Source organism: Pseudomonas sp. MPDS (assembly GCF_013283895.1).
GTDB classification, from domain to species: domain Bacteria; phylum Pseudomonadota; class Gammaproteobacteria; order Pseudomonadales; family Pseudomonadaceae; genus Aquipseudomonas; species Aquipseudomonas rhizophila.
Map to the genome: position 1 here is coordinate 3,356,012 of NZ_CP054128.1, position 114,640 is coordinate 3,470,651.

Annotated in this window: 105 protein-coding genes and 1 pseudogene (2 of these 106 cut by a window edge); 58 read left to right on the forward strand and 48 right to left on the reverse strand. The window is 59.7% G+C overall.

Annotation, left to right across the window (positions count from 1 at the left end; translation table 11 throughout):
- Positions 1-77, forward strand: partial view of an NADH:flavin oxidoreductase gene (locus tag HQ912_RS14735; protein ID WP_173406947.1) — the 3' end only. 1,042 nt of this gene lie to the left of the window's left edge; the window shows 77 of its 1,119 coding nt (coding positions 1,043-1,119); its start codon lies off the left edge, out of view; the stop codon is at positions 75-77.
- Positions 78-298: 221 nt separating this feature from the next.
- Here the strand turns inward: HQ912_RS14735 and HQ912_RS14740 are convergent, their stop codons facing one another.
- A complete protein-coding gene (locus HQ912_RS14740) occupies positions 299-1,213 on the reverse strand; it encodes a LysR family transcriptional regulator (protein ID WP_160892762.1) in 915 nt (304 codons plus the stop codon).
- Between the two features lie 258 nt (positions 1,214-1,471).
- Between HQ912_RS14740 and HQ912_RS14745 the strand changes: the two genes are divergently transcribed.
- The 5 genes from HQ912_RS14745 (at position 1,472) to HQ912_RS14765 (ending at position 10,547) form a co-directional block, all read left to right on the forward strand.
- The gene (locus tag HQ912_RS14745; protein ID WP_173406948.1) at positions 1,472-2,497 is read left to right on the forward strand and encodes a zinc-dependent alcohol dehydrogenase family protein; all 1,026 of its coding nucleotides are present in this window, start codon (positions 1,472-1,474) and stop codon (positions 2,495-2,497) included.
- A 684-nt stretch (positions 2,498-3,181) separates the two neighbouring features.
- Positions 3,182-4,669 (forward strand): hypothetical protein, encoded by a 1,488-nt coding sequence (locus HQ912_RS14750; RefSeq protein WP_173406949.1) that lies wholly within the window; start codon positions 3,182-3,184, stop codon positions 4,667-4,669.
- 48 nt (positions 4,670-4,717) lie between these two features.
- Positions 4,718-6,115 (forward strand): PLP-dependent aminotransferase family protein, encoded by a 1,398-nt coding sequence (locus tag HQ912_RS14755; RefSeq protein ID WP_047226437.1) that lies wholly within the window; start codon positions 4,718-4,720, stop codon positions 6,113-6,115.
- Positions 6,116-6,206: 91 nt separating this feature from the next.
- Positions 6,207-7,853 (forward strand): phosphoglucomutase (alpha-D-glucose-1,6-bisphosphate-dependent), encoded by a 1,647-nt coding sequence (pgm, locus tag HQ912_RS14760; protein WP_107322469.1) that lies wholly within the window; start codon positions 6,207-6,209, stop codon positions 7,851-7,853.
- A 225-nt stretch (positions 7,854-8,078) separates the two neighbouring features.
- Positions 8,079-10,547, forward strand: coding sequence for a UvrD-helicase domain-containing protein (locus tag HQ912_RS14765; RefSeq protein ID WP_173406950.1), 2,469 nt, complete (start codon positions 8,079-8,081; stop codon positions 10,545-10,547).
- Positions 10,548-10,611: 64 nt separating this feature from the next.
- Here the strand turns inward: HQ912_RS14765 and HQ912_RS14770 are convergent, their stop codons facing one another.
- Entirely contained in the window at positions 10,612-10,890 is a 279-nt protein-coding gene (locus HQ912_RS14770; protein WP_047226440.1) for a DUF1652 domain-containing protein, read from the reverse strand.
- 190 nt (positions 10,891-11,080) lie between these two features.
- Complete coding sequence (locus tag HQ912_RS14775) at positions 11,081-12,547, reverse strand: MFS transporter (RefSeq protein WP_173407542.1); 1,467 nt, start codon at positions 12,545-12,547, stop codon at positions 11,081-11,083.
- A gap of 132 nt (positions 12,548-12,679) precedes the next feature.
- Between HQ912_RS14775 and HQ912_RS14780 the strand changes: the two genes are divergently transcribed.
- The 8 genes from HQ912_RS14780 (at position 12,680) to HQ912_RS14815 (ending at position 22,839) form a co-directional block, all read left to right on the forward strand.
- Positions 12,680-13,585 (forward strand): LysR family transcriptional regulator, encoded by a 906-nt coding sequence (locus HQ912_RS14780; protein WP_173406951.1) that lies wholly within the window; start codon positions 12,680-12,682, stop codon positions 13,583-13,585.
- A gap of 335 nt (positions 13,586-13,920) precedes the next feature.
- The gene (locus HQ912_RS14785; RefSeq protein WP_076384645.1) at positions 13,921-15,378 is read left to right on the forward strand and encodes a serralysin family metalloprotease; all 1,458 of its coding nucleotides are present in this window, start codon (positions 13,921-13,923) and stop codon (positions 15,376-15,378) included.
- Between the two features lie 58 nt (positions 15,379-15,436).
- The gene (locus HQ912_RS14790; protein ID WP_080962867.1) at positions 15,437-15,859 is read left to right on the forward strand and encodes an AprI/Inh family metalloprotease inhibitor; all 423 of its coding nucleotides are present in this window, start codon (positions 15,437-15,439) and stop codon (positions 15,857-15,859) included.
- A 133-nt stretch (positions 15,860-15,992) separates the two neighbouring features.
- Positions 15,993-17,768, forward strand: coding sequence for a type I secretion system permease/ATPase (locus HQ912_RS14795; protein ID WP_173406952.1), 1,776 nt, complete (start codon positions 15,993-15,995; stop codon positions 17,766-17,768).
- Positions 17,765-19,099 carry an HlyD family type I secretion periplasmic adaptor subunit gene (locus tag HQ912_RS14800; protein ID WP_047226445.1) on the forward strand — a complete coding sequence of 445 codons (1,335 nt, stop codon included), beginning with the start codon at positions 17,765-17,767 and terminating at the stop codon, positions 19,097-19,099. The genes HQ912_RS14795 and HQ912_RS14800 overlap by 4 nt, the downstream gene beginning before the upstream one ends.
- A gap of 14 nt (positions 19,100-19,113) precedes the next feature.
- Positions 19,114-20,463, forward strand: coding sequence for a TolC family outer membrane protein (locus tag HQ912_RS14805; RefSeq protein ID WP_047226629.1), 1,350 nt, complete (start codon positions 19,114-19,116; stop codon positions 20,461-20,463).
- Positions 20,464-20,530: 67 nt separating this feature from the next.
- Positions 20,531-22,381 (forward strand): polyurethanase, encoded by a 1,851-nt coding sequence (locus HQ912_RS14810; RefSeq protein WP_173406953.1) that lies wholly within the window; start codon positions 20,531-20,533, stop codon positions 22,379-22,381.
- Between the two features lie 71 nt (positions 22,382-22,452).
- Entirely contained in the window at positions 22,453-22,839 is a 387-nt protein-coding gene (locus tag HQ912_RS14815; RefSeq protein ID WP_313959874.1) for a hypothetical protein, read from the forward strand.
- Between the two features lie 42 nt (positions 22,840-22,881).
- Here HQ912_RS14815 and HQ912_RS14820 read toward each other — a convergent pair whose 3' ends face one another.
- On the reverse strand, positions 22,882-23,106 hold the full coding sequence (locus HQ912_RS14820; RefSeq protein WP_173406954.1) for a YgdI/YgdR family lipoprotein: 225 nt from the start codon (positions 23,104-23,106) through the stop codon (positions 22,882-22,884).
- A 208-nt stretch (positions 23,107-23,314) separates the two neighbouring features.
- Between HQ912_RS14820 and HQ912_RS14825 the strand changes: the two genes are divergently transcribed.
- The 3 genes from HQ912_RS14825 (at position 23,315) to HQ912_RS14835 (ending at position 29,342) form a co-directional block, all read left to right on the forward strand.
- A complete protein-coding gene (locus HQ912_RS14825) occupies positions 23,315-24,982 on the forward strand; it encodes a VRR-NUC domain-containing protein (protein ID WP_173406955.1) in 1,668 nt (555 codons plus the stop codon).
- Positions 24,979-27,300 carry an ATP-dependent DNA helicase gene (locus HQ912_RS14830; RefSeq protein WP_076384657.1) on the forward strand — a complete coding sequence of 774 codons (2,322 nt, stop codon included), beginning with the start codon at positions 24,979-24,981 and terminating at the stop codon, positions 27,298-27,300. The genes HQ912_RS14825 and HQ912_RS14830 overlap by 4 nt, the downstream gene beginning before the upstream one ends.
- 110 nt (positions 27,301-27,410) lie before the next feature.
- Positions 27,411-29,342, forward strand: a complete 1,932-nt coding sequence (locus tag HQ912_RS14835) for a PAS domain-containing sensor histidine kinase (RefSeq protein WP_047226631.1) — start codon at positions 27,411-27,413, stop codon at positions 29,340-29,342.
- 25 nt (positions 29,343-29,367) lie between these two features.
- Here the strand turns inward: HQ912_RS14835 and HQ912_RS14840 are convergent, their stop codons facing one another.
- A complete protein-coding gene (locus HQ912_RS14840; protein WP_047226450.1) occupies positions 29,368-29,598 on the reverse strand; it encodes a hypothetical protein in 231 nt (76 codons plus the stop codon).
- Positions 29,599-29,754: 156 nt separating this feature from the next.
- On the opposite strand from HQ912_RS14840, the gene HQ912_RS14845 reads away from it, so the two are divergent.
- Positions 29,755-30,291, forward strand: a complete 537-nt coding sequence (locus tag HQ912_RS14845) for a hypothetical protein (protein ID WP_047226451.1) — start codon at positions 29,755-29,757, stop codon at positions 30,289-30,291.
- Positions 30,292-30,295: 4 nt separating this feature from the next.
- On the opposite strand, the gene HQ912_RS14850 is transcribed toward HQ912_RS14845, so the two are convergent.
- Positions 30,296-31,633 (reverse strand): cation:proton antiporter, encoded by a 1,338-nt coding sequence (locus HQ912_RS14850; protein WP_173406956.1) that lies wholly within the window; start codon positions 31,631-31,633, stop codon positions 30,296-30,298.
- A gap of 249 nt (positions 31,634-31,882) precedes the next feature.
- On the opposite strand from HQ912_RS14850, the gene HQ912_RS14855 reads away from it, so the two are divergent.
- Genes HQ912_RS14855 through ligD form a run of 4 tightly spaced genes read left to right on the forward strand, consistent with a single transcriptional unit; the run spans position 31,883 to position 37,998 of the window.
- Entirely contained in the window at positions 31,883-33,268 is a 1,386-nt protein-coding gene (locus HQ912_RS14855) for an iron-containing redox enzyme family protein (RefSeq protein ID WP_107322476.1), read from the forward strand.
- Between the two features lie 8 nt (positions 33,269-33,276).
- A complete protein-coding gene (locus tag HQ912_RS14860; protein ID WP_173406957.1) occupies positions 33,277-34,278 on the forward strand; it encodes a methyltransferase in 1,002 nt (333 codons plus the stop codon).
- Positions 34,250-35,413 carry a carboxylate-amine ligase gene (locus HQ912_RS14865; protein ID WP_107322477.1) on the forward strand — a complete coding sequence of 388 codons (1,164 nt, stop codon included), beginning with the start codon at positions 34,250-34,252 and terminating at the stop codon, positions 35,411-35,413. Before HQ912_RS14860 ends, HQ912_RS14865 begins: the two co-directional genes overlap by 29 nt.
- Positions 35,410-37,998 (forward strand): DNA ligase D, encoded by a 2,589-nt coding sequence (gene ligD / locus HQ912_RS14870; protein WP_173406958.1) that lies wholly within the window; start codon positions 35,410-35,412, stop codon positions 37,996-37,998. The genes HQ912_RS14865 and ligD overlap by 4 nt, the downstream gene beginning before the upstream one ends.
- A 22-nt stretch (positions 37,999-38,020) precedes the next feature.
- On the opposite strand, the gene HQ912_RS14875 is transcribed toward ligD, so the two are convergent.
- On the reverse strand, positions 38,021-38,635 hold the full coding sequence (locus HQ912_RS14875) for a Yip1 family protein (RefSeq protein ID WP_047226457.1): 615 nt from the start codon (positions 38,633-38,635) through the stop codon (positions 38,021-38,023).
- Positions 38,636-38,801: 166 nt separating this feature from the next.
- Between HQ912_RS14875 and HQ912_RS14880 the strand changes: the two genes are divergently transcribed.
- From HQ912_RS14880 to HQ912_RS14890, 3 genes are read left to right on the forward strand one after another with little or no spacing between them, the layout of a single operon-like run.
- Positions 38,802-39,302 (forward strand): CinA family protein, encoded by a 501-nt coding sequence (locus HQ912_RS14880; RefSeq protein ID WP_047226632.1) that lies wholly within the window; start codon positions 38,802-38,804, stop codon positions 39,300-39,302.
- A gap of 9 nt (positions 39,303-39,311) precedes the next feature.
- Positions 39,312-39,830, forward strand: coding sequence for a hypothetical protein (locus HQ912_RS14885; RefSeq protein WP_173406959.1), 519 nt, complete (start codon positions 39,312-39,314; stop codon positions 39,828-39,830).
- A gap of 7 nt (positions 39,831-39,837) precedes the next feature.
- Positions 39,838-40,284, forward strand: coding sequence for a DUF421 domain-containing protein (locus HQ912_RS14890; RefSeq protein ID WP_047226459.1), 447 nt, complete (start codon positions 39,838-39,840; stop codon positions 40,282-40,284).
- Positions 40,285-40,351: 67 nt separating this feature from the next.
- On the opposite strand, the gene HQ912_RS14895 is transcribed toward HQ912_RS14890, so the two are convergent.
- Complete coding sequence (locus tag HQ912_RS14895; RefSeq protein WP_047226460.1) at positions 40,352-41,209, reverse strand: SDR family oxidoreductase; 858 nt, start codon at positions 41,207-41,209, stop codon at positions 40,352-40,354.
- Between the two features lie 166 nt (positions 41,210-41,375).
- Here HQ912_RS14895 and HQ912_RS14900 point away from each other — a divergent pair, with 166 nt between their 5' ends.
- Positions 41,376-41,780 carry a VOC family protein gene (locus HQ912_RS14900; RefSeq protein WP_047226461.1) on the forward strand — a complete coding sequence of 135 codons (405 nt, stop codon included), beginning with the start codon at positions 41,376-41,378 and terminating at the stop codon, positions 41,778-41,780.
- A 66-nt stretch (positions 41,781-41,846) separates the two neighbouring features.
- On the opposite strand, the gene HQ912_RS14905 is transcribed toward HQ912_RS14900, so the two are convergent.
- Positions 41,847-42,995 carry a MalY/PatB family protein gene (locus HQ912_RS14905; protein WP_076384669.1) on the reverse strand — a complete coding sequence of 383 codons (1,149 nt, stop codon included), beginning with the start codon at positions 42,993-42,995 and terminating at the stop codon, positions 41,847-41,849.
- Positions 42,996-43,983: 988 nt separating this feature from the next.
- Between HQ912_RS14905 and HQ912_RS28125 the strand changes: the two genes are divergently transcribed.
- From HQ912_RS28125 to HQ912_RS14920, 3 genes are all read left to right on the forward strand, one after another.
- Positions 43,984-44,691 carry a methyl-accepting chemotaxis protein gene (locus tag HQ912_RS28125; RefSeq protein ID WP_409563866.1) on the forward strand — a complete coding sequence of 236 codons (708 nt, stop codon included), beginning with the start codon at positions 43,984-43,986 and terminating at the stop codon, positions 44,689-44,691.
- Between the two features lie 122 nt (positions 44,692-44,813).
- The gene (locus HQ912_RS14915; protein WP_047226464.1) at positions 44,814-45,242 is read left to right on the forward strand and encodes an Sbal_3080 family lipoprotein; all 429 of its coding nucleotides are present in this window, start codon (positions 44,814-44,816) and stop codon (positions 45,240-45,242) included.
- Positions 45,239-45,670 carry a DUF2846 domain-containing protein gene (locus HQ912_RS14920; RefSeq protein WP_223194328.1) on the forward strand — a complete coding sequence of 144 codons (432 nt, stop codon included), beginning with the start codon at positions 45,239-45,241 and terminating at the stop codon, positions 45,668-45,670. Before HQ912_RS14915 ends, HQ912_RS14920 begins: the two co-directional genes overlap by 4 nt.
- Before the next feature lie 21 nt (positions 45,671-45,691).
- On the opposite strand, the gene HQ912_RS14925 is transcribed toward HQ912_RS14920, so the two are convergent.
- The 10 genes from HQ912_RS14925 to HQ912_RS14970 form a co-directional block, all read right to left on the reverse strand.
- Positions 45,692-47,932, reverse strand: a complete 2,241-nt coding sequence (locus HQ912_RS14925; RefSeq protein ID WP_107322479.1) for a xanthine dehydrogenase family protein molybdopterin-binding subunit — start codon at positions 47,930-47,932, stop codon at positions 45,692-45,694.
- A gap of 12 nt (positions 47,933-47,944) precedes the next feature.
- Positions 47,945-48,418 carry a (2Fe-2S)-binding protein gene (locus HQ912_RS14930; protein WP_047226466.1) on the reverse strand — a complete coding sequence of 158 codons (474 nt, stop codon included), beginning with the start codon at positions 48,416-48,418 and terminating at the stop codon, positions 47,945-47,947.
- A 185-nt stretch (positions 48,419-48,603) separates the two neighbouring features.
- On the reverse strand, positions 48,604-49,923 hold the full coding sequence (locus HQ912_RS14935) for an OprD family porin (RefSeq protein ID WP_076384677.1): 1,320 nt from the start codon (positions 49,921-49,923) through the stop codon (positions 48,604-48,606).
- Between the two features lie 178 nt (positions 49,924-50,101).
- Positions 50,102-50,932 (reverse strand): phosphodiesterase, encoded by an 831-nt coding sequence (locus HQ912_RS14940; protein WP_076384679.1) that lies wholly within the window; start codon positions 50,930-50,932, stop codon positions 50,102-50,104.
- A gap of 25 nt (positions 50,933-50,957) precedes the next feature.
- A complete protein-coding gene (locus HQ912_RS14945) occupies positions 50,958-51,989 on the reverse strand; it encodes an ABC transporter ATP-binding protein (RefSeq protein WP_173406960.1) in 1,032 nt (343 codons plus the stop codon).
- Positions 51,986-52,780, reverse strand: a complete 795-nt coding sequence (locus HQ912_RS14950; RefSeq protein ID WP_047226470.1) for an ABC transporter permease — start codon at positions 52,778-52,780, stop codon at positions 51,986-51,988. Before HQ912_RS14950 ends, HQ912_RS14945 begins: the two co-directional genes overlap by 4 nt.
- Positions 52,777-53,598, reverse strand: a complete 822-nt coding sequence (locus tag HQ912_RS14955; protein WP_047226471.1) for an ABC transporter permease — start codon at positions 53,596-53,598, stop codon at positions 52,777-52,779. Before HQ912_RS14955 ends, HQ912_RS14950 begins: the two co-directional genes overlap by 4 nt.
- Before the next feature lie 48 nt (positions 53,599-53,646).
- Positions 53,647-54,651 (reverse strand): ABC transporter substrate-binding protein, encoded by a 1,005-nt coding sequence (locus tag HQ912_RS14960; RefSeq protein ID WP_047226472.1) that lies wholly within the window; start codon positions 54,649-54,651, stop codon positions 53,647-53,649.
- Positions 54,635-55,654 carry a LacI family DNA-binding transcriptional regulator gene (locus HQ912_RS14965; protein ID WP_076384683.1) on the reverse strand — a complete coding sequence of 340 codons (1,020 nt, stop codon included), beginning with the start codon at positions 55,652-55,654 and terminating at the stop codon, positions 54,635-54,637. Before HQ912_RS14965 ends, HQ912_RS14960 begins: the two co-directional genes overlap by 17 nt.
- 100 nt (positions 55,655-55,754) lie before the next feature.
- On the reverse strand, positions 55,755-56,966 hold the full coding sequence (locus tag HQ912_RS14970) for an MFS transporter (RefSeq protein WP_047226474.1): 1,212 nt from the start codon (positions 56,964-56,966) through the stop codon (positions 55,755-55,757).
- A gap of 152 nt (positions 56,967-57,118) precedes the next feature.
- Here HQ912_RS14970 and HQ912_RS14975 point away from each other — a divergent pair, with 152 nt between their 5' ends.
- Positions 57,119-58,000: a LysR family transcriptional regulator gene (locus HQ912_RS14975; RefSeq protein ID WP_173406961.1), complete on the forward strand. Its 882-nt coding sequence runs from the start codon at positions 57,119-57,121 to the stop codon at positions 57,998-58,000.
- 41 nt (positions 58,001-58,041) lie between these two features.
- Here HQ912_RS14975 and HQ912_RS14980 read toward each other — a convergent pair whose 3' ends face one another.
- The 9 genes from HQ912_RS14980 to HQ912_RS15020 form a co-directional block, all read right to left on the reverse strand.
- Complete coding sequence (locus HQ912_RS14980; protein ID WP_173406962.1) at positions 58,042-58,821, reverse strand: SDR family NAD(P)-dependent oxidoreductase; 780 nt, start codon at positions 58,819-58,821, stop codon at positions 58,042-58,044.
- A 75-nt stretch (positions 58,822-58,896) separates the two neighbouring features.
- A complete protein-coding gene (locus HQ912_RS14985; RefSeq protein WP_173406963.1) occupies positions 58,897-60,156 on the reverse strand; it encodes a TIGR02270 family protein in 1,260 nt (419 codons plus the stop codon).
- A 15-nt stretch (positions 60,157-60,171) separates the two neighbouring features.
- Entirely contained in the window at positions 60,172-61,038 is an 867-nt protein-coding gene (locus HQ912_RS14990; protein ID WP_171061378.1) for a hypothetical protein, read from the reverse strand.
- Entirely contained in the window at positions 61,038-61,955 is a 918-nt protein-coding gene (locus HQ912_RS28005) for a DUF4150 domain-containing protein (RefSeq protein WP_047226479.1), read from the reverse strand. Before HQ912_RS28005 ends, HQ912_RS14990 begins: the two co-directional genes overlap by 1 nt.
- Complete coding sequence (locus tag HQ912_RS15000; RefSeq protein ID WP_173406964.1) at positions 61,952-63,004, reverse strand: 3-oxoacyl-ACP synthase; 1,053 nt, start codon at positions 63,002-63,004, stop codon at positions 61,952-61,954. The genes HQ912_RS28005 and HQ912_RS15000 overlap by 4 nt, the downstream gene beginning before the upstream one ends.
- A complete protein-coding gene (locus HQ912_RS15005) occupies positions 63,001-64,143 on the reverse strand; it encodes a DUF2169 domain-containing protein (protein ID WP_047226481.1) in 1,143 nt (380 codons plus the stop codon). The genes HQ912_RS15000 and HQ912_RS15005 overlap by 4 nt, the downstream gene beginning before the upstream one ends.
- 12 nt (positions 64,144-64,155) lie before the next feature.
- Positions 64,156-64,608, reverse strand: a complete 453-nt coding sequence (locus HQ912_RS15010) for a DUF6484 domain-containing protein (protein ID WP_047226482.1) — start codon at positions 64,606-64,608, stop codon at positions 64,156-64,158.
- A gap of 16 nt (positions 64,609-64,624) precedes the next feature.
- Positions 64,625-66,850, reverse strand: coding sequence for a type VI secretion system Vgr family protein (locus tag HQ912_RS15015; RefSeq protein WP_173406965.1), 2,226 nt, complete (start codon positions 66,848-66,850; stop codon positions 64,625-64,627).
- Between the two features lie 228 nt (positions 66,851-67,078).
- Positions 67,079-68,227: an alpha/beta fold hydrolase gene (locus HQ912_RS15020; protein WP_313959893.1), complete on the reverse strand. Its 1,149-nt coding sequence runs from the start codon at positions 68,225-68,227 to the stop codon at positions 67,079-67,081.
- 391 nt (positions 68,228-68,618) lie between these two features.
- Here HQ912_RS15020 and HQ912_RS15025 point away from each other — a divergent pair, with 391 nt between their 5' ends.
- The 5 genes from HQ912_RS15025 to HQ912_RS15045 all read left to right on the forward strand — a co-directional run bounded on the left by HQ912_RS15025 (position 68,619) and on the right by HQ912_RS15045 (position 72,336).
- On the forward strand, positions 68,619-68,978 hold the full coding sequence (locus tag HQ912_RS15025) for a co-regulatory protein PtrA N-terminal domain-containing protein (protein ID WP_173406967.1): 360 nt from the start codon (positions 68,619-68,621) through the stop codon (positions 68,976-68,978).
- 166 nt (positions 68,979-69,144) lie between these two features.
- A complete protein-coding gene (locus tag HQ912_RS15030) occupies positions 69,145-69,444 on the forward strand; it encodes a hypothetical protein (RefSeq protein WP_409936828.1) in 300 nt (99 codons plus the stop codon).
- Between the two features lie 79 nt (positions 69,445-69,523).
- The gene (locus HQ912_RS15035; protein WP_173406968.1) at positions 69,524-69,772 is read left to right on the forward strand and encodes a DUF2933 domain-containing protein; all 249 of its coding nucleotides are present in this window, start codon (positions 69,524-69,526) and stop codon (positions 69,770-69,772) included.
- Between the two features lie 5 nt (positions 69,773-69,777).
- Entirely contained in the window at positions 69,778-72,135 is a 2,358-nt protein-coding gene (locus tag HQ912_RS15040) for a heavy metal translocating P-type ATPase (RefSeq protein WP_173406969.1), read from the forward strand.
- A gap of 33 nt (positions 72,136-72,168) precedes the next feature.
- The gene (locus tag HQ912_RS15045) at positions 72,169-72,336 is read left to right on the forward strand and encodes a heavy-metal-associated domain-containing protein (RefSeq protein WP_173406970.1); all 168 of its coding nucleotides are present in this window, start codon (positions 72,169-72,171) and stop codon (positions 72,334-72,336) included.
- A gap of 188 nt (positions 72,337-72,524) precedes the next feature.
- On the opposite strand, the gene HQ912_RS15050 is transcribed toward HQ912_RS15045, so the two are convergent.
- Positions 72,525-74,768 (reverse strand): TonB-dependent receptor, encoded by a 2,244-nt coding sequence (locus HQ912_RS15050; protein WP_260990032.1) that lies wholly within the window; start codon positions 74,766-74,768, stop codon positions 72,525-72,527.
- Positions 74,769-75,201: 433 nt separating this feature from the next.
- On the opposite strand from HQ912_RS15050, the gene HQ912_RS15055 reads away from it, so the two are divergent.
- The 7 genes and pseudogenes from HQ912_RS15055 to tnpC all read left to right on the forward strand — a co-directional run bounded on the left by HQ912_RS15055 (position 75,202) and on the right by tnpC (position 82,819).
- Positions 75,202-76,053: a putative selenate ABC transporter substrate-binding protein gene (locus HQ912_RS15055; RefSeq protein ID WP_047226486.1), complete on the forward strand. Its 852-nt coding sequence runs from the start codon at positions 75,202-75,204 to the stop codon at positions 76,051-76,053.
- Positions 76,050-76,847, forward strand: a complete 798-nt coding sequence (locus tag HQ912_RS15060; protein ID WP_047226487.1) for a phosphonate ABC transporter ATP-binding protein — start codon at positions 76,050-76,052, stop codon at positions 76,845-76,847. Before HQ912_RS15055 ends, HQ912_RS15060 begins: the two co-directional genes overlap by 4 nt.
- Positions 76,841-77,668 (forward strand): PhnE/PtxC family ABC transporter permease, encoded by an 828-nt coding sequence (locus HQ912_RS15065; RefSeq protein WP_173406972.1) that lies wholly within the window; start codon positions 76,841-76,843, stop codon positions 77,666-77,668. The genes HQ912_RS15060 and HQ912_RS15065 overlap by 7 nt, the downstream gene beginning before the upstream one ends.
- The gene (gene phnE / locus HQ912_RS15070) at positions 77,665-78,432 is read left to right on the forward strand and encodes a phosphonate ABC transporter, permease protein PhnE (protein WP_173406973.1); all 768 of its coding nucleotides are present in this window, start codon (positions 77,665-77,667) and stop codon (positions 78,430-78,432) included. The genes HQ912_RS15065 and phnE overlap by 4 nt, the downstream gene beginning before the upstream one ends.
- Before the next feature lie 198 nt (positions 78,433-78,630).
- A pseudogene (locus HQ912_RS15075) lies at positions 78,631-79,296 on the forward strand (UDP-glucose dehydrogenase family protein); the annotation flags it as partial.
- Positions 79,297-79,439: 143 nt separating this feature from the next.
- A complete protein-coding gene (locus tag HQ912_RS15080; protein ID WP_173406974.1) occupies positions 79,440-82,457 on the forward strand; it encodes a Tn3-like element ISPa42 family transposase in 3,018 nt (1,005 codons plus the stop codon).
- Positions 82,457-82,819: a Tn3 family transposase post-transcriptional regulator TnpC gene (gene tnpC / locus HQ912_RS15085; RefSeq protein WP_173406975.1), complete on the forward strand. Its 363-nt coding sequence runs from the start codon at positions 82,457-82,459 to the stop codon at positions 82,817-82,819. Before HQ912_RS15080 ends, tnpC begins: the two co-directional genes overlap by 1 nt.
- 29 nt (positions 82,820-82,848) lie before the next feature.
- On the opposite strand, the gene HQ912_RS15090 is transcribed toward tnpC, so the two are convergent.
- Positions 82,849-83,703 carry a sterol desaturase family protein gene (locus HQ912_RS15090; protein ID WP_173406976.1) on the reverse strand — a complete coding sequence of 285 codons (855 nt, stop codon included), beginning with the start codon at positions 83,701-83,703 and terminating at the stop codon, positions 82,849-82,851.
- Positions 83,704-83,775: 72 nt separating this feature from the next.
- A complete protein-coding gene (locus HQ912_RS15095) occupies positions 83,776-84,510 on the reverse strand; it encodes a helix-turn-helix domain-containing protein (RefSeq protein ID WP_173406977.1) in 735 nt (244 codons plus the stop codon).
- 705 nt (positions 84,511-85,215) lie between these two features.
- On the opposite strand from HQ912_RS15095, the gene HQ912_RS15100 reads away from it, so the two are divergent.
- Genes HQ912_RS15100 through HQ912_RS15110 form a run of 3 tightly spaced genes read left to right on the forward strand, consistent with a single transcriptional unit; the run spans position 85,216 to position 91,063 of the window.
- Positions 85,216-86,478 carry a TolC family protein gene (locus tag HQ912_RS15100; RefSeq protein WP_173406978.1) on the forward strand — a complete coding sequence of 421 codons (1,263 nt, stop codon included), beginning with the start codon at positions 85,216-85,218 and terminating at the stop codon, positions 86,476-86,478.
- The gene (locus HQ912_RS15105) at positions 86,475-87,932 is read left to right on the forward strand and encodes an efflux RND transporter periplasmic adaptor subunit (RefSeq protein WP_039588624.1); all 1,458 of its coding nucleotides are present in this window, start codon (positions 86,475-86,477) and stop codon (positions 87,930-87,932) included. Before HQ912_RS15100 ends, HQ912_RS15105 begins: the two co-directional genes overlap by 4 nt.
- Positions 87,929-91,063 (forward strand): efflux RND transporter permease subunit, encoded by a 3,135-nt coding sequence (locus HQ912_RS15110; protein WP_173406979.1) that lies wholly within the window; start codon positions 87,929-87,931, stop codon positions 91,061-91,063. The genes HQ912_RS15105 and HQ912_RS15110 overlap by 4 nt, the downstream gene beginning before the upstream one ends.
- 68 nt (positions 91,064-91,131) lie before the next feature.
- Here HQ912_RS15110 and HQ912_RS15115 read toward each other — a convergent pair whose 3' ends face one another.
- The 3 genes from HQ912_RS15115 to HQ912_RS15125 are packed head-to-tail and all read right to left on the reverse strand — an operon-like array spanning position 91,132 to position 92,951.
- Positions 91,132-91,794 (reverse strand): hypothetical protein, encoded by a 663-nt coding sequence (locus HQ912_RS15115; protein WP_039588627.1) that lies wholly within the window; start codon positions 91,792-91,794, stop codon positions 91,132-91,134.
- 12 nt (positions 91,795-91,806) lie between these two features.
- A complete protein-coding gene (locus HQ912_RS15120; RefSeq protein WP_039588628.1) occupies positions 91,807-92,544 on the reverse strand; it encodes a HupE/UreJ family protein in 738 nt (245 codons plus the stop codon).
- A gap of 47 nt (positions 92,545-92,591) precedes the next feature.
- Positions 92,592-92,951, reverse strand: a complete 360-nt coding sequence (locus tag HQ912_RS15125) for a hypothetical protein (protein ID WP_082112035.1) — start codon at positions 92,949-92,951, stop codon at positions 92,592-92,594.
- A 118-nt stretch (positions 92,952-93,069) separates the two neighbouring features.
- Here HQ912_RS15125 and mreA point away from each other — a divergent pair, with 118 nt between their 5' ends.
- The 7 genes from mreA (at position 93,070) to HQ912_RS15160 (ending at position 97,921) form a co-directional block, all read left to right on the forward strand.
- Entirely contained in the window at positions 93,070-93,357 is a 288-nt protein-coding gene (gene mreA / locus HQ912_RS15130; protein WP_039588631.1) for a metal-sensing transcriptional repressor MreA, read from the forward strand.
- A gap of 12 nt (positions 93,358-93,369) precedes the next feature.
- Positions 93,370-94,494 (forward strand): nickel/cobalt efflux transporter, encoded by a 1,125-nt coding sequence (locus tag HQ912_RS15135; RefSeq protein WP_039588632.1) that lies wholly within the window; start codon positions 93,370-93,372, stop codon positions 94,492-94,494.
- A 3-nt stretch (positions 94,495-94,497) separates the two neighbouring features.
- Positions 94,498-94,938, forward strand: a complete 441-nt coding sequence (locus tag HQ912_RS15140; RefSeq protein WP_039588633.1) for a YqaA family protein — start codon at positions 94,498-94,500, stop codon at positions 94,936-94,938.
- Positions 94,935-95,651 (forward strand): TraX family protein, encoded by a 717-nt coding sequence (locus HQ912_RS15145; RefSeq protein ID WP_039588811.1) that lies wholly within the window; start codon positions 94,935-94,937, stop codon positions 95,649-95,651. The genes HQ912_RS15140 and HQ912_RS15145 overlap by 4 nt, the downstream gene beginning before the upstream one ends.
- A gap of 107 nt (positions 95,652-95,758) precedes the next feature.
- Positions 95,759-95,893: a YHYH domain-containing protein gene (locus tag HQ912_RS15150; protein WP_010490700.1), complete on the forward strand. Its 135-nt coding sequence runs from the start codon at positions 95,759-95,761 to the stop codon at positions 95,891-95,893.
- 213 nt (positions 95,894-96,106) lie between these two features.
- Positions 96,107-96,439: a DUF2790 domain-containing protein gene (locus tag HQ912_RS15155; RefSeq protein WP_039588634.1), complete on the forward strand. Its 333-nt coding sequence runs from the start codon at positions 96,107-96,109 to the stop codon at positions 96,437-96,439.
- A gap of 156 nt (positions 96,440-96,595) precedes the next feature.
- The gene (locus HQ912_RS15160) at positions 96,596-97,921 is read left to right on the forward strand and encodes an OprD family porin (RefSeq protein WP_039588635.1); all 1,326 of its coding nucleotides are present in this window, start codon (positions 96,596-96,598) and stop codon (positions 97,919-97,921) included.
- Positions 97,922-98,099: 178 nt separating this feature from the next.
- Here the strand turns inward: HQ912_RS15160 and HQ912_RS15165 are convergent, their stop codons facing one another.
- The 6 genes from HQ912_RS15165 to HQ912_RS15190 form a co-directional block, all read right to left on the reverse strand.
- Complete coding sequence (locus HQ912_RS15165) at positions 98,100-98,543, reverse strand: DUF411 domain-containing protein (protein WP_003246746.1); 444 nt, start codon at positions 98,541-98,543, stop codon at positions 98,100-98,102.
- Positions 98,533-99,375, reverse strand: a complete 843-nt coding sequence (locus HQ912_RS15170; protein WP_003139525.1) for a c-type cytochrome — start codon at positions 99,373-99,375, stop codon at positions 98,533-98,535. The genes HQ912_RS15165 and HQ912_RS15170 overlap by 11 nt, the downstream gene beginning before the upstream one ends.
- Before the next feature lie 9 nt (positions 99,376-99,384).
- Positions 99,385-100,476 carry a copper resistance protein B gene (locus HQ912_RS15175; protein ID WP_004374649.1) on the reverse strand — a complete coding sequence of 364 codons (1,092 nt, stop codon included), beginning with the start codon at positions 100,474-100,476 and terminating at the stop codon, positions 99,385-99,387.
- Positions 100,466-100,780, reverse strand: a complete 315-nt coding sequence (locus tag HQ912_RS15180; RefSeq protein WP_009686150.1) for a hypothetical protein — start codon at positions 100,778-100,780, stop codon at positions 100,466-100,468. Before HQ912_RS15180 ends, HQ912_RS15175 begins: the two co-directional genes overlap by 11 nt.
- 12 nt (positions 100,781-100,792) lie before the next feature.
- Entirely contained in the window at positions 100,793-102,598 is a 1,806-nt protein-coding gene (locus tag HQ912_RS15185) for a copper resistance system multicopper oxidase (protein WP_173406980.1), read from the reverse strand.
- Positions 102,599-102,792: 194 nt separating this feature from the next.
- Positions 102,793-102,999: a co-regulatory protein PtrA N-terminal domain-containing protein gene (locus tag HQ912_RS15190; protein WP_003139535.1), complete on the reverse strand. Its 207-nt coding sequence runs from the start codon at positions 102,997-102,999 to the stop codon at positions 102,793-102,795.
- A gap of 290 nt (positions 103,000-103,289) precedes the next feature.
- Here HQ912_RS15190 and HQ912_RS15195 point away from each other — a divergent pair, with 290 nt between their 5' ends.
- The 4 genes from HQ912_RS15195 to HQ912_RS15210 are packed head-to-tail and all read left to right on the forward strand — an operon-like array spanning position 103,290 to position 105,585.
- A complete protein-coding gene (locus HQ912_RS15195; RefSeq protein ID WP_004577564.1) occupies positions 103,290-103,550 on the forward strand; it encodes a membrane protein in 261 nt (86 codons plus the stop codon).
- 44 nt (positions 103,551-103,594) lie between these two features.
- Entirely contained in the window at positions 103,595-104,431 is an 837-nt protein-coding gene (locus HQ912_RS15200; protein WP_173406981.1) for a DUF692 domain-containing protein, read from the forward strand.
- Positions 104,428-105,219 carry a DNA-binding domain-containing protein gene (locus HQ912_RS15205; RefSeq protein WP_039588637.1) on the forward strand — a complete coding sequence of 264 codons (792 nt, stop codon included), beginning with the start codon at positions 104,428-104,430 and terminating at the stop codon, positions 105,217-105,219. Before HQ912_RS15200 ends, HQ912_RS15205 begins: the two co-directional genes overlap by 4 nt.
- Before the next feature lie 51 nt (positions 105,220-105,270).
- Positions 105,271-105,585, forward strand: a complete 315-nt coding sequence (locus HQ912_RS15210) for a hypothetical protein (protein ID WP_003139538.1) — start codon at positions 105,271-105,273, stop codon at positions 105,583-105,585.
- Between the two features lie 19 nt (positions 105,586-105,604).
- Here HQ912_RS15210 and HQ912_RS15215 read toward each other — a convergent pair whose 3' ends face one another.
- The 8 genes from HQ912_RS15215 to HQ912_RS15250 form a co-directional block, all read right to left on the reverse strand.
- Positions 105,605-105,805: a heavy-metal-associated domain-containing protein gene (locus tag HQ912_RS15215; protein WP_003139539.1), complete on the reverse strand. Its 201-nt coding sequence runs from the start codon at positions 105,803-105,805 to the stop codon at positions 105,605-105,607.
- A gap of 98 nt (positions 105,806-105,903) precedes the next feature.
- Positions 105,904-107,331 (reverse strand): UvrD-helicase domain-containing protein, encoded by a 1,428-nt coding sequence (locus tag HQ912_RS15220; RefSeq protein WP_037058566.1) that lies wholly within the window; start codon positions 107,329-107,331, stop codon positions 105,904-105,906.
- Entirely contained in the window at positions 107,321-109,048 is a 1,728-nt protein-coding gene (locus HQ912_RS15225; RefSeq protein ID WP_039588639.1) for an ATP-dependent nuclease, read from the reverse strand. Before HQ912_RS15225 ends, HQ912_RS15220 begins: the two co-directional genes overlap by 11 nt.
- A gap of 173 nt (positions 109,049-109,221) precedes the next feature.
- Complete coding sequence (locus tag HQ912_RS15230; protein ID WP_158248164.1) at positions 109,222-111,585, reverse strand: heavy metal translocating P-type ATPase; 2,364 nt, start codon at positions 111,583-111,585, stop codon at positions 109,222-109,224.
- A 5-nt stretch (positions 111,586-111,590) separates the two neighbouring features.
- Positions 111,591-111,839: a DUF2933 domain-containing protein gene (locus HQ912_RS15235; protein WP_003246761.1), complete on the reverse strand. Its 249-nt coding sequence runs from the start codon at positions 111,837-111,839 to the stop codon at positions 111,591-111,593.
- 79 nt (positions 111,840-111,918) lie between these two features.
- A complete protein-coding gene (locus HQ912_RS15240) occupies positions 111,919-112,452 on the reverse strand; it encodes a plastocyanin/azurin family copper-binding protein (RefSeq protein WP_003246762.1) in 534 nt (177 codons plus the stop codon).
- A 147-nt stretch (positions 112,453-112,599) separates the two neighbouring features.
- Complete coding sequence (locus HQ912_RS15245; RefSeq protein WP_024616818.1) at positions 112,600-113,157, reverse strand: plastocyanin/azurin family copper-binding protein; 558 nt, start codon at positions 113,155-113,157, stop codon at positions 112,600-112,602.
- A 167-nt stretch (positions 113,158-113,324) separates the two neighbouring features.
- A complete protein-coding gene (locus HQ912_RS15250) occupies positions 113,325-113,684 on the reverse strand; it encodes a co-regulatory protein PtrA N-terminal domain-containing protein (protein ID WP_024616817.1) in 360 nt (119 codons plus the stop codon).
- Positions 113,685-113,891: 207 nt separating this feature from the next.
- Here HQ912_RS15250 and HQ912_RS15255 point away from each other — a divergent pair, with 207 nt between their 5' ends.
- Positions 113,892-114,569, forward strand: a complete 678-nt coding sequence (locus HQ912_RS15255) for a heavy metal response regulator transcription factor (protein ID WP_004374688.1) — start codon at positions 113,892-113,894, stop codon at positions 114,567-114,569.
- 2 nt (positions 114,570-114,571) lie between these two features.
- Positions 114,572-114,640 carry the 5' portion of a heavy metal sensor histidine kinase gene (locus HQ912_RS15260; RefSeq protein WP_016487036.1) on the forward strand. It continues 1,308 nt past the right edge of the window, so the window shows 69 of its 1,377 coding nt (coding positions 1-69); the start codon lies at positions 114,572-114,574; its stop codon lies beyond the right edge, outside the window.

Consider the following 114,640-nt stretch of genomic DNA (forward strand, 5'->3'; position numbering starts at 1 on the left):
GGGTCGCCAAAGTGGAAAATGGCGATTACGCGGAGCTGAAAGGCTTCAATCCGGCGTCTTTAGCCGAATTGGTTTGAGCCTTACAGCGGAGTGGAGAGTGTGATGCCACACAGGTTTTAGTCTGAAGAAATCAGAGCTCTAGCCTAGGATTTTGCGAGGTCGAGAGCGTAATCCGTTGTTGAGTGCGCCATGACTGTTTCAACGACTGAAGCTGTTAAGGCCACTCAACACCTGTGTAAATAGGACCGCGTTGCGGTGCAGTCGTATTAAACGTTTTTCGAAACTCGGTGGAGTTCTGTTACAGGCTTTCCGGATCGCCAAAAAACATCTGAATCCGCGAACGCAACCAGCGCTCACCCGGGTCGTTGTCCTGGGAGCCGCGCCAGGCCATGTGCAGTTCGAAGCTGCGCACCGGAATCGGTGGGTCTTCGGCGCGAACGCCGCCAGCGGCGGTCAGTGCGTCGGCGGTGTAGTCGGGCACGATGGCGATAATGTCAGTGCCCGCCAGCAGCGTGCTCAGGCCATTGAACTGCGGTACGGCCAATACCACGTGACGCTTGCGGTCCAGTTTCTCCAGCTCTTCATCGATGAAACCGCTCAGGTCCCCGGCGAAGGACACCAGCGCATGGGGCCGGGCACAGAATTCGTCCAGGGTCAGCCGACCCGGCGCAGTGTCGGCCCGCAGCACTTTGGGCATGCTGCGCCGCAAGACTTTACGCTTGGCGTTGGCCGGCAGATCCTCGGTGTAGCTGACGCCGATGGAGATTTCACCGGACGCCAGCAAGCCCGGCATCAGAATGTAGTTGACCCGGCGCACGACCAGGACAATCCCCGGAGCTTCGGCCCGCAGGCGCTTGAGCAGCATCGGCAACAGCGCGAACTCGGCGTCGTCCGACAGGCCGATGCGGAACACCGAGGTGCTGGTGGCCGGGTCGAACTCCGCCGCGCGGCTGACCGCCGTGGAGATCGAATCCAAGGCTGGGGAGAGCAGGGCGAAGATTTCGACCGCCCGGGCCGACGGTTCCATGCTGCGACCGGTGCGCACGAACAGCGGGTCATCGAACAGGTTGCGCAGCCGTGACAGCGCGGCACTGATGGCTGGCTGGCCGAGGAACAGCTTCTCGGCGGCTCGGGTCACACTGCGTTCATGCATCAATGTTTCGAACACGATCAACAGGTTCAGGTCGACACGACGCAGGTCATTACGATTCATCTGGGGTCCTGGCAGATTCAGCAAGCTTGACGTGAGCGGCCATATGAGAACAATGACCGGCATGAATCTTACGGGGAAAGACTGGTACTCTGCACCGGCTAATTGCTTTTTCTTAGGGATAGGCCCTACAAGACTGGGTTCATTTTCTTGCTGCGGAATCAATGACAGGCATGTCGACTATTAATAGCCACTGATGGTCTTGGGTACAAAGCCCGGATAGAGTTCATGGCATTAGAGGTTACTTTGACGAGGTTTGCGATGTCCCGCACGATCCGTTTTCACAAGTTTGGTGGTGCCGAGGTGCTCAAATGCGAAGAGCATGCGGCGGCTCTTCCTGCGCCAGGAGAAGTGCAGGTCCGTGTCGAAGCGATCGGCATCAGCTGGTATGACACCCTGTGGCGCCAGAATCTGAAGTCGTCCCAGGCGCGCCTGCCGTCGGGCCTTGGTCATGAAATGGCTGGGGTGGTGACGGCTGTCGGAGACGGTGTCGACGACCTGGCTGTAGGCGACAAAGTTGCCAGTTTCCCTGCCGAGAGCCCTAACGATTACCCGGTGTACGGTGAGATCATCGTGTTGCCGCGTACCGCGCTGACCCGTTATCCCGACGTGCTCACCCCGATCGAAGCCGCTGTGCACTACACGCCACTGCTGATCGCCTATTTCGCCTACGTGGACCTGGCAAGGGTCAAGCCGGGGCAGTTTGCCCTGGTCACTGATGCCAGTCATTGCGCCGGACCATCCTTCGTGCAACTGGGCAAGGCCTTGGGTGTACGGGTGATCGCGGCCACCAAGACCGCTGATGAGCGTGAGTACCTGCTGTCGCTCGGCGCCGAAAAAGTCATCGTCACCGAAGAGCAGGACTTGCTGATGCAAATCAACAAGCTCACTGATAACCGTGGCGTCGATGTGGTGTTCGATGGCCTCGGCGGGCCGCAAATGTCGCTGCTCGGTGATGTGCTGGCGCCGCGGGGCAGCCTGGTGCTGTATGGCTTGCAAGGCGGCAACCAGACGCCGTTCCCGGCCTGTGCGGCGTTCCAGAAGAACATTCAGTTCTTTGTGCACTGCATCGGCAATTTTACCGGCAAGCCGGAACTGGGCATCATCCAGGATCAGGTTGCATTGCAGCGGGCGCTGCGTGATATCAATCAACTGACCGCCGATCGCGTGCTGTTGCCCCTCAAGACCCGGGTGTTTCCATTCTCCGAGTTTGTCGAAGCCCACCGTTACATGGGCGAATGCCCCTGCCGTGAACGCGTTGCCCTTCAGGTAGTCGACCCCGCCTGATTCCTCCTCCGCGCAAGAGTCAGCATGGCGACTCTTGCGCTGCCTTCGGCCTGAACCTGCTTTCCTTCCTTTCTTCTGCCATTGCCGCTCCGTTCGGCAATGACGCCATGGTGCGCGGCAATCACGCCTTCGCCTGGGCGGTCCAGTTCACTCAACACCCAAAAAGCGTTTAATCCCCAGAGAACTGAACTGGTTTTTGCCCTCAATCTGTATCTTCTAATCGTTATTTAAGTCCTGATAATTGAACGCTGATTTCCATCTCAAGGAAGAAGTCGTGGCGCAGTACAAGTTTCTAGAGAATCGTCATCCTTCGGGCAAAGGTGCATCAAGCGTTAATTGTTTTAACGCCATCAATCGACTGTGGGAAAAACTGACTGGGGCAGGGGGACAATTGAAGTTAGGCATGTTCTTTGTTTTTCGTACTCGTTGTCTGAAGGATGCTGTCGGAATCTTCCTAGGACGCAGGGCGGAATCGCTGAAACCCAATGCCTCATGGGCTTGCAGGCACGTACCGAGGCGAAGCGGGCGAACTCCACAGCTTATGTATCAAATAATTACGACAAGCAAAGCTTGAGCGTATTACCAATACTCTTTGCAGTACTAGAACAACCTTCCAGATCAACCCGTCGCCCGGTCACGCTATGCCGGTGCGACGCCGATATTTGAATTTCCAGGTATATGGCTATGAGTTCAATTCATGAGCAGGCAATGAATCACGTGTATCAACAGATATTGCAGCGACTGTCAGGTTTTTATTCTCGCGCGGAACGGACGGCGTTGCAGCTTTTGATCCAGCGTTTAATTGTCGCCGCTGGCGGCATCGACCGGATCGGCGACTATCGTGTGTTGACGGTCCAGAACGGCAGCCGGGACAGTTTTTATGTCCTGACCGCCTTGCGGGCCGCACAGTTGAGCATCGCCGGCAGGCATCCGGTGACCTTCGACTTGCGTGTCGCCACGCCACGCCTGAGCGAAACCACCCAGGCGACCCTGGAAAACATCCACCGCTGTTACAGCGCGCTGTTCGTCTACGACGACCCCCGGGTGGAACTGCTGATGGCGGATAACCGCGAGGTGGTGCCGTTCAATCACAAGCAGCCATTGTCGGCGGCCGGGCATGAGGCCAATCGCATGGACACGCTGGTTCTGGGCCACCTTCGCTCGATCGACAGCCCCTTGGAAGTAGGCGATCACGGCTACCTGGCGATGGCGGAGTTCTATCGGCATATGGCTCGCTGGGAGCGCGGCGTGGACTCGTTAGTCAGCAGTGATACGCCTCGCGAGCAAAAACAGTTCATGTCGGGCCTTCGACGTGCCGCCCGCAAGGTCGGCCTGGCGACTGACCCGTCCAGCGGTTTCGACAGTCTCTTCGCGCAACTCGATACCTTGGGCGCTAATCTCTACCTGGGCTTCTATGGTCAGGACCACGAGGGCGCGTGGAAACCCGAGGGGCATTTCGAGGCGTGTCGGCGCGTGAGTCACATCGGTATCGACGACCTGATCGTCGACAGTTCGCAAGAAACCAACTGGCCGCTGTTCAGTGAATTCCTTCGGGTGCGGACCGATGAACTCGTCGCATCGGCGCCGGAAAACGAATACCTGAGCCCACTGCTGTCAGCTCACCTGCATGGCCTGCGGGCCTGTTATCTGCAGGGGCGCAGCTATGAGGCAGGTTATGGCGACTATGTACAACGAGCGATCATGATCATGCATCGCAAGCAGTTGCCCGAGCACGTCTGCGAGCAGGCACGCATGCTGTTCGGCCCACCCACGGCCATCCCCGAGCGGCGCGCCCAGGCCGCCAGCGACGCGCACAAGACCCTGGGGCTCAACGAAACGCAACTGGTGTGCATGTTGTTCGCGCCCTTCGTGGAGCAAGGCGCTGGCCTGGAGCACTTCCTGCGCTGCTGTCATCCCGGCATGCTGGTGGCGATGCCCAATCTGCACAAGGCCATGCAGGGCGCGGCCATTGCCGATCAGGTGGCGCAATGGATGGTCGACGTCAGTGGCCTGTCCATCGATATGCTCGGCAAGCTGTATCGGGCGAGTATCACGCCGCCGGAGCAGGAGCAGGCATCGGGGATGGATGCGCAGCAACCTGTCGATGACATTGACATTGAAGAAGCCGGGCAGGGCGACGATGCCATGCGCGAACGTGCGGCACGGCATTGAGGGGCAGGATTTGACGGATTCATTCGCCACGTCGCCTGGCCCAACCCCATGAAAGGTTGCCGGGAAACAGACTTCGCGTATCAGGCGGTTTATCGTTACCTCACCACCCTGATCAACGAACTGGGCGCCGACGCCCGAGTGCGTTTGCCGTCGTTACGGCAACTGGCCGAGCGCCTGAACGTGTCGATCTCTACCATCCAGTACGCTTATTCGTTGCTGGAGAAGGAAGGGCGGGTCTATTCGGTCGCCAAATCCGGTTATTACGCGTTGCCAGTACCCTGCGTCGCGACGCTGGGCGGCGGTGATGATTTGCTCGAGACCCTGTATGTCAATGCACGACGACCGGGAATGCTGGTACTCAGCGCTGACGAGCCTGCGTCGATGCAACCGCTGGACAGCCCGCTGTTGTTACTGGAGCGTGAGCTGCTGCGTCAGTATCCGCGCTCTTCACAAATGCCCTCGCAGCCTTGGGGCGAGCTGGAACTGCGCACCGCGCTGGCGGCTCGCTACACGTCTTCGCCGGCCCGGTGCTGGAACGCCGACGATGTTTATATCGGCGCTGATCTGCGCGGTGTATTGGAGATTCTGATCGCCGTGCTGGCGCTCAAGGGCGCCACGGTGCTGATCGAATCACCCTGCGACTGGACCGTCCTGCGCTTGCTGCAGGCGGCCGATATCGACGTAATCGAACTGCCACTGCTGGCGGATGGGGAGATCAATGTCGAGCAACTGGAACAATTACTGACGAGTAAAGCGGTCCGCCTGGTCATCCTGTCCTCGGTCCTGAACATGCCCAGGGGCACGCTCGCTCCTGAAAACAACCGTCGCGCCGTCGCGCGCTTACTGGATCTGCACGGCACATGGGTGCTGGAGAACGACAGCTATACAGACCTGGCGTTCGAAGCCGGGGTGACGCCTTTTCGAGACTTGCTCGACCCCGACCGGCTGATCGTCTATTCCACTTTCGAAAAAACCATCGGCCCCGAGGCCCCCTACGGCTATGTGTTGTCGCGACAGCTGACGCTGGAGTTGCAGCGACATTTCCTGCTGCGCGCGTTTCGTCTGTCACCGATTCGCCAGAAGGCCATCGCCCGTTTGTACAGCAACGGACGGATCGATCAGCACTTGCTGGTGCTGCGACGATTGTTGCGTGAAGGTGCGCTATCGACAACGCAAATGCTGCGCGAGCGGCTGGGGGACAGCCTGCAATGGCTGGAGCCCCAAGGGGGCGCAACGATCTGGACCCGATCTTCGCGGCGCGTCGATCTGCGACGGGTGTTCCAGCGGCTGCTTGCGCAACGAATCGTCATTGCGCCGGGGGAACTGTTCAGTTTGCAAGGGCTGTACGCACAACATCTGCGCCTGACCCACGCCTTGAGCGGTTCACACGATCTGGATACTGCACTCTGTGCGCTGGCCGATGCCTTGAGACTTGAGCAATCGTAATGGAGGGCGATGGATCGAACCCATCGCGCCACGGTCGAACTGTCAGTAAACTGCATCCATTTTATCGAGCCACTCCATTCAGAGGTTTTGCATGACAGTCAGTCCATTTGCGGGCAAGCCGGCACCGGCAGAGTTGTTGATCGATATCCCGCGACTGGTGACGGCCTATTACACCGGCCGACCCGACGCCTCGGTTTCGACCCAACGGGTGGCTTTCGGCACCTCCGGTCACCGTGGCAGTTCCTTCGACCTGGGGTTCAACGAATGGCATGTGCTGGCTATCAGCCAAGCGATCTGCTTGTACCGTGAAGCCCAGGGCATCAACGGCCCCTTGTTCCTGGGGATCGATACCCATGCGCTGTCTACCCCGGCAGGCGCCAGCGCGCTGGAGGTATTCGCTGCCAACGGGGTCACCGTGATGATCGCCGAGGCAGATGAATACACGCCCACGCCGGCGATCTCCCACGCCATTCTTTGCTACAACCGTGGGCGCACCACCGGTCTGGCGGACGGCATCGTCATCACCCCGTCCCACAATCCGCCGCAGAGTGGTGGCTACAAGTACAACCCCACCAACGGCGGCCCGGCCGATACCCATATCACCAAATGGATCGAAGCCAAGGCCAACGAGCTGCTGGCAAGCCAGTTGGCCGGCGTTAAGCGCATCAGCTATGAGCAGGCCCTGAAGGCCGACACCACTCACCGTCACGACTACGTCAACACCTACGTGGCGGACCTGATCAATGTCATCGACTTCGATGCCATTCGCGCTGCCGGCTTGCGCCTGGGCGTGGACCCGCTGGGCGGAGCGGGGGTGCGCTACTGGCCCGCCATTGCCGAGCATTACCGCCTGGACCTGGACGTGGTCAACACCCAGGTGGATTCCACCTTCCGCTTCATGACCGTCGACTGGGACGGACAGATCCGCATGGACCCATCCTCCAGCCATGCCATGCAGGGGTTGATTGGCCTCAAAGAGCGTTTCGATGTGGCCTTCGCCTGCGACCCGGACCATGATCGCCACGGCATCGTGACGCCATCCGGCGGCTTGCTGGCGCCGAACAACTATCTGGCGGTGTCCATCGACTACTTGTTCCAGAACCGGCCGCAGTGGCGTGCCGATGCCGCCGTGGGCAAGACGGTGGTCAGCAGCGGTCTGATCGATCGCGTGGCCCAGCGTCTGGGTCGGCGTCTGTATGAAGTGCCGGTAGGCTTCAAGTGGTTTGCCGACGGCTTGTTCGACGGTTCCTTGGGCTTTGGTGGCGAAGAAAGCGCCGGCGCCTCGTTCCTGCGCAAGGACGGCGGTGTGTGGAGTACAGACAAGGACGGCCTGATCCCGGCGTTGCTGGCGGCCGAAATGACCGCGCGCACCGGTCGCGACCCAAGCCAGGCCTACCGTGCCCTGACGGATGAACTGGGTGAGCCGTTCTCCGTGCGCGTCGATGCCAAGGCCAGCCCGCAACAGAAGGCGCTGCTGAGCAAGCTGGCACCGGAGCAGGTTGCATCCACTGAGTTGGCCGGGGAGACCATCCAGAGCATCCTCAGCCATGCACCGGGCAATGACCAGGCCATTGGCGGCCTGAAGGTCATGACTGAAAACGGCTGGTTCGCCGCGCGGCCATCAGGCACTGAAGACATCTACAAGATCTACGCCGAAAGCTTCATCGGTGATGAGCACCTCAAGCAATTGGTGGTCGAGGCGCAGGCATTGGTCGATGGAGCCATTTCCAGTCAGTGACTCAAAACCCATCGCGAGCAGGCTCGCCCCACATTGGCGCTACGGTGCACGCCGGCCTCTGTGGGAGCGAGCCTGCTTAAGGTGGGTCGGGCGACACTGATGGCCATGTGCGACAGCACTTTCACTTCATCGCCTAAATCCATGACTTAAAAGCTTTTGGGTGGAATCCGCTGGCAAATACAGACACCATAGCCGCCATGGTTCTGAACACCGGAGTCCCCCAGCGTGTCGCAACACACTCCCGATCTTCCCCCCGAACTTCTGCCCCTGGCCCAGATGCCTCTGCTCAAGCGCCTGGCCGCGCGTTTTCTGGGTCATGGCCTGACGCGACTTCGAGCCCAGCATCGGGCTTCCTGGCTACACGGCCAGGCCGATGGATTTCGCAGCGGGCATAGCGCCGGTTTTGACTACGGCTATAAGGAAGGCAAGGCCGATGGACTGGAAGAGGGCCGGCAGGTCCTGCTGATCCGAGATTTCCGAAGCACCGAGCACCCGGCACCGAAAGTCGATGAGCTGTTGTTCGATGACTGGCGCCTGCCGTTGACCGCCGAACTCAAGAAGCGCATCAAGGCCGATGTTGCCCGATTGCTTCCCGCTCACGCCCAGCCGAGCGCCGCGCAGTGGAAAATGATCCTGAGCGATACGCCGTCTACCTCGATCGTCGCGGGCGCAGGCGCCGGGAAATCCACAACCCTGGTGCTACGCCTTGTGCTGCTGTCCCATTACCTGGGTTTTGAGTTGGATTCGATGACCGTGGTGACCTTCACGCGGGAATCGCGCAAGGACTTCATTCACAAGCTCATTGAAGTTTTTGCCCTGTGGGGGCGGACAATCAGCCTCAAGGAAGCCCGCGATCTGGTGCGGACCTTCCATTCACGCATCTTGCCCATGGTGCGCAGCCTGCCCGGGTTCGAGCGGCTCCAGGCGTTTGAAACCCTGAGCCATCGCAACGAAACGGCTGATGATGACGCCCAGGGCAATCCCTTTGAGCTGCGCATCAACGATGCTCAGCGCCAACAACTCAATGCCTGCTATCACGGTCTTTATCAACGCGATGAGCGTTTTCGCGAACTGATCAAACCGATGTCCCGACACGCCTTGCAGCTCAGGGAGCTGGAACGCGACCATCCCGATGTGCAGAAACGGGTGGCCGTGACCGAACTGGCCGCCCAGCGCGATGAAGAGTTGTGCGATGCGATCGAAGACCTGTGGTTTCGCGCCGGTGCCTGGCCGATCAAGGGCATCGAGCCAAAGCGTCAGGCCTTCCAGATCAACGGTGCGACGTTTCATTGCCACGGCTACGTTCCAACTCTGGACGCCTGGGTGATGCTGGGTTTCGACCCGCGGGAAGATGCCCGGCTCAGCCGGCCCGGCGCCAAGCTGAGTATCCGCGCAGAGTGGGCGGTAAAGCGTACCCTGTTTCAAGCTTTCTGCTCTAAGCCATTGATATGGATAGATAGTTATGAGGCGTCAAAGCGTGTACTGAGCGTGTTGGCCGGGGATGCCAGCGCAGGCCCTGGGTTCGATTACAAGGTAAAAGGCGAACTGGCTTCGGCACCGTTGCTGGATTGTTTCGTCGCGGCGGCCGGCTTTATCGAGAACCTGGGTCTGGACGTCCCGGACGCCGTGGGCCGGATGTGTTTTGCCCAGGATGACCCGGATCGTTATTTCTTTGAGGCCCTGAGTCGCTACTGGCGAGCATTTGAAGACCACCTGCTGGACCAGTCGCCGCCCGTCATGACCTATAACCGAATGTTCGCGTTGTTCAGTGAGCACTCCCCAGAGAACTTCAAGCTGCTGAGCGATGCGACATTGCGTCCTCTGTCACACCTGATGATCGACGAGTTTCAGGATGTCTCGCCGCAGATTGTTTCCTGGCTTCGCGCCAGCCTGCGGGAAGTGCGCAGCCGCGGCCCTGCCATGCATGTCGGCCGGGGCGCCCAGCGTTCCTCCTTGCTGTGCGTGGGTGATGACTGGCAATCGATCTACGGCTGGCGCGGCAGTTCACCCAGTTATTTCATGGCGTTCAACAAACAGTTTCCTTCACCGGCAAACACCCGGGTCATGCTCACCGATAACTACCGCAGCCACCAGCACATCATTGACGCCGCCGAACACGTGGTGCGTGCGGCTGCGGCGATTCCCGGCAAAAAGGCCAAGGCCAGCGGCACGCCTCGAACCTTGAGCCCGGTCAATGTGTTGGACAGAGACGACGAAGGCTTGGCCAAGCGCCTGGACGAGCACTACCGCAAGGGCGATTCAATCTTGATGCTCTATCGAAAAAGCAGCGATAAGCTATTGATTGAACAGCATATTCAATCAACAGTTAATGTGGATTCTAGCTTGCCGTACCCGGCAAGACGCCTCCGGCAGATGACCTACCATAGCGCCAAGGGGCTTCAGGCCGACGCGGTGTTTTTGCTCGGTGACTGCCAGCACTCCACCAGTTCCCCCTACAAGAATCAGGTCTACCGAATGGCCGGGCTTGGCCAGGAGGGCGATGCCGAGCCGTACGACACGGCACAGAAAGACGAGATTCTGCGCCTGGCCTATGTCGGCATTACCCGGGCGGTGCAGCATTGCTATTGGTATGTCGATGGGCAGGACACCCAAGTTAACAAGGCGCCCAAGGCGTCGGATCGGATAGGGACCGGCAAACCGTTCTTTGTCGATCATCGCCGCGCCCGCAGTTGAGAACTTCGGGGCACGAACAAAACTGTCAGGCAAAAAGAAGCCCACTGCTGTGGGCTTCATTTTTTCAGGAGGCAAATCGTCGCAAGCCAACTGGTGGCACGAAAGCTTCCAGCTCGGCTTCCACCGCTTCGATTATTCGCTCCACGTCAGGGGCGTTCATCACTGTCGCGCAGGGGATGCCCGCAATCGCGATCATAGTCTCGCCGCTGGCACGGTCAAACAGCCGGGCGACCATACTGCCCGGTGCGTCCATGCTGGCCTCGAATCCCATGGGATGAAAATGCCAGCGCATCAACTGGCAGGCGTTGGGAAACGTAACCTTGCTGAAAGATCCTCTATTCATCTGTTGCCCACCTTCTTCATCAAGCGCTTCCGTTTGCTCATAGTCAGGAAGGAAGAGCCATCATGGCTCTACCAGTGAGAACTAAAAATAGCACCTGAAAATGAATGTCATGTGGCTTTTTTCAGGTCGTTTGGCGATTGGTTCACTTTTTTTGATCTGCATCACGACTTATACCGTTTTGATCCTGGCCTCACTTTCTTCGGGCAAGGATGTCATCACACCCATCCAGGGGCTCTGGTTCACGGCATTTCAAGACGACGACCCAAGCCAGTAACATCAAAAACGTGGCAACAGAGAAGGTGAGATGCAAGCCATTTACCACAGCTTCGGGAGCTGCCTGGGCGATACCATTCGTCGGTACAGAGAGCGCAAACACTGCGCCGAGCGCCGATGCACCGGTCAAGAAACCCAGATTACGCGACAGATTGAGCAGCCCTGAGATGACACCACGCTTGCCCGCGGGCACATCCGCCATCACCGCTGTGTTGTTGGCCGTCTGGAACAGCGCATAGCCAAGGGTCGTTACCGCGATAGCGGCGACATAGCCGCCCACACCGAGGGTCGGTGACATCAGCGACAGCATCAGGCAGCCGAGAATCATGATCAGCAGCCCAACGAGTCGCACGGGGCGCACGCCAAAGCGGTCCACCAGGCGCCCGGCAGGCACCCCCGTCAGCGCGGCGACCGACGGTCCCGCCGCCAACGCCAGCCCCACCAGCACCGCCGGCAATCCAAGGGCGACGGACAGGTAGAAGGGCCCCACCAGCAGCGTCGCCATCATGACCGTTGCCACCAGAGCACTGGTCACCAGCCCGGCAACCAGCCGCTGGTCCTCCAGCAACGCCAAGGGGATCAATGGCCACGCGACCCGCCGCTGGGCCAGGACAAACAGGCCGCCACCCAGGATCGCTATCAGCAACAGCGCAATATTCGGCCAGCCGAAGTCACCACGGCCCAACGTCGTGGCGAGGGCATAGGCGCCAAGCGTTATCGCCAATAGCAGCGTACCCAGGGTGTCGAAGCGGGGGCGCGCGACCGATCCCTCCGGTTGCCGAGCCGGCAGTGAACGCCAGGCCAGTCCGAACGCCAGCAGTCCAAGCGGAACGTTAATCAAAAATAGCGCCTGCCAACCGAAACCGCTGATAAGTGCACCACCCAGAGAGGGGCCAAGGGCGGTGCCCACCGCAGATAGGGTGCCCAACAGCCCCATCGCGCTACCGGTCTTTTCCTTGCTAACGGTTTCACCCACCAGGGCCAAAGTCAGCGTCATCATGATCGCCGCTCCAAGGCCCTGTAACGCCCGACCAGCGACCAACAGCCAAAGCGAGGGCGCCATGCCGCAAAGCGCCGACGCGAGGGTGAACAGCACGATCCCGGTCAATAGCAACCTGCCACGCCCGAGCAAATCGCCCAATTTTCCGAGACTGACAATCAGCGTGGTAATCGCCAGTAAATAGGCGAGAACCACCCACTGAACCTGCTGGAAGGAGGCCTCGAACGCATGGGCCAGCGTCGGCAAACCGACCGTCACCACGCTGGCGCCCAAGGAGGCCAGCAAGGTCGACAGTGACAGGCTGGCCAAGGCCCAGCGCGGTGAAAAGACCCGTTGGGTGCCCGTCGCGCTCGACAGGCTGGATTGGGTATTGGCTGGTTTCATCATGTCCTCTGGCTCTGCCGCTCTGAAATGGAGCTGTCAGAACGTTACGCCTGGGCATAACATGGCGGAAGACGCATGGATTGCACTTTATAACTGCATTCAGCGCCACCTATTCCAACCTAGGACTGCGCCATGTCCAAACCCGACCTCAATCTGCTGATTACCCTCGACGTCTTGCTGGCAGAAGGCAGCGTGGCCCGAGCCGCTCGGCGACTGCAACTCAGCCCCTCGGCCATGAGCCGGGCGCTGGCGCGGTTGCGCGAAACCACGGGTGATCCGCTGCTGGTGCGGGCTGGGCGTGGCCTGGTGCCCACACCCCGCGCCTTGGCGTTACGCGAGCAGGTCAGCCAACTGGTGCAGGATGCCCAAGCGGCGCTGCGGCCGTCCCAGGTGCCGGATCTGCGCCGGCTGAGCCGCACCTTCACGCTGCGCACACGGGAAGGGTTTGTTGAAAACTTCGCCATCGATTTGATTGCCCGTATCAGCGAACAGGCGCCCGGTGTACGCCTGCATTTCCTGGACAAGGCCGACAAGGACAGTACGGCGTTGCGAGAGGGCACCGTGGACCTGGAAACGGCCGTCGTGGACAAGGACACCAGCCCGGAGCTACGAACCCAGGCGTTATTCACTGATCGCCTCATTGGCGTGGTGCGCGCGGATCACCCGCTGAGCCAGGCCGAGGTGTGTGCCGCCGGTTATGCAGCGGGCGAGCACATCGGCGTTTCCTTGCGGGGCCTGGACCACAGCGCCCTCGATCAAGCCTTGCGGTCCTTGAACCTGACACGGCAGATCGCGATCACCGTCCCCGGCTTCTCCACTGCGCTGGGCCTTGCCCGGTCCAGTGACCTGATCGCCAGCGTGCCTGAGCGCTATACCACCCGCCTGCGTGCCGGCATGCACAGCTTTGCGCTGCCGTTTGCGGTGCCGACATTCACGATTTCCATGCTTTGGCACCCCCGAATGGATGCTGATCCTGTGCACCGCTGGTTTCGTGGTTGTCTGCGGGAAGTGTGTTCAGGCAAAACCATAGATATCTAGCCGCCATTAATTAGTAGCGTTTCGCTGGCACTTAGTTGCTAGAAGTGCGACGTGATTGGCAAATAGGTGGTTAACCTCATTTAATATTTAAATAGAGTTTTGTCCTACAATCTTTAATGTCGCCGGCGAAATACCTGTACTAACGGGGCGCCGTGTATCTTTTGCCGTTGTTGGAAGGCGTGAGTGTGAAAATGGGGCAAAAAAATTCGCTGGACGTTTGATTTCCAATTGTGTCAGTTTTCTTGCGTCCTCAATTGGGCGAGTGATAGGACGCTCTCGCCAGAGATTGTTCTATCTGACAAAAACTGTTCCATTGCAAACAAGGAAGTGTGTTTATGTCGAAAGTCAAAACCAGCGCTATTGATTCTGCCGAACAAATGCTCTGGGCGCCGCAGTCACTGGCGGCGGCCAGCAGTGCATTCAATCAGATCAATAGTTTCAGCCACCAATACGATCGGGGTGGCAACCTGACCGTCAACGGCAAACCGTCGTACTCGGTGGACGAAGCTGCCACCCAGTTGCTGCGCGACGGTGCGGCTTACCAGGACCGGGACGCCAGCGGCAAGATTGAGTTGACCTACACGTTCCTGACCTCTGCCTCCTCGAGCACCATGAACAAGCACGGCATCAGCGGTTTCAGCCAGTTCAGCGCGCAACAGAAAGGCCAAGCGGTCCTGGCCATGCAGTCCTGGGCGGACGTGGCCAATGTCACGTTCACTGAAAGGGCCAGCGGTGGCGACGGCCACATGACCTTCGGCAACTACAGCAGCGGCCAGGACGGCGCCGCGGCATTTGCCTATCTGCCGGGCACGGGCGCCGGTTATGACGGAACCTCCTGGTACCTGATCAACAGCCGCTACACCCAGAACAAGAATCCGGAACTGAACAATTATGGCCGCCAGACCCTGACCCATGAAATCGGTCACAGCCTGGGCCTGGCGCATCCTGGCGACTATAACGCCGGTGAAGGCAGCCCGACCTACGATGACGCCACCTACGGTCAGGACACCCGTGGCTACAGCCTCATGAGTTACTGGAGTGAAACCAACACCAGCCAGGACTTCAGCAAGGGCGGCGTCGAAGCCTATGCCTCGGGTCCGCTGATGGATGACATTGCGGCCATTCAGAAGCTCTACGGTGCCAACACCAGCACCCGGACCGGCGACTCGACCTACGGCTTCAACTCCAACACCGGTCGCGACTTCTACAGCGCATCCTCGTCTTCGGACAAAGTGGTGTTCTCGGTATGGGACGCCGGTGGCCGCGATACCCTGGATTTTTCAGGCTTCACGCAGAACCAGAAGATCAACCTCAATGGCGCCTCGTTTTCCGACGTTGGCGGCATGGTGGGTAACGTTTCCATCGCTCAAGGGGTGACCATCGAGAATGCCATTGGCGGCTCGGGCAGTGACTTGCTCATCGGCAACTCCGTGGCCAACGAACTCAAGGGCGGCGCCGGCAACGACATCCTCTGGGGCGCGGGCGGTGCCGACAAACTGTGGGGCGGTTCGGGCTCGGACACCTTCGTGTTCGCGGCCAGTTCTGACTCACGACCAGGTGCGGTCGATCAGATCCTCGATTTTGTCAGCGGCCTGGACAAGATCGACCTGACCGGCATCACCCAGGGCGCGGGCCTGCACTTCGTGAATGCGTTCACCGGTGCGGCGGGTGATGCGGTGCTGTCGACATCGGGTGGCAACAGCCTGCTGTCGGTGGACTTCTCCGGGCACGGCGTGGCTGACTTCCTGGTCAGTACCGTCGGCCAGGCGGCTGTCTCGGATATCGTGGCCTGATGTCCCCGATCCCGTGGGAGCGGCCAGCGCTCTTGCGGGATCCTTCAGGATTGAACAGATGTGCAGAAATCCCCAGCCCCAAGGCGTCCAGGCAAGTGCCTGGTTACTCGCTACGCTGATGATGTTTACCGGAGAAGCCGCCATGGCGCGCAGCCTGTTGTTAGCAGAACCTTCCCAGTTGGCCGGTCAGTGGCAGGCTGTTCTGTCGGGGCCGCAGGAGCCTGCGCAAACCCCGCCGTCCAGCATCTGCCTTGTCGAGCTCAGGGCAGATCAAACCCTGGTCGGGCAAACCGCCTGCCTGGGACAGTGGCTGGGCGATGAGCCCGTCCATTGGTTCACCGAGCCAGACGGTCTGTCACTGATTGGCAAACAGAACAGCCGGATTCACTTGCAACTGCGTCAAGAACAACACTATCAAGTCACCTTGAAATCAGGTCAGGTAGTGACACTCGAACGGAGCCCACCCCAAACCATTCCTTAACACGTTAGTACAGTTTGCGAATGCCCCAGGCGCGCCTGTTTAAACAGGCGCGCAGCGCACCGCGGCCCGATGTAAATCATTTAAAGATTGGCAAGTTGAATAACCTGGCAAAGCCAACAGCAAGGATATCTTCATGAACATGACAAGGCGCGCTGCGACGGTGCCGCTGTTTAGAGCGCTGGGCGACTATAAAAATATTCTGATCAGCGTCGGTTGTTTTACCGCACTGATTAATGTCCTGATGTTGGCGCCTTCGATTTATATGCTCCAAGTGTATGACCGGGGCCTGTCATCACAAAACGAAACCACGCTGTGGATGTTGTCGTTGATGGTGGTGGGCTTCTTCATATTTATCGGGCTGCTGGAAATGGTGCGCAGCTTCATTGTCATCCGCATCGGCAGCCAACTGGAAAGGCGCTTGAACCTTCAGGTGTACAAGGCCGCGTTCGAGCGCAACCTGCGCCAGGGCGAGGGCAACGCCGGGCAGTCGCTGGGTGACCTTACCCACATCCGCCAGTTCGTCACCGGACCTGCGCTGTTCGCATTCTTCGACGCCCCGTGGTTTCCCGTGTATTTGCTGGTGATCTACCTGTTCAACGTGTGGCTCGGCGTGTTCGCCAGCGTTGGCACCTTGCTACTCATTGGCTTGGCCTGTCTGAACGAAGCCATGACCAAAAAGCCGTTGGGGCAGGCCAGTGTCTACTCGCAACAGTCCAGCCAACTGGCGACCAGCCACTTGCACAACGCCGAGACCATCCAGGCCATGGGCATGCTCGGCGCGTTGCGCGGGCGCTGGTTTGCCGTGCATTCGCGCTTTCTCGGCCTGCAAAACCAGGCCAGTGATACCGGCGCGGTGCTCAGTTCCCTGAGCAAAACCCTGCGCCTGTGTCTGCAATCGCTGGTGCTGGGGTTGGGCGCGTTGCTGGTGATCAAGGGCGACATGACCGCCGGAATGATGATTGCCGGCTCGATCCTGATGGGTCGGGTGTTGAGCCCCATCGACCAGTTGATCGCCGTGTGGAAGCAGTGGAGCGGGGCCAAACTGGCTTATCGCCGTCTCGATGCGCTGTTGCAGGCTTACCCAGCCCAGGACGAAGCGATGACATTGCCGTCGCCCAAGGGCCAGGTGAGCTTCGAACAGGTCAGCGCCGGCCCGCCGGGGCAGCGCAACGCGACGCTGCATCAGCTCGGTTTCAGCCTGAGCGCCGGGGAAGTGCTCGGGGTGCTGGGGGCGTCGGGGTCCGGCAAATCCACCCTGGCCCGTGTGCTGGTGGGGGTGTGGCCTACGCTCGGAGGCACAGTGCGGCTCGACGGGGCCGACATCCATCGCTGGAATCGCGACCAGCTCGGTCCGCACATCGGTTATCTGCCCCAGGACATTGAGTTGTTCAGCGGCAGCATTGCCGAGAACATTGCCCGTTTCCGCCAGGCCGATCCGCAAAAGGTCGTCGCCGCCGCGCAACAGGCCGGCGTGCATGAACTGATCCTGCGCATGCCGCAAGGCTACGACACCGTGCTGGGAGAGGATGGCAGCGGTTTGTCCGGCGGCCAGAAACAGCGCGTCGCCCTGGCCCGGGCCATGTACGACCAACCGAGCCTGGTGGTGCTCGATGAACCCAATTCCAATCTCGACACGGTCGGTGAAGCGGCACTGGCCGGCGCCATCGCACAGATGAAAGCCCAGGGCACCACGGTCGTGCTGGTGACCCATCGCTCCTCGGCGCTGGCTCAGGCCGACAAGCTGCTGGTGCTCAATGAAGGCCACCTACAAGCGTTCGGTCCAAGTCAGGAGGTGCTGCGGGCATTGTCCGGCCAGCCGCCATCGCAACGCGACAAACCCCAGGCAGCCCCCAACGGACTGAGCATGAGTCGCCAGTATTCGGCTGCCAGCAAACCCAGCGGCGCATGAGCAAGGATCGCGACATGAATCTGCAACACTCTCAAGACCTCGAACATCCCGAGCGCGATGCCCGTTTCTTCACCCGCCTGGGGTGGACACTGGCGCTCATTGGCGCTGGCAGTTTTTTCACCTGGGCCAGCCTGGCGCCGCTGGACCAAGGTATTGCGGTGCAAGGCACCGTGGTGGTGTCCGGCAAGCGCAAGGCCGTGCAATCGATGAGCAGCGGGGTGATCAGCCGGATCCTGGTGCGTGAAGGCGAGGCAGTGAAACAGGGCCAGCCGCTGTTCCGCCTGGACCAGACTCAGACAGCCGCCGATGTGCAAGCACTGCAGGCCCAGTACCGCATGGCCTGGGCTAGCCTGGCACGTTGGCAAAGCGAGCGGGACAACCTCCCACAGGTCAGCTTTCCGGCCGAACTGAGCCACGACCCCGACCCGCGCCTGGCGCTGGTGCTCGAAGGCCAGCGGCAGTTGTTCAGCAGCCGCCGCGAAGCGGTGGCCCGGGAGCGGGCCGCGTTGCGCGCCAATATCGAAGGTGCCACGGCGCAACTGGCGGGCATGCGCCGGGCTCGCAATGACCTCAATGCCCAGGCCCAGTCCCTGCGCCAGCAGCTCAGCAACCTGCAGCCGTTGGCAGACAACGGCTACATCCCGCGCAATCGTCTGCTCGATTATCAACGGCAACTGTCGCAAGTGCAGCAGGAACTGGCGCAGAACACTGGCGAAAGCGGCCGGGTGGAGCAGGGCATCGTCGAGTCCCGCCTCACGCTTGAGCAACACAACGAGGAATACCAGAAGGAGGTGCGCAGTCAGTTGGCCGAAGCGCAGCTCAAGAGCGAAACCCTGCAACAGCAACTCAAGTCTGCCGCGTTCGAGCTGCAACACAGCGAGATCCTCGCCACCGCCGACGGCATTGCCGTGAACCTGGGCGTACACACCGAAGGCGCCGTGGTCCGTCAAGGCGATACCTTGCTGGAAATCGTGCCCCAAGGCACGCGACTGGAAGTGGAAGGGCGCCTGCCGGTCAACCTGATCGACAAGGTGGGCACCCATTTGCCAGTGGACATCCTCTTCACCGCCTTCAACCAGAACCGCACGCCGAGGGTGCCGGGGGAGGTCAGCCTGATTTCCGCCGACCAGATGATCGATGACAAGACCGCCGAACCGTATTACGTCCTGCGCAGCAGCGTCAGCGAAGTGGCGATGGAAAAACTCAACGGACTGGTGATCAAGCCCGGAATGCCGGCGCAAATGTTCGTGCGCACCGGCGAGCGCTCGCTCATGAACTACCTGTTCAAACCGCTGCTCGACCGAGCCGGCTCCGCGTTGACCGAAGAATGAGGATGTTCGGGGGTATGAAGGGACGTTACTGGGTCGCCGCGCTGGCGGCGGTTATCTGCAACAGTGCCTGGGCCATGGGCCCATTCGAGTTCTATGAACAAGCCCTGCGCAATGACCCGGCCTACCTGGGCGCGATCAAGGAGCGCGATGCCGGCCTGGAGAACCGTGCCATTGGCCGCGCCGGGCTGCTGCCGCACCTGGGCTACAGCTACAACAAGGGCCGCAACCAGTCCAAGGTCACCTACCTCAACGACCGCGGCGCCAGCCAGCATGACGACCGCAACTACAGCAGCTATGGCTCCAGCCTGACCCTGCAACAACCGCTGTTGGACTACGAGGCCTACGCCGCCTATCGCAAAGGCGTGGCCCAGGCGCTGTTTGCCGACGAAAACTTTCGTGGCAAGAGCCAGGAATTGCTGGTGCGGGTGTTGAGCGCCTACACCCAGGCGTTGTTCGCCCAGGATCAGATCGACATTGCCCAGGCCAGGAAAAAGGCTTTCGAACAGCAGTTTCATCAGAACGAGCATCTGTTTGCCCAAGGCGAAGGTACGCGCACCGACATCCTTGAAGCCGAGTCGCGCTATGAGTTGGCGATTGCCGAAGAGATCGAGGCCCGCAACGAGCAGGACGCATCCTTGCGCGAACTTGGCTCGTTGATTGGCGTCCCGACCCTGAACATCGGCGACCTGGCGCCCCTGAGCGAAACGTTCCAGACCTTCACCCTGCAACCGGCCAGTTTCCAGACATGGCACGAATTGGCCGTGAGCAACAACCCGACCCTGGCATCCCAGCGCCAGGCCGTGGACGTGGCGCGCTACGAAGTCGAACGCAACCGTGCCGGACACCTGCCCAAGGTCAGCGCCTACGCGACGATGCGCCAGAACGAGTCGGAAAGCGGCAACACCTACAACCAGCGCTACGACACCAACACCATTGGACTTGAGATCAGCGTGCCGCTGTACGCCGGTGGCGGGGTCTCGGCGTCGACCCGTCAGGCCAGTCGCAACATGGAGCGGGCCGAATATGAACTGGACGCCAAAACCCGGGAAACCCTGATCGAGCTGCGCCGACAGTTCAGCGCCTGCCTGTCGGGGGTGAACAAATTGCGGGCATACCGCAAAGCACTCAGCGCCGCCGAGGCGTTGGTGGTATCGACCCGGCAAAGCATCCTCGGCGGCGAACGGGTCAACCTCGATGCCCTGAACGCCGAAGAACAGCTCTACACCACCCGACGCGACCTGGCCCAGGCCCGTTATGACTACCTCATGGCCTGGACAAAGTTGCACTACTACGCCGGCACCTTGGGCGCGCAAGACCTGGCCCAGGTGGATGAGGCATTTGTGGCCCCGGCGCTGACGCAATGACGGGCAGTGCCCAAGAACTTCGCCTGTATCGACAACCTTTCCAACAACAAAAAAAGAGGTCATCACGATGGGTATCTACGACTATAAAAACCTCGGCACCACCGAGTCCAAGGCGCTGGTCAGCGATGCAATGGCGATCATGCTGTATTCCTACCACAATCTGGACCACGGCTTTGCCGCCGGCTACCAGCAGAACGGCTTCGGCGCGGGACTGCCCGCCACGCTGGTGACGGCGCTGCTGGGCAGCACCGATTCGCAAGGGGTGATCCCCGGCGTGCCGTGGAATCCCGACTCGGAGCAGCTCGCCCTGGAGGCGGTGCAGAAGGCCGGCTGGACCCCGATCAGTGCATCGCAACTGGGCTACACCGGCAAGGTGGATGAGCGTGGAACGTTTTTTGGTGAGAAGGCCGGCTACACCACCGCGCAGGTGGAAATTCTCGGCAAGTACGACGCCGATGGGCAGCTGACGCAAATCGGGGTGTCGTTTCGTGGCACCAGCGGCCCACGGGAGACGCTGATCAGCGACTCCATTGGTGACGTCATCAGCGATCTGATGGCGGCTTTCGGCCCCCAGGACTACGCGAAAAACTACGTCGGCCAGGCTTTTGGCAACTTGCTCGGGGACGTCGCGGCGTTCGCCCAGGCCCACGGCCTGACGGGCCAGGACGTGCTGGTCAGTGGCCACAGCCTCGGTGGGCTGGCGGTCAACAGCCTGGCGGACTTGAGCACCAGCCAATGGTCGGGGTTCTACAGCAGCGCCAATTACATCGCCTATGCCTCGCCAACCCAAAGCAGCACCGACAAAGTGCTGAACATCGGTTATGAAAACGACCCGGTGTTCCGGGCGCTGGACGGCTCCACGTTCACCCCTGCGTCGGTGGGCGTGCATGATGCTCCGCAGGAGTCAGCCACCAACAACATCGTCAGCTTCAACGACCACTATGCCTCGGCGGCCTGGAACGTGTTGCCGTTTTCCATCCTCAACATTCCCACCTGGATATCCCACCTGCCCACCGGTTACGGCGATGGCATGGGCCGGATCCTCGATTCGGCGTTCTACGACCTCACCGAGAAAGACTCCACTATCATCGTCGCCAACCTGTCGGATCCCGCACGCAGCAATACGTGGGTCCAGGACCTCAATCGCAACGCTGAAACCCACACCGGCAGCACGTTCATCATCGGCAGCGAGCGTGATGACCTGATCCAGGGCGGGCAGGGCAATGACTATCTGGAGGGGCGCGCCGGCAACGACACCTTTCGCGACGAGGGTGGGTACAACGTGATATTGGGCGGGCAGGGCAGCAACACCCTGCTGCTGCAGTCCTCGGTGAAAGATGCAAGCTTCGTCCAGGACGGCGCCGGGACCTTGTACGTGCGCGATGCCCAGGGTGCAATCAGCATGACCCGAGACATCGACACGCTCGTCAGCAAAGAGCCCGGTTTGTTCTGGGGCCTGCTCAAAGACGAGGTGAGCCACAGTGTCACGGCCAACGGCTTGGTGGCGGGGGGCAAGCTGACGGCGTATGCATCGTCGACCGCAGGCACCTCGGCAGACGACACCTTGACCGCGCGATCATCGGGGGACTGGCTGTTCGGCCATGACGGCAACGACGTGCTGTTGGGCGGTACGGGTAACGACACCTTTGTCGGCGGTTCGGGCAATGACTGGCTGCAATCGGGCGGCGGATCTGACACGTTCGTTTTCAATGGCGCGTTCGGCCATGACCAGATCAGCGGTTATGATGCCGGCGACACACTGGTGTTCCTTGGCGTGCAGGGCGCCGGGGAAGGTTTCGACTACCGCCAGCACCTGTCTCAGGTCGGCAGTGACACGCTGCTTGAGGTCGGTGACAGTTCCGTGACCCTGGTGGGGGTCAATCCGGGCCAGGTAGGAGGCGAATTTGTGTTCGCCTGATCCAAGGTTGTTTTGAGTACGTGGTGCCGAGGGGATGCGTGTGTCCCCTCGGCACAAGAGGGAGTGAAGCAGTGAGCAGTAAACAAGCCTCAATCATCGGCCTGATGTGGGGACTGGCCTCGGCTGGCGCCTTGGCCGAATTGCCGGATCAATCGATTCTGACCCGCTACGGCGTCACCTCGGAGCAATTGCCCGCCGCCCAGGCAGGCGCCCCTGTCGAGGCGACGTCGCCCCGACCGCGCTTCGACGTGCAGGCAGAAAAGCCCTGGGTATCGGTGAGTCTCGGGGAAGTGAACAAACCGGCCACGACCGGAAACATCAGCATCGATCACGCCATTGAACAGGAATACAACCGCTGCCTGCGATTGAGGGAGCAGATGATGCGGCGAAAAGGTGGGCTGATCAGTTGCCAAGAGGGTAGTCCGACACCCGGGATGGACATCGGATTCAGCCGATGACATGAGATCAGGCCCTCTCCGAGGGAGAGGGCCTCAATAAACTCAGTCTTCCTTGCGTACTGTCGCCACTTCATCGGCGCGAACCCGCACTTTCTTGCCGGAAATGTCTTCGAACTCGTAGAAGCCGTCGGCGGTACGGGTGTTAGGGGCATCCTTGGTCAAATACTGGGTACCGTTCTGCAGGGTCACCACCGTGGGTGACGAGCAGCCGGCCAGAGCCAGGAGCGCAGCGGCGACCAGGGGCAGACCCAGAATCCTGATGTTCATATCCGTAACCTCTCAATCAAAAAGACGCCGTTCAGTTGATTAGACCGCGCCATCACTGTAGTTAACCGCCATTGGTCTCGCTTGCCGTAGGAAAGTTCATCGCCGACTGCAGGATTTCCCTCCTGAATGCGGGCGACCGCTCATCTTTTGCAGTTGCCTGGGCCCGCCGCAGCTGATATCTGTACGCATAACCAGTATTCCAGCAGGCATGGCACCTCTTTCCGTGACAAATAACCCCCTCGACGACCCTTTCTACTACCTGAACAACTTTCAGCAGGTGCTCGCCTGGTTGGCAACGCGCTATGCCGATGTGCTCAGCCCTGAGGAGCAACGCTTCATCGACGAGTTCGCCAGCTTGCCCCGTGCATCCCAGGGATTGCTGGTGCGCATGGTGATGCGCAAGGGGCTGCATTTTCGCCAGAGCAAGCTGCATTACCCTGAGATCGGTGATACCGGCAGCGCCATCGAGCCGTTGCTGGCGCGGGGCTGGGTCGAGGATCAAGCGCCTCTTGGCCTTGGCGAGCTGTTCGAGGTGCTGCTCAAACAGGAAATCATCCTGTGCCTGGGTCACCTGATCGAACACCCCAAGGCGACAAAGGGCCAGTGGCTGGAGTCCTTGCAGGATCATTTCAATCAACCACAGCCTTTTCGCAGCTGGTGCCCGTTGCTGGAAGACCGACTCTTCAGCCTGACGATCATGAACCTCTGCGATCGGTTGCGGTTGCTGTTTTTCGGCAATCTCTATCAGGACTGGTCGGAGTTCGTGCTGGCGGACCTGGGCATCTTCACCTATGAAACCGTCGAGTTCAGTGCCCAATCCCGTGGCCTGCGCAGCCGCCAAGATGTGGATGCCTGCCTCTTCCTGCACGAATGTCAGCAGCGTTTCGAAGCCGGCGAGCCTCTTGAAGAGATCGTTGCCCAAGCCCATGCCCTGAGCCTGGACAATCCGTGGCTGGAGCGACGCCGAGGCAAGTTGCTGTTCCAGATCGGCCAGCACGCTGAGCGTATCGGCGATTTCACCCTGGCCTTGCGCATTTATCAGGATTGCAACTACCCCGGCGCACGGCTGCGGATGATTCGGGTGCTGGAGCGCATCGGCGAGTACGCCCAGGCCCTTGAATGGGGTGAAGCGGCCGCACAATCGCCGCAAAGCGCCGCCGAAACCCAGGCACTGCTCAGGATCCTGCCCCGGCTGCGCCGCAAGCTGGGCGGGCCGCCGGTGCCGCGGCCCCTGGCGCGCAAGGTCGAGCGGCTGGACCTGCACCTGCCTCGTGTCGATCCGGCCTTGTCGGTGGAGTATCACGTGCAGGCCCATCTGCACGATGAAACCGCGCCGGTGCACTACGTGGAGAACAGCCTGATCAATTCGCTATTTGGCCTGCTGTGCTGGCCGGTGATTTTTGCGCCGTTGCCGGGGGCGTTTTTCCACCCGTTCCAGCGCGGGCCGGTGGACCTGCTCAACGAAGACTTTCACCACCGACGTGCCGAGCTGTTCGCGGCCTGTTTCGCGCAGCTCGACGATGGCCGCTACCGGGACACCATCGTCCGTCGTTACACCGAAAAATGGGGCGTGCAGTCGCCTTTCGTGTTCTGGGGCGCGCTGTCCGAAGAGTTGCTCCATCAGGCCCTCGACTGCCTGCCTGCCGAACACCTCAAGCACTGGTTCAGCCGCCTGCTGCTGGATATCAAGGCCAACCGCGCCGGCATGCCGGACCTGATCCAGTTCTGGCCGCAGCACAAGACCTACCGCATGATCGAAGTCAAAGGCCCCGGCGACCGCCTGCAAGACAATCAACTGCGCTGGCTGGAGTTCTGTCACGAACACCAGATGCCCGTTGCCGTCTGCTATGTGCAGTGGGTGGAGCAGGGCGCATGACCCAGGAACCTGGCTACAGCATCGCCGTTCGGGCACTGTGCGAGTTCACCGCCAAGACCGGCGACCTGGACCTGCGCTTCACGCCGTCACCCACGGCCATGGAAGGGATCGTCGGCCATCGCACCGTGGCCTCGCGGCGTAGCGAGGGTTACCAGGCCGAAGTGAGCCTGGAGGGCCGCTACCAGACGCTGAAGATCAAAGGCCGGGCGGATGGCTACGACCCGGCCTGCAACCGCATCGAAGAAGTGAAGACCTACCGGGGCGACCTGGACAAGCAACCGGCCAATCATCGCCAGTTGCATTGGGCCCAGGCGAAAATCTACGGCTGGTTGATGTGCCAGAAGTTGCAACTGCCGCGGATCGACGTGGCGCTGGTCTACTTCGACATCGTCAGCGAAAAGGAAACTTGCCTCACGCAAAGCTTTGAAGCGGCGCAGCTTGAGGTTTTCTTTGAACAACAGTGCGCGCTGTTCCTCGCCTGGGCCGAACAGGAGATGGCTCACCGACAGGCGCGCAACCTCGGCGCTCAGACGCTGGCATTTCCTCACGCCGGCTTTAGGACCGGGCAACGCCACCTGGCTGAGTCGGTGTTCAAGGCCATCAGCACCGGCCGCTGCCTGATGGCCCAGGCGCCCACCGGCATTGGCAAAACCGTTGGCACCTTGTTTCCGATGCTCAAGGCACTGGCGCCACAGCGACTGGACAAGGTGTTCTTCCTCACGGCCAAGACCCCAGGGCGCAAACTGGCGCTGGATGCGGCCCGAGTGATTACCCAAAGCGCGCCCTCGATGCCGTTGCGGGTGCTGGAGATGATCGCTCGGGACAAAGCCTGCGAGCACCCGGACAAGGCCTGCCATGGCGAAGCCTGCCCGTTGGCCCGCGGGTTCTACGATCGGCTGCCGCACGCCCGTGCGGCGGCGAGCCAGATCACGCTGCTCGATCAGGCGGCGTTGCGCGATATTGCTCTGGCCCATGATATCTGCCCGTACTACCTGAGCCAGGAAATGGCCCGCTGGGCAGACGTGGTGGTCGCTGACTACAACTATTACTTTGACTTCAGCGCCTTGCTCTTTGGTCTGGCCCAGGCCAATGGCTGGACCGTCGCGACCCTGGTGGACGAAGCCCACAATCTGGTGGAGCGAGGGCGGCAGATGTACAGCGCGACCCTCGATCAGTCCGCTTTGGCGGCAGTGCGCAAAACCGCGCCCGAGACGTTGAAGAAGGCCTTGCAGCGGGTCAATCGCCAGTGGAACGCGTTGCATGAGCCCCAGGTTGCGGTCTATCAGGCGTATGAAAAACCACCGGAGAAACTGCTCCAGGCCCTGTCGCTGTGCACCACGGCTATCAGCGATTACCTCAATGACCATCCCCAGGGCCTGGACAGCGCTTTACAGGCGTTCTACTTCGATGCCTTGCAGTTTGCCCGGGTGGCGGAGTCCTTTGACGAGCACTTTTTGTTCGACATACACAAGCGTGAATACGGCCGCCAGCGAAGCGCATCGACCCTGTGCCTGCGCAATGTAGTGCCGGCCGCCTTCCTGCGACCCAGGCTGACGGCGGCCCGCAGCAGCGTGCTGTTTTCCGCCACCCTGAGTCCGCGGCATTATTATGCTGACCTGTTGGGCACCCCGACGGACACGGTCTGGATCGACGTGGAGTCGCCATTCCAGGCGCAACAGCTTGATGTACAGGTTGTCAGCCGGATCTCCACCCGCTTTGCCCACCGCCAGGCGTCCCTGGAACCTATCGTCGCGTTGATGGCCCGCCAGTTCAGCGAGCGCCCGGGCAATTACCTGGCCTTCTTCAGCAGTTTTGACTACTTGCAGCAAGTGGCCGGACTGTTTGCCGAGCGCCATCCGCAGATTGCCACCTGGTCGCAATCACGCGGCATGGGCGAAGCACCCCGGCAGGCGTTCCTTGAACGATTCATGGAACACAGCCAGGGGATTGGGTTTGCGGTGTTGGGCGGTGCATTCGGGGAGGGCATCGATTTACCGGGTTCGCGCCTGATCGGGGCGTTCATCGCGACCCTGGGGCTGGCGCAGTTCAACCCGGTCAACGAGCAGATGAAGCTGCGCATGGCGGCTATTTTCGGCGATGGCTACGACTACACTTACCTGTATCCCGGCCTGCAAAAAGTGGTGCAGGCTGCGGGGCGTGTCATTCGTACACAGCAGGATCGTGGGATGGTGATGTTGATCGACGATCGATTTGCTGAGGCGAGGGTGCAGCACTTGTTGCCGCGTTGGTGGTCAGTTAGTCAAGAGCAGCACAACTGCTGTGGGAGTGAGCTTGCTCCCACACAGGATCTGTGGTGAATCTCATATCGCGACCAAGCTGCTGATTCCCACGGATTTAATCACTATTTCCGATGCCGCACTTGCTCCATACTTCGCAAAAAATCCTTCTGGATGCCTTGGCCAAAAAAATGCTCGAAGACGCCCCCAAGACCGCACTCATCAATCAGGAACAGCGTTTTCGCCTGCTCATCGACGCCGTGGTCGACTACGCCATCTACATGACCGACCCCTCCGGCATCATCACCAGTTGGAACTCCGGTGCCAGGCGTTTCAAAGGCTATGAAGAATCCGAGATCCTAGGCCAGCACTTCTCACGCTTCTACACTGACCAGGATCGCGCCGACGGTCTTCCGCAACGGGCGCTGGACACGGCCCTGCGCGAGGGGCGTTTCGAAGGCGAGGGCTGGCGGGTGCGCAAGGACGGAACGTTGTTCTGGTCCCATGTCGTCATTGATCCGATCATCGATAGCCAGAGCGGCGACTTGCTTGGCTTTGCCAAGATCACCCGGGACCTGACCGATCGCAAGATGGCCGAGGAAACCCTCAAGCAAAGCGAACAGCAGTTTCGCCTGTTGGTGCAAAGCGTCACCGATTACGCCATCTACATGCTCGATCCAGACGGCCAGGTGACCAACTGGAACCTGGGCGCGCAACGGATCAAGGGCTATCTTCCGGCGGAAGCCATCGGCCGGCATTTTTCGATGTTCTATACCCCTGAGGACCGTGACGCCGGTGAGCCTCAACGGGCCTTGAGCATCGCCGCCAGTGAAGGGCGCTTTGAAAAAAGGGGCTGGCGGTTACGCAAGGATGGCACCCGGTTCATGGCTCATGTGGTCATTGACGCGATCCGCAACGACACGGGGACGCTACTGGGTTTTGCCAAGATCACCCGCGACATCACCGATGCCACCCGTGCGCAGCAAGCCTTGGAACAGGCTCGCGAGGCGCTGTTCCAGTCACAGAAACTGCAAGCCATCGGCCAGCTCACCGGAGGCATCGCCCATGACTTCAATAACCTGCTGACGGTGATCCTCGGCAACCTGGAAATTGTGCGCAAGCGCATGCCCAGCGATCCGAAACTCATCCAACTGCTGGATAACGCCACCCAGGGCGCGCTGCGCGGTGTCTCGCTGACGCAACGGATGCTCGCGTTCGCCCGCAGACAGAAACTGTCCTCCGAATCGGTCGAGCTGTCGGCACTGGTGCAGGGCATCAGTGGTTTGTTGCAAAGCTCCATCGGCCCTTCGATACACATTCAGACCGACTTTGCCCAGGCGCTTTCGCCGGTGTTGGCCGATGTCAACCAACTGGAACTGGCCATCCTGAACCTGGCGACCAACGCTCGGGATGCCATGCCGCAGGGGGGGCGGATCCTGATCTCGGCCCAGGAACGCTCCGACACCGAGGCCGGCAAGGACGCGCCGATGGCACCAGGGCGATACATTTGCCTGTCCATCACCGACGAGGGCGAGGGCATGGACGAGGCGACGCTGGCTTCGGCCGTGGACCCGTTTTTCACCACCAAAGGGGTAGGCAAGGGCACTGGCCTGGGCCTGTCCATGGTGCATGGCTTGGCCGAGCAATTGGGTGGCCGCCTGATACTCAAGAGCCGCAAAGGCGAGGGCACTACCGCTGAGCTGTGGTTGCCGATAGCCGACAACTCCGCGCCAGACAAAGTGCCGGCCCAGGCCACGACAACACCGTCGGTGAACGAGCTACGGGTGTTGGTCGTGGACGATGACAGCCTGGTACTGACCAGCACCCGGCTGCTGATCGAAGACCTGGGCCACCGCGTGCTTTGCGCCCCATCGGCGGCTCAGGCGCTACAGATGTATGAGCTCAATCCGGACATCGACCTGGTGATCACCGACATGGCCATGCCGCAGATGGATGGTGCGCAATTGGCGAAACTGTTGCGTGATCGTCATCCGACCTTGCCCATCATCCTGGCCACCGGCTACGCCGAACGCCTGGAAGGGTTCGCCACGCAACTGCCGCGCCTGACCAAGCCGTTCAAGCAGATTGACCTGGTGCAGGTCATTGGGCAGGCGATGAAGTAACTCCAGGCATGGCGCTGCCACAGGTTCATTCAGTATTTTTCCTGAACCCTCGCAAGTTCATCGCACACAGGCAGAACTGCAGCACGATCAACGCATAGGCGTCTGAATGCAGCCCCCAGATGACCCATAGAATATTGCTCGCGATAAAACAACTGAACCCGGCCACCCGCCGTCGGGGCTGACGTGAGCCGATCAGCCAGGCGGCCAGCACCGTCACCACCATCGCCGGCCATTGCACCCATCCAAGATAATCCACAGAGCCCTCCTCAAGCTTTCGGTGATCTAGAGACCGTGACGATCACTGAGCGTTTCGTTGAGCCCGGGTCGCACCTCTGGTCCGGTGGTCGGAACTTGCCTGTCCCTCATTTCTTCTAACAAGTCCCAAACCCACACCCGAGGCGCAGCCTGCGCAATGCCCAGAATACTCACCAGCCATACCCCGGATGAAGAACTGACGGAACACAATGCCAAGCTGTTCGGCTCGCCCAAGGAACGCCTGGATTTCTATCGTCGGGAGATCCAGTACGAAACCAGCATCCTGGCCAATCGAACCGATGCGTACCTGGCCGCCCAGTCCTTCCTGGTGATCGCCTTTGCCTCATGCATGGCCAACCTGAACCCGGAGTGGGGCAAGTTGTTCACATTGATCGTCCCGCCGTTCCTGGCTCTGCTGGGCTTCCTGAGCTCGCTCAACGCCTGGCCAGGAATTCGCGCGGCTTACGAGATCATCGACCATTGGCATTTCAAGCAAAGCGAGTTGCTGCGCGCAGAGCCGTTGATGGGACTGGCCTACGACGAATCCCCGCTGTTCAGCAAACAGGAATCGACTCACAAGGGCTATCGCAAGTCGTTGCTGTTTTCGGTGCGTACGCCATGGATCTTTGCCGCGTTCTGGGTCTTGCTGGGGGCATACTCGGTTTATATCCAGGTGAGTGATCCAGGGGGCTGAAGCCTTAGCTCGATTTTTTGTGGCGCTCATACCAGGCCAGTATGGGTTGGGTACTCAAGCCATGGACCAAAATGCTCAGGGCCACCACCGACAGCGTGATATTGATGCACAACTGGACCATCTCTGGCTGTAAATCATGGTTCACCGCATAGAACAGATAAAACAGACTGCCGATGCCACGTATGCCGAACCAGCCAATCAGCAACCGTTGTGGCGTGTCCAGCAGCCGTCCCCAAGGCATCACCAGCAAGCTCAACGGGCGAATCACGGCAAACAGCAGACCACCGATGACCAAGGCCCGCCAGTCCCAATGAGTGGCAAGCGCCACCCCCAACAGCGTCACCAGAAACACTTCCATGGAACGCTCCACCAGACTGCCGAAGGCGAGCATGTCGCTCATCATGACCCCCGCAGCCACCTGACCCTCTTCCAGAGTCTCGGCGTCACCCCGGACCGCATCGCGGGGGGTGGTCGCTTCGTGTCCCACCACCGGTTGCACCAGGTGTTCTGCCGGGAGTGAGTGTTCATCCGTCGATTGCACCTCGGCCTGGCGCAGGCCCAGGCCAGCGGCAAACACCGAAAGAAAGCCATAACCCTGGAGGGCTTCGGCCACGACGTAGGCCAGGGCAATCAGCGCCAGGGCCAGGTAATCGTTGGGCGAGAGGGTGCTGTCGGCGTTCTTGATGCGCATCGACAGGGTCAACCAGCCGATACCGCGGCCCATCCAGTAACCGGTGAGCAAACCGACCGGCACTGCCCACAGCACATCCTGCAGCATCCAGTCACCGAGAAAGCCAAGGTCGTCCTCGCGCAGCAACAACAAGCCCAGAATCACAAAGGGGAAGGCCGTGCCGTCGTTCAAGCCGGCTTCCCCCGACAGGCCAAACCGTACCTGGTCATCATCCCGGGCATCGTTGACCTGCACCAACGCCGCGAGCACCGGATCGGTTGGCGCGAGGATTGCGCCAATCAACAACGACACGCCCCAACCGAGACCAAACAGGTAATGCAGGGTCAAGGTCAGGCCCGCGATGGTCAGGATCATCACCGGGCCGGCCAGTGTGTAGGCCACGCGCCAACTTCGGTCCTTGAGGGGCAAACGTAACTTGAGGCCGCTGACGAACAGCGAAAACACTACCGCGACTTCAGTGAGGTGCTCCATCCAGGCTGAGGCGTCGGCAATGTCCAGCCTCAACAACTCCAAGCCCGCCGGCCCGATGGCAACGCCCAAACCCAGGCATATCGCCGAGGTGGTTACCGGCATCCAGCGCAGGTAGGAGGACGTCAGGGCCAAGGTCAGCAATACGGCGCCGAGCACCGCTACCCATACTGTGAAAATCATTGCTGCTCCTTGGATAGCTCGTAGGCATAGCTCGCAGGCACAGCCCCGAGTGAAACAGACACCGTCAAGCCAGTATCCGGCTCCTGTCGTTCATTCGAGGGTCTGAGCCAAGCGCCGGTTCCGTCAAAGCGATACGGCTCCGTTTATCCGGAGGACTTTCATCTGAAGGGAATTTTTCGTCATTCCCGGCGCTCTGCCAAAGTAGAGACGTGTTGATTCAGCGTCCTGCCGAGAACCCAAGAGGCCCTTATGACTGCGCTGACACCCCTCCAATCCCGGCCTGCCACCGTGCATTCATTCATGGATGCCGGGAGCGTGCGCCAATGCTATGAACGGCTGCTCCATGGCCCTGACGATGCTGACAAGCAAGCCGTCGCCCAGGCCTTCCTTCAGCAATGCGTGGGGCAGGCCGCGGCACTGCCCCTGGAGCTGCCCGACACCCCCACGGCTCTGCAAACCTGGGTCGAGCAACACAGTGCCGGTGTAGCCCGCCAGTACGCCGAGTATCTGGAGCGGCGCAAAAACGCCGGTCCACGAGAGTTTTTCACTTGCAAGGCCCACGCCTTGTATTTCCTGCAGGCAGTGGCGCCCACCAAACTGGTGGACGGCGCGTGGCTGTATGGCGTGCTCAAGCATTGGCACGACCACCGTTTCGAAGGGCTGCTGAGCACTTATCTGGAAGAGTTGGGCGACGGCAATCCCTCGCAAAACCATGTGGTGATATACCGCAAGCTGCTCGCCGAACACGACCTGTCGGACGCGCCGGACATTGAAGACGAGCGCTACCTGCAAGGTGCCGTGCAATTGGCCCTGGGCTATGGCGGCGATGAATACCTGCCTGAAGTGATCGGCTACAACCTGGGTTACGAACAACTGCCCCTGCACCTGTTGATCAGCGCTTATGAGCTGACTGAGCTGGACATCGACCCTTATTACTTCACCCTCCACGTGACGATTGACAACGCGAGCACCGGTCATGCCCACAAGGCCATCCAGTCGCTGCTGCAACTGATGCCGATGGAGGCGGATCGCGAAGCGTTCTGGCACCGGGTCACCCTGGGTTATCGCCTCAATGATCTGGGCCAAGGCAGCCGAACCATCATCGAGTCATTCGACCTGTATCGCGAAGTGCTGGACATGCTCGAACGCAAACGTCCGTTCGGCCAACACATGCATTCCGATTACTGCAAGTTCGAAGGCAAGACCGTCAATCAATGGCTGGCAGCGCCTGGACAGCTGGAAGGCTTCCTGACGGCGCTGCAAAACAAGGGCTGGATCAAACGTCATGAAGATCCGCAGAACAGCCGGTTCTGGACGCTGATCGAAGGGGCAGGCGCGGCCATGTTCGGGGTGTTCAGCCCCTATGAAAAACAGTTGCTGCACGACTGGATCGCCGGTGACTGGACGCAGGAGGGCGCCAAGAAAAGCCCGCGCCGCGCCCACGGTGCAGCGTGCGAGCCGCAGATGCCGATCGAGGACCCCGATGTACAGAGCCTGCAACAGACCCTGCGAGGCCAGACGCCCGATGCGCAGATGCAGACCCTGATGCCGTGGCTCTCGGCGCGCTGCCACAGCCATCCGGCCGGACTGCTGGCGACTCGTCGCTTCATCGAACTCAAATCCGCGCTGCGCTAGGAGCCCGCATGAATCAGGAAGAACGCCTATCCGAAACTGACCTGGCGCTATTGCAATTGGGCCGACGCCTGCAAGCCGACGGCTATCGCTTCATTACCCCGACACCCCTGACCCACGAACGCGTCAACCAACGACCTAGCAATGAACGCTCCAGAACCCTGAGGGATGTGTTCGGCTGGTCGCGCCCGTTTGCCCCGGGGCTGATCAGCGCCGATGAGCAGCGCCAGTTGCAGGAAGCCGAGGTGCTGCAAGCGCGCGACGGCCTGTTGCATAGCCGCGTGCGCTGGTCGAGCCTGGACGGCCTGCTGTTCGCTCATTCGCAATTTCCCACCCAAGCCAACGACGCGGTGTTTTTCGGCCCCGACAGCTATCGTTTCGCCCAACTGATCCATACTTATCTGCAACAGAACTTCACGGCAATACATCGGGCCGTGGACATCGGCTGTGGCGCCGGTGTCGGGGCGCTGGTCATTGCCCGCGCCCGGCGCGAGGCACAGGTGCTGGCCGTGGATATCAATCCGATGGCCCTGCGCCTGAGCGCGGTCAACGCGGCGCTGGCCGAGGTGTCCAACGTCGAGATCGCCCGCAGCGATGTACTCCAGGATGTGGAGGGCGACTTCGACCTGATCGTCGCCAATCCGCCGTACATGGCCGACCCCAGCGAACGGGCCTACCGCCATGGCGGTGGCGCACTGGGCGCCGGGCTGTCGCTGCGCATTGTCGAACAGGCCCTGCCACGGCTCACGCCCGGTGGCTCGCTGGTGCTCTACACCGGCGTGGCGATGGTCGATGGGCGTGATCCGTTTCTCGAGGCGCTTGAGCCTTGGCGCGACTCGCCGGACTTCGGCTGGACTTACAAGGAATTGGACCCGGACGTGTTTGGTGAAGAACTGCTCACCCCGGGTTACCAGGACGTAGAAAGGATCGCCGTGGTGGCGTTGGTTGTAACCCGCATCGGCGCGGGTATCGGAGGGACTATCGATGAACAGGCGACTGAAGTTCGGCATTGAAGAGGAGTATTTCATCACCGATCTGCAAACCCGTTGTATGCCGGATCAACCCTCAGCAGAGGTTGTCACGGCGTGCCAGGCGCTACTGGGCAAGCATTTCGCCCATGAAATGTTCCAGTGTCAGATCGAGATGGCGTCGCCTATTTTCCGCAACTTGCCCGAGGCGGCCGATTACCTGGCCCAGGTCCGCACAGGCCTGACCCAGCGCCTGGCCGCCCATGGCCTGGGCCTGCTCAGCGCCGGCTCGCATCCCATGGCGACCCAGGGTCTGCAGCCCACCGACGAACTGCACTTTCAGCAGCTGTTCGACGATTACCAGCGGGTGGCCAGACGGAGCGTGCTTTCGGGCCTGCATGTGCACGTGGAGGTGCCGGCCCATAAGGACCGTGTCCGGGTCATGAACGAGGTGCTGCCCTGGCTGCCGATGTTCCTGGCGCTGAGTGCTTCGTCGCCGTTCTGGAACGGCGCCTACAGCGGGTTCAGCAGCTACCGTCAGGTCGCTTGCGATGAATGGCCGCGCATGGGCGTGCCGGAGTTCTTCGAGGATGAGTCGGCGTTTGCCGGCTACGTGGACATGCTCATGCGCACCGGATCCATTCGCCAGCCCAGCGATTGCTGGTGGGTGATGCGGCCTTCGTCGCGTTATCCCACGCTGGAGCTGCGAATATGCGATGCCTGTCCGCGTGTTGAGGATGTCCTGTGCCTGGTCTCGCTGTTTCGGGTGATGGTGGCCCATGCTATTGCACTACCCAAACCCGGCGCGCACTTCAGCCTGACCTCCCACTGGATCCTCAAGGAAAATCGCTGGCGGGCCAAGCGTCATGGAATCCTGGCCGAGTTCATCCTGGAGGGGCAGGAGCAGCCGATGATGATCGGTGAGTGGATCACGCTGGCGGAGCAGACCTTCGGCGAGACTGCCGCCGCACTGGGCGTTGAGGATGTGTTCAAGCAGGCACGTCGTATCGTCCAGGAAGGCACCAGTTCCGATCGGCAAATCGTGCTGTACGAACAAGGGCTGCTGCTGGGCGACTCCACCGAGCACGCCTTGAGCAGGGTGGTTGATCAGTTGTTGGCGGAAACCGCCGGGATGCCCGTGGCCGACCCGTCACTGTTGCAAGTGGCAGGTGGTCCATGAGCAGCAAGACCCTGGAGGATTACAACCGGATGCGTGACTTCGCCGCCACCCCGGAGCCGGCGGCCAAGCGTTCACGCAAATCGGCGAAAACCGCCCATGCCTTGCAGTTCTGCATTCAGAAGCACGACGCTTCACGGCTGCATTATGACTTCCGGCTGGAGCTGGACGGTGCGCTCAAGAGTTGGGCGGTGCCCAAGGGGCCGTCCCTGGACCCCAAGGTCAAGCGCCTGGCGGTGCATGTCGAAGACCATCCGCTGGATTACGCGACCTTCGAAGGCAGCATTCCCGAAGGCCATTATGGCGCTGGCGACGTCATTGTCTGGGACCGCGGCGTGTGGATTCCCCAGGGCGATGCCCATGAGGCCTATGAAAAAGGCCGGCTCAAGTTCGAGCTGCAAGGGGAAAAACTCAGTGGCCTGTGGAACCTGGTACGCACCCACATGCCCGGCAAGCAGGAGCAGTGGTTCCTGATCAAGCACCAGGACGCAGCGGCACGTCCCGAAAGCGAGTACGACGTGGTCCAGGCCGAGCCGGACAGCGTGCTCAGCGAGCGCACCCTTGTACCCAAACGCCGTGGCAAGGCTGCCGCCCAGGTCAAGGCAGTGCAGCAACCGAAAAAAGCCACCACGCCCAAACCGTCCAGAAAAACTTCGACCACGACCCTCAGCGGCGCGGTGGCCGGGGCGATTCCCAAGACGCTCAAACCGGAATTGGCCACGTTGGTAGAGCGCGCGCCTGAAGGCGAATGGCTCTATGAAATCAAGTTCGACGGTTACCGCGTCATGGCCCGCATTGAAAACGACGATGTCAGGCTGATCACCCGCAATGGCCATGACTGGACCCACAAGCTGCCCAAGCAGGCCGAAGCGCTGGCCGGATTAGGGCTGGAGTCCGCCTGGCTGGACGGTGAAATGGTGGTGCCCAATGAGCAAGGCGTACCGGACTTCCAGGCCCTGCAGAACGCTTTCGACGCCGGCAGCAGCAACAAGATTGCCTACTACTTGTTCGATCTGCCTTACCTCAATGGCATGGACCTGCGCGAAGTGCCCGTGCAAGAGCGGCGGGCCGCGTTGGCGGCAGTGCTTGCGAGCAACAAGAATCCGCTGTTGCGCTTCTCCGATGCCTTCGAAGAAACCCCTGAAGCCTTGCTCAACAGTGCTTGCCAAATGCAGATGGAAGGACTGATCGGCAAACGGATGGGCAGTGCCTACGTTTCCCGGCGCAGCAACGACTGGATCAAGCTCAAGTGCAAGAATCGCCAGGAGTTCGTCGTAGTCGGTTTCAGCGAGCCCAAGGGTGCTCGCAACGGCTTCGGCGCCTTGTTGCTGGGGCTGCACGATGCCGACAGCGGGCAACTGCGCTATGCCGGCAAGGTCGGCACAGGGTTCAACGAGCAAACACTCACAAGCATTCACCAGCAATTGTTGCCCCTGGAAAGAAAAGAGGCTGCGGTGGTCAACCCACCCACCGGATATGACGCCAAAGGTGTGCACTGGCTGGAACCGACGCTGCTGGCTGAAGTGGCGTTTGCCGAAATGACCAAGGAAGGCTCGGTGCGCCATGCCGTGTTTCATGGTTTGCGCAACGATAAACCAGCCGAGGCGATCACCCAGGAGCTGGCCAAACCCGTGAAAAAGACTGCGGAAAAAACCAAAGCCAAAACCAAAACCAAAACCACTCAGGCCCCAGCCATGGACGGTAAGGTGCGCATCACCCACCCTGAGCGAGTCATCGATCCCAGCAGCGGCACGACCAAGCTGCAACTGGCCGAGTACTACGCCAGCGTCGCCGAGTTCATCCTGCCGGAACTGGCCGACCGCCCGGTGGCACTGGTCAGGGCACCGGATGGCATTGCCGGTGAGTTGTTTTTCCAGAAAAACGCCGAGCGCCTGGCGATTCCTGGTATCACCACCCTGGACAAATCATTGACCGGGCAGCCGGTGATGATCATCAACAATCCCGAAGCGTTGATCGGCGCGGTGCAGATGAGCACGGTGGAATTGCATACCTGGAATGCCACGTCGGTGAACCTGGACAAGCCTGATCGCTTTGTTCTCGATCTTGACCCGGATCCGGCCCTGCCTTGGAAAAGCATGGTGGAAGCGACGCATCTGACCTTGTCGGTACTCGATGAACTAGGGCTCAAGGCGTTTCTCAAGACCAGCGGCGGCAAAGGCATCCACATTGTCGTGCCCTTGACCCGCAAGTTGGGTTGGGACGAGGTCAAGGGCTTCAGTCATGCGATTGTCAGCCACATGGCCAAGCTGTTGCCGGATCGCTTCTCGGCGGTCTCCGGGCCAAAGAACCGGGTAGGGCGGATCTTCATCGACTACCTGCGTAACGGCCTGGGCGCCACCACCATCTGCGCCTATGCCGCCCGTACCCGTGAAGGGTTGCCGGTGTCGGTGCCGATCTTTCGCGAGGAAGTGGCCGAACTCAAAGGCGCGAACCTGTGGACCGTGCACAACGTCCATGAGCGTTTGGCGCAAGTGGGTCACGAGCCTTGGGCGGGCCTGAAGAAGACCCGCCAAAGCATCACCGCCGACATGCGTCGACGCATTGGTATGAAAAAGACCGATAAATAGCTTGGTTCGATGCCTCCCGGACTCATCCACTTACCGGAACGCGCAGATATTCCGGCTGCAGGACGTTGAACCACAGCAGAATCATTTCCACCAGGATGGTCACCAGCACCAACAGCCCTACGCCCCATACGCTGGCCGAGTACAACAGACCTTGTTCCTTCTTGAGATTCATGAACTTGGGCAGGCCAACAAACAGTAAAAAAGTCGAGTAGGCCGACGCCATTGCCAGCGCGATCACCGCCAGCCAGCGGTTGGGGTAGAGCCCGAAAATCCCGGCCAGGAAGTAGGGCGTGGCGGTGTAGGCGGCAAAACCAATGCACTGGTTGACCGTAGGGCGGGCATCGAAGGTGCGCGACATCCAGCGGATGAACAGCCCCATGAGCATCACGCCGGCCACGATGGTCAGGTACAGCAGCACACTCAGTTGAAGTGCGCTGGCAGTACTGAGCCGTACCGTTTCGTTTTCAGCCAGGCTCCAGCCGGTCCAGGTGGTCCCAATGAACAGGCACACCACGGGAATCAGGGCGAGCAACAACAGGTGAGCCAGATAGTGGCGCGGATGAGCTTGTTCCTGTTCGCGGATGTCTTTCCAGGCAAACTCGGGGTGGGTGAACAGTTTGACGAAAGGGGCGGACATGACGACCTCCTGATCAGTACAGCCTCTGGTGAGGCCCATACGGATTTGAGGTACAGGATCGGTCGGGGGTTCATTTATTTGGAGTGCCTGAGGAGGGGCGTGATCAGAGGGAATGAATCCATACGGCCGGGGTCAATCCATCAGCATCCCTGAAGGACTGTATGCCATGACCATTGCTTGCTCCCTGGTTGATTACTTGCGTGAACACGAGCTGCGCCTGACGACGGCCGAGTCCTGTACCGCCGGCAAGATCGTCACCTTGCTGGCCGAAGTACCCGGCAGTGGTTCGCTGATTGAAAGCGGTTACGTGGTGTATTCCCCGGAGGCTAAACAACGATTGCTGGGGGTCAACCCATGCACCATCGACACCTTCAATCTCACCAGCCGTGAAGTGGCCGAGGAAATGGCCCTCGGTGCCCTGCGCGACGCCAATGCCAACGTCGCCGTGGCCACCACCGGCATTCTCGGGCCGGATGACATGGACGGCATTCCGGCCGGCACTGTCTGTTTTGCCTGGGCGTTCGATATGGCCGGCGAGCGAGCGTTGTTCAGTCGCCTGGAAAGATTTTTCGGGACTCGCAACCAGGTCCAACTGTGGGCCGCCGAACATGCGCTCGTGCAGTTGCGGCACTTTCATCAACGCGCGCTGGCGGGTGAGCGCAGATAGGGGATCACCATGACCCATCCCACTGATCCCGAGGAATTGCGCAGCCGCCAGTTCCCGGTCCGCGAAGACATGGCCTACCAGCTCAAGGTCTGGCGTTTCGAGCGGGTGGGTTGGTACGTGTTGGTATTGCTGGTGATCCTGACGCTGCTTGGATTGTTCTCTCGTGGCCCGTTGAGCACCCGAAATGTACACAGCGCAGATGGCCGACTCGGCGTCGAGTACGAGATGTTCCACCGCGACGGTTCTACCAACCCCATGGTCATCCATCTGATGGGGCAGCCCAATGCCGTGCTGGAGGTGGAACTGGTCGGCCAGTGGCTGGAGGGTTTCGAGGTGCAAACCCTCCAGCCCCAGCCCGTGCGCTCGGCGAGTGCGGAGCGGGGCCTGAAGCTGTGGGTCCAGGCGGATGCCAAGGGAGAGGCCAGCCTTTATCTGTCACTGCTGGGCGATGGGCTGGGGCTCTATCACAGCCGTATCGACACGCCCGATGGCGCCACGGTCAGGTTCAATCAATTCATTTTTCCCTAGGTGACGTATGGACTCTGTGCTGCGGGCTGCCGCGATCTATGTGGCGTTGCTGGTACTGTTCAAGATCGCCGGGCGTCGCTCCCTGGCGGAAATCACCACGTTTGATTTTGTCCTGCTGATGATCATCGGCGAGGCCACCCAGCAGGCGTTGCTGGGGGATGATTTCTCGTTGACCAATTCGTTGATGGTGATCGTGACGCTGATTGCCATCGATGTGGGCTTGTCGCTGCTCAAGCAACGCTCCCAATGGGTCTCGCAACTGATTGACGGCGGCCCGACCATTATTGTGGAGGATGGGCGAATACTGAAGGCGCGCCTGCGCCATGCCCGCTTGATAGAAGAAGACATCATGGAAGCGGCACGGTCGAGCCAGGGAATCGAGACGCTGGAACAGATCAAGTTCGCGATTATCGAGCGTAACGGCAAGATTTCGGTGATTGCCAAGGAGCCGTGATCCCTTCACATGATCCATGACGAGGGCTACATCCCCTCGCCACAACAGCTGCCTATCATCGCTTGACTCACAGGATCGGCTTGCCGCCCGTAATCCCATACCGGGAACCGGAAATGTAGCTCGCCTCATCCGAAGCCAGCAGTACATAGATCGGCGCCACTTCCACCGGCTGGCCAGGACGGCCAAGGGGCGTCTGGGAGCCGAAGTTCTGTACTTCTTCCTCAGGCATGGTGGCGACAATCAGCGGTGTCCAGATCGGCCCTGGCGCCACGCTGTTCACCCGGATGCCCTTGGGGCCGAGCATCTGCGCCAGACCGCCGGTGAAGTTGGCGATGGCGCCTTTGGTGGTGGCGTAGGCCAGCAGAGTCGGCTTGGGCATGTCGGAGTTGACCGAACTGGTGTTGATGATCGAGCCACCCGCCTTCATATGCGGGACGGCGGCCTGGCAGATCCTGAACATCGAGGTGATGTTGATATCAAACGTGCGCACCCACTCTTCGTCGGGGATGTCTTCCAGGTTTTCGTGAGTCATCTGGAACGCGGCGTTGTTGACCAGAATGTCGATATGCCCGAAACGGGCGACGGTTTCGTCGACGATCTTGCGGCATTGGGCCTTGTCCGCCAGATCGCCGGGCAGCAACAGGCATTGGCGGCCGGCCTGTTCTACCCAGCGGGCGGTCTCCCTGGCGTCTTCATGCTCGTCCAGGTAGGAAATGGCCACGTCAGCGCCCTCACGGGCGAAGGCAATCGCCACGGCACGACCGATGCCGCTGTCGGCGCCCGTGATCAAGGCGATCTTGCTTTCCAGGCGTCCAGAACCGGTGTAGCTCTGTTCTCCGCAGTCTGGATACGGGTCCATCTTGCGTTGAGTGCCGGGCACCGGTTGGCTTTGTTTTGGGAACGGCGGGGTAGGGTAGTCAGTCATGACATTCTCCATGCTGGATGTGTAGTCGATGGAGGGTGGACTGTGGGCCTTCAGGCAGAGTTCGCTCGGATTCCGGGGCCGAGCGATGAGCGTGGTCCGAGCCCTTTTGCCAATCGCGAATCAACATCGGCTAATGTTGGACGAATGCAGATAAGGAGCCGGACAGATGTTCAGTCACATACAGATTGGCGCGCGGGACCTGCCAACAATGGTCGCGTTTTATGATGCCGTGCTGGGCTGCCTGGGGTTGGTACGCCTGCCCAGCGAAAACGACTCGGGCCCGCCGGGAGAAGGCTGGCATCAACCCGGCAAGCGTTGGCCTCAGGTGTTCGTGCAATTACCGTTCAATGGTTTGCCCGCGACCTGGGGCAATGGCATGCAAGTGAGTTTCGCCGCCGATTCGCCGCACACCGTACAGGCCGCCTGGGCGCAGGCCATCGCCCTGGGCGGCACCGACGAAGGCCCGCCGGGCCCGCGGCCCCAGTATTCGGAAGGGTATTTCGGGGCCTATTGCCGCGATCCGGAGGGGAACAAGTTGTGCTTTGTTTATGCGCCGGATATGGATGAGTAAAACGCGGATCCATTGTGGCGAGGGAGCTTGCTCCCTCGCCACAATGGATCTTCGTCGTCAGGGAGATCAGCCCCTGGCCTTCAAGCTCCGCTCCATCCGCGTAATCCCTTCCTCCAGCAGCGCCCGTGGGCAGCCGAAGTTCAAGCGCACGAATTGCCCGGCATCGTCACCGAAATCCAGTCCGGCACTCAGGCCTACCTTGGCTTGCTTCAGGAAAAAGCCCTGCGGGTCGTCCAGCCCCAATCCCGAGCAATCCAGCCAGGCCAGGTAAGTGCCCTGGGGCACGGTCATGGTGATGCCCGGCAGGCGGGTCTTTACGGCGTCGACCAGATAGTCGCGGTTGGCTTGCAGGTAAGCCTTCAATTCTTCCAGCCACGGGCCAGCTTCGCTGTAGGCCGCGCGGGTCGCTTCAAGGCCCAGGGCGTTGACGCTGTCGACCATGCCGGCCCGGGCACTGTTGACCCGCTCGCGGACTTTGGCGTTCTGGATGATGGCGAATGAAGTTTTCAGCCCGGCAATGTTGTAGGCCTTGCTGGCCGACATCAGGGTGATGGTGCGCTCGGCAATCTCCGGGCTGAGGGTGGCGGTGGGGATGTGCACACGACCGTCGAAGCACAGCTCGGCATGGATTTCGTCAGAGATGATCCAGGCATTCTGTTCCAGGCAGATATCCGCCACGGCCTTGAGTTCTTCCCGGGCAAACACCTTGCCCAACGGGTTGTGAGGGTTGCTCAGCAACAGCGCACCGCCACCTTGCAACGCGTCACGCAACGCGGCCAGGGGTGTGTGGAACTCGCCGTTGAGCGGGTTGAACGGCAGTTCAACCTTGTTCAGTTGCCAGTGAGCAGGGGCATTGCGCAGCGGCGGGTAATTGGGCACCTGTACCACAACGTTCTGCGCAGGCTCCACCAAGGCGTGCAGTGCCATGTTGAAGCCTGGTTCGACACCCGGCAGGAAGACGATCTGCTGAGGCTCGACGCGCCAGGCGTACTTGTTCCAGAGGTCCGCAACGATGGCGGCGCGCAGCGAGTCCTGGGCCACGCTGTAGCCGAGCATGGGGTGTTCGAGGCGTTTGTGCAGTGCGTCGATGACCACCGGCGGAGCAGGGAAGTCCATATCAGCCACCCACATGGGCAACACGTCAGCGGGGTAGCGACTCCACTTGGTGCTACCGGTACCGTGGCGCTCCAATACCGTGTCGAAATCGAAAGTCATGGGGGTTCCATCAGGTCTGGGAATGAGATGGCGAACATCATAAAGCAAAGATCAGTGAAAAAAGGAAGATGGCGTAGTGCCACTAACCAGGAGGAATCGGCTACAGTTCGATTCCGACACGCCGATAAGGCTTGAAGCCAGCATTGGTAACGGACCCTCCAAGCCCCCCGAAAAGGACAGCCCCCATGACATCGCCCGTGCGCTTTACGATCACTACCGTAAAGCTGATCGCATCATGCTGGGGTTACTCTGGCTCACTTTTGTCTACTCCCTGTGCCTGGCCTTCCTGCACTCCACCTTCAGCCAGGCGCTGCTGATAGGAGCGACGACCTGTCTGCTGACCACCGTGCTTTATCGCGGCCTGGGCGGCACCCGGGCCATGCGCTGTGTCATCGCCGTGGCGCTGATGGTCATGGCCGCCTTGCACATCAACCAGACCCGTGGCGTGATCGAGTTCCACTTCGGGATTTTCGTACTGTTGGCGGTGCTGACGTTCTACCGTGACTGGCTGCCGATCATCGTGGCCGCCGCCACTATCGCTATTCACCACGTCGGTTTTCACTGGCTTCAGCACCAGGGTTATCCGGTGTTCGTCATGGCCAACCATGGCGGCTGGACCATGATTTTCATCCACGCCTTCTACGTGGTGGTGGAAAGCGTGATCCTGATTTACCTGGCGAACCAGAGCCTGGCCGATGCCACGGAAAACCAGGATGTGCTCGACAAAGTGCTGGCCGCCGCCATGCAGTTGAGCAGTGACACCCAGACCCAGCGCAACCGGGGGGACAAAGTCTCTTCGTCCGAGCGTTTCGATCATTTCCTGCAGCAGATCACCAACCTGGTAGACGGCGTGGTGCGCGATACCCGCAACCTTTCGGACTTGGGTCAGGACCTTTCTCAAGTCGGCCAGACACTGGAGCACGGCGCCAGGCATCAGCTCAATGAAGTGGCACAGATGAGCGGCGCGATTGGCCATCTGGTCCAGGCCATGGACAGCATTGCCGGGCATGTCGGCCAGACGGTACAACGGGCCGGCCAAGCCAGTGAACAGGTCAGCCGCGGACGCAGCACCGTTGACCAGAGCCGCGAGGAGATTGTCGAGTTGGCCGGTCGCCTCAACCTGACCAACGAAACCGTGCAAGGCCTGGCCGAGCAGGCGCAACAGATCGGCCAGGTGCTGGACGTCATTAACAGCATCGCCGAACAAACCAACCTGTTGGCCCTCAACGCCGCCATCGAGGCCGCCCGGGCCGGGGAGCAGGGACGCGGTTTTGCGGTAGTAGCGGACGAAGTCCGGACCCTGTCGCAAAAGACCTCGACGTCCACCACGGAAATCCAGCAGATCATCGCCAAGCTGCAACAGGGCAGCCGTCAGGCAGCCCTCGCCATGCAAGACAGCCAGGAAGGGGTACAACGCTGCGTATCGGCCAGCCAACTCGCCTCGCAACTGCTGCATGCAGTGGTAGAGGACATCGCGGCGATCAACCACTTCAACGGCCTGATCGCCAGCACCACCCAGGAACAATCCGAGGCCTCGAAGGGCATCAATGAACGCTTGCAAAGCGTCCAGGCCGTCGCTGAGCGCAACGCCGATAACATCGGCATTCTGACTCGGAGCAGTCAATGCCTGCCACCGTTGGCCGAACGCTTGGCGGTGTTGGGGCAGGCGTTTCATCGTAAAGGTGAGGCGGTTTGAGGTCTTTCACGCCGGGCCTTTTCAGTCCACGCCCGGTAAAGAAGGCTGGCGATTGACGGCAAAACGCACCTCACCTAGCATGACGCCATCATTTTGATATCTTTTTTAGTTTGGAGAAAAGTGTGCGGTTTAGAGCGCTTACGATTGGTTTTGTATTGATACTGGCCGGGTGTACCAACATTAAAGTCGAACCGGTGGAGCGCCAATATCAAATTTCGAAGATTTGTATTGAAGAGAATCCAAAAGTCGTCGTTGGCGACTTTGTCGATGGCTTGCAACTCCTCTTACGCAAGCACCATATCGAGAGCCAGCTCTACACCAGATCTGTGCCGAGCACCTGCGAGTACCGTTTGACCTATACCGCGATTCGCTCGTGGGATTTTTCTGCCTACCTGTCCGATGCCAGTATTTCTCTTTATAAGGGCAATCAAAAAATCGGCTTTGCGCACTATCATCTGACGGGGGAGGGAGGATTCGATCCGTCTAAAATGGCAACGGTCGAGGAAAAAATGGAGCCGGTAATCAATCAGTTATTGGGGCAGAACAAATGAGCGCGACAATAAAAAAAATAACAGGGCTGGTGCTCCTGCTCCTATTGACCGGCTGCGGCCATACAACTTCCAACCAACCCTATTTCGACCCTCCGTCGCCACCTCAAGGTAAGGCGCTCGTTTATCTGGCGCGGACGCATGTCATTCAAGGCAGCTTTTATGACAGCATATTCAGCATTAATGACAGCGCGGTAGTGGGCCTCAATGAACGGACCTATTCCTGGGTCTTCGTGAGCCCCGGCCAGCACAAGATAGCTGCTGGACAGAACAACCATCCCCGAAACGTATTCCTGAACCTGCAGATTGAAGAGGGTAACGAGTATTTCGTTGAATACACTCAGGAACACATGGTTGAGCTTATTCGGGCTCGGAATACGCAGGAAGGAAAAGCAATGGTAAGGGGTTACTCGTACATCCCCGTACGATAGTGAATCTGGAGATACACTCCATCACGTCATCTTGAACGGCAACTCACGCATCGGCTTGCCCGTCAGGCTGGCAATGGCATTGGCAAAAGCCGGAGCCAACGCCGGCAGGCCGGGCTCGCCCATCCCGGTGGGTGGTTCGGCGCTTGGCACGATGTGCACGGCAAACTCCGGCATGTCGGTAATGCGTGGAACGCTGAAGTCAGCAAAGTTGCTCTGCTGCACGACGCCGTCTTTCAAGGTGATGGCGCCGCCCGGCAGGCACATCGACAATCCCATCAGCGCTGCGCCTTGCACCTGAGCTTCAACACTGCGCGGGTTGACCACCAGATTGCAGTGCACACCCGCAGTCACTTGGTGCAGCACCGGACGGCCACTCTGCACCGACGCCTCAACGACGTAAGCCACCACCGAACTGAACGACTCGTGCACCGCCACGCCCCAGGCATGGCCAGCCGGTAGCGGGCGTTTGCCGTATTCGCTCTTGTCCACCGCCAATTGCAGCGCTGCGCGATGGCGCGGGCTTTGATCGGCGAACAGCTTCATCCGATAGGCCACCGGATCCTGCTTGGTTGTACGGGCGATCTCATCGATCAAGGTTTCCATTACAAAAGCCGTATGGGTGGAGCCTACGCTGCGCCACCAGAGGATGGGGACGTTGACTTTCGGGTGATGGACCGTCAGGCGCATCGGCAGCGGATAAGGATCACGCATACCTTCCGTGGCGGTGGGGTCGATGCCGTTCTTCACCCGGCCCCCAAACACGGTGTCGGTAAGAATGGATTGCCCGACCAGGGCGTGATCCCAGGCCAGTACCTTGCCAGCGTCGTCAAAACCGATGCGCGCGCGATGCAGGTGCATGGGGCGATAGTAGCCGCCCTTGATGTCGTCTTCCCGGCTCCAGAGCGTGCGCACAGGCGCGTCAAGCCCCTCAGCGCGGGCGGCTTTGGCCACTTCGCAAGCCAGCACGACAAAGTCGCCGGTGGGCACGCCGCGCCGGCCGAAACCACCGCCGGCCGTCTGCACGTTCAGCTGGATTTGCTCGGGTTTGAGATTCAGTACCTTGGCGGCCGCCGCACTGTCGCCGCCGGGAAACTGCGTGCCGACCCACAGTTCGGCGCGTTCTTCGCCGAGCTGGACAGTACAGTTCAACGGCTCCATGGGGGCGTGGGCGAGGTAGGGGAATACGAACTCAGCTTCCAGTTGATGCGGCGCGGTTGCCAGCGGCGTCATGTCGGCATCGAAGCGCAGTGGGCCGGGCTGGCCGGCCAGCTCCCGGTACTGGAGCAGTTGTTTTTCGCTGTCCACCTTTTCGACGGACGCAAGGTCCCACTCCAGCTTCAAGGCATCGCGCGCGAGCTTCGCCTGCCAGTAGCTATCGGCGACTACCGCGACACCTTCGGCGCCGCCGTCCAACGGCACGCGCAATACCGCTTTCACGCCCCGGGTGGCGCGTGCCGCGCTGTCATCCAACGAAGCGATTCTGGCACCGAACACCGGCGGGTGGGCGACCACGGCAGTGAGTTGCCCTGGCAGATGCATATCGATGCCGAAGTCCTGCTGGCCGCTGCTCTTGGCCTTGGCATCGATGCGCGTGGTGGCATGGCCAATGATGCGAAAGTCCTTGGGGTCCTTGAGTGTCACCTTTTCCGGCACAGGCAGCGCCATAGCGGCCTCGGCCAATTCGCCGTAGCTTGCCTTACGGCCCGCCGGGCCGAGCACCATGCCGGCTTGGGTGCTCAGGCTGGCCACGTCCACGTTCCAGCGTGCTGCCGCCGCCGAGAGCAGCATGGCACGAGCACGGGCGCCAAGTTCGCGGTACTGGGTATAGCTGTTTTTGATCGAATTGGAGCCGCCAGTGAGGTGTATACCAAAGATCGGATCCTGATAAGCAGCATCACCGCTGCCGTTGCGGGCTCGCACCAGACTCCAGTCGGCATCGAGCTCTTCGGCAAGAATCATCGGCAGGCTGGTTTGCACGCCCTGGCCGAATTCCAACCGGTTGATCGTCACGGTGACTTCGCCGTTGGGCGCGATCTGTACGAATGCCGAAGGTTGCTGATTCGGCTTGAGTGGTACTGCGGCGTCGCCGTTGGCCTCTTGCGCCAAGGCAAGATGAGGAAAAGCGCCCAAGGCCAGACCGCCGATGCCGACAATCTTGAGGAAACTGCGGCGGGGAAGGGTGGTAGGGCCGTCAGCCTGATCGCGCTCAAGCATGTGCTGTAAAGCGCGGGGAATCTCGTCTGGAAAAATCTCGTTCAACATGGCGAACTCCGGTCAGGCAAGGGTTTTGGCGGCATCTGCCACGGCAGCGCGGATGCGCGCGTAAGTGCCACAGCGGCAAATGTTGCCGGCCATCGCCGAGTCGATTTCGGCCGCCGTAGGCTGCTTGCCCTTGGGCTGGGCTTTGAGAAACGCTGTCGCGCTCATGATCTGGCCGCTCTGACAGTAGCCGCACTGCGCCACGTCGTGTTTGACCCAAGCCTCATGCACGGCGGTGCCGACCGGGTCACTGCCATCTGTGGCCGCCTCGATGGTGGTGATCTTCTTGCCTTGGGCGGCGGCGATTGGCGTCACGCAGGAACGAATGGCCTGACCATCCAGGTGAACGGTGCAGGCGCCACACAGGGCTGCACCACAACCAAATTTGGTGCCGGTCATGCCCAGCGCATCGCGCAGGGTCCAGAGAATCGGGGTGCCTGGGTCTACGTCGACCGTATACTCACGGCCATTGATGTTGAGGGCGCTCATAGCGATTCCAGCTCCAGAAGGTTTGACTCTGGATAACTATAGGAAGCAATTCTGGGGGCTGGTTGCATAATCCGCGCGGATGATTGCCCAATCGTGCGAATCTGCCGACGTTGGGCAAGCGCTGATAAAGAGCCAGGAGCGTTTCACGCGAGTTCGACGCCCTGGCCCTGAATTGCGCTGGATGCTTACATCAAGGGAATGCTGTAACTCACGATCAGGCGATTCTGGTCCTGGTCGCGAGCCACTTCGCTTCGGGACATCGCGTTGCGCCAGCCAAAACCCAGGTTCTTCAGCGTACCGCTCTGGATCACATAGTCCAGGGAGATATCGCGCTCCCACTCACTGGCGTCCTGACCGCTGGCGGTCTGGATATTGTCGCCCTTGAGGTACATCACCGACGCCTTCAATCCCGGCACGCCAAGCGCGGCGAAGTCGTAGGCATACTGAGCGAACGCCGTGCGCTCACCCGCCTGGATGAACGTCTGAATAGTGCGGTCGGTGTAGAGATAAAGGCTGGCGCCGGCTTCGCCTTTACCCACCAAGCCACCCTGGTTGAGTTGGGCAAAGTTGCTGTCTTCGGAAACGCTTTGATAACCCGCGGTAATGGCATGGCCGCCCAGCGAGTAAATGAACGCCGCACTCCAGGTATCGTTGTCGATTTCCCCGCTGCCGTCCTTGGTGTAGCCGCCCAGTTTGTAACCACTGGCGCGACCGGCGGCGCTGCTGTTCTTGCCATCGGACGTGGTCTTGAAGTAGCGCAAGTCGGTTTTCAGCGAGCCGTATTCGCCCAGCGGCAATACATGCAACAAACCGGCGAAGTGCTGTTGGTAATAGTCTTCGAGATTGGCGTAGTAATACTGTGCGGTCAGGTCCTTGGTCAGTTTGTAGTCGCCACCGGCAAAGGTGAATTTGTTGCTTTCCTGGCTGCCGCCCGCAACGGCCAGCCCGGCGCGGTCACTCGATGCACGCCCGGTGGCGTGTTCCAGTTGGCCGGCGGTGAACGTCAGGTTGTCGATTTCATTGCTGGTGACTTGGCCACCTTCGAAAGTTTGCGGCAACAGACGGCCATCGTTGGACACCAGGATCGGCAGTTTCGGTTGCAAGGTGCCGTAACGCAGTTCGGTCTTGGAGACGCGCATCTTCGCCGTTGCGCCGAGACGAGCCCATTGGTCGGCAGCCTTGTCACCGTCGTTGGGAAACATCGAGCTGCCAACATGGCGACCCGCGCCGCTGTCGAGTTTCAAACCCAGCAGGCCGATGGCATCCAGACCAAACCCCACAGTGCCGTCGGTAAACCCGGACTGATAATTGAGCATGAAGGCCTGTCCCCATTCCTCAGTCTTCGAGGGCGCGGCGGTACCGTCACGGTTATCGTTGTTGAAGTAGAAATTGCGCAAGTTCAAGTTGGCTTTACTGTCGCTGACAAAATCAGCAGACGCCAACGGGCTCAAGACAATACACACGCCGCCGGTTAATAAACTCAGTACGTTGAATAGAGCTTTCATCAGGACGAACTCCAGCGCGGAACCTTTGTTCCGGGCACAGTGAAAAGGCAGCAGGAAGCCCTCGGCCGATCACATGATTGGCCGATGCGTTCAATAACTCGTTAGAAAATCTTCAATGAATAGAGTGGGGTAGGGATTAAATCTCCAAAGCAGGTCATCAGTGAAAGTCCCTGGGTTATCAGTCGATCAATCCATGAGCGTCATAAAACGGATACGGTCCGGGATACTCGCCAAACACGCCGTTATGGGTCACCAGTGCCTGCCCATGCCAGTGGTGCAGCAGATACCCCGGCGGTTCCAGATTGAAATGCGCGGGAGCGGTTGGCTGTAGATCCAGGACGATCTGATGTGAGGTACCGGGGCACACGCAACTCAGGCTGCCGCCGAAACGCCGTTGCATCGACCGATGCAAATGCCCGCACAGCAAGCGCTCCACCTGCGGGTGTCGGGCAATGACCTGTTCCAGTGCCGCCGCGTTGACGAAGGGTTCACGGTCCATATGGCCAATCCCGCTTACAAACGGCGGGTGATGCAGCACCAATAGCGTCGGCGCATCGGGACGACAGGCCAGTTGTTCATCGAGCCAGCGCAACTGGCTGTCCAGGAGCTGACCGCCATGGGCACCGGGAATGGTGGTGTCCAGGCCAATAAGGCGTAGCGGATGCTCCTCCACCACCCAGTCCAGGGGGGCGTCAGCCCGTGTCGGCAGGTAGCTGTGGTCGGCAAATGCCGCCCGCAAATGCTCGCGATTGTCATGGTTACCAGGCACCAGGTAGCAAGGCATGTGCAGGCGCGCCAGTTCAGGGTGCAGCACGGCATATTCATCAGGGCGACCGAAGTCCACCAGGTCGCCACTGACCACCACGATGTCGGGACGCGGCACCTGGGTGTTCAAATGATCCACCGCACGACGCAATGCAGCGAGGGTATCGACAACGCCGTAAGTCAGTTTTTGTCCGGCTTTAAGGTGCAGATCGCTGATCTGCGCGATGAGAAACGGATAATTCAAAATAAGCCCTCTGCAAACACAAAGATCACGATGACAGGGTGAACAGCACTTGTGGCTCGACGGCCAGGGCAATCAGGGCACCGGGGGCATGGATAGCGCTATCGGTGCTGTCCACCAGCAAAGGCTGAGCCGCACCCACATCCACCAGCAGACGGCTTTGAGCCCCCTGGAAAAACTGGCCCACCAGACGCCCGTGCAGATGGCCCTCACTGTCCATCACCCGCAAATGCTCGGGGCGGCAATAGACAGTGGCGGGTAGGTCGGCGCCATTCCATGGCAACTCACCGCCACTGGCCTTCAAGCCATGGGGCGTGTGCTCGATCACCGAAAAAGCATTGAGATTGCCGACAAAACGGGCGACGAACGCGTTGGCAGGTTGCTGATAGATGTCCCGCGGGCTAGCCAGTTGCGCGACGCGGCCATGCTCCATGACCAGGATGCGATCCCCCAGCGCCATGGCTTCACCCTGATCGTGGGTGACGAACACGGCGGTAATGCCCAAACCGCGTAGCAACTGGGCCAATTCGCTGCGCAGGCGTTCACGTAATTGCGCATCCAGTGCCGCCAACGGTTCGTCGAGCAGCAATACCCGGGGCCTGGGTGCCAGAGCGCGGGCGAGGGCGACTCGTTGGCGCTGACCGCCGGACAACTCGTGGATACTGCGCTTGCCGTGATCCTGCAAGCCGACAAGTTCCAGCAACTCCAAACAGCGCTTGTTACGCTCGGCGGGTGACACACCGCGAACTTTCAGGCCGTAAACAATGTTGCCGGCCACATCCAGATTGGGAAACAGCGCATAGTTCTGGAACACCATGCCCACGTCGCGACGTTCGATGGGGAGGCGGGTGACGTCGCTGTCGCCAAAAAATACCTGGCCCACGTCCGGACGCTCCAGACCCGCGATCAGGCGCAGGGTGGTGGTTTTACCGCAACCGGACGGGCCGAGGATCGCCAGGGTTTCTCCAGCCTCAATGGTCAGGTCCAGGTCATGTGCGGCAACGGTGCCGTCAGAGAACGCCTTGCGACAACCCTTCAGGCGAATAGTGGTTCCGCTCATCGATTTGCTCCACGGGAAAGGCGCGCGCTGATGGCCTGCAATGCAACAAGCAGCGGCACAATCATCAACAGGAATATAAGGGTGTAGGCGCTGGCGACTTCCAGCCTGGCCGAGGCATAGCTGTCGGCCAGGCCCACCGGCAAGGTTTTGGTCATCGGGGTATGGAGCATCCAGGTCAGGTTGAACTCACCCAACGACAGGGTGACGACCATCAAGACCCCGGCGAGAATCCCCGCCCGACAGTTGGGCACCACCACGCTGAAGAAGCGCCGGACCGGCCCGGCACCCAGGCTCGCGGCGGCTTCTTCCAGGATCGGCAGGTGCTGGCGTTGCATCACCGCCATCACCGGGCGCACCAGAAATGGCAGAGTGAACAGCACGTGGCCGACGAGAATGAATAACCAACTGCTGCGAAACCCGCCGAACTGACCATAGGTGAGCAGCAATGCCAAGGCACTGGCCAGACCGGGCATCGCCACCGGCAACACCATCAGTTCCTCGAACGCGCGGCTAAAGCGGTTGTTCATCCGTACCAGGGCGTAAGCCGCCGGCACACCCACCACACAGACACACAGCGCACAGGCGGCGGCCAGTTGCAGGGACAGCCAGACCGTCGGCGAATACGCCTGCCAGACCTGCAGCAGCCAGTCGAACGTCAGGCCGCTGGACAGCCCTTGGAAGTAATTGCGCGTCAGCCCGGCGAGCAGTGACATCACCACAGGCACCAACATGAAAGCGCACACCAGCAAGGTAAACACCAGTTGCCCGACAAACAGCGTTGAGCGTTTCACAAGACTGTCCTCGAATCTTTGGCCAGCCGCCGGGCCAGCAACAGAACCGCCCAGGTCACCAGCCCCAACACCACCGACAGCGCAGCGGCCACGGCGAAATTGGCGTAATTGGTAAACACGTTGTAGATCGCCACCGGCGTCACGTTGAGCCGGGTACCCAGGGTGAAGGCGGTACCGAACGCGCCCATGGAGGTGGCAAAGCAAATCGCCCCGCAGGAGACCAATGCCGGCGCCAGGCCAGGAACAATGACATCACAGAGCACACGCCAATGACTGGCCCCCAGTGAACGAGCGGCCTCTTCCAGGCTGCGATCCAGGCTTTCACAGGCAGCCATCACCGTAAGAATCACCCGCGGAATCGAGAAGTACAGGTAGCCGATGCACAACCCCATCAACGAGTAGGCAAAAATCCAGCGCTCACCCACCAGGCCGAGACCCAGGGTGGCGAACAAGCCTTGGCGGCCGGCCAGCAGGATCACCAGAAAACCAACGACCACGCCGGGAAATGCCAGCGGGAAGGTCAACAAGGCGACAAGTACCGAACGGCCGAAGAAACGTTGGCGACTGAGAAAAAAACCACTGAAGCCGCCCACTAACAACGCCGCGAGGGTCGTTGCCAGTGCCAGCAGGCAGGTCTGCGCCAGACTGCCCAGGTATTGCGCGCTGCTCAGCACCTGCCAATAGCCGCTGTCGCTGCCATCGCGACTTTGCCCACCGAGCAAGACCAGGTGCGCCAGCGGCAACAACCAGAAGGCGAACAGCACCGCCGCCGCGGGCGCAAGCGCCCAGGCAGCGGTCGGCCGCAAGCGCGGCACCATGGCCCAGCCCGACCGTACGTCTCGGGCTTTTACTGCCGAGACGGTCACTTACTTGACCTCGCTCAGATAACGTGCGGAAAAGGCTTCCTGCGCCGCGGCCATCTGCTCGTAGTTGACCACACCGGCCCGGGCGTAATCGCTGTCGGGCAGGAACTGCGCGGCGACATCGGCAGGCATTTTCATTGCCCGCACCGGTCGCAGGTACGCCTTGGCCCAGAGCGCCTGGCCTTGCTCGGACAAAACGAAATCCAGGACCTTCTCGGCGTTGGCCCGATGGGGGGCGTTGTCGACGATGCTCATCACGTAAGGCACGCTGATGCTGCCTTCCTTGGGAATCACAAAGGCAACGTTGGCCTTGTCTTTGTAACGAGCCCGATAGGCGTTGAAGTCGTAGTCCACCAGAATCGGCAACTCCCCGGACAGCACCCGCGCATAAGCCGTCTGCTTGGGCACGATCGGTGAGTTTTTCGCCAGCTTTTTGAAGTAGTCGATGGCTGGGGCGAAGTTATCCAGATTGCCGCCCATGGCCTGGTTGATCGCTACCGCCGAGACGTACCCAACGAAAGCACTGGACGGGTCAAGGTAGCCGACCATGCCTTTGTACTCAGGCTTGAGCAGGTCGGCCCAGCTTTGCGGCACGGGCAGACCGCCCAGCGCATCGACGTTGACCATGATGCCCAGGGTGCCGGAGTGAATGGCAAACCAGTGTCCCTCGGGGTCCTTCAAACCCGCCGGGATCTGCTCCCAACCCTTGGGTTTATACGTGCCGACCACCTCGGCTTTTTGCGCCTGCAAACCGAACGTCACGCCGTAATACACCACGTCCGCCACCGGCGCGGCCTTCTCGGCGACCAGTTGCGCCAATGCCTGTCCAGAGTTCTTGTTGTCCAGCGGAACCTGCACGCCAGTGGTATCGGCAATCGCCTTGAGCTGCGTGCCCCAGTCGGCCCATTCTGGTGGACAGTTGTAGCAAATCGCCGTTTCGCCGGCATGAGCCAAGGTGGCCGCGCCGCATAACAGCAGTGTCGCCAGGGTTTTACGCAAGTGGAACATCAAGCGTCTCCTCGTAGGGTTGAGTACTTTCGCCCGACCGGATATGACAAGGCAGGCAATGGGAAACCGGGGTGGCGCCAGCGATCTGCGCCAATAATTGATCAATCACGGTGCAGGCCAGTGCCTCGATGGGCTGAACAACACTGCACAGCGTCGGATGCATCTGGGTGCCGAGGGCGATGCCGTCAAAGCCGATGACCGAGAGTTGCCGGGGCACTTGCCAGCCGTTGCGGCGCAGTTCGGCGATCAAGCTGATGGCCAGCAAATCGTTGGAACAGACCAGCGCACTGAGCGCCTGGGGGCCATGCAACAACGGCTCGATGGCGGCGAAGTCAGCCTGGGTATGGGCGGGCATTTCAATCACCGGCAGGCTGGCGAGACCGGCTCCATGCATTGCCTCGCAATAACCGGCATAACGCAGGCGAGCGCGGTCCGATTGCAGGGCAGGGCCGGCGACCATGCCAATCCGAGTGTGCCCGGCGTCCAGCAGATAACGGGTGGCGAGCGCCATGCCGGCGCGGTTGTCCACCGACACCGCGCTGTAATCCGGATTACCCGGCTGGTGATAAGCCAGCACAAAAGGCGTGTCCTCGCTGTCCAGGCTTTGCAGCACCCGGTTGCTCTCGGCGTCGGTTACCGTGAGGACCAGCCCATCGACACGCTGTCGCAGCAACTCCTCGACGACCGCGCTTTCGCGCTCGCTGCTGTAATCGGTGGTTGCCAACAACAGGTTGTAACCATGCACGCGTGCAGCACGCTCCATCGCCTGAAACTGTTCGGCGAACACCGGATTGAGCAGGTTGGGCACCACGACACCGATCAGCTTGGTCACTTGCAGGCGCAGTTGGCGACCAAGACGGTTGGGCCGAAACCCCAGTTGGCGCGCTGCGGCGAAGACCTGTTCACGGGTAGCCGGACGGACCACTTCAGGGGAGGCAAAGGCTCGCGCCGCGGTTGCCCGCGAAACCCCTGCCAGCCGTGCAACTTCTTTCAAATCAGTCATTGTCACTCGCTTGAGATCGATCTCATTGGCGAGGACAGTACTCAGGATGTATGGCGTTTCGACGACGCAGTGATGACGATTTGATGTCAGTTGCTGCTATCTATCGTTGAGGGTCTGCTGCAAACCCATACTGCCGGGCGGACCACACCACCGCCAACGTCAGCAGCAAGAGCGCGACCAGCACAGGCGCAAACGCAACGACACCCAGATGATCGAGCAGGATGCCCCCCACGATCCCGCCGCCGGCAATGGCGACGTTCCAGGCCGTGACCAGCATCGACTGGGCGAGATCCGCCGCGTCTCCGGCCGTCTTGGCAATTGCCGTTTGGAACAACGTCCCGGCCCCGCCAAAAGCGACTCCCCAGGCCGCCACGGCGGTGTAGATCGCAGCAAGGCTGTCGCTCATGGCGCCCAGTGTCAGGGCCGAGATGGCGAAAAGTGCCGTGCTGGCAAGGGTCAATGCCCGTAGATGGCGATCGATCAGCACGCCGACGACCCAGATGCCCAGCAACGAGGCGCCCCCGAAGACCAGCAGCACCAGGTCGATCCGCTCGCCCAGGCCTGCCGCCATCAGGAACGGGGCGATATAGGTAAAGAGAATGTTGTGCGCCAGAACAAAGGCCAGCACCACACACAGCACCGAGCGAACGCCTGGCAGGGTGAAGACCTGGCGCAAGGCAAGACGTTTGTCGGTGGTTTGCCCGGGAAAGTCAGGCACTTTGAGTCGCACCCAGACCATCAAGGCGACGGCGAACAAACTCATGATGGCGAAGCTCATCCGCCAGCCGATCAAATTACCGAGCAAGGTGCCGGCCGGTACGCCCAAGGATAACGCCAAGGGTGCGCCGACCATGGCAATTGCAATCGCCCGACCTTTCTGGCTCTCGGGCACCATGCGCGCGGCATACCCGGCTAACAAGGCCCAGAGCAGCCCGGCCGATACGCCACCCAGCAAGCGGGCAACGATCGTCAAGCCGTAATGGGACGAAAACGTTGTGACCGTATTGGCCACGGCAAAACCGGCAATCGCCAGCAGCAAGAGCGACCGGCGCCGCATGCCTTGGGTCGCGGCCGTCAAGGGAATGGCCGCCAGCAAGGACCCTATCGCATAGACCGTGACCAACTGGCCGGCGAGGGCTTCGGAGATCGCCAGCCCTTCGCTGATCTGTGAGAGAAGGCCGGCGGGCAAGGCTTCGGTGAGAATGGTCACGAACGCCGCCAACGCGAGGGCGAACAGTGAACCGATGGGGAGCGGCGCAGCATCTTGAACGACCTCGGCATCGGCGTCGATATGGGTATTGGCAATCGTCATGTGTCACCTGCTTGGCGCGCTTCTGACCCGCCGGATGGCGGCGTCAATAGCAGATTGATAAGTGTCGACTACGGTAAGTGCCGCTCTTTGGCGAGACAAGAATGCTAGAGTGCGCAACACATCGGAAAAAATGTCCGCAATGGGAGCCTGGCGTGGAATCACTGAGCGGGATTGATTTTTTTGTTCGCGCGGCCGAAACCCGCAGCTTTTCAGAGGCGGGCAGGGCGCTTGGCATTTCGTCTTCGGCGGTGGGTAAAAGCGTGGCCCGACTCGAGGAAAGGCTGGGTGTGCGGCTGTTTCATCGCAGCACGCGCAGTATCACGCTGACGGCAGAAGGGACGCTTTTCCTCGAGCGTTGCCGACGCATTCTCTGCGAAGTCGAAGCGGCCGAATTGGAACTGTCGGAAACCCGCAAAGCGCCGCGGGGCAAATTGCGCGTGAGCTTGCCCCTGGTTGCAGATTTGGTCATGCCGACGCTGATGGCTTTCATGCGCCGCTACCCCAGTATCGAATTGGACCTGGATTTCTCCGATAGGCTGGTGGACATCATTGAGGAAGGTTTTGATGCCGTCATTCGGACCGGAGAGCCAAACGACTCCCGGCTGATGTCCCGCCCGTTAGGCGCGTTCAAGCTCGTCGTGGTCGGTTCGCCCCGGTACTTCGCCGAACACGGCACACCGCAGGTGCCGGCGGATCTGCTGCGCCATGCCTGCCTGCTATACAAATTCCCCAGCACTGGCAGGCTGCAGGTCTGGCCGGTGAACGGGCAAGGGCAGTCCGATCTCAACCTGCCGGCCACCCTGGTCTGCAACACCACCGAGGCGTTGCTGTACGTCGTGCGCGATGCATTGGGGATTGCCTGCGTACCGGATTTCACCGTGCGCGATGCCATCGTCGCCGGTGAGCTGGTCACCGTCCTCGACGAGTTCAATCGGCATCAGAGCACCTTCCGCATGCTCTGGCCCTCAAGCAAGCACCTGGCGCCGAAACTGCGGGTGTTCATTGATTTCATGAGCAGCGAATTGTTCAAGTGACTCACGGGGATATGTCCCAACCCTGTAGGAGCCTGTTCAGATCAAGGGGCCTTGTTCTCGACCAAACAGTTTCCGCCATCCACCACGATGACTTCGCCAGTGAGGTAGCTCGCCTCTGAAGACGCCAGGAAAGCAACCACTGCAGCCACCTCTTCGGGACGTCCGGCCCGGCCCATCGGCGTGTAACCTGCCGCCTTGGCTTCCTCGGCAGTGGTCGACCCTGTGCTGATCCAGCCGGGAGCGACGCTGTTTACAGTGATCCCTTGCTGGGCGACTTCAAGCGCCAGGCTCATGCTCATTCCAACCATCGCGGCCTTTGCGGCGCTGTAAGCCGCTTCGCCGGGGTTACTGCAGCGGGTGCCGGTAGTGGAACTGATGTTGACGATGCGCCCGTAACGACGCGCCCGCATCCCGGGCAGCACCGCCCGTGTAAGCAGAAAAGCCGTGGTCAGGTTTCGCGCCAGTGTCAGGTTCCAGGTGTGCAGATCCATGGTTTCCAAGTCGGAAAAAAACTCCGGGCTTCCTTGCATGGCCATGCCCGCGTTGTTGACCAGAATATCGATCTGCCCCCAGAGGGACTCTGCCCATGGGATAAACTCACGCACCTGATGCTCATCGGTAAGATCGATGGCCCGCCCTTGGACTTCGAATCCTTCGGCACGCAGTTCTGCGACCCGATCATTGATTCGCGCACTGCTGGCGGTGACGATCAGTCTGGCACCTGCAGTCCCCAGTCTGCGCGCGATGGCCATGCCAATCCCAATCTCACTTCCAACCCCGCTGACAAGGGCCACAGGGTTCTGTCCGGTTGCGTTTGGCATGGTGTCTCCAGAGGGGTGTAAGTAATGATCAGGGGTCGCAGCCTGAGTTGCTTTCGAGCTATATAACCACCCTGATCAACGCCCGAACACCCCCGTCCTCCCCAACAACTGCTGTTGCCGCCAGGCCGGTGCGCTGGAGGGGAAAAGCACTTCGTTCGGTCGAAAACGGGCGACACCGCAGGCGGCAGCGATGCGCTGGCGTTGCTGGCCGTGGGCAAGGGCCTGCCGAAAACTGGCTTCGCTCTGCATTTGTCCCAGCACATAACCGACGCCCGCCTGGAAATCGCCGCCATGGGCCTGCCACCAAGCGGTGATGAGCTGCGGGTCGGGCCAGGGTAGATTTTCGTCGGGGTCCATTGCCACGTTGGTGTCTTGCGGGTCATCGTTCGGGCCGGCGTCGAAATCGGGCAGGTCCTGCAACTCCAGATCAAGCAACGCCAGGTCAGCACCGGTGATCAGGCTGAAGGCTTCACCGGCGACCCGGGCATAGGGCAGGTCGCTCATTTGCTGGATCAACCACGGTACACAGACCGGGTCGCCCAGCAGCCCAAGGGCCTGGATGCCGATGCGCCGGTCCCTGGGATCCTGTACCAACTGGCGTATCCAGGCGATGCTGGGCTCGCGTTCCTGCCAGGCCAGCAATACGCAGAGCGCGCGATACTGGAACTGGCCCGGTTGCCCGGCGAATTGTCGCAATGGCTCCAGGGCTTGCGCGTCGCCCATCTGTGCGGTGGCCCAATTGGCCCAGAAGCGCGTGGCGGCATCTTCATGCTGGCGGTGGGTACGAATCGCCGGGAGCAGGTCACGCCGGCGCAGTTCGCCCGCCGTGCGGGCGGCACGTGCCAGCACGCTGGGGTCGGCGTGGGACAGTTCGGCCAGCAGGGTAGGGCCGGGATCATGGCGATGCATCCCGCAGGCCGCCAGGCCGAGGCGGTGAAACAACGGCTCAGGGGAGGCGAACATGCGCTCGATCCAGGGCGATATACGCTCCCAGTCGAGCCACCCCAGGGCCATCAGATAACCGCGCTCCGTTTCTGACGCGCTTCGCAAATGATCGCTGAGTCGCGACAACATCTTCGCATCGGCCGCCTCGAAGGCCAGCAACACACTGGCGAACGTCTCGCCGACGGCGTGCGGACCGAGCTGGGCCAGCAGGATTTCCAGGCCCGTTGAGCCGGCGATGCGCAGGCCATCGAGATGGGCATCGATGCGCTCGTCCAGTTTGCTGAGATCATCAAGGTCGTAGTGGGGGGCACGCACGGCGTGATCGTGCAGGAGGATGAGGAAGCAAGCTTCTTCGGCATGTTGCTCGATCATTGAGGAGATGGGGAGCATGACGTCTCTGTCTTGTTACGGCACCAGGTTTCCGAAGAAGTAACGTTTACCGACTTCGAACTGCAGGGGAGAGGCCATGTATCGGTCCAGGACAGCGGCCGCATTCAGCGGTTGAAAGTCGCCATTTTTCCCATAGAAACTGGAGCAGTCGACGCCGGAATACACCTCGAATTTACGCCTCCAGATGAGAAAGTTGCTCCAGTCGATCCATTCATCAGTGCCTGAAGGAACCAGGGACTTTCTCATGACCCAGACTTGTTTGTTCATGTCGACGGGCATGCCACCGGAGATCGAGCAGCGATCGCTGCCATAAGCGTTCTGCAGTTCGCTCAGTCGTGAATCGACAGCCGCTTTGTATTCGATTTCGTTCAAGCCACTGTCAAAGAACTCGGGTTCGTTTTCGATGGGATCAAGAAGATTGCTTAAATTGGCTTCCACGGCGGCTCGGTCGGCCCGACGGGCAAACGTGCGCCATGCCTCAACCATGAAAGGTATCAGCCACAGCACACCAGACCACTGCGCTGCCAGGCACGCCTCGATACGCAGGTAGGTGGGGCCTTCGAGTATGAGCTCGGCAAGGAAATCCAGGTCGGTGTCGAGTCCTGCATCAGCGGTCAGACCGAGGCAAGCCGATACCAGCGTTGGATCGCAATCAGGGTCCACTATCCATTTGCGCAGTTGGGATACATGGCTGTAATCGCCATGCTTGGCTTGCTCCAGAATCGCAGCAAGTGCCATCCACGGGTCGTCTTTCTTCCAGCCGTCAGGCGACATTACTTCTGCCGGAGCGCAGCCGCAGTAGTGATAGCCACGCCCCTTCCAATAGAAGCTGTCTTGAAGAAAACCGGGTCTTTGAGTGTGCTTGTAATTAGAGGTTTTCATCATTCAGGCCTTGGAAAACTATTGATGCGTGTCTCTTGAAGTGAACTGAGCTCTCCTTCGAGCTTCTCACACTTCTTGCCAGTCGGGGCGAGATTCCCTTGCCCGGCCGGACAACCTCCGGCCGCCTTGGGGACTCTATGCGCCACCGGTTCTCCCTGACCCACTTCGGTTTTCCAACGCATATAGCCTGGCCTGTTAATCGCCCAATCATTTTCAATGTTGGCTTTCTCTCGTTTGCTCGTTACGTAGTACTTATTGCATCCGCTCGGTTGCTTTCCGGCAGGTGGCAACAAGTGCCTGCACTTGGGGTTTGCCCGGACTTTGGCGAGGACGGCGGCGTTCTGAGGATTTTGTGCGGTGCCGTAGAATTCGTCTTCCGTCATGTACTCCCCGTTCGCTTGAGCCTTGGAGTGCGCCGCGCCGCCACAACATTCACATTTGTGTTTGCCTGGCACCTTGGCGTCTTGTTGCACCGGACTGTATTTGGCGGTGTTGACCATGGGGACGGCCGCATTCGCTGCGGGACTGGCATGATTCGATGTGGTGAGGTCGGTATGTCGGTCTACGTTCTGGCCTTCGAAAAGAACATCCATTGACCATGAAACAAAATAGGTCTTACCGGTGATGACGTGAGTGATGACACCGGCACCCTGGCTTCTTGTGGCGGCTTCATCGCCCAGTGGGGAGGTTTTATAGAAGGAGCGATTTTTTAACATGATCTCCTTGTTTTCGATCTTGACGGTCTTGCTGCCTTTCTTCATGTCCTTGGAAAACGAGGTGTCCGGATAGGGCACCGGGATGGGTCCTGCGGGAGGCGGTGGTGGCGTCAGGCAGACATCCGGGAATGCCGCGATGACCTTGCCGCCACCCGCTTTGCATGCAATCTCATCGCCATTTGCATAAACGTCGCAGCTCATAGGGGCCCCTGGGGTCGACTGAGGTCGCGCACGACGGCGGCGGCGCGTGCACCGGCCAGGGCACTGCTCAGACAGATCGCGCTGGTTCCCGGTGCATAGCCTTTGCGAAACGCCTGGTCGGCGAGTATCAACTGGACGATTCCAGCAATGGCCCCGGTGTCACCCATGGCCTCTGCCCAATGCCACAGTGGCTGATCCTCTTTTCGGACGGTCCGAAAAAGCCGGGCCTCCATCAGCGGAAGTTCCTTGAAGCCGTATTGCTCGCCCGTGACATCGGACAGGCGCAGATCAATTTCATGCAAACCCAGTCTGGCCTGTGCGAGCGCCGTGCGGGCGGCGTCGGTCAGCCCGCCTGCTCGCAGGGGTTTGTTCGACAAAAGCGGTGCCTCTTCTTGCCCGAATCCCAGGCCTGAGATTTCCAAGCAGGTGCCAGGTTGCCGATAGGCCTGAATCAAGATGGCCGCGGCCCCTTCGCCAGGAAACAAGCCGTCATTGTGAGTGGCCGTTTTCAGCCGGCGATGCTGGTCCAGCCATTGCAGCGTCAAGGCGCTGAGCAGCGAGTCGACACCCGCCACCACGCAGGCAGGCGCACGGGTTTCTTGCATCAATCGACTGGCTTCATGAAGGGCTTGCATGCCGGCAACCTGGCCGGAGGGGATGACCCTGGAGTGGGTTGGGTGGAACTGTATGCCCAACTTGGAAGATGCGTCGTGTATGACGGTCTGGGCTATTCCCCTGATATCGATTCCGGGGCGCTCCGGTTCAGCCAGGCACAGGAGAAAGGGCACTTCTGTCCAATCCAGCTTCGGCGCACCCTGTATCAACTCCACCAGTGCATGCAGCATGAGCCCGGACATACGCGATGCTGCCGGCAGCGCCAGGTCGAGACTGGACACCGTCGCGCCGATGATGGGTTCGCAAGCGTTGTCAAAAAACGGCAGCTCCTGGAGCGCTGACAGTCCGGCGCGCTTGGCAGCACAGGCACTGGCGACGCATAGGCCCACAGGGCAAGCCATGCCCATGCTGGTGATGAAAAGGGCCGGCGTCATAACGCCTCTTCTGCGGGAGGATAAGCTTCCTTAGTCCACGCGATGAGTTGAGCCAATGACTTGAAGTGTTGCTTTCCTCGCATGCGTTCTTCGTTGGCCTTGGCCTGTTCGAACTGATCGGCGCTTTGCCCGACGATGACCTTGGCCACTTCCTTGATGTTGCGCCCGAGCGGCGCAGAAGCTCGCCATGTCAGGAGCAGCCGATTCGCGTCCGGCTCCAGAATCACGGTGTCGACAACGGCTGCCGTTTCCCGCGTGCTGTCATCGTGAAAAACCAGGAGCACCGGCAGTTTCAAGTTTGTCGGAAGCCTGAATGCCGTCCGGCCTTTATCGTTGAGATTGAGCAGCGCAACTTCTTCGCCACCTTGCGGGTAGTCAATTTGCTGATCCTCTGGTGCGCACTGGAAATAACGCAGGTCAAAATCTTCCGGCAGAAATGGAAACTGATGATCAAGCCACGCCTGATCATAAGTGCCGGCCCATCGGATCCGCTGTTGCCAGGCTCGACCGATCGGGCCGAATGCCATCGGTTTGTAATTCCCATCGGGCGTGGTGACGGGCCTGTCCAGTTCTTCGGTATTGGGCAGCGGCAGACCATTTATCCGGGCAGTGTTTGCACTTGGGTAAAATCCGACCCCTACAGGGTTCCAGGGGTACCACTGATGTTGAGTGGCGTCGGCATGCGTGCGGTCCACCCCGCCAAAAGCCTGGGCATAGGAAACAGGCATTCTTGTGAAGGGAACAGGCCTGGTTGTCGAGTGTGAGAGGGCGCCCTCCACATAGACTCGTGCCCCCACGACTTTGAATGCTTTTACCAGCGTCCCGACTTTCAGGGCTACGTTCAGCTCTGTTACCGGCTCTCCATTGGGTGCGTAGCAGTGTCCATTGAGCAGGACATCGCAGCGTGGCTTGTGCAGTGCAAAATCGTTTTCGTATAACGCAGCTGATTCGCCCGGTTCCCCTGGGAACACATCAGCCATGATCAGCGGAGCCTGTTGTTCCAGCAGGCGAGGTTCATGTCCAGGATGATCAGCAATGCCGTAGGTTCCTTTCGCCACCACGACCAGCCATTCACGGCCGGTTTTATCGGTTGAGGTGGTAAAGCCGCCGACGAGGCGGGTCTTGTTTATCAATTCCATGGCGTCACTGCCTCAGTTGATCTGTACCGAGCCGCCCTTGATCCGGTTCACTCCAGATGATCGGCTCGAGAGGTAGGCGCCTCGGATCAGTACCTTGCCTTCACGGGTAAGAGTGATGCTGGCCTTGCCGCAACGCAGGACGATTTCCCGTTCTGCGGTGAACTCCAAACGCTCGCCGTCCAGGTTCGCGACGGCGCGGGGCGTGGTTTGCGGCAGGCGCTGGATGCGACCGATCACCAGCGGCCGGGCCGGGTCGCCGGCCTCGAACATCAGCGCGACCTGGGCGCCGATGTCTTCGCGACTGAGCGGTGTGGTGGTGCGCGCGGCGAGCCCCGCGTCATCGGGGCAACCGGGAAAAGCCACCACTGGAGCGTCGGCCAGGGGCACATCCAGCAGCACACCAATCACGACGCCCTCCACGCGCACGGGCGTGGAGGAGGGGGCGAGGTGGTATTCGACGGTCATAGCGCACACTCCATGGCTAGTTCTGCAGAATCTTCTGGCCTTTGACGACAACGTTCCTGTTGGCCTTGATGTTGATGGCGCCGGAGCCGTCGATGGTGATGTTCTTGCCGCTGATCACGATGGTGCCGTCCTTCTTCATGGTGATGCTGGCCGCGCCCGTCGTCAGGCTGATCGAGTCGCCGGCGTTGAGGACAAAGTTCTTGCCAACGTCCAGGCTGTCGTTCTGCTTGATGTCGGTGGTGCGGTTGCGTGCGACGTCGCGGGATTCGTTCTGGCCGATCTGGGTACTCTGGTTGCCATTGATCTCGATACCTTCGTTGCCTTTGACCGTTTCGTTGCGGTTGCCGATGATGCCGATGGTCTCGTTACCGCCCACGTCCTCGGTGCGGTTGCTGACGATGGTGATGCTTTCGTTGGCACCGACCTTTTCCGTGCGGTCCGCACCTATGGTGATGGTCTCGTTGCTGCCCACCTTTTCGGTGCGGTTGGCGCCGATGGTGATTTTCTCGTCGCTGCCCACATCTTCGGTGCGGTTCACGCCGATGGAGATGGTTTCGTTGTTGCCGACGGTTTCCTTGCGGTCGACGCCGATCTTGATGGTTTCGTTGTTGTCCACGGTCTCAGTGCGGTCGTGTTTGACGTGTACGGTTTCATCGTTGTCGATGGTCTTGCTGCGGTCGTGGCCGACCCAATGGGTCTCGTCGTTCTCGACCTCGATGTCCTGATTCTTCTCGGCGTGGATAAACAGTTGCTCCGCGCCTTTCTTGTCCTCCATGCGGATCTCATTGAAGTTGGCCTGTGAGCCGTCCTTGCTTGAACGACTTTTCACGCCACTCTGAGTGGCATTGGCTGGCAGCTTGTAGGGCACGGTCTGTTCGGCGTTGTAGACGCGACCGGTGATGATCGGCCGGTCGGGGTCGCCTTCGAGGAAGCTGACGATCACTTCCTGACCGATCCGCGGGATCTGCACCGCCCCCCAGTTTTTGCCAGCCCAGGCTTGGGACACGCGAATCCAGCAGGAGCTGTTTTCGTTGGATTGGTCATGGCGATCCCAGTGGAAGTGCACCTTGACCCGGCCATACTGGTCGGTCCAGATCTCCTCGCCACTGGGGCCAACCACCACGGCGGTCTGTGGCCCGCGGACAATGGGCATGGGCGTCAGAGGGAGAGGGCGGAAGGCTTGGCTGGCATCCATGCAGTCCAGCTCGCTGACGAACTGTTCGGCTAAATCTGACTGTCCGCTTTCATAGATTTCCTGACGGATCTGATAGCGCGCGACCACCACCAGGTATTCGCGATTCTGGTCCGCACGGTCGTAACCCGTCAGCGTGAACAAATGACCGGAGCCCAACCCGCGGGCCCGGCCGCGCAACTGCACGCGCTCGAACTGGCTGTGAATGGCTTCGATGCGGGTGCGTGCGTAGTGATCGCCATCGTTGCTCTGCAGGTATTCACCGGGGTAGTCATAAAGCGGGTGGTCACCGTTGCTGTGGTTGCGTACCACGCTGGAGCGCACCTCAAGGCTGGCGCGCGGGCGCAGGAAGTCATAGTCGTTCAGCGCCAGCGAACCCGGCTGGACTTCCCGCGCCAGTTGCCAGTCGTAGAAATGATCGCGCTCGCGCATTTGCCGATCGGGCGGATAGAAGGGCACCGAGTCGTAGTCCGCTGGCGTGGAGTGAGCACCATAAGCGTCGGCCAGCACCAGGACATGACGCTCCTTTTCATGGCGGAAGTAGTAATAGATGCCTTCCTGTTCCATCAACCGGCTGACGAAATCGAAGCTGCTTTCGCGGTACTGAACGCAGTATTCCCACTCACGGTAGCTGGCGCTGAGGCTGTCTTCAAAATCAGAGAAACCGAGGTCGCGAAACACCTGCTTGATGATGTCCGGCACGGTCTTGTTCTGGAAAATCCGACAGTCCGAGGTCCGCGTGAGCAGCCAGAACCATGGCCGCAAACTGACGCGGTATCCCGCGAACTGGCCGTGACCGGTCAGTTGCCGGCAGCTGCTGATAATGCCGTGGAAATAGCGTTTGCCTCCGTTGTACAACTCCAGGGTCAAACCCATCGGTTTGCCCAGCAACTGATCGAACTTGATCGCCCGGTCTTCGGAGGTAAGGTCCAATTCGTAGTGAAACAACCGCCCCAACTCTTCGCTGCCATCCATGCTCTGCAAAAACAGGACATCGCCACCGAGAGGACTGTCGACCTGTACCAGACGGTTGTTTTGGGTGATTGCCATCTACGGCTTCCTTGGCTCGTGTTCGGGCATCCGTTCGCCGTAAGGAAGGCAGCGGCGTATCAGGAATACCGGCCAATGACGGCCCCTCAGATGTTCAAGATAGGTGACCGGTGGTCGCTGACTTAGGTTATTTGGTTATAGTTTCATTCTAGAACCGCACCAACAGTGATGAGCACCAGCAACTAGGCTCCAGACAGGAGGAGGGGCCCGACGGCAAGGGGCGGGCGATTATCGTGTGTTTGCCACAGTGGAATGTTCTTGAGCCCCGGCCTCCAGCACCTGCACCATCACCTCGGATTGCCAGGCGAAGTACGGGTTGTAGGTCAACCGTGCATGGACTTTACCGGGCTCACGATAACCCCAGTCCGAATACCAGACAGGGCCACCTGCCTGGCATTGTTGGTAAGCCGTGTCGCTCTGGCCGTTCCAGCACAGACGCTGGTTACCCTGGCGACCATATTGCGGATTATCTGGGGAGAACAGCACGCCCATATGGGAAAACTGACTGATCTGCTCGGCCGGCAACTGGTCGCTGCGCACCAACAGGCGCGGACTTTGCAATTCGTTGGCGAGGTTGCCGTACCAGATCATCCGCGACCCCGGGTTGGGGAAACGCCGATTGAAGGCGTCCCGTACAAACTCCACATCCACCACCGAGTCATGGGCCGCACTGACCACCAGCACCGGGCGGTCGAACGCCTGCGATGCCAGCTTGCTGCGCACGGCGGTACTGCTTAGGTAAAACTGGGCGAAGCCATTGGTTGGCACGTTCTGGTAGCGCAGCGACGTCTGCTGTGGGGCCGCGCTGGTCGGCTGCCGTAGCCATGGTTTGACCTTCGCCAGCCACGGCAGCACCCAATCAAACCCAACATTGGACTTGAACGCCGGGGAAAACAGCAGCAGCCCAGCGATCGACTGATCGTCCATGGCGTACGCCACAACCAGGTTGGCACCGGTGGAGAAACCGCCCAGGTAAACGTGGCCGACATCCTTGCGTAGCAGCGTCACCTGTTGTTCCACGGATCGACGCCAATCATTGATGTCAACGTCGAGCATATCGGCCGGCCGAGTGCCGTGGCCGGGCAGCAGCACGGTGCGTACCCGATATCCCTGGCTGGCCAGTTGTGTCGCGACATCTACGAATGAGCCAGGCGAATCGCCAAGGCCGTGAACCAGAAGAACGCCTCTACCATTGGGCTGCGCGGGTACCCATTCACGGGGAGCGTTCCAAGCCAGCTCCAAGGTGTGGTCGGGATTCTGAAACTGCCGATTACGCTCAATCTGCGCCAGGGTTTGCAGGCGGTAGTCGCCAAAGCTGACCGGCGCCGGCTGGGCGACCTCAACCGGAGCGCGCGCGCAGCCGGCAAGGCCGATCATCAAGAGCGCGTAGAGTGCTTTCATTGGGTTTTCCATATGTCCATGTTGATGTCCTATCGAGAGCGATAGATGTACCACGTGGCTCGCAGTGCACAAAACCCGGAAGAGTTACTTTAGGTGGGGGGAGCTGACGTCAGGGTGACGGGTGGCTGACAGGGATGCGAGTAAACGCGCTCTATACACATGCTGTTTAACAAGTGGTAGCTTTCGAGCATGCTCTGTGTGGTCTTTTCCCCCCAACCAGAAGCTTACGAAAATGTAATTCTGACTTCAGGTCACTGACAGGGTGGCTTGTCTAGGGTGCAAGCACGAGCACTAGGTTGTGCTCTCGGCCCTCGACAGACCAAAAGCAGAGGTGCCGACCATAGTTTGCACTGTTGGAGACTGCCCCATGAAATCGCTGAAACCTTTGCTTCTGGTTGGTTCGCTACTGCTGTCTTCTATGACTTGGGCCGAAGGGGGCAGCGACCGTGTATTCGAGCGCATCCAGCAGATGCGTGACAAAGCAGAAGCCGTACTGATCCAGGCGGAGAAGGCCCCGGTCGGCGAGCGGCATGTGCACATGAAGGAGCATATGAACATGCTCGAAGACATCATGAGCCAGCTGCACAACGAACATCCCGCGCCAGACATGTCTGCCGAAGAGCACCTGGCCTGGATGGAAAAGCATGACGAGCTGGTAGACGACGTGCTGGGTCAAATGATTCGAGAGCACAAGCTGATGATGGCCGACAAGGAATGCCATCAGTAAAGGATTTCCCCCATCTTCCAGGCCTTTCGTGATTGCTCCTTTGGCCTAGCAGCGCCTCTATGGCGCGTTGCTTTTTCCCAGCTGACGCAATTGTAGTTTTGGGGTCAGCGGCCTGGCAGCAAGCGGGGAATAGCATGAGATCCAGCACCCATCGCGAGGTCTCACCATGAAAGGCTTATCCTTTAAGCTGCTGATCAGCACTCTGTTCATTAGCACCACTTTTCCGGCATTTGCCGAGGCCGGCGGCAATAGCAATGGCATCGGGCAGCAGACCCAGGCGACTCCGGGAACTCGTACCATCTTGGTAAAGATGGACGACATCAACTACAGCCAGAAAACGATCGATGTGAAACCGGGTGAAACCGTGCGCTTCGTTCTGAAGAACGAGGGCGCGTTGATGCACGAGTTCAACATCGGGCAGACAGCTTCCCAACTGGAACACCAGCGTAAGGTGATCGTACGCTGACGTCTATTGATACTCGTCAACTCCGCCCAGTCTGAGACACCTATGCTGATCCAGCTGCCATTGAAACGAGGCTATTGTCATGGACCATACCCATCACACCAGTACCACTGAACCGCCTTTTTGGAAGAGCAAGATTGGCATTGCGCTGATCATGCTGGCCGTAATCGGCATCTTCTATGTGGCACGCGAGCATTACATTCACATCTCGCAGGCCCTGCCATACCTCATCCTGCTGCTATGCCCGCTTATGCACCTGTTTGGTCACAATCATGGCGGGCACTCCCACGCTAGCGGTGCCACGGTCTCCAAGGATGAAGATAGGAAATAAATCGCATGCGAAATTCCTCCTGCCACGATCACGGACATGCACACAACTCGCACGGTCAACCGGAAAGTCAACGCGACCCCGTGTGTGGCATGGAGGTGAAATCTGATAGCCCATACCGCGAGAGCGTTGAAGGGAGGACCTATCGCTTCTGCAGTGCCAAATGCCTGCAGAAGTTTCAAGTTGATCCCCACTCGTACATGGGCCACTCGTCTCATGAAGCACATCAGCATACGAGTCAGTCCCCGATATCGGCACCAGAAGGAGCCGCATATACCTGTCCGATGCATCCTGAGATTCGCCAACCGACCCCTGGCAACTGCCCGATCTGTGGCATGACGCTGGAGCCTGTCATCCCGGAATTGGAAGAGGAGGAGAACCCGGAGCTGAAGGACTTCTCACGGCGGTTCTGGTGGACCCTACCGCTGACCGTCATCGTGACCGAGCTGGCGATGGCTGGCCATTCCTTGCAACTGTTTCATGGCACGACCCAGAACTGGGTTGAGCTTGCTCTGGCGACGCCCGTGACGCTATGGGGTGGCTGGGTGTTCTTCGCCCGCGGCATTGACTCCATCCGGCACCGCAGCCCCAACATGTGGACGCTGATCGGTTTGGGAACGGCTGCTGCCTACTTATACAGTTTGGCCGCTACCTTGGTTCCGCGGTGGTTTCCGGCGGCCTTTGTCCAGGACGGACGTATCGGCGTCTATTTTGAAGCAGCCGCGGTGATTATCTCACTCACGCTGTTGGGCCAAATGCTCGAACTAAAGGCCCGCTCGCAGACGTCCGCAGCTATCAAATCGCTGCTGGGACTGGCGCCAAAGACAGCGCGGCGCATCAGGCCCGATGGAGTAGAAGAGGACATTCCTCTGACTCATGTCCATCAGGGCGATCATCTGCGTGTCCGGCCAGGCGAGAAGGTTCCTGTAGATGGCACTGTGCTGGAGGGTGAGAGCGCAGTCGACGAATCGATGCTCACCGGCGAGCCAGTACCGGTTACCAAGCGGATAGGCGATGCCCTTATCGGTGCCACCCTGAACACCCACGGCAGCCTAGTGATGGAGGCGCAGAAAGTGGGTGCCGAAACTATGCTGTCGCAGATCGTGCAGATGGTGGCCAAGGCCCAGCGCTCCAAGGCCCCCATGCAGCGTATGGCTGATGCGGTGGCAGGGTATTTCGTGGTCGGGGTGATCCTGATCGCGGTCCTTACGTTCTTCGGCTGGGGGCTATTCGGGCCGGAATCAGGCTGGGTATTTGGCCTGATTAATGCGGTGGCGGTGCTAATCATTGCGTGTCCCTGCGCTCTTGGTCTGGCAACCCCGATGTCCGTCATGGTTGCGACTGGCAAGGCCGCTAGCTGCGGTGTGTTGTTCCGCGATGCCAGCGCCATCGAAAATCTATGCAAGATCGACACGCTCATCGTCGACAAGACTGGAACCCTGACCGAGGGGCGTCCCGTATTCCATAGTGCGGAAGGGACAGGCGGTTACGACTCCAATGAGGTGCTGCGCCTGGCTGCTAGTCTCGACCAGGGTAGTGAGCACCCGCTGGCTCATGCCATCGTCGATCATGCGCGTGGTCAAGGCATTGCACTGGTCAAGCCGGCTATTTTCGAGTCTGGCTCGGGCATTGGTGTGCGCGGGCAGGTCGATGCTCATCAACTGCAGCTCGGCAACACCGCGCTGATGGACGAGGCGGGTGTCGATATTACCCCGCTGCGTAATCGCGCCGAACAACTGCGTCTGGAAGGCATCAGCATCATCTATTTGGCCGTTGATGGTCGCCTGGCGGGACTCCTGGCCGTTTCCGATCCGATCAAGCCTACTTCTCAACAGGCTGTCTCCAAGCTTCAAAGCGAAGACGTGAAGGTCATCATGGCCACTGGTGATGGCCTCACCACAGCAAGAGCCGTGGCGAAGCAGCTCGGAATCGAGGAAGTGCATGGTGAGGTCAAACCGCAGGATAAGGAGAATCTAGTCGCCGATTTGCAGGGCTATGGCCGTCGTGTCGCCATGGCGGGTGATGGCATCAACGATGCGCCCGCCCTGGCCAGGTCTGACGTAGGTATCGCCATGGGCACCGGTACCGATGTGGCGATGAACAGTGCCCAAGTGACGCTGGTCAAAGGAGATCTGATGGGCATCCTGCGAGCGCGCACCCTGTCAGTGGCGACCGTGAAGAACATGAGGCAGAACCTCGCCTTTGCGTTCCTCTACAACGCGATGGGAATCCCGCTAGCGGCGGGGCTGCTTTACCCGCTAACGGGGCATCTTCTGTCGCCCTTGATTGCTGCGCTGGCGATGAGCGTCAGTTCGGCGTCGGTGGTCTTCAATGCTCTGAGGTTGAAATCAACGGACATCGGCTAGTCTCCCAGACCACCGGCCAACGGCTGGGCCTTATTGGGCTGGGGCAGTTGCGTGAATAAAATCACGAAGGTCATCCAGTCGCTGGATCAGAACGCACGGGTAGAAGTGGATCGAGCAGCCGGCAAGGTCACCGTTGAGAGCATAGAAAGTGCCGAATCGATCCGCATTACTGACGGCCTGGAGAAGGACAGCACGCAATGAATAAACACTTTCCACACATGTCGTTTAACATAATATACATTACACGTAACAAAGTATGTCGCTACCAGCCGGACTATCCAGCAGATTTTCCACCAGACGCTTCCCCTCACCATCACCCACAAGCATCACTGAAAACCAATTCACCGCGCACCAATCCCTTGGCGAGCATCATCACAGCAACCACCAAACTACCAGCGCGTGCGCAACGTCATGCCCATGCTGCGCGGGTCGCCGGTAAGCACTCCGTAATCACCTGCGCCAAGCCGAGGGTAAACGGCAGTGATGTAGTTCTTGTCGAACAGATTGCGCGCCCACAGTTCGGCTTCCCAACGCCTGTTGCTGCGGCGCAGTCCAAGACGCAGGTTGGTCAGCCCATAGGATGGTTGGTAGCTGCCCTGGCCACCTTCGAGCGTGCCGTAGTAACCGCTGCGGAATTTGTAGTCCAGGGCGCTGAACAGCTCCAGGCCATGCTCCAGTGGGTAGCGATAGTCGATTCCGGCGTTGGCGTTCCACTCTGGAGCGTTGAACACGCGTTGACCTCCCAAATCGCACGACCACTGCGCGCTGGTTGGCGAGCACGGCGCGTTGGGGAAATCCCGGTAGCGTGCGTCACTCCAGGCGATCCCCAGCCTCAGGTCAACCCGTTCGCTGGCACGTAGCTGCGCGTCCAGTTCGATCCCGCGCAGGCGCACTTTGCCGACATTGATCAGGTTGTCGCGGATCGGCGGCGAGAACTGATCCGCCGGCGCACGGTTGGTCAATGCCTGGTAGTCGTCGACATCGGCCTGGTACACAGCCAGATCGAGCACGCCTCGTTCGTTCCAGAAGCTGCGCTTGAGGCCCACCTCGACCGAAGTGACCCGCTCCGCATCGAATGTCGATGAGAGATTGGGGCCGATTACGTCGAGATTGATTCCACCGGCCTTATAGCCGCGTGACCAACTGGCATAGCCGAGCAGGTCATCGGCAAACTGGTAGCTGAACGTCAATTGTCCGGAAAGATTGCTCTCCTCGATCGCATCACGTCGGTAGTACTCGCCGCCGAGTGCGACGCTGCGCAGCAACGGGCCCGCCAACTGCGAGATCAGGTCAGGGCCCAGTGGCGCCAACCCCGAAACGCTGCGCGACAGCCAGCCCTGCTTGCGCTCGCGGGTGTAACGCAGCCCTGGTGTGATCGCCAGGCGGTCCGTGGCATGCCAGGTGAGTTGACCGAACACGGCGCGGCTATCGGTGCGCTGCTGACCGTCGAAGTCCTGCTGCGCGCCATCGAGCAATGACGGGGCAATCATTCCGGGCGTAATGCCCAGCCAGTCGATTTCCGGGCGATCCCCCAGAAAATAAGCGGCCGCGTCCTCGCCGAAACGCACGCCCACCTCGCGGTTCAACTTCTGCCGCAAATAATAAAGGCCCACCACGTAGTCGAAGTGTTCGTTGGGCGAATCGGCCAGGCGCAACTCCTGGCTGAATTGATGGTGATCGAGTTTCACGGCGGCGTTTTCGGCGACCGACAGCGGCATGCCATCGCCGTCCTGGTCCGCATCATAGGTCCAGTCGCGGTAACCGCTGATGCTGGTCAGCGTGGCGCCGCTGTCGAGCAGCCAGTTCAACTCCAGCGTAGTGCCGGTCTGCAGCGTCTTCACCGTGTTCGGTTCGTCTTGCTGCACGCGACGCGCATAAGGATCTATCGGCAGTTGGCGGTAGCCAACGAAGGCGGCTCGATCAATGCTCGTCTGGCTGTAGTTGCTGGCCGCAAAGACATTGCCCTGCTCGTCCTGCCAACCATACTCACCGATCAGTCGCGCGCTGAATGTTTCGCTCGGCGTCCACATCAACTGTCCCCGCAGGCCCTGGCGGTTCTGGTCACCCAGGTGGCTGCCGTCGTAAGTGTTCTCTATGAGCCCGTCGCGCTCTACGTCGTAGCCGGTCAGGCGCCCTGCCAACACCCCATCGATCAGCGCGCCTGAAACCGTGCCGCGATACTGACGCAGGCCATCACTGCCGACCGAGACCTCGCCATTGCCTTGCGGCTCGAAGGTGGGCGCGCTGCTGCTGATGTTGATCGCACCTGCCGTGGTGTTTTTGCCATATAGGGTGCCCTGTGGCCCCCGCAACACCTCGACCCGCTCGATATCGACCAGGTCGACCAGCGACATGCCTTGGCGCCCGAGGTAAACCCCATCGAGAAACACCCCGACACTGCCGTCCAGGCCATCGTTGTAGGAGCTCGAACCGAGTCCGCGAATACCGTAGCTGGCGTAACGCGCACTGGGCACGGCCACCAACAGACTCGGCACGCGCTGCTGCAGGTCCTCGGTACGGTAGATGCCGGCATCGTTCAATTGCTCGCCATTGAGCACGTTCATGGCAATCGGCACGGCCTGCACGCGCTCCTCGCGGTGGCGGGCAGTGACCTTCACCTCGTCGAGTACCAAGACCGAAGGCCGGCCAGCCTCCGCCTGTTCAGCACCAGGATCCTGATCATCGGCCTGGGCCCCACTCAGATAGAACCAACATACAACATGAAGCAGGCATCCATAGCGCACTCGGGGCTCGATCATCCTGGACACAGCAAACCTCTGATAGCGAACTGACATATAGCCGCTGCGAGGCTACATCATTCAGACTATGGAAAAAATCGTAAACGCTCGGGACAATCCAGTCCCAGGGGGCGGTAACAGCCAAGAACTGTTTGCATCGCGCGTTCGAGCTTGTAGGATCCGCGCATTGTGACTGGATGGCCGAGATTCACCAGGGCCAAAAACGACCGTTATCACACTCATTCGTCTACCCTCACAAAGCGCCATGCGGTTGTCCGCGAGTGCCTGGCGCTTCAATATTCCTGCGTTAACGTACCGGAGATTTTCCATGCTCAAGCGTTCCCTGGCATTGGCCGTCGGCTTGACCCTGTCTTTCAGCGCCTTGCTGGCCCAGGCCGCCGACACCCTGAAAGTCAGCGCGATTCCCGATGAAGCCCCTACCGAATTGCTGCGCAAGTTCAAGCCCTTGGGCGCTTATCTGGAACAACAGACCGGCATGAAAGTCGAGTTCATTCCCGTAAGCGACTACCCCGCGGTGGTCGAGGCGCTGGCGACCGACCGCATCGACCTGGCCTGGCTGGGTGGTTTCACGTTCGTGCAAGCACGCTTGAAAACCGGTAATGCGATCCCGCTGGTGCAGCGCGAGCAGGACGCCCAATTCACCAGTAAATTCATCACCGCCGACCCTGCGGTCAAATCCCTCGCCGACCTCAAGGGCAAGACCTTTGCATTCGGTTCAGTGTCTTCCACCTCTGGCAGCCTGATGCCGCGATACTTCATGCTCCAGGACGGCATCAAGCCGGAAAGCTACTTCAGCCGCGTAGGTTACTCGGGCGCCCATGACGCCACCGTCGCCTGGGTCCAGGCCGGCAAAGTGGATGCTGGGGTACTGAACGCCAGCGTCTGGGAAAAACTGGTCGCCGCCGGCAAGGTCGACACCACCAAGGTCAAGGTGTTTGCCACCACCCCGGCCTACTTCGACTACAACTGGACGGTGCGCGGAACGCTCGACCCGGCGCTGGCAGCCAAGATCAAGGCAGCCTTCCTGGCACTCGACCCGGCAAATCCGAAGGACAAGGAAATCCTCGATCTGCAGGCTGCCAGCCGCTTCATCGAAACCAAGCCTGAGAACTACAAGGGCATCGAGGAAGCCGCACGCGCCGCCGAATTGCTCAAATGACATTACATCTGACCCAGGTCAGCCTTACCCACGCCAACGGTGTCCAGGCGCTACGTGGCGTGGAGCTGCACATCGGTGCCGGCGAACAGGTCGCCATCATCGGTCCGTCCGGTGCGGGTAAATCGAGCCTGCTCAATCTGCTGGGCACGGCCCTGCGACCGGGTCAGGGCGAAATGCAGGTGCTCGGTGAAACGGCCTGGCAGTTATCTGCCCGCCAACGACAGCGCCTGCGCGCGCGCATCGGCTTGATCCACCAAGCGCCGCCCCTGCCACCGCGCCAGCGCGTAATCACTGCGGTGCTGGCCGGCAAACTGGGTCAGTGGGGCATGGGCAAGAGCCTGCTGAACCTGCTGCACCCGCTGGATGTTCCCGGCGCACGGGCGGCATTGGCCAGGCTGGATCTGAGCGACAAGCTGTTCGCGCAATGCCAGCAACTCTCCGGCGGCCAGTTACAACGCGTTGGGATTGCCCGGGTGCTGTATCAGGCACCCGAGGTGTTGTTGGCCGATGAACCTGTTTCGGCCATGGATCCGGTGCTGGCCGAGCACACCCTTTCAGTGCTCTGTCGCCATGCCCGTGAGCACAACGTCACCCTGGTCGCCAGCCTGCATGCGGTGGACCTGGCCCTGGCGCACTTTTCGCGGATCATCGGCCTGCGTGACGGACAGATCCTGTTCGATCTGCCGACCGATGCCGTCGACCGTGAGCGGCTCGACAAACTCTACGCCAATGAGCAGTTGATACCCTCGCCTCCACCGCCCTCCCCCTTGAGTGTGCAAATCCCGCGATGCTGACACGCGATACCCGAGACCCCGCCAGCGGCCCTCGCCTGCTGCTCTGCCTGTTGGCGCTTGTCCTGCTGTGGCCGGGCATCCACTTCAGCGAGCTGGACCTTGGCGTGCTGGTGACGAGCGACAGTCAAAGCGAGATGGGCCGGTTTGTCTCGGCCTTCTGGCCACCGGCCCATGGCGAAGCGTTCATTGAGCTGCTATTGCAAGCCACCTTGCAGACCTTGGCCATTGCCACGGCGGGTATGGCTTTGGCATTGCTGTTCGCCGTTCCCGCCAGCCTGCTGGCCAGCCGTGCGCTTTCGCTGTCTGCGGCCTCCCGGGGTGGCCAACCGAGCTATTGGGGGCAACTGCTGCGCTGGCCGGTACGCGGTCTGCTGATCTTCCTGCGCAGCGTGCCGGAAATCGTCTGGGCCCTGCTCTTCGTCCGCGCCGTCGGTCTGGGTCCGACTGCCGGGGTATTGGCCATCGCCATTACCTACAGCGGCATGTTGGGCAAGGTCTACGCGGAAATCTACGAGTCGGTCGACCAGCGTCCGGCACATGCACTGTTGCAGGCTGGCAGCGGCCGACTGACAGCCTTCTGCTACGGGATCCTGCCCAATGTCGCAGCGGAGCTGCTGTCCTACACGGTGTACCGCTGGGAGTGCGCCATTCGCGCCTCGGTGGTGATGGGCTTCGTCGGTGCCGGTGGTCTGGGCCAACAAATGGACCTGTCGTTGCGCATGTTCGCCGGCGGTGAAGTGGCCAGCATGCTGTTGACGTTCCTCGTCCTGGTCCTGCTGGCCGATCAACTCAGTCGCCTGCTGCGCTGGAGGCTGGCATGAACCGCCTGTTCAACGCGATATTGCTCCTGTGCATCGGTGCAGCCGTCGTCGTCTCGTTCGCCTATCTGGGCATCGACCTCGGCCAGCTTGGCGACGGCGACAACCTGAACCGGATGGGCGCTTATGCCCAGCGTTTTCTCAGCCCGGACCTGAGCCCGAGCCATCTGAAAGCAATCGGCCACGGTGCCCTGGAAACCATCGCCATGTCCGCCCTTGGCACCCTGCTCGCCGCGGTGTTCGGCCTGGTCCTGGCCCTCCCCGCCGCCGGGCGCTTCGGTTGGCCGATGCAAAGCACCTCGCGCCTGGTACTCAACGCCTTGCGCGCGGTTCCTGAACTGGTGTGGGCGGCGCTGATGGTCTTGGCTGCTGGGCTGGGCCCCAATGCCGGCACCCTGGCATTGGCGCTGCACACCACCGGCGTGCTCGGCCGGCTGTTCGCCGAAGCGCTGGAAAACACCCCACCCGAACCGGCCGAAGCCATTCGTCTGCAAGGCGGCAATGCCGTGTGGGCGTTCTGTTACGGCACCCTGCCCAACCTGATGCCGCAGCTGTTGGCCTACATCCTGTACCGCTGGGAAAACAACATCCGCATGGCCAGCGTGCTGGGCTTCGTCGGCGCCGGCGGATTGGGGCAAATGCTCTATGTCAGCCTCAGCCTGTTCCAGGAGGCGCAGGCCAGCACGGTGATTCTGGCGATGCTGCTGCTGGTCCTCGCGGTCGACTCGCTGAGCAGTTGGAGTCGTCAACGCTGGGTCAAGGCCTGAAAGCTGCCGCGTAGCGGCGAGTTTGACACCACATGTTCAGACCAGGGTGGCTCCCCTCCCTTGCCCACGGGTTGACCGCAACCGCTGCAGCCTGTCAGCGAACTGAAATATCCCCGACTTATTCTGCTGATGCGCGCATTGCGGCGATGTGCGGGTTGTACGTGCCTGCCCGTTCGGAAGTCATCCAGGGAGTCCGCCATGAAAATCAGTGTATTCGGTAGTGGTTACGTGGGATTGGTGCAAGCGGCGGTGTTGGCCGAGGTGGGCCATGACGTGGTGTGCATGGATATAGACGAACAGAAAGTCGAAAGCCTGCGCCAGGGCCAGGTGAGTATCTTCGAACCCGGTCTGGCCGCGCTGGTGCGTGAGGGATCAGAAGCCGGACGTCTGCATTTCACCCACGATGAAAAGCTCGCGGTGCAGCACGGCCAGGTGCTGTTCATCGCCGTGGGTACGCCTTCCAGGGAAGATGGCTCGGCCGATTTGAGTCAGGTCCTGGCCGTCGGTGAGGCGGTGGCTCGTTACCGCGAACAACCAGTCCTTGTCGTGGAGAAATCCACTGTACCGGTGGGCACCGGCGACGCCCTGCGGGCGCACATCGACAAATGCCTGCTCAAGGCCGGCCGTTTGTTGCAGTTCGATATCGTGTCCAACCCCGAGTTTCTCAAGGAAGGCTCGGCGGTGGCTGATTGTCGCCGTCCGGATCGCATCGTGATCGGCTGCGAAAGCAATGAAGTGCGCGACACCATGCGCGACTTGTACGCGCCCTTCAATCGCAACCATGACCGGATCCTGTTCATGGATCTGCGCAGCGCCGAGCTGACCAAGTACGCAGCCAACGGCATGCTGGCGACGAAGATCAGCTTGGGGTCATGCCGAGATAAAGGAAAATTAGGACATAGGGGTCCTATCCTATTGATATAAAAAGAATTCTATTTGGTCTGTGTGTCTCGCCTGCCTCATGCTCGTAAGCGTCTATGCTGATCTATTTACATGGGGGCTGAGCGATGGCGGCTTTGGAGAGAACGGCATATCCACGACTAGCAACTACCCTCAGTGCTAAGGATTTACACCGCAACTATTCGCTTTCCGCAGGAGAGCTTGACTGGATTTCCAGGGCAGCTCGTAGCCCTGCCCTTTCCCTTGGGCTGGCAGTCCAGCTCAAGGTATTCCAAGAGCTCCATTACTTTCCTCCCCTAGACGAGATACCTCCAGAAATTACTGATCACATCAGGAATACCCTCGGTTTTGGCCCTCGTATCACTTCCCGCTACACCAACCCGCGTACTTTTTATAGGCATCAGGCGGCCATTCGTGAGTACCTCCAGATCAAGGCTTTCTATGGTAGTGAAGCGCTCACCATAGCTCTCCACCTTGCGCACGAATCTGCCGAGGTACTCGACCAGCGGGCGGATATCATCAATGTGCTGATCGGCGAGTTGCTGCAGCGCAGCTACGAACTCCCAGCCTATTCCACCCTCAATGACGCTGCTGAGGATGCCTTAGTTGCAATGCAGGAGCGGCTATTCAATCTCGTTGTGACCAGGGCGCCAATTGAGGCGGTCTACAAACTGAAAGAACTGCTCGAAACGGATTTCGGGCGACGCCAAAGTGACTTCAACGCCCTCAAGCAGGCACCCAAGAAGCCATCCCGCAAACACTTGGAAGTGCTGATAGGTCACATGGCTTGGCTCGAGAGCTTTGGGAATCTAGATGCCATTTTTGATGGAATCGTCGATACCAAAATCCGCCACTTCGCTGCCCAAGCTGCGGCGTCGGACGTCGCCGAGCTTAAGGACTGTTCGCTGCCGAAGCGTTACACGCTGATGCTTGCCTTGATCTATCGGATGCGCGTGCGGACTCGGGATCACCTAGCCGAGATGTTCATCCGGCGAATCTCCACGATTCACAAACGTGCCAAGGAAGAACTAGAGCAAATCCAAGCACGGCAACGTCAGAAGCTGGAGCAGCTGGCGGCCACCCTGGACGGTGTGGTGCAGATTTTGGTTCAGGAACCGGATGACCAAGAGGCAGGTAGCCTGATTCGGGAATACCTCTCCCCCGACGGCAACCTGGAACGGTTACGCGAAACCTGTGCCGAAGTCCAGGCTACCGGCGGTAATAACTACCTGCCGTTGATCTGGAAGCATTTCAGGTCCCATCGCTCGCTGTTGTTCCGTCTCAGCCACCTTCTCCAACTGGAGCCCACGACTCAGGATCGGTCGCTGGTTCAGGCACTTCAACTGATACAGGACAGCGAGAATTTGCACCGCGAGTGGATCGACGAGCACGTCGACTTGTCGTTTGCGTCGGAGCGCTGGGTCAAGGTCGTTCGTCGTCCTGCCAGTGAGGGGCCACCGACCAACCGGCGCTATCTGGAAGTTTGCGTATTCTCCTACCTGGCCAACGAACTGCGATCCGGTGACATGTGCGTACAAGGGTCGGAATCCTTCGCCGACTATCGCAAGCAGTTGCTACCCTGGGACGAATGTCTCCAGCGACTACCAGCCTACTGCGAAAAGATGGAACTGCCTGGCACGGCGAAGGAATTTGTTACCTCCCTCAAGACCCAGTTGGAGGAAACCGCGCAGCAACTGGATGACAAATTCCCCTCTTGCCGAGGGGACGTATCGATCAACGAAGCCGGCGAACCGGTATTGCGCCGAGTGACGGCGCGCGACATCCCGCCATCGGCCATCTCGCTACAGACGGCCCTCATGCAACGCATGCCGGCCAGGCACGTACTCGACATCATGGCCAATATCGAGCACTGGATTCAGTTCACTCGACATTTCGGGCCGATGTCCGGCAACGAGCCAAAGCTCAAAGAACCTGCCGAGCGCTACCTGATGACGATCTTCGCCATGGGTTGCAACCTCGGCCCCAGCCAGGCCGCGCGGCATCTGGCCGGTAATGTCACCCCGCACATGCTTTCCTATACCAATCGCCGTCACCTCTCGCTGGAGAAACTGGACAAGGCTAACCGCGAGCTGGTGGAGCTCTACCTGCAGCTCGATCTGCCCAAACTCTGGGGCGATGGCAAGGCGGTGGCTGCGGACGGCACCCAGTTCGACTTCTATGACGACAACCTGCTGGCCGGCTACCACTTCCGCTACCGCAAGATGGGAGCCGTGGCCTATCGGCATGTGGCCAACAACTACATCGCTGTATTCCAGCACTTCATCCCCCCGGGCATCTGGGAGGCAATTTATGTAATCGAGGGGCTGCTCAAGGCCGATCTCAGCGTCGAAGCTGATACGGTGTATTCCGATACCCAGGGCCAGTCGGCCACGGTGTTCGCCTTCACTCATCTGCTTGGCATCAACCTGATGCCACGCATCCGCAATTGGCGCGACCTGGTGATGTGCCGGCCGGATCGCGGCGCTGCGTATAAGCATATCAACCGCCTGTTCACCGACACCGCCGACTGGCACCTGATTGAAACCCATTGGCAGGATTTGATGCAGGTCGCGCTATCGATCCAGGCGGGCAAAATCTCCTCGCCTATGTTGCTGCGAAAACTCGGTTCCTACAGCCGGCGTAACAAGCTCTACCACGCGGCACAGGCACTGGGCAGCGTGATCCGTACGATCTTCCTGCTCAACTGGATCGGCAGTCGCGAGTTGCGCCAGGAGGTTACCGCGAATACCAACAAGATCGAGTCCTACAACGGATTCTCCAAGTGGTTGTCCTTCGGCGGCGACGTGATCGCCGAGAACGATCCGGACGAGCAACAGAAGCGACTGCGCTACAACGACATGGTGGCCTCGTCGGTGATCCTGCAGAACACTGTGGACATGATGCGGATCCTGCAGAAATTGGCTCGCGAGGGCTGGCAGTTCACCGATGAGGATGTGTCCTTCCTCAGCCCCTACCTGACCAGCAACGTCAAGCGTTTCGGCGAGTTCAACCTCAAGCTCAACCGGCCGCCGGAGCCCTGGATCAAAGACTCGGTGTTCCAGCAGGCAGCCGGGTCCATCCGCACTGGCAAGCTCGGTACTGCGGAAACCGAGGAGATGGCCTGATGAACATTCCTCCTGCGTCATTTCGCGTCACGCCCTACGGCGAGGTAGATGCCGAGGCGCTGGAGCGTTTGCATGACGTCTACGACACCACCCAGTTGCTGTGTCTAGTCGATGGGCTGGATCTGCTGCTTAAGGAAATGAACAACATCGGCGGCCTCAGGGATGGCCTCCTGCGGGTACATGCCATGGCGAAAACGGTGCTCGATGGTGCGGCACTATCGGTGTCTGTGACGGAAGGCGGCAGTATCTGGGAGGAAGCCGAGTCGCTTGATGAGGATCTGGTGGAACTGGGCAATTGGCTGGCCAGCGTCAGAGCTCAACTGAGGCCTTTGATTGAACTCATGCCGGCCGATCCTCATTAACCAACTAGTCGCCAGCAACACCGAGCAAGCTACTGGCTTCTGAACGGCTCAAAAAGTTGACCCACATAACCTGTCGGATAGTTCCGGTCACGCAGTCCTACTTCGGCGCTGCCGGGCTTGCTTGCGCTGTCATAGAAGGTTCCAAGCAACTGATCCCACACCAGCAAGAACTCACCGAAATTGACCTGAGCATCCTCGAAGTCGCGTTTGTGATGCCAGCGGTGTGTTTCTGCAACGCCGATGACGCGCCGTAGCCAGCCCAACGAGTAGTCCAGATTTGAGTGCTGGAAGGCCAAATGTACCGTCAGGATGCCGAACCAGGTGGCCACGAGTGCAGAAGGAGTGCCCATCGCAAAGAGCACGAGCAGCCCAGGCCCTGCCATGATGGCGGCATGCAACGGGTGCCGGCGCTCGCCGTTCATCCAGTAGAGCCGCTCAGCGCTGTGATGTGGCTCATGCAAACGCCACAGCCATGGAACCTGATGGCTGAAGCGGTGCATGGCGTACAAACTAAGGTCCAGCACGGCGGCGACAATGACTAGCTGAGCCCACAGCGGTAAATCTGTTGGGAAGACACGGAACTCTGCGGACACCCAATCGCCCAGCCGGGCCAGCACGGTCGCCGTAAACTGGATCACAGACAGGTTCACGACCATATGGATGATATCGGTAAGGGCATCCTGGTGGTCCTCTAACCAGTCGTCCCGGAAAGGCTGCACGCGTTCCAGCAGCGCCACCAGCAGAATCCCTAGGGCGGCAATGATCGGTGTGCTGGGCCAATACGGAATACCCGTGTAGAGCAACCAGATCATCCAAGCTGCGGCCCCGCCAAAGATTGTTGGATAGCTGAGCCAGCGGATCATGAATGTGAGTGAATTACCCATCGTGAAGCCCTCCTTGAGATGACTCCACTTTGTGCCAATCACTGGGATGGCGCTTGAACAGAAAAGCTGAATTCAGCCTTTCAGACTGACATGACCCAAGGCAGATGAAGGGTCGAGGCCAAACAGGTCGCGGAAGGTGCGGGAAAAGTGGGCCGCATCGGCGAATCCGGCAGCGTGGGCGGCCGCAGTCAGGTTGGCGCCGCTGGCGATATGCTGGAGCGCTATGACCAGGCGATTCCATTTCCGGTAGCTGCGCAGCGGCAGGCCGGTCTGTTCGACGAACCAATGTGAGAATCGGGTAGGCGACAGATGAACGCGCTTGGCCAACGCCTGCCTGCCATTAATCGGCTCTTTTAACGCAGCGAGGACCGACTGCAATCGCGGATCGGAGGCCGGCGGAGTCGTAAGGTTGAGAACAAGGCGCACCATTTCCCGAATTTGCTGGGCTGACGGATCGGAGCTGCTCAGCAATTTTCGCAGCGATGCTGTATCGCCCATCTGAATCGGAGTGATGCCCTCCCCGATGTTATCGGGAAGTGCTCGCGCCTCATCAGACAGCGCGTCGAGGTAGATCGACAACACTTCGTCAGCTTCGATCTGATGGGCCACCCCTGCCCTGATGCAGATGGCCCTTGCCGTCACTGACGAGGATGTACACTTCACAGTCAAGCTGCCGTTCAAGCTGACGGTAATTTGATGCGCCATGTGGCCATGCCAATCTTGGCTACCCGCCTGCCCCAGAAAAATGCCCAGCCCGGGTGAAATCCAGGCTCTGCCATGCCAGCCGATACCCTGCGTTGCGTTCATTCAGCGGCACCTCAGGGTTCCACATCCAGCTGCATTTTGTGCACTAATGAGCTTTATAGCTAATTATAGAGTGATTATAGAATCCTCTTTGGCCTGAACTCTATCGCTTGCTCGATTGAAATCTCACCCGCTACAAAATCAGCTCCCCCTTTGAGATTAGACACTCTATTTGATCCAAATCAACGAAGTGCCGTTATCGTCAAAAGGAACGCTCATGCCTCGGGGCAATCTGCTATCGTCGCCCTATCGCCCCGCCTGGTGAATTGCTGTGCGTCGGATTGGATTGATCCTGCTAATGATTGCTAGCCTCGTGCTGCCGACCTTCGGCGGTATGGCTTTCAGCATGCCGGCACAACCTTGCCCGATGCAGAGCGCCGATCATCAGGGCCATGCAATGGCCGATGCTCCGTGCTGCGAGCAAATGGACAAGTCTGATGGGGTGGCCAAGAAGTCCCCTTGCAAACCCGGCCAGGAATGCAAGACCGGAGGACTTCTCCAGACCACCGTGATCAAGAGCATATCCCCTCTCCCCTCACGCCCCGAGATATTGCTGACCCAGTCGGTGATTAAGCGAGAGCCCGCAGGAATCTGGCGCCCTCCTCGTTTCGTCTAATGCAGTGATCATCCCGCGCCTTACAGTCAGGCGCATCGTCGCGGTCACGTTTCGTAGCTGCGACCTCGATCAATCGCATTGGAGGCGAAAGCATGTCCGCTTTCCTTTTTCCACGCCGTGGCTTTCTCGGTGTGTTGGCTGCCGCATTCTGGGCAGCTCCCTGGCTTGCCGCGCAGGCGCAGCCCCTAACTTTCGAACGAGCTCAAGCTCTGGCCGAGCAGAGTGCCCCTGAGAACCTCGCGCGCCAGGCGCAGGTGGCATCGGCACAGCAGGCTGTCGAGCCCGCAGACGCCCTGCCCGATCCCAAGCTGATTCTAGGCATCGACAACCTGCCGATCGAAGGCCCTGACCGTTACACGCTTAATCGTGACTCCATGACCATGCGCCGCATTGGGTTCATGCAGGAAGTCCCCAACAGTGACAAGCGTCAGGCTCGGCGCCAGTTGGCCGAGGCTTCAGTAGGCCGAGCCGAGGCCGAGCAGCGTGCCATGCAGTTGGAGATCAAGCGCCAGACGGCAGTGAGCTGGCTGGATGTGTACTACGCCGAACGCAGTGTTGGCCTCTTCGATCAACTGGACCGTCAGATCGAGATGCTCCGCTCGACCGTGCAATCGCTGATTGCCGGCGGTAGTGCTCAGCCTGGCGAGCTGTTGCAGGCCGACCAGGAAGCTTTGGCGTTACAAGATCGGCGAGATGAACTGAATCGCGATGTGGCAGTAGCTCGTGCCAAGCTGCGCCGCTGGATAGGCAACGAGGCTGACCAGCCTTTGCAAGGAGGTGTTCCCAATCTGAACCTGGCGGCACCGCACCTGCAGCAACGCATTGCTTCACACCCTGAGTTGCGCGCTGCCTCCGCCCGCGTCGGCGAGGCTAGCGCCGAGCTGAACGAGGCCATCGCCGAGAAGACCCCCGACTGGGGTGTTGAGTTTGCCTACAACAATCGCGACAACCAGTTCGGCGATATGGTGATGGTGCAATTCACCTTCGACCTGCCGTTGTTCGTAGGCACACGTCAGGGGCCCAAGATCAACGCCAGACAACAAAGCGTGTCGCAGATGGAAGCCGAGCAGGAAGCATTACTGCGCGCCCATCAGGCTGAGCTGGAAGGCGGTATTGCCGAGCTTGAGCAACTGCGCAGGACCTTGTCACGCACCGAAAAAACCTTGATCCCGCTTGCAAGCAAACGTGCCGATCTCGAACTGGCCGCCTACCAAGCCGGTAACAGCCAGCTCACATCCGTTATTACTGCCCAGCGCGACCTGATTGAGGCGCAGCTGCGGCAGATTGAACAGCAGCGCAAGTTGAGCCAGCTCTCCGCAAGCCTGTACTACGCCTATGTGGAGGGACTGAGATGAAGATATCGGCATTTGGTTTTGCGGTCGCCTTGCTGGCCGTGGGCATTGGCGCGGCAGGCGGCTACTGGCTGGCCCAGCGGCAGGCCAAACATGAGGTTCTGCCCAGTTCTGCACCGACGGACGAGCGCAAGGTGCTCTATTGGTACGACCCGATGCAGCCCGAGCAGCGCTTCGATAAACCGGGCAAGTCACCTTTTATGGATATGGAGCTTGTCCCTAAATACGCGGGATCCGAGCAGGATCCGTCTGTCCTGAGCGTCCCCGCTCAAGCCGTGCAAAGCCTCGGAATGCGAACTTCTCCGGTGATCCGCGGTGTACTGCCCTCGGGTATCGAGGCGGTCGGTTCCCTGGCCTATAACCAGCGAGAGGTGGCGAACCTCCAGGCTCGCGCTGGCGGATTCGTCGAGCGGGTTTACGGGCGTGCCCCGGGCGATGTGCTGCCTGCCGGTACCCCCCTGGTCGACCTGCTGATTCCCGAGTGGTTCGCCGCGCAGTTGGAGTTCCTGGCGGTACTGCGTACCGCTGACATTCGCTTGATAAGTGCGACCCAAGAGCGCCTGCGCCTGCTCGGCATGCCTCAAGCGTTGATCGAGCAGGTTCGCCGCAGCGGCAAACCGCGGGCGGTGCAAACCCTCACCACACCTATCGCCGGCGAGCTCCAAGCCTTGCAGGTACGCGCCGGGATGACCGTGGAGGCGGGTCAGGACCTGGCCAGGATCAACGGGCTGTCCACGGTCTGGCTCGATGCGGCGATACCCGAAGCAATGGCTGGAATGGTTCAGGTTGGGGCTGACATCCGCGCCACCCTGACCGCCTTCCCCGGGCAACCGCTGCAGGGCCGCGTCATCGCTTTGTTGCCGAGTGCCGACCCGCAAACGCGCACGCTCACGGTACGCAGCGAGCTACCCAACCCTGCCGGTAAGTTGCGCCCCGGCATGTTCGCCGCCGTACGCCTGAACAGTACCGTCGAACAACCCGCGCTTCTTGTGCCGAGTGAAGCCGTGATTCGCACCGGCAAGCGTGCATTGGTGATGCTGGCCGAAGGCGACGGACGCTACCGTCCCCAGGAAATCAGTCTGGGCCGCGAGGCCGATGGGCGCCTCGAAGTGCTGTCCGGCCTAGAGGAAGGTCAGGCGGTCGTCACCTCCGGCCAGTTCCTCATCGATTCGGAAGCCAGCCTGCAGGGCATCATGGCCAGCCATGCCGAGCAGGACAATGAGAAGGAACTACATGAGTCCCATGGTGTGATTCGCGCTCTGGACGCTGAGGAAGTCACCCTGGAGCACGGGCCATTCGAGAGCCTGAATATGCCCGGTATGACCATGGCATTTCCACTGGCCAGCCCCGAAGTAGCGGCTGGGCTTAAGCCCGGGGATCACGTGCGTATCGGCGTCCGCCAGACGGATTCCGGCCTGCGGGTCGAGCGGCTCGTCAATCAAGGAGAGCGGCCATGATCGCGCGCCTGATCCACTGGTCGATCGGCAACCGCTTCCTGGTACTGCTGGCCACCCTGTTCATCACCGCCCTGGGCATCTGGTCACTGCGCAACACGCCGTTGGATGCACTGCCGGATCTGTCCGACACCCAGGTCATCATCCGCACCAGCTTCCCCGGCCAGGCACCGCAGATTGTCGAGAACCAGGTGACCTACCCGCTGGCCACCACCATGCTCTCGGTGCCGGGGGCGAAGACAGTGCGCGGCTACTCGTTCTTCGGCGACTCCTTCGTTTATGTGCTGTTCGAGGACGATACCGACCTCTACTGGGCGCGCTCGCGGGTGCTGGAGTACCTCAACCAGGCGCAGGAACGCCTGCCCGAGGGTGTTACCACCACCCTTGGGCCGGATGCCACCGGCGTGGGCTGGATCTACCAGTACGCCTTGGTCGACCGCAGCGGCCAGCATGATCTTGCCCAGCTGCGGGCACTGCAGGACTGGTTCCTCAAGTACGAACTCAAGAGCCTGCCCAACGTAGCCGAGGTAGCCACCCTCGGCGGCATGGTCAAGCAGTATCAGGTGCTGCTCGATCCGCAGAAGCTGGTGGCTTATGGGGTAACTCAGCAGGAGGTCGAAGCGGCGCTGAAGAGCGCCAATCAGGAAACCGGTGGTGCCATCCTGGAGCTGGCGGAACGCGAGTACATGGTGCGGGCTTCAGGTTATCTAGAGAGCCTGGAGGATTTCCACAATGTGCCGCTGCGGGCTTCGGCCAGCGGAGTTCCGGTGCTGCTGGGTCAGGTGGCCACCATTCAGCTGGGGCCAGAGATGCGTCGTGGCATTGCCGAGCTGGATGGCCAGGGGGAAGTGGTAGGCGGCGTGGTCATCTTGCGCTCCGGAAAGAATGCCCGCGATGCCATCGCCGCGGTGAAGACCAAGCTGGACAGCCTGAAGGGCAGCCTGCCGGCCGGCGTCGAGGTGGTCGCCACCTATGACCGTTCGCAACTGATCGACCGCGCCATCGACAACCTCAGCTATAAGCTGCTGGAAGAGTTCGCGGTGGTTGCCCTGGTTTGCCTGATCTTCCTCTGGCACCTGCGCTCGTCGCTGGTCGCGATCATCACCCTGCCCCTGGGCATCCTGATGGCCTTCATTGTCATGCGCTACCAGGGCGTCAATGCCAACATCATGTCGCTCGGCGGGATCGCCATCGCCATCGGTGCCATGGTCGACGCAGCCGTGGTGATGATCGAGAACGCGCACAAGCACATCGAGGCCTGGAAGGCCCGGAATCCTGATGAGCACCTCCATGGCGAGGCGCACTGGCGAGTGATCGGCGAAGCCGCAGCCGAAGTCGGGCCCGCGCTGTTCTTCAGCCTGCTGATCATCACCCTGTCCTTCCTCCCCGTTTTCACTCTGGAGGCTCAGGAGGGCCGGTTATTTGGCCCACTGGCCTTTACCAAGACCTATGCCATGGCGGCCGCCGCCGGACTGTCGATCACCCTGGTGCCGGTGCTGATGGGCTACTGGATTCGTGGGCATATCCCCAACGAACAGCAAAACCCGCTAAATCGCTGGCTGATCAATGCCTACCGGCCGGTGTTGGAAGCGGTGCTGGCTTGGCCGAAAACAACGCTGGCGCTGGCATTGGTGGTTTTTCTCTCTAGCGTCTGGCCACTTATCCAGCTAGGCGGTGAGTTCCTGCCACCCATGGATGAGGGCGATCTGCTGTACATGCCATCTGCCCTGCCCGGCCTGCCGGCAAGCAAGGCCAGTCAGTTGCTGCAGCAGACCAACCGGATGATCCTTACCGTGCCGGAAGTGGCGCGGGTGTTCGGCAAAGCCGGTCGAGCAGAAACGGCCACCGACCCAGCGCCGCTGGAGATGTTCGAGACCACGGTACAGTTCAAGCCGCGCGATCAGTGGCGCCCGGGAATGACACCAGAGAAGCTCATCGAGGCATTGGACCAGGCGGTGAAAGTCCCGGGGCTGTCCAACATCTGGGTTCCACCGATCCGTAACCGCATCGATATGCTGGCCACGGGGATCAAGAGTCCCATCGGGGTGAAAGTTTCCGGAACCTCGCTGGCCGAGATTGAGCGCATAACGCGTGACATTGAGGCCGTCGCCAAGGAGGTACCTGGCGTGAGTTCGGCGCTGGCGGAGCGGCTGACCGGCGGTCGCTATGTGGACATCCAGATCGATCGCCTGGCCGCGGCGCGCTATGGCCTGAGCATCGCCGACGTGCAGGCGGTGGTATCGGGCGCTATAGGCGGCAGCAATATCGGTGAAACGGTCGAGGGGCTGGCCCGCTTCCCGATCAGCCTGCGCTATCCCAGGGAGTGGCGTGACAGCCCGGAAGCGTTGCAGCGCATGCCGATTCTCACCGCAGTGGGCCAGCAAATCACCCTAGGAACCGTCGCCCAGATCAGTCTGACAGAAGGGCCGCCGATGTTGCGCAGCGAGAACGGGCGTCTCTCGGGCTGGGTCTATGTCGATGTCCGCGGTCGCGATCTGGCATCGACTGTGCGAGAACTGCAGGAGCGTGTCACGAATGGTGTGCCACTGGTTGCGGGGGTGACAGTCTCCTACTCCGGTCAATTTGAATTCCTAGAGCGCGCCAATGCACGCCTGACTTGGGTCGTGCCGGCGACCTTGCTGATCATCTTCGTGCTGCTCTACCTGACATTCAGCCGTTTCAGCGAGGCCCTGTTGATCATGGCCACACTACCCTTCGCCCTGTCAGGCGGTGTCTGGTTGCTCTACTGGTTCGGCTTCAACCTGTCGGTTGCCACTGGGGTCGGCTTTATCGCCTTGGCGGGAGTCTCGGCGGAATTTGGGGTGATCATGCTGCTGTATCTGAAGAACGCCTGGCATGCGCGCGTGGATGCAGGGCGCAGCGACGATCCGGCCCTGCTGGAGGCAATTCGCGAAGGAGCCGTCCTGCGTGTCAGACCCAAGGTGATGACCGTTGCCGTGATCATCGCTGGCCTGCTGCCCATTCTCTGGGGCGGCGGAGCGGGTTCAGAGGTCATGAAACGCATTGCCGCACCTATGGTTGGCGGCATGATCACAGCCCCGCTGCTGTCCATGCTGGTGTTGCCTGCCGCCTATTGGTTGATGCGTCGACGGGGTAAACGAAAGAGTTACTAACCACAGGAGCTATAGCTCTGAATGTTCAGGTGAGCCCCTCCGCCATATGACGAAGGGGCTTATCTGTCTTAAATCACGCGTTTAACGCTCAGGTAATCGCCCTTGGTCTTCAGCGTGATGGTCACGTCGCGGTTGCTGCGGTTGCGCCAGAACCAGCCGTGTGTACCGTCGAAGATGGCGGTGAATTCACCCTTGTCGCCCTTGATCTGCTTACCCTTGCTATAGCTGTGGTAGTAGCCCTTTGGGCCGTTGTAGGGTTCGCCATGGGTGTCGTGGTTGACCGGAACACCATTGGTCGTCCACTCGTAGCTGACCGTGGCCTTGTTCAGCATCTCCAGCTTGATTTCACTGGCCTCACCTGGCTTCAGGGTGACGGTTATCTCGTCAGACTTCAGGGCTGGCTGAGGCTCTGCGGCTGGTTCAGCCACAGGCACTGCCGCGACTTGCTCTTGAGCTACCGGCTGAACAGGCACGGGGGCTTGAGCGACTGGAGCCGCAGCTGGCTGAACCGCTGCATCCGCTGCCGCTTCTTCGGCCAGGGTTATCTTCATTTCGCCCATCTGGGTCAGGCCGAGTACGCGACCAACGCCCGTCGGGTCGATGGCGTACTCCGAAGGCATCACCACGGTGACCAGTAAGGCTGCGGCAACACCCACGGCGATCACAGTGGAGCGCAGCAGTTGGTGGCTGGTAGGCAATTCGCTTTGGGTCGGAAGCTTGGTATTGAACATGCTGATAATTCCTTACTGAGAGACGATCAGGCCGGTGAGCTGGTAACCCATCAAGAGGAAACCGGCGCTCATCATGGCGACATTGGCGGTGTAGGCATGACGCCAGAAGCTGGCGGTGCGCCGCCAGTAGCCCATGACAATCAGGATGGCGCTCAAGGCCAGGAGCTGGCCGATTTCGACGCCGACGTTGAAGGCAATCAGGTTGGCAATCAGGCCGTCTGCCGAGATCTCGTATTCCTGGATCTTGGTCGCCAGACCAAAGCCATGCAGCAGGCCGAAAATCAGCGTGGCCGCCTTGGTATCGGGCTGATAACCGAACCAGCGCTGGAACGCGCCCAGGTTATCCAGCGCCTTGTACACCACCGAGAAACCGATGATGGCGTCGATCACATAGGAGCTGATGTTGATTTCCGCTAGTACGCCCAGCAGCAGCGTCACGGTGTGGCCCACGGCGAACAGGGTGACGTAGAGCCCTACGTCCTTCAGGCGGTAGAGAAAGAAGATCACCCCGAAGAGGAACAGCAGGTGGTCGTAGCCGGTGATCATGTGCTTGGCACCTATATAGATGAACGGCAGCACCATCACCCCGGAACTTTCCTGGATAAAGCCCTTGTCGCCCTCGGCGACAGCGTGGGCCAGTGCGTCAGGCATGCCGAGAAACAGCAATGCCGTGAACAGCAGCAACAGTAGTAACGAGCGATTCGGGCGCACGACAGATGCGTCCATTGCGCCCATAGATAGCGAATGCATGGTTGAGTCCTAAATTAAAGGGGGCTTGGGCCGCACAGCGGCCTGTGTCAGATCACGAATGTGGCGCGCGGTGGCCGCTCGATCAGGAAGATCGGGCTTGGAGGAATGGAGTAATGAGGGGCTGGTATCGGCTGCGCACGTTCTGGCAGCGTGCTTATTCTCAGCAGCGCGGTCAGATGCGGTGTTTCATGCAAGTGGTCGGCTGTCAGCGGCGAGTGGCAGTGATCCCCGTACGCAGCACAGGCCTGCGTCTCATCACCATGCGCATGCGAATGAGCACCGTCATTGCCACCCAAGGCAGGCTGGCTCGACCCCATAAACAGCGCAGAGGTATGCCCGGCCCAAGCCAGCAATATGGCGAGAGCAAGGGCAAAAATCACCTTGGTGCTAATGGGATTGCTGAGCATGTTGTGGTTCTTTCGATGCCTAAGCGAGTGGCTTTTATGGAGAGGTAGCCGGTTTGACCATATCCCCCCCTGGGGGATAGCATGCGAGCGTAATTCATCGACGCACGAGACTCAAGGCATGAGCGATCACGAACACGGCCACCAGCACCAAAGTCATGGCGACATCATCAAAAGGTTGAAAAGAGCGGAGGGCCACCTGCGCAGCATCGTCACCATGATCGAAGAAAGCCGGGCCTGCGTCGACATCGCCCAGCAGCTGCATGCCGTGGAAAAAGCCGTCTGCCAGGCCAAGCGTGTGCTGATCCAGGATCATATCGATCACTGTCTGGAACACACGATCGAAGCACTCGCAACCGGCGAGCGCGCGTCACTCGAAGATTTCAAGCAAATCACCAAGTACCTCTAGGTCATTACCCCCATGTCGAGCTTCGCCGAACTGCTGCAACAGGGGGCCTCTCAGGCCTGGCTGTACTTCCCCAGCGCCATTCTGCTGGGTGCTTTGCACGGCTTGGAGCCAGGGCACTCGAAGACCATGATGGCGGCGTTTATCGTGGCCATTCGTGGCACGGTGAAGCAGGCCATTCTGCTAGGCCTTGCCGCAACGCTTTCGCACACCGCTGTAGTCTGGCTGGTGGCCATGGGCGGCATGTACCTGGGGCAGAATTTGGATGCCGAAACTACCGAGCCGTATTTCCAGCTCGCGTCCGCCACCATCATTATCACCATCGCCCTGTGGATGCTCTGGCGCACCTGGCGTGGCGAGCAGATGTGGCGCTTCGAGGAAGGTGATGAGCATCAACACGAGCACCACCACGATGAAACGCAGCGCATCGACACCGGACATGGGCGTATCGAGCTGTCGATCTTCGAGGAAAGTACTCCACCGCGCTGGCGGCTGAAGACCTTGAGTGGCCATGTCTGGCCGGCTGCCGAAGTGAGCCTGCTGACGACTCGCCCCGATGGACTGGCCCAGCAGTTTTGCTTCGTTGACCGCGGTGATTACCTAGAGTCAGTCGACGTGATTCCCGAGCCCCACGAATTCACCGCGCGCCTGAGTCTGGGCCATGCCGGACATTCCCACGACTATGACCTGGAGTTCCGCGAGCACGACCACGGTCATGAGCACTCCGAGCTGGAAGAGCTGGAGCTGTCGCTGGACGGCTATCAGGATGCCCATGAGCGGGCGCATGCCAACGACATCCGTAAACGCTTCAGCAATCGCAATGTCACCACCGGCCAGATCATCCTGTTCGGTCTGACTGGCGGACTCATTCCCTGCCCGGCAGCGATCACCGTGCTGCTGCTCTGCCTGCAAGTGAAAGAAGTCGCCCTGGGTGCCGTCCTGGTGCTGTGTTTCAGCATTGGTCTGGCCATCACCCTGGTCACCGTTGGTGCCGCCGCCGCTATTGGCGCTCGGCAAGCCTCCAATCGCTGGCCCTGGCTCGGTGTTGTCGCGCGTCGCGCCCCTTACCTGTCCAGCCTGCTGATCATTGGGGTGGGGATTTACGTTGGCTTCCACGGCTGGATCGGCCTGAACGCCTAGCCGATGTGGGAGTTATCCGGTTATTTCGGCCTGTTCTTCGCCGCCTTCGGTGCCGCCACGCTGCTGCCCATGCAGTCGGAGGCGGTGCTGGTCGGGTTGCTGCTGACCGACCGCTACGCGGCCTGGGCACTGCTGGCAGTGGCCACCACGGGCAATGTGCTGGGTTCGGCACTGAACTGGCTGCTGGGCCGTTCCATCGAGCATTACCGGCACAAGCGCTGGTTTCCCGTCAGCGAAGGCAAACTGGAAAAGGCCCAGCAGGCTTATCACCGCTTCGGTCGCTGGTCGCTGCTGCTCAGTTGGGTGCCGATCATTGGTGATCCGCTTACCGTGGTAGCCGGTGTTATGCGCGAACCGTTCTGGAGCTATCTGTTGATCGTGACACTGGCCAAGGCCACTCGCTATCTGGTGCTAGCTGCCTTGACGCTTGGGTGGTTTGGGTGAGCCTGCATAAGCGCGACACCAACCTGGATCTGATCAAGTGGCTGGCGATGCTGACCATGCTGCTGGATCACCTGCGCTACGTCTGGCCTGACACCGAATGGCTGTTCATCGTCGGACGCTTAGCCTTTCCACTGTTCTGCCTGGGCGTCGCAGCCAACGTGGCGCGCTCGCAATCGGGGGCGCTGTACAGCGAAGCCAATGCGCGCTACCTGGGCTGGATGGCGGCGTTTGCGCTGATCTCGGAGTTGCCCTATCGCCTGCTATCCAGCGACAGCAGCACGCTCAACGTGATGCCTTCGCTGCTGCTGGGCCTGCTGATCGCCTGGGGCGCCCACCACCGCGGACGCGACGGTTTGGTTCTGGCTCTGGCCGGCGTGACTGTCGCGGTGCTGATCCAGGAGCGCCTGATGTACGGGGTTTTCGGTGCACTGCTGCCGGCGGCATTGCTCCTGGCCATTCAGCTCCCCGGGCTTGTGTGGCTCTTGCCGGCCGCACTGTGCGTACTGGCCAACAGTCGCAACCGCTGGCTCGCGGAGTGGGAGTTGCAGCCCTACAGCTTGCTGATCGTGAGCACAGCGTTCTTCGCCCCTCTGCTTGGGCTATGGCTGTTGAGTCGACCGGACCGGCTCAGGATCTGGCCGGTCACGCGTTGGGGCTATTGGTTCTACCCTGGACATCTGGCGGCACTGCACCTGATCCGCTCGTTCAGCTAGCTCAGATTTCCCTCTTCAGAAACCTTCTTGCCCGATGCAGGCCTCTTGCCATACCTTGCAGATGTGACCTGCGTCACACACAACAAGAAGCTGAAAAGGAGTTCCTCATGAAGAAGTTTTCTGCTGTTCTGATTGCTGCTGTTCTCGCCCTAACCTCCGTTGCCGCTCTCGCCCACAGCGGTGGAACGGATTCGAAAGGCTGCCACCGCAACCACAAAACGGGCGACTACCACTGCCACTAAGCATTCGCCAGTAGCGACTGGTCACCGTCTTTCATTTACGGTGGCCAGCGTTCCAGGCTATCGACGAACCCATCGTGTCGCACCAGATACCGCCAAGCATGTTTTCAACACTGTAGACATTCTATCTCTATTACGACGATGTAATTTTCACTTCACTTTTATGACAGCTCGTTAAGTTTATATTTTAATCACTACCTTAAGGAGTGATTAAATATGAAAAATTTAAGAGTTATAGCCGCACTTTCGATTTTGACCATTTCTTCTTTTGCCATGGCAGAAGGCGGTGCTGATCGTGTTTATGGTCGGATGATTCAGGCTAATGAGCAGTCCATGCAAGAGTATGCTGCTGCTAACGGAAAGAATCCGCCCGAAGTTATTCATTACCGCTACGGCATGAAGCTAGATATCGCTAAGGTCGTGGCCACTACCTCAACGGACTCTAGCTGCAATGTGATGCCGGCTCAGATGACCTACGAGGACTCCAACGGCGATCTGAATATTCTTGAATACCGGGCAGCCGGGACAGGTTGCCGGAATCAAAACTAATAAATGACATCGCGCTGACTGAAAAGTAATTTTCAAGTCACCCTGACGTTATTTGGCATGTGGAAATATGACCAAGGCGCGCCTGGCTATGCCCGGCGCGCTTGGCACATATATGCGACCACACAATAACAACTGCCAATAACATCAGGAGCATTTATGAATAACAGGACCCTGTTAGGACTGTCTCTGCTCGCTCTGAGCGTCAGTACTGGGCAAGCTGCAATGGCCGCCGGCGAGAAAGGCGAGGGATTTATCGAAGGCAGCAGCCTGACCATCCTCAATCGAAACCTCTACTTCAACCGCGATTTCCGTAAAGGCCAGTCCAGCAGCTCGGGTAATGGCTATTCGGAGGAGTGGGCGCATGGCGTGATAGGCCGATTCGAGTCTGGCTTTACCGAGGGCACCGTAGGTTTTGGTGTCGATGCCTTTGCCATGCTAGGACTCAAACTTGACACCGGCGACGGCCGTTCCGGGGCCGGCGGCTCAGTCGATGTGATGCCTTACAACAGCCTCGGGCAGGCGGAGGACAACTACTCCAAACTGGGGGGTGCGGTGAAAGCTCGGTTCATGGATACCGAGATCAAGGCAGGCGACGTCTTTCCTGTCAGCCCGGTCGTCCAATACGGTGATGCGCGGCTGTTACCGGAGAGCTTCCGAGGTGTCACCGTGGTCAACAGCCGCGTGGAAGGATTGTCGCTTCAAGGCGGTCGCCTCCACTCGATGAGCCAACCCAATACCAGCAGCATGCGCGACGGCTTCGCTACCTTCTACGCGGGCGAAGTGGACTCGCCATGGATCGCCTATTTCGGTGGTGATTACACGCTTAATGACAACGTCGGCTTTAGTCTCTACACCAGCCGCCTCAAGGATGCCTGGAATCAATATTACGCGGGCACCACGCTGAGCTACCCGCTTGCGGACGATGTCGCCTTGATCGGCGGGCTGAACTACTACAAGGCGGTCGATGAAGGGAGGCAGCTCCTCGGGAGCTTCGATAACAACATCTGGAGCGGCAAGGTCGGCATCCAATTCGGCGCTCATACAGTGCTGGTGGGTCTCCAGCGCAACAATGGCGATGATGACTTCGACTACTTGCGCCAATCGGACTCCATCTACCTCGACAACTCCATCCAGTACAGCGACTTCAACTCGCCGAAGGAGAAGTCATGGCAAGTGCGCTATGACCTGGATATGGAGCCTTTCGGTGTGCCTGGATTGAGCTTCATGACTCGATATGCCCAGGGCTGGGATGCCGACTACAGCAACGCCAACGAAGTCTATATGCGCCGTGATGACAACGGCGATCCGTTGACCAACCAGAAGCGCTGGGAGCGGGACATCGAGGCCAAGTACGTTGTGCAGTCTGGGTCGTTGAAGGACATGTCCTTTCGCATTCGACAAGCCACGACTCGCGCCACCGACTTCGAGTCGGATTTGGATGAGTTCCGCCTGATTGTCGAGTACCCGCTGGAAGTTCTCTAACCCTGGCAAGCGAGCGGGTTGATTGCCCCGCTCGCTCCTTGGTCCTGCTGTCCCCTCGTAGTGCTCCTTTGGTTTGGAGACAGCCCTTGGCGCCCTAGGGCGCCTTTTTTACTTAGGTTAAAGGACGTATGAAAATGAGTCGGCCACTACACACAAGCGGCCGTGCTGGCAGGCAGTACTACTGGGCGGGATATTCTGCAACGACCTGATCAGAACCCGTCTTGGTCAAGCCAATGACCTGGTAGGCATGCTGTACGCCATCGACTTCCATGCCGGGGGAGCCCGCCGGCATCCCGGGAACAGCGATGCCCAGCAGATCATCGCGCTTGGTGAGTTCGATGACCTGAGCCGCCGGCACATGACCTTCGACGAACTTGCCGTCAATCACCGCGGTGTGGCAAGACGCTAACCGTGGCGCGACGCCCAGTCTTTGCTTCACTGCTGTCATGTTGCTTTCAACATGGTCGACGACTTTGAAGCCATTCGCTTCGAGGTGTGAAATCCACTTCTTGCAACATCCGCAATTGGCATCACGATGGACATCAATCGTCAGGGCATCAGCTGCTTGAACCGCAGACGTGACGGAGAGAGCGGCCAGTAAGGCCAGATATTTAGCTTTCATGTACGTGCTCTTTGCCATCGGCGTGGGTGTGGGTCTTGGGCGAGGCGTTCGGAGCCTGCTCGGCGTGATGATCACCTCCGTTGGACGACGCCTCATCTCCAGCATGGTGGTCATCGCCACTCATATCCGAATGGTGACCTGCCTTAGGTGCGGAGCCACCCTCGCTATCCGTAGCCGCGGCATCGTGATGACCAGGCTCTCCAGCATCACCTGATCCATGATGGTCATCGCCACCGCCACTATTGTCATGATGGCCAGGCTTGTTGTCGCCGTGCTGTCCTTCATGGTTATGCATCTGCGTTTCCCCACCACCGTGCTGATGGCCGCCACTGGATGCGACGAGTGTTTGGTATTGCTTGGCATCCATCGTCGGCAGTTGGTTGAGGAAGGCAACCATGCCCCAGATGTACTCGTCTCCCATGCTCTTGCCCCACGCAGGCATACCCGTTGCCTTGATGCCATGCTTGATCACCCAGAACGCTGCTGACGGATTGCCATCGACACCGATCTTGGCGAGGTTGGGGGGCGCAGGATAAAGCGATTGGCTTAGCTCGGTCTCCGCCACACCTGGCGCCAAATGACAGCCGATACACATGGAGTTGTAGTTGCCCGCACCGGCGCGAATAAGAGCTTGATCATCCAGGTTGGGAACCTCGATGTCCCGCGAACGGACTTCGATAGAGCGGTCACGGGCCATCGTGAGAAACGCATGCACTGCAGGAAAATGGGGATCGTCGGCCCCCACGTTGACCACGCCAAAGTAGGCGCCGGCCAGGACAGCTGTGCTACCGACCACGCCGGCCGCCACCAAAGTTTTAATTGTTCTTTTCATGTCAGGTTCTCAAAACCACATCCGGATACCGGCGACAAAACGCGCCTCGTCTACATCACCGCCCTCGTCGCGCACCATGTCTGCCGTGTTGCCATAGGAGCGGCTCCAGGAAACCCCGATATAGGGGGCAAACTGCCTGACAATCTCGTAACGCAGACGCAAGCCGAGCTCGGTATTTGCCAACCCAGACCCCACACCTCGCTCAGGATCGTTCTTGCCGTAGAAGTTCATTTCGGCAGTTGGCTGGAGAATCAGCCGGTTGGTCAGCAGAATGTCGTACTCGCCCTCCAGTCGGGCAGCAGTTTGGCCATTCTCGCCGACGAAGGCCGTGGCTTCGGCCTCAAAGGCGTAAAGCGCCATGCCCTGGATACCGAAGGCGGCCCAAGTCTGCGGCGACTCCGGTTTGAAGTCCTGGCGAACGCCCGCGACGACATCCCACCAAGGGCCGATCGAGCGGCCGTACAGCAGCTGTAATTCAGCATCCTCGGTCACGCCGTTGGTACGCTCGCCTTCGGAGCGGAACCAGACCCGGTTGATATCACCGCCTACCCAGCCCGACGCATCCCAGGCCAGGGTGCTGCCCTCATCTGCGTCCTGGTATTCGAGCTGATCGAGCAGGAAAAAACTGTTGATGGCGCTGTCGTGAACCTTGTGGCCAGGTAATGGCGGGAAAGCCGCTTGGCGATCAGCATCCGTCAGAACGGGAATCGGCGTACGGCTGGTGGTTCTCGGGGCTTCAGCGGAGCCATGGTTCATCTTTGAATGATCCATGCCCTCCATCTGTCCTTGCATGGCGCCATGCCCCATCTTGCTGTGATCCATAGCCTGGGCCTTCTCTTGGCTCTGGCCGTGGCCCATCTGGCTATGATCCATGCTGCCCGAAGCACCCTGCATGGCACCATGGTCCATCTTGCTGTGATCCATGCCCTCCATCGGCGCTTTGGTAGCGCCGTGGCTCATCTGGCTATGGTCCATCGACATGGTGCCGTGCCCCATTGCCGAATGATCCATTTCTTCCGCAGCCAAAGTAACGCCGCCGCTGAACGCACTCAGCGACACAGCCAGCGCCAAGAGAGATGGACGTGAAAACCTAGTGGTCATGGTTCGAACCTGCTTCGGCTTCGGTGCCGCCATGCTTATCCATCATGTTTTCGTGATTCATGCCGTCATGCTTCATGTCTCCGTGATCCATGGCGCCATGATCCATATGCTGGCCAGCCGCCTTATCCTTCGACTGATCTGCGTGATTGCCACTGGCGGTCTTGGGCACAGCCGACTCGGCAGCATGTTGTTCGTGCTCACTGTGCCCCTCACCTGCCAACGAAACCGGTGCGTGCAGGGCAGCCAATAGGCTGAACATGACTGCGCTGCCAGCCAGGGCATTTCGCTTCATAAAAGTGCTCATCAGAAATCTCCTTTACTCATCCACACGAACTTCACGGAACATGCCCATTTCCATGTGGAGCAACAGGTGGCAGTGATAGGCCCAACGACCCAACGCATCGGCAGTCACTCGATAGCTGCGCTTGGAACCTGGCGGCATGTCGATGGTGTGTTTACGCACCAGGAAATTGCCGTTCGCATCCTCCAGGTCGCTCCACATGCCATGAAGATGGATCGGATGAGTCATCATGGTGTCGTTGACCAGCGTGATGCGAACACGCTCGCCGTACTTGAGGCGCAGAGGCTCGGCGTCAGAGAACTTGATGCCATCGAAGGACCAGGAGAATTTCTCCATGTGCCCGGTAAGGTGCAGCTCGATGGTGCGACTTGGTTCGCGACCATCCGGGTCGAGGAAGGTGCTGCGCAGGTCAGAGTACGTGAGGACGCGTCGGCCGTTGTCTCGCAAACCAATACCTGGGTCGTCCAACTTATGCGTTGGTGTCATGGTTTGCATATCGACCAGCGGGTTGTTGGTCTCTGAGGCTGGGTGTGCCTGCATGGCACCTGCCATGCCTGCCATGCCCGAATGATCCATTCCAGCCATCTGGCTGTGATCCATGCCGGCCATGCCACCCTGCATGCTCCCATGATCCATGCCCGCCATACTGCCGTGGTCCATTCCGGCCATGTTCCCGTGATCCATACCGCCCATGCTGCCGTGATCCATACCCATGTCGCCCATGGCAATCAGCGGACGCGGGTCGGGGCTGGGTACTGGTGCACTCAACCCCTCCTGTACAGCAAGGGTGCCGCGCGCATAGCCAGTGCGGTCCATGGATTGGGCAAACACGGTATAGGCCTGTTCGCTGTCTGGTTCGATGATCACGTCGTAGGTCTCGGCCACGGCGATACGGAACTCGTCGACGCTGACCGGTTTGACGTGCAGACCATCGGCCGCAACCACAGTCATCTTCAGGCCTGGGATGCGCACATCGAAATAGGTCATAGCCGAGGCATTAATGAACCGCAGGCGGATCTTTTCGCCTGGTTTGAATATGCCGGTCCAGTTGCCATCAGGTGCCTGGCCATTCATCAGGTAGGTGTAGGTGTAGCCACTGACGTCAGCGAGATCCGTCGGGCTCATCTTCATCTCGGCCCACATCTTGCGATCGGCTACGGCGGCGGACCAACCCATCTCGCTTACGTCATCGATGAAGTCACCAACGGTGCGTTTGTGCTGGTTGTAGTAGTCCGACTGTTTCTTGAGCTTGGCCAGTACCCGCGTTGGATTTTCATCCGTCCAGTCGCTCAGCAACACGACGTAATCACGGTCGTAACTGAAGGGCTCGGGCTCCTTGGCATCGATGACCAGCGCACCGTATACGCCGACCTGCTCCTGGAGCCCAGAATGGCTGTGATACCAGTAGGTGCCGTTCTGGTTGACCTTGAACTTGTACTCATACATGCCATCAGGGGCGATGCCATGGAAGCTCAGGCCAGGAACACCATCCATGTTCGCCGGCAGGATGATGCCGTGCCAATGGATGGAGGTGTCCTCCTTGAGGCGGTTGCGCACGCGCAATGTGACGGTATCGCCTTCGCGCCAACGAAGAATCGGCCCAGGGAGCGAGCCGTTGATGGTCATGGCCGTGCGCGCTGCGCCGGTGATGTTCACCGGGGTTTCACCGATGAATAGGTCGAATTCGTTACCAGTCAGTACGTTGGGCTGGCCGGGGCTGTTCACCGCCCAGACCGGCGTGCGCCACAGGCCAAGTCCGCCGATAATACCGGTGGCTGCCAGGCCTTTGACGAAGGTGCGCCTTGTGGTTTTGCTTTGCATGCCGTTTTGTCCAATCCGTCAAATGAGCCGGTGATGGTGTGCCCGGTCTCGGGTTCATGGCTGCTTCAATGTCGGGGATTTACCCCTCAACTTTCCACGTCGGTGCATTGCACAATGCCTTACCGACGATGAGCAGTATGAAACTGCCATATCCCAACCATCCGGGTGATTACATTTCTGTAAGGTAGATGACTTCAGCAGTTGGTGTGCTCTGCTTGCTCGGTTGGACTGCTGGCTACAGGAGCCTCAACTTTCTGCTGCTGGGCCACCCGGTAGGCCTCCAGAGACGTCTGGCGTGCCTGCTCCATGCGCGCGAAGGTTCGGTCAGCACCACCTTCAGCCATTGCCAAGCTGGAGATGCTCAGAGCAGTAACTACAAGCAGAGCTTTGATCGATTTCATTTTGGGTATTCCTCGTAAGTTAAGTGGTCCCTGCAACTGCAGAGGCCGAGCTTTAGGCTCGATGTCACGTTAACTAAGAGGGCCTGTCAGCAACCTGAGCCGAACATTACAGTTCTGTCAGGTTGCTATTTCTTTCTTGTAGCCCATCCAGAAGGCTCGGTACTGTCTTTCATGCCCTCATAAAGCCTTGCGAATTTCTTGAGAGGGCATGCTCGGCAGCGATGCCTAAGCTACTCAGGGTCATTCGCACCCGCGGATAAGACCACCAACAATTAAGAGAGATTGTCACTATGTCGAATAAATCCAACGTCGCTACCGGTGCCGCTCTGGCTCTCGTGGCCGCCAGCCTGTTTGCTACCCTGCCTGTCCAGGCCGCCCAGGACACCAAAGCAGCTGAAGTGAAGTGCTTCGGCGTCAACGGTTGCAAGGGCCAGAACGACTGCATGACCGCCAAAAATGCCTGCAAAGGCCAGGGAGAATGTAAAGGCCAGGGTTTCAAGCTGATGACTCAGGCCAAGTGCGATGAGGCCGGTGGCAAGACCAGCGAATAATGCCGTTGCGGGGAGTGCCTGCCACTCCCCTGCTGGAGTCTTGAATGAGTAAGCGCAAAACACTGGGTTTCGGTCTTGGCCTTCGCAGTGAGTATTACCAGCAGATTCTTGAACAGCGACCTGCGGTCGACTGGTTTGAGATCATTTCCGAGAATTACCTGGTGGGCGGTGGCAAGGCCCTCTACTTTCTCGATGCGATTGGCGAGCAATACCCGTTGGTGATGCACGGAGTATCGCTGTCGATCGGCGGTTCGCATAACCTGGACATGGGCTACCTACGACAGCTCAAGCAACTGGCGGACCGGGTACAGCCCCAGTGGGTTTCCGACCACTTGTGCTGGAGTCGCGGCAACGCCCATCAACTCCACGACCTGCTGCCGCTGCCGTTTACCCAAGAAAGCCTGCTGCATGTCGCCGCGCGGGTGCGTCTAGTGCAGGATGTTCTGGAACGTCCCATTGTGCTGGAGAACGTTTCTTCTTACGTGCAGTGGAAGACGTCCAGCATGAGCGAATCGCAGTTTCTCTCGGAACTGAGTTTCCTGACCGGTTGCGAATTGCTCCTTGACGTGAACAACGTCTACGTCAGCGCACGAAATCAGGATTTCGACCCATGGCAGTTCATCTTGGAATTGCCGCACGAGCGGATTCGTCAAATTCACCTGGCCGGGCATAGCGATTACGGGCAATACCTCATCGACACCCACGACCAGCCCATCGCTGACCCGGTTTGGGCGCTCTACAGCAAGACTTTGAGCTACTTGGGTCCAACGTCGACGTTGATCGAGCGGGATGATCATTTTCCACCGTTCGAGGATCTGTTATCCGAGTTGGAGCATGCCCGAGTTATCGCCAATGGCGTGATATCGAGGGCAACCCTTTGAGCCTAAGCGCCTTACAGACTGCATTTGAAACTTACCTGACAGATGGTGCCCTGCCCTCCAACGAGCTTTTGGAGCAAGTCCGGGGTTGCACTGCGCTGAGTGCCCTCGAAGGCCTGCGGATCTACCATAACGCCTATCGCTCGCGCCTGCTGGCGGTGCTGCGCGAGGATTTCCCGGCGCTGCAGCAATGGCTGGGAGAAGAGTCGTTCGAGCAACTCGCACTGGCCTATATCGCCGCCTGGCCACCGCGGCATTTCAGCATTCGCTGGCTGGGTGAAAAGCTGCCCGAGTTCATTCGCAGCTACATTGCGGAACCTCAACTTTCACCGATGCGCGAACTCGCGGAGCTGGAGTGGGCTTTTACACTGGCTTTCGATGCTCAGGATGTCGAAGCGCTTTCACTGCAGGCCATCAGTGAGTTTTCGGCTGAAGACTGGGTTTCATTCAGGGTTTCCCTGACTCCATCTGCCAGATGGCTGCGATTGCAGTACAACACCCTGGCGCTGTGGAAGGCTGCCAAGTCTGGGGATCTGCTTCCCGTTGCCACCCAACCAGCCGGGAATCGAGACTGTCTGGTCTGGCGTCATAACCTCGTATGCCAGTACCGAAGCCTGGAGCCAGAAGAGGCGTCAGCATTGCGGTTTTTCGTCGAGGGTGGATCGTTCGCCGAACTCTGCGAGTCATTGAGCGCAACACATGGAGAGCAAGCCCCCCTGCAGGCCGCAACTTGGTTGAAATTGTGGGTCAACGAAGGTTTGCTAAAGCTCAGGGCAACTATTCACGAATGACCCGGAACCTATAGGCTAGCGGCTTCTCTTTGGCCACTCCCGAGCGCGTCTATGACACACCGCATCATTCATTTCAAACAGCAAGCCTTGCTGGACCCAGAGACTTACCAGGCGATGCTGGCCGACGGCGTCGGTCATTGGGAGGCGCTTGTAGGAAAAGTCGTCGGAATAGAAGACGAGAAAAGCCACGAGTTCGCCGCATTGAAAAGCCTGTTCAAGCGAAAGCGCTACTCCTATGACACGCTGGAAATGCGCGAGCCAGGCGATCACTCAAACTGGCTTCGCGGCCGAGATGGGGATGAAGGTATTACTAACGAGGTCACCAGTATTCACGGGCTGAAAGAGCTCTCAGAACTGGAGATTTAGTCGGTCGGCAGGCCAGCGCTCAAGCGCTGACCTGGGCCGCATAACCAAGCTCCTGGATCAGCTCGCGGATCGATTCGGCACTTTCTGTGCTCTCTACAGTGACCTTGCCGGCTGCCCGATCCACCTCTACGCGTGCGTCCTGATCCAGCGTCTGGATGGCCTTCGTGATTTTGCTGACGCAACTGCCACAACCCATACCCGAAACATTCAGGCTGAACATCTCTCTCACCTCATTTCGTCCGCGGCTCAAGTTACCGCACAGACAGTATCGACCTTGACACGATGGCAAGGTCAAGTGCGCAAACGCAACAATAAGGCTCAGCCGTTGTTCACAGGCATCAGGATGGGGTTCGATGAACACACCACTACGTGCCTTGCGCCCCTCGTCAGGGCGACATACAGATTCTGAGCGGTCATAAGTTCAGGATGCAGAACAACCGAGACATCCGCCTCGAGCCCCTTGAGAAGTAATGTGCTGCCTACCGAGCGTCTTGCGATGGGGCGGGCAAGGTGTCGATTGCGTTCTCGCGCTTGAATGGCTGCACTCAGAAAGTCGGCTGTACCTCCCGCCACAGCTTGCATAGCGGACCGGCAGCAGTGCAGAACTTCCGGTCGGTACACCCGTGCCCCCGGCTGTTCGGCGAGGGCGTTGAGCACAAGGAGTGCTCGCTGCGGTGTTGGCTCCCCGACGAATGCGACGGCCTCGGCCTCGGCCGGGGTCGGTGGCGTTCGGGCACGTCCTGTGCGCAGAGACTCCACACGCGTTCGCAGGTTTGCTGCACCTACCCCCGTCATCACGCTTGAAGCAAATTCCGCAAGTTGTGCCAGAGCATTGGCACCCTGCAGGTTAAAGTTCCTGGCGAAGTTGACGAGGTCCCTTAGGTCGACGGCTTCGACGGCCATGGCGCCGGGTGTCTGGCTCGTGAGCTGATGGCGACCTTGCACGTTGATGGAGTCCCCGATGATGAGGACGCTGCCCCGAGCGTTGGGTGACTCGGTTCTAGCGGCCACCAGCCGCTGCTGGACTTCGGTCCCGGCGTTGAGCTGCACCCAGCGCACTTCTGCCGGAGCCGTGCGCAGATCCACCGGCTGGCCAACTTGAAGTTGCTGCCGTATGGCGAGTAGCCACTGCCCAAGGTTCTCAGCTCCGGCCAGCCGCCAGCGCCAGGGTATCCTCAGCTCTCCTGCCGCGGGGAACAGGGGCTGCACCTCATTCGCCCAATGCACCAGTCGATTGCCACGAAAGTCGAAGATGGCTTGCATTGGGTCACCGAGCACGCAGGTCGGTAGCACCTGGGCCAAACCTGACACGATGGCGTGCTGGACGACGTTGCAGTCCTGGTATTCGTCGACAAGCAAGCGCGCGTAAGTGGCACGGAGAGGCTGAGCAAGGTGGCCTGCCTGCAGTAACAGCATGGCGGCGTGCCGAATTGCAGGGTAGTCGGTGTTGGGCTGGTGGAGCTGTAAGATCTGTGGGTTATGGCCGCTTCGCGCTGGGAACTTAGCGATGAGGCGCATCGAGAATCCATCAATGGTGGAGACTCGATATGCGGAGTTAGGAACGCCGGCTCGTCTCAGGCGTGCCCGTAAGGCCGCAACGCCTGCGTTCGTGTGCGTTAGTACGAGTATGGGTTTGCTCTGCCTATGCGCGATGAGCGTCTCGGCAATCAATTGCGTTTTTCCACAACCTGCGGGGGCTGTTATGGAGCCACGCTCGATAGCGAAAAGATCGATCTCAAGGGGCACTTGTAAACGTCCAGAGCTGATTCGTGACTGCCATGAAGCCCTGGTCGGCGTTCTGTAGAGACGGGCCGACGATGTCCCTTGCAACCTCCTGATAGGTTGTCAACGACTTGAACCACCCGCTGTTGCGGATACGAGATGCAGCTCCCAAAAGCTCTCGCGTCGCGGGCAAGTAGCCCTGAATAAGTCTTTCAGCTTTGATGTCATGTAGTGTCATACGTCCTTGGGACTTCGTCTGGATGTGCGCATTCATCAGCTCTGCACCCACTATTGTTTCGGCTTTCGCCAGAAGTGCATCGAGTGCTTGGTCACTGAGATGGCGGAAGATCTCGTCCTCCAGAGTGAGACCTGGTCGCCATGTCAGAATTTGTCCGCCTGCGGCCAAGAATGCTTCAGGTAGCCCCGCGGTCGAAGGTTTGTCGGCGTCTACAAAAACCATCACGCGATAGCCTAGGTTCTGAAGTGCCGTTCCGCGGATAAGACTGTTATCGGGACTTCCCCCGCCGGCGTCCACATAAGCGCCACCATGAGCCAGGAATGAGGTAGCGCCAAGGCTGACCCACCATTGGTCAAGGCCACGCGCGAAGCCAACCTCGCTGGCACCCTCGCAAACGATAATGGATTTGGCGAGGAATGCCTCTGGGTCCTTCCGAAGGGTACTTTGTACTTCGTTGGCCTCCCCTGCTGCCATAACGCTGTGGCGTTGAGGCCCAGAGCGAACAACGAATAACTGGCTGCCGGACAATTCGCGCAGCGCGACCGGTGAGTGAGTCGTCATGAAGACCTGCAGCGGAGCGGCAGCGTCCTTTGCGCCCAGGGAGTCCAGGAATCGCATGAGCCGATGAGGTTCAAGTCCATATTCCACCTCATCGACAAGAGCAATTGGCGCGGCGCTAGCTGCAGCTCTTTGCAGCCCTGCCACTAGCAATCGCGACGAGCCCGTGCCAAGGGAGCGAAGGGGAATGCCTGTGTCGCTGTGCAGCGCGATCGCTCCCTCGCCAATAGACACAGAATGTGCGTCAAGGAGTGCTTGTGGCATCGCTCCAACCGAAACCCCAAGATGCTGAGCCGTGCGTTGCACCACCTCAAGCGTCTGAGTTAGATGTCCGGCGGCTTGATTGCCAAAGTTCGCTCTTGCTTGCCTCGCGGCGCGCGCAAGTTCGGCACCTAGCTCTGCACGCTCGTCAGTAAGTCGATTGAGCACTGAGCCACGACTCCACGACAAGTTCGAACTCGCAAAGCTGCCGATACGGGCGGGTGCTAGTGCCGCTCGTTCCTTCCAGGGAAGAGTGCGTTCGAGTTGCTGCTGCTCCGCACGCTCAGAAAAAAGTGTCCAGGTAGGTTCCAAATCGGCACCAACTTGCAGAAGCAAGGTGATAACGGTCTCCAGCCCCGCTCGCGGTTCGTCTTCGACTTCTCCCGTTCCTGGATTGAATCCACGCAAGAACTCGCCGTAAACATCGATATCCATCAGCGATACCGGCAAATCGCCAAGCGTCACACTGATGGTGATGGGTGTTTCGACGTTCAGAGCGAAGAAGTCCATGTCGCCGAACGTGCCGCCCCGGCGGGCACCGACGCAAAGGTCAATCGCATCTAGAATGCTGGACTTTCCACTATCGCCAGGACCTATGAGGCAGTTAATTCCTGGGGCCGGCACCCAGTCGAGCGCCTGGATAGATCGGAAGTTGCTGATAATCAGTCTGCGAATGCGGGCCACGGAGAGTCCTCATGGGTTAACGACGACCAGTCTCCTACCCGCAGCGGCAACAGTCCATAGAACGTCACCTCGTCACTATGTGTTGCGACAGATAGGTCGGACCGGAAACTACCGTACGGCATTTTCCGGTCAGATGCGCTTCTGAATAATCACCTGGTCGGTGGTATGGAAGCCTATCCCATGTCCGTTGATTTCAACCTCAGAGCATTGAAGACCACCGACGCCGAGCTGACACTCATCGCCAGCGCAGCAATCAAGGGCGACAGAAGATGCCCCGTCAGCGGGTACAGCAGCCCCGCTGCTAGCGGGATTCCCATCGCGTTGTAGATGAACGCAAAGGCGAGGTTCTGCCTCATGTTTTTCACGGTTGCCACTGACAGGGTGCGCGCTCGCAGGATGCCGATCAGATCTCCCTTGACCAGCGTCACTTGGGCGCTGTTCATCGCCACATCGGTACCGGTGCCCATGGCGATACCTACGTCAGACCTGGCCAGGGCGGGCGCATCGTTGATACCGTCACCCGCCATGGCGACACGACGGCCATAGCCCTGCAAATCGGCGACTAGTTTCTCCTTATCCTGCGGTTTGACCTCACCATGCACTTCCTCGATTCCGAGCTGCTGCGCCACGGCTCTTGCTGTGGTGAGGCCATCACCAGTGGCCATGATGACCTTTACGTCTTCGCTTTGAAGCTTGGAGACAGCCTGTTGAGAAGTAGGCTTGATCGGATCGGAAACGGCCAGTAGTCCCGCCAGGCGGCCATCAACGGCCAAATAGATGATGCTGATGCCTCCCAGACGCAGTTGCTCGGCGCGATTGCGCAGCGGGGTAATATCGACGCCCGCCTCGTCCATCAGTGCGGTGTTGCCGAGCTGCAGCTGATAGTCATCGACCTGGCCGCGCACACCAATACCCGAGCCAGATTCGAAAGTGTCCGGTTTGACCAGTGCAATGCCCTGACCGCGCGCATGATCGACTATGGCATGAGCCAGCGGGTGCTCACTACCCTGGTCGAGACTAGCAGCCAGGCGCAGCACTTCATTGGAGTCGTAACCGCCTGTCCCTTCCGCACTATGGAATACGGGACGCCCCTCAGTCAGGGTTCCAGTCTTGTCGACGATGAGCGTGTCGATCTTGCATAGATTTTCGATGGCGCTGGCATCGCGGAACAACACACCGCTGCTAGCGGCCTTGCCAGTCGCAACCATGACGGACATCGGGGTTGCCAGACCCAGAGCGCAGGGACACGCAATGATTAGCACCGCCACCGCATTGATCAGGCCAAATACCCAGCCTGATTCCGGCCCTAATAGCCCCCAGCCGAAGAAGGTCAGAATCGCGATCAGGATCACCCCGACCACGAAATACCCTGCCACCGCATCAGCCATACGCTGCATGGGGGCCTTGGAACGTTGGGCTCTGGCCACCATCTGAACGATCTGCGACAGCATGGTCTCGGCACCGACCTTCTGCGCCTCCATCACCAGGCTTCCATGGGTGTTCATGGTGGCACCGATAAGGGCATCCCCTACCCGCTTGGTCACGGGTAACGGTTCTCCGGTAAGCATCGACTCGTCGACGGCGCTCTCCCCCTCTAGAACCGTACCGTCCACCGGGACTTTCTCTCCCGGCCGGACACGTAGGTGGTCGCCCTGATGGACATGTGTCAGCGGAATATCTTCTTCCTGGCCATCGTGCTTGATGCGACGCGCAGTCTTTGGTGCCAGCCTCAGCAGTGACTTGATGGCTGCCGAAGTCTGCGAGCGGGCCTTGAGTTCGAGCATTTGGCCCAACAGCGTGAGTGAGATAATCACTGCGGCTGCTTCAAAATAGACGCCGATACGTCCGTCCTGGGCAAAGGCCGCCGGAAACCACTGCGGAACCAAGGTAGCGGCCACGCTGTAGAGATAGGCAGCGGCCGTTCCCAAACCGATCAGGGTCCACATGTTGGGGCTGCGGTGGCGGATGGAGTCAATGCCGCGGGTGAAGAATACCCAGCCACCCCATAGCGTCACGGGCGTCGCCAGAGCCAGCTCGACCCAGTTCTGGGTCGTGCCATGAAACAGTTGCAAGGAATGGCCGGCCATCGCCAATACGGTCACGATGACGGTCAACGGTAGGGTCCACCAGAACCGCAGCGAGAAGTCCTTCAGCTCTGGATTTTCCTCCTCTTCCAGCTCCGGGATGACAGGTTCCAGCGTCATCCCGCAGATCGGGCAGTTTCCGGGAGCCGGTTGACGGATTTCTGGATGCATCGGGCAGGTGTATTCAGCACCTACAGGTGTCGATGTGGGTGCTGGAGTCGCGTGCTGGTGATGCTCCCCATGAGACTGATGGCTCATGTACTGATGAGGATCTGCTTGGAATTTCTCTAGGCACTTCGCACTGCAGAAATGATAGGCCTTCCCTTCAAAGCTCTCGCGATAAGGGCCATCAGGTTTGACCTCCATGCCACACACCGGGTCGCGCTGGCTCTCGGAGTGGGCGTGCGAGTTATGTGAATGATCCTGGTCATGATGGCAGGAGGTCTTTTGCATGCGATCTATGTCCTTTCTTCGTCCTTGGAAACAGCGGTGCTGCTGGAGTGGGAGTGCCCGCCGTGATTGTGGCCAAACAGATGCATCAGCGGGCATAGCAGCAGGATGAGGTACGGCAGGGCCTGCGAAAGATGACCGTAATGCTCACGCGCTACATAGAAGATGCCGATTACGGCCAGCATGATCAGCGCAATGCCAATCTTGCTCTTCCAAAAAGGCGGCTCAGTGGTACTGGTGTGATGGGTATGGTCCACGACAATAGCCTCGTTTCAATGGCGGCCGGATCAGTATAGGTGTCTCAGACTGGACGGAGTTGGCGAGTATCAATAAACGTCAGCGTACGGTCACCTTACCGACCATTCCCGACTGATAATGTCCTGGAATATTGCAGGCGAACTCCAGTTCGGTGGCGGCGGAGAAGGTCCAGATCAACTCTTCGCGTGCTCCAGGTTCGACAAGAACACTGTTGGGGTCATCGTGTTCCATACCGACCATCTTCATGCCGCCCATGGCATGGCCCATATTGCTCATGTCATGTGCACCTGTAGGGGACAGCGTGCCGTTCTGAAACATCGCGGCCATCTCTTTCTGGTGCGCGGCATGGGATGCCGCTTTGCCAAGATTGAATTCGTGTAGCAGTGCACCGTCATTTTTCAGGACGAAGCGAACTGTCTCGCCTGCTTTGATCTCCATTGCTTTGGGTTCGAAGAAGATGTCCCCCATCCGGACTTCGATGGTGCGATCTACTGCCTGACCGTCTCCCGGTTGCCCAATACTGTCTTTCTTGTGGCCCGGGCTGGCCAGCGCATTGGCAGCACTGAGCAGCAAGCCAAGGGTGGTGATTATGAAAGCGGGTCTGAGTTTCATGGTGTGCCTCTGAGGTGTTGAGGAGGGATGAGTCCCGATGCTAATGAGGTGCAGCTGGCGGTACGCTGACGTGAAAACTACATCGCAGTAAGGTTCGTCAGATCGGTGCTACCCAGCCCGCTGCCAACGGGTAGCACCGATGCCGGACTAACGCAGAGCAAACTCACCGACCATCCCCGCCTGGTAATGCCCAGGCAATGTACAGGCGAAGCTCAAACTGCCCGCCTTAGGGAAGGTCCACACGAACTCTTTGGTTGTGCCGGGCTCGACGAGAACCGCGTTCGGGTCGTCATGCTTGGCTTTGATGACTTCCGGATAGCCTGGAGGGTTGGAGTCTCCCGTGCCATAACGCTCATGCCAGACAATGCGCTCGGCCATGCCGGTCGGGGTCAGTGTGCCGTCCTTGAACAAGGACGCCATCTTGCGCTGGTGCTCCAGCTGGGACGCTGCCTGCCCGATGTTGAACTCGTGCATCAACGCGCCCTCGTTCTTCAGAACGAAGCGCACGGTTTCACCTGGCTTCACATCGATCGTTTTCTGGCTGTAGTTGATGTCGTCCATCTTTACCAAGATGGTACGAGTCGCTGGCGTCGCCTGGGCCTGCTGCCCAATGCCATTGCTACTGTCGCTGGTCTCGGCAAATGCCGGAAAAGTGGTGCTGATGAACAGTGTGCTGATCAGCAGCTTAAGAGGGATGCGTTTCATGGTGAGACCTCGCTAGGTAGGCTGGAAATCTCATGCTATTCCCCGCTTCCTGCCAGGCCGCTGACCCCAAAACTACAATTGCGTCAGCTGGAAAAAAGCACGGCGCCATTGAGGCGCCGCTAGGCCAAAGGAGCAATCACGGAAGGCCTGGAAGATGGGGGAAACTCTTACTTATGGCACTCTTTGTCGGCCATCATCAGCTTGTGCTCGCGAATCATTTGACCCAGCACGTCGTCTACTAACTTGTCGTGTTTTTCCATCCAGGCCAAATGATCTTCGGCAGACATGCCTGGAGCAGGATGTTCATTGTGCAGCTGACTCATGAGGTCTTCGAGCATGTTCATGTGCTCCTTCATATGCACATGCCGCTCGCCGACTGGGGCCTTCTCTGCCTGGATCAGCACGGCTTCCGCTTTGTCGCGCATCTGCTGCATGCGCTCAAAGGTACGATCACCCCCCCCTTCGGCCCAGACCATAGAAGAAAGCAGCAGCGAACCAACCAGAAGTAAAGGTTTCAGCGATTTCATGGGGCAGTCTCCATCAGTGCTAACTATGGCCGGCACCTCTGCTTTTGGTCTGTCGAGGGCCGAGAGCACAACCTAGTGCTCATGCTTGCACCCTAGACAAGCCACCCTGTCAGTGAGCTGAAGTCAGAATTACATTTTCGTAAGCTTCTGGTTGGGGCCGCGGTTTGCCTGCAAACTCAGGCCACCCGACTTTTGGAGTCTGCACACATGAAACTACTGGTAGCTGAAGACGAACCCAAAACCGGTACGTACCTCCAGCAAGGTCTCACCGAGGCTGGGTTCAATGTCGACCGGGTTATGACCGGTACAGATGCCCTTCAGCATGCACTTAGCGAAGCCTATGACCTGCTAATTCTGGATGTAATGATGCCTGGGCTGGACGGTTGGGAAGTGCTGCGCATGTTGCGCGCAGCAGGAAAAGACGTCCCCGTACTGTTCTTGACGGCACGCGATGGTGTGGAAGACCGCGTTAAAGGGTTGGAGCTGGGTGCGGACGACTACCTGATCAAGCCATTTGCTTTCTCAGAGCTTCTGGCCAGGGTCAGAACGCTGTTGCGCAGAGGTAATGGTTCGCCGACGCAGACCACCATGAAAATTGCCGATCTGGAAGTCGATCTGATGAAGCGGCGTGCGATCCGTGGCGGGAAAAGAATTGACCTGACCGCGAAGGAGTTTTCACTGCTGGAACTGCTACTGCGCCGGCGCGGCGAGGTGCTCCCGAAGTCGCTGATTGCCTCTCAGGTTTGGGACATGAATTTCGACAGCGACACCAATGTCATTGAGGTTGCGGTACGCCGGCTACGCGCAAAAATCGATGACGATTTCGATCTCAAGCTGATTCATACCGCCCGCGGCATGGGATACATGATGGATGCGCCGGAGTGAATATGAAGCACCTTTCGCTGACAGCACGCATGAGCCTGATGTTCATGTCCGCGGTAATTGCAGTCCTGACG

Excerpts from the sequence above, each read along its gene's own strand:
- HQ912_RS14740 (WP_160892762.1), bottom strand. The coding sequence starts at position 1,213 with ATGAATCGTAATGACCTGCGTCGTGTCGACCTGAACCTGTTGATCGTG.
- HQ912_RS14745 (WP_173406948.1), top strand. The coding sequence starts at position 1,472 with ATGTCCCGCACGATCCGTTTTCACAAGTTTGGTGGTGCCGAGGTGCTC.
- HQ912_RS14750 (WP_173406949.1), top strand. The coding sequence starts at position 3,182 with ATGAGTTCAATTCATGAGCAGGCAATGAATCACGTGTATCAACAGATA.
- HQ912_RS14755 (WP_047226437.1), top strand. The coding sequence starts at position 4,718 with ATGAAAGGTTGCCGGGAAACAGACTTCGCGTATCAGGCGGTTTATCGT.
- pgm (WP_107322469.1), top strand. The coding sequence starts at position 6,207 with ATGACAGTCAGTCCATTTGCGGGCAAGCCGGCACCGGCAGAGTTGTTG.
- HQ912_RS14770 (WP_047226440.1), bottom strand. The coding sequence starts at position 10,890 with ATGAATAGAGGATCTTTCAGCAAGGTTACGTTTCCCAACGCCTGCCAG.
- HQ912_RS14775 (WP_173407542.1), bottom strand. The coding sequence starts at position 12,547 with ATGAAACCAGCCAATACCCAATCCAGCCTGTCGAGCGCGACGGGCACC.
- HQ912_RS14780 (WP_173406951.1), top strand. The coding sequence starts at position 12,680 with ATGTCCAAACCCGACCTCAATCTGCTGATTACCCTCGACGTCTTGCTG.
- HQ912_RS14785 (WP_076384645.1), top strand. The coding sequence starts at position 13,921 with ATGTCGAAAGTCAAAACCAGCGCTATTGATTCTGCCGAACAAATGCTC.
- HQ912_RS14790 (WP_080962867.1), top strand. The coding sequence starts at position 15,437 with ATGTGCAGAAATCCCCAGCCCCAAGGCGTCCAGGCAAGTGCCTGGTTA.
- HQ912_RS14795 (WP_173406952.1), top strand. The coding sequence starts at position 15,993 with ATGAACATGACAAGGCGCGCTGCGACGGTGCCGCTGTTTAGAGCGCTG.
- HQ912_RS14800 (WP_047226445.1), top strand. The coding sequence starts at position 17,765 with ATGAGCAAGGATCGCGACATGAATCTGCAACACTCTCAAGACCTCGAA.
- HQ912_RS14805 (WP_047226629.1), top strand. The coding sequence starts at position 19,114 with ATGAAGGGACGTTACTGGGTCGCCGCGCTGGCGGCGGTTATCTGCAAC.
- HQ912_RS14810 (WP_173406953.1), top strand. The coding sequence starts at position 20,531 with ATGGGTATCTACGACTATAAAAACCTCGGCACCACCGAGTCCAAGGCG.
- HQ912_RS14820 (WP_173406954.1), bottom strand. The coding sequence starts at position 23,106 with ATGAACATCAGGATTCTGGGTCTGCCCCTGGTCGCCGCTGCGCTCCTG.
- HQ912_RS14825 (WP_173406955.1), top strand. The coding sequence starts at position 23,315 with ATGGCACCTCTTTCCGTGACAAATAACCCCCTCGACGACCCTTTCTAC.
- HQ912_RS14830 (WP_076384657.1), top strand. The coding sequence starts at position 24,979 with ATGACCCAGGAACCTGGCTACAGCATCGCCGTTCGGGCACTGTGCGAG.
- HQ912_RS14835 (WP_047226631.1), top strand. The coding sequence starts at position 27,411 with ATGCTCGAAGACGCCCCCAAGACCGCACTCATCAATCAGGAACAGCGT.
- HQ912_RS14845 (WP_047226451.1), top strand. The coding sequence starts at position 29,755 with ATGCCCAGAATACTCACCAGCCATACCCCGGATGAAGAACTGACGGAA.
- HQ912_RS14850 (WP_173406956.1), bottom strand. The coding sequence starts at position 31,633 with ATGATTTTCACAGTATGGGTAGCGGTGCTCGGCGCCGTATTGCTGACC.
- HQ912_RS14855 (WP_107322476.1), top strand. The coding sequence starts at position 31,883 with ATGACTGCGCTGACACCCCTCCAATCCCGGCCTGCCACCGTGCATTCA.
- HQ912_RS14860 (WP_173406957.1), top strand. The coding sequence starts at position 33,277 with ATGAATCAGGAAGAACGCCTATCCGAAACTGACCTGGCGCTATTGCAA.
- HQ912_RS14865 (WP_107322477.1), top strand. The coding sequence starts at position 34,250 with ATGAACAGGCGACTGAAGTTCGGCATTGAAGAGGAGTATTTCATCACC.
- ligD (WP_173406958.1), top strand. The coding sequence starts at position 35,410 with ATGAGCAGCAAGACCCTGGAGGATTACAACCGGATGCGTGACTTCGCC.
- HQ912_RS14875 (WP_047226457.1), bottom strand. The coding sequence starts at position 38,635 with ATGTCCGCCCCTTTCGTCAAACTGTTCACCCACCCCGAGTTTGCCTGG.
- HQ912_RS14880 (WP_047226632.1), top strand. The coding sequence starts at position 38,802 with ATGACCATTGCTTGCTCCCTGGTTGATTACTTGCGTGAACACGAGCTG.
- HQ912_RS14885 (WP_173406959.1), top strand. The coding sequence starts at position 39,312 with ATGACCCATCCCACTGATCCCGAGGAATTGCGCAGCCGCCAGTTCCCG.
- HQ912_RS14890 (WP_047226459.1), top strand. The coding sequence starts at position 39,838 with ATGGACTCTGTGCTGCGGGCTGCCGCGATCTATGTGGCGTTGCTGGTA.
- HQ912_RS14895 (WP_047226460.1), bottom strand. The coding sequence starts at position 41,209 with ATGACTGACTACCCTACCCCGCCGTTCCCAAAACAAAGCCAACCGGTG.
- HQ912_RS14900 (WP_047226461.1), top strand. The coding sequence starts at position 41,376 with ATGTTCAGTCACATACAGATTGGCGCGCGGGACCTGCCAACAATGGTC.
- HQ912_RS14905 (WP_076384669.1), bottom strand. The coding sequence starts at position 42,995 with ATGACTTTCGATTTCGACACGGTATTGGAGCGCCACGGTACCGGTAGC.
- HQ912_RS28125 (WP_409563866.1), top strand. The coding sequence starts at position 43,984 with ATGGACAGCATTGCCGGGCATGTCGGCCAGACGGTACAACGGGCCGGC.
- HQ912_RS14920 (WP_223194328.1), top strand. The coding sequence starts at position 45,239 with ATGAGCGCGACAATAAAAAAAATAACAGGGCTGGTGCTCCTGCTCCTA.
- HQ912_RS14925 (WP_107322479.1), bottom strand. The coding sequence starts at position 47,932 with ATGTTGAACGAGATTTTTCCAGACGAGATTCCCCGCGCTTTACAGCAC.
- HQ912_RS14930 (WP_047226466.1), bottom strand. The coding sequence starts at position 48,418 with ATGAGCGCCCTCAACATCAATGGCCGTGAGTATACGGTCGACGTAGAC.
- HQ912_RS14935 (WP_076384677.1), bottom strand. The coding sequence starts at position 49,923 with ATGAAAGCTCTATTCAACGTACTGAGTTTATTAACCGGCGGCGTGTGT.
- HQ912_RS14945 (WP_173406960.1), bottom strand. The coding sequence starts at position 51,989 with ATGAGCGGAACCACTATTCGCCTGAAGGGTTGTCGCAAGGCGTTCTCT.
- HQ912_RS14955 (WP_047226471.1), bottom strand. The coding sequence starts at position 53,598 with ATGGTGCCGCGCTTGCGGCCGACCGCTGCCTGGGCGCTTGCGCCCGCG.
- HQ912_RS14960 (WP_047226472.1), bottom strand. The coding sequence starts at position 54,651 with ATGTTCCACTTGCGTAAAACCCTGGCGACACTGCTGTTATGCGGCGCG.
- HQ912_RS14965 (WP_076384683.1), bottom strand. The coding sequence starts at position 55,654 with ATGACTGATTTGAAAGAAGTTGCACGGCTGGCAGGGGTTTCGCGGGCA.
- HQ912_RS14970 (WP_047226474.1), bottom strand. The coding sequence starts at position 56,966 with ATGACGATTGCCAATACCCATATCGACGCCGATGCCGAGGTCGTTCAA.
- HQ912_RS14980 (WP_173406962.1), bottom strand. The coding sequence starts at position 58,821 with ATGCCAAACGCAACCGGACAGAACCCTGTGGCCCTTGTCAGCGGGGTT.
- HQ912_RS14985 (WP_173406963.1), bottom strand. The coding sequence starts at position 60,156 with ATGCTCCCCATCTCCTCAATGATCGAGCAACATGCCGAAGAAGCTTGC.
- HQ912_RS14990 (WP_171061378.1), bottom strand. The coding sequence starts at position 61,038 with ATGAAAACCTCTAATTACAAGCACACTCAAAGACCCGGTTTTCTTCAA.
- HQ912_RS28005 (WP_047226479.1), bottom strand. The coding sequence starts at position 61,955 with ATGAGCTGCGACGTTTATGCAAATGGCGATGAGATTGCATGCAAAGCG.
- HQ912_RS15000 (WP_173406964.1), bottom strand. The coding sequence starts at position 63,004 with ATGACGCCGGCCCTTTTCATCACCAGCATGGGCATGGCTTGCCCTGTG.
- HQ912_RS15005 (WP_047226481.1), bottom strand. The coding sequence starts at position 64,143 with ATGGAATTGATAAACAAGACCCGCCTCGTCGGCGGCTTTACCACCTCA.
- HQ912_RS15010 (WP_047226482.1), bottom strand. The coding sequence starts at position 64,608 with ATGACCGTCGAATACCACCTCGCCCCCTCCTCCACGCCCGTGCGCGTG.
- HQ912_RS15015 (WP_173406965.1), bottom strand. The coding sequence starts at position 66,850 with ATGGCAATCACCCAAAACAACCGTCTGGTACAGGTCGACAGTCCTCTC.
- HQ912_RS15020 (WP_313959893.1), bottom strand. The coding sequence starts at position 68,227 with ATGATCGGCCTTGCCGGCTGCGCGCGCGCTCCGGTTGAGGTCGCCCAG.
- HQ912_RS15025 (WP_173406967.1), top strand. The coding sequence starts at position 68,619 with ATGAAATCGCTGAAACCTTTGCTTCTGGTTGGTTCGCTACTGCTGTCT.
- HQ912_RS15030 (WP_409936828.1), top strand. The coding sequence starts at position 69,145 with ATGAAAGGCTTATCCTTTAAGCTGCTGATCAGCACTCTGTTCATTAGC.
- HQ912_RS15035 (WP_173406968.1), top strand. The coding sequence starts at position 69,524 with ATGGACCATACCCATCACACCAGTACCACTGAACCGCCTTTTTGGAAG.
- HQ912_RS15040 (WP_173406969.1), top strand. The coding sequence starts at position 69,778 with ATGCGAAATTCCTCCTGCCACGATCACGGACATGCACACAACTCGCAC.
- HQ912_RS15055 (WP_047226486.1), top strand. The coding sequence starts at position 75,202 with ATGCTCAAGCGTTCCCTGGCATTGGCCGTCGGCTTGACCCTGTCTTTC.
- HQ912_RS15060 (WP_047226487.1), top strand. The coding sequence starts at position 76,050 with ATGACATTACATCTGACCCAGGTCAGCCTTACCCACGCCAACGGTGTC.
- HQ912_RS15065 (WP_173406972.1), top strand. The coding sequence starts at position 76,841 with ATGCTGACACGCGATACCCGAGACCCCGCCAGCGGCCCTCGCCTGCTG.
- phnE (WP_173406973.1), top strand. The coding sequence starts at position 77,665 with ATGAACCGCCTGTTCAACGCGATATTGCTCCTGTGCATCGGTGCAGCC.
- HQ912_RS15080 (WP_173406974.1), top strand. The coding sequence starts at position 79,440 with ATGGCGGCTTTGGAGAGAACGGCATATCCACGACTAGCAACTACCCTC.
- tnpC (WP_173406975.1), top strand. The coding sequence starts at position 82,457 with ATGAACATTCCTCCTGCGTCATTTCGCGTCACGCCCTACGGCGAGGTA.
- HQ912_RS15090 (WP_173406976.1), bottom strand. The coding sequence starts at position 83,703 with ATGGGTAATTCACTCACATTCATGATCCGCTGGCTCAGCTATCCAACA.
- HQ912_RS15095 (WP_173406977.1), bottom strand. The coding sequence starts at position 84,510 with ATGAACGCAACGCAGGGTATCGGCTGGCATGGCAGAGCCTGGATTTCA.
- HQ912_RS15100 (WP_173406978.1), top strand. The coding sequence starts at position 85,216 with ATGTCCGCTTTCCTTTTTCCACGCCGTGGCTTTCTCGGTGTGTTGGCT.
- HQ912_RS15105 (WP_039588624.1), top strand. The coding sequence starts at position 86,475 with ATGAAGATATCGGCATTTGGTTTTGCGGTCGCCTTGCTGGCCGTGGGC.
- HQ912_RS15110 (WP_173406979.1), top strand. The coding sequence starts at position 87,929 with ATGATCGCGCGCCTGATCCACTGGTCGATCGGCAACCGCTTCCTGGTA.
- HQ912_RS15115 (WP_039588627.1), bottom strand. The coding sequence starts at position 91,794 with ATGTTCAATACCAAGCTTCCGACCCAAAGCGAATTGCCTACCAGCCAC.
- HQ912_RS15120 (WP_039588628.1), bottom strand. The coding sequence starts at position 92,544 with ATGCATTCGCTATCTATGGGCGCAATGGACGCATCTGTCGTGCGCCCG.
- HQ912_RS15125 (WP_082112035.1), bottom strand. The coding sequence starts at position 92,951 with ATGCTCAGCAATCCCATTAGCACCAAGGTGATTTTTGCCCTTGCTCTC.
- mreA (WP_039588631.1), top strand. The coding sequence starts at position 93,070 with ATGAGCGATCACGAACACGGCCACCAGCACCAAAGTCATGGCGACATC.
- HQ912_RS15135 (WP_039588632.1), top strand. The coding sequence starts at position 93,370 with ATGTCGAGCTTCGCCGAACTGCTGCAACAGGGGGCCTCTCAGGCCTGG.
- HQ912_RS15140 (WP_039588633.1), top strand. The coding sequence starts at position 94,498 with ATGTGGGAGTTATCCGGTTATTTCGGCCTGTTCTTCGCCGCCTTCGGT.
- HQ912_RS15150 (WP_010490700.1), top strand. The coding sequence starts at position 95,759 with ATGAAGAAGTTTTCTGCTGTTCTGATTGCTGCTGTTCTCGCCCTAACC.
- HQ912_RS15155 (WP_039588634.1), top strand. The coding sequence starts at position 96,107 with ATGAAAAATTTAAGAGTTATAGCCGCACTTTCGATTTTGACCATTTCT.
- HQ912_RS15160 (WP_039588635.1), top strand. The coding sequence starts at position 96,596 with ATGAATAACAGGACCCTGTTAGGACTGTCTCTGCTCGCTCTGAGCGTC.
- HQ912_RS15165 (WP_003246746.1), bottom strand. The coding sequence starts at position 98,543 with ATGAAAGCTAAATATCTGGCCTTACTGGCCGCTCTCTCCGTCACGTCT.
- HQ912_RS15170 (WP_003139525.1), bottom strand. The coding sequence starts at position 99,375 with ATGAAAAGAACAATTAAAACTTTGGTGGCGGCCGGCGTGGTCGGTAGC.
- HQ912_RS15175 (WP_004374649.1), bottom strand. The coding sequence starts at position 100,476 with ATGACCACTAGGTTTTCACGTCCATCTCTCTTGGCGCTGGCTGTGTCG.
- HQ912_RS15180 (WP_009686150.1), bottom strand. The coding sequence starts at position 100,780 with ATGAGCACTTTTATGAAGCGAAATGCCCTGGCTGGCAGCGCAGTCATG.
- HQ912_RS15185 (WP_173406980.1), bottom strand. The coding sequence starts at position 102,598 with ATGCAAAGCAAAACCACAAGGCGCACCTTCGTCAAAGGCCTGGCAGCC.
- HQ912_RS15190 (WP_003139535.1), bottom strand. The coding sequence starts at position 102,999 with ATGAAATCGATCAAAGCTCTGCTTGTAGTTACTGCTCTGAGCATCTCC.
- HQ912_RS15195 (WP_004577564.1), top strand. The coding sequence starts at position 103,290 with ATGTCGAATAAATCCAACGTCGCTACCGGTGCCGCTCTGGCTCTCGTG.
- HQ912_RS15200 (WP_173406981.1), top strand. The coding sequence starts at position 103,595 with ATGAGTAAGCGCAAAACACTGGGTTTCGGTCTTGGCCTTCGCAGTGAG.
- HQ912_RS15210 (WP_003139538.1), top strand. The coding sequence starts at position 105,271 with ATGACACACCGCATCATTCATTTCAAACAGCAAGCCTTGCTGGACCCA.
- HQ912_RS15215 (WP_003139539.1), bottom strand. The coding sequence starts at position 105,805 with ATGTTCAGCCTGAATGTTTCGGGTATGGGTTGTGGCAGTTGCGTCAGC.
- HQ912_RS15230 (WP_158248164.1), bottom strand. The coding sequence starts at position 111,585 with ATGCAAAAGACCTCCTGCCATCATGACCAGGATCATTCACATAACTCG.
- HQ912_RS15240 (WP_003246762.1), bottom strand. The coding sequence starts at position 112,452 with ATGAAACTCAGACCCGCTTTCATAATCACCACCCTTGGCTTGCTGCTC.
- HQ912_RS15245 (WP_024616818.1), bottom strand. The coding sequence starts at position 113,157 with ATGAAACGCATCCCTCTTAAGCTGCTGATCAGCACACTGTTCATCAGC.
- HQ912_RS15250 (WP_024616817.1), bottom strand. The coding sequence starts at position 113,684 with ATGAAATCGCTGAAACCTTTACTTCTGGTTGGTTCGCTGCTGCTTTCT.
- HQ912_RS15255 (WP_004374688.1), top strand. The coding sequence starts at position 113,892 with ATGAAACTACTGGTAGCTGAAGACGAACCCAAAACCGGTACGTACCTC.